Source organism: Nucisporomicrobium flavum (assembly GCF_016464385.1).
GTDB lineage: Bacteria > Actinomycetota > Actinomycetes > Mycobacteriales > Micromonosporaceae > Actinoplanes > Actinoplanes flavus_A.
Window position 1 is genome coordinate 513,124 of sequence record NZ_JADMLH010000001.1, and the last position, 114,268, is coordinate 627,391.

Below are 114,268 nucleotides of genomic sequence, written 5' to 3' on the forward strand. Positions count from 1 at the left end.
CCTTGACGTTCCACGACTCCGGCCCGTGCCGCCGCAGCATCTCGTCGTGCCGGGCCGTCGGGGTGACCCGGTCCCCGCACGGCCCGACCGTCTGGTCGGCGTACGTCAGCGCGTCCGACAGCAGGTCCTCCGCGAACGGGTACGCAGCCAGCCGCTCCCCCAGCCCGCGCGCCGCAGCGACGAACCGGGCGCCCGAGTGGTGGGCGACCTGCGCGGCCACCGTCAGCGGCCAGCCGTGCGCCGCGAGGTGGTCTGCTCCGTCGAGAGGGTGGAAGCCGGTGACCACCGTCGGTCCGGCGTAGCCGATGTCGTGGAGCCAGGCTGCCGCGACGAGGATGTCCGGGTCGAGGTCGAGCGCGGACGCCAGCTCGGCGGCTCGGGTCGCGACGCCCTCGGTGTGCCGCCGGCGGTCGGGCAGCGGTGCGAGGAGGTCGAGGGCGATCTCTCGTGCCGCGGTCACGAAGGCCCTGGTCCGTACGCTCATGGCTGGATCGTCGCCGGTGAAGGTGAACGGCAGGCGACGGGGATCTTGCAGTGGCCTGAACGCGGCCGGGAGCGGGCCGCGGTGCCCGGGCGGGACGGGACCTTCGGCCCGCGGCAAAGGGGTCGTTGTGCATCTCGAGTCGGCGTCGTGCCCGCCGATCTGTCCTGGTGCACGGGGCGGTAGCGCACCAACCAGGTAGCACACCGCCACAGGAAAGGGGCAGGACAATGCTGAAGTCGCGGAGGATCGCCAGCGTACTGATGGCACTCGTGGGCGCCGGGATGGTCGCCGCGGGTCCGGTCATGGTGTACGAGGGCGTGCACGGGCAGAGCATGATCAAGGACGAGCTGACCGCTCAGAAGATCGAGTTCCCGGCCGACAAGGCGGCGCTCCCGGACGACCTCAAGGGCTACGCCGGCCAGCACGTCACCACCGGTAGCGACGCGAAGGCGTACGCCGATCTGATCGCCACCCACATCGCGAAGGCCACCGGCGGGAAGACGTACTCCGAGGTGTCCGAGGAATGGATCGCCGGCGGCCGCAAGGACGAGCAGCTCGGGCAGACCCGCCAGACCGCCTTCATGGGCGAGACGCTGCGCGGTTCGCTGATGAGCGCCTACCAGGCCGAGCAGGTCACGTGGCTGGTCATCGGCCTCGGCGCGCTGTTCGTCGCGCTCGGCGCGGTGTTCGGTGTGACCGCCTTCAGCATGCGCACCCGCAAGGTCGTGGTGCCCGCCTCTCCCGAGGCGCTGGTCAGCGGACACCTGCCCGTCGGCTGATCTCACCTCGAGGCACCGAGGGCCGCCCCGCCTGGGGCGGCCCTCGGCGCGTTGGAGAGTCCGAAGGGGACGGTGCAGGAGATCGACTTCACAGGCGGTTCCGCTCCTCATCGGACGGACTGCGCCGATAGGGCGGGTGGACACCCCAACGACGGGGTGTCACTCAAGCCCAAGGAGTCTCGCCATGAGCACCCGGGTTCACAACGCCGAGCTTCTCGGCACCGTCCTGCGCAGCCGGATCGCCGCCCTCGGTACCGAGATCCGCCGCACCCAGGCCTTCTCCCCCCTCAAGGTCCACCTGCGCGCGGAGAAGGCCGGCCTGCTGGCCGTCCACGGCGGCGAGGTGCCGGACCATGCGCTGCCCGCCGTACGCGGTGCGGTCGCCCGCCGGCTGGCCACGCTGAGCCAGTCGCTGCGCCGGGCCGACAACCCGCACTTCAAGAAGCAACTGCGTGAGGAGCTCGCCGAGGTGACCGCGCTGGCCGGGGTCCTGGACGCGTAGTTTGCGGCGGGCTCGCACCGGGGTGTGTGCTGGCGGTATGCCTGAGCATGGTCCGCTGGCCGGGGTCCGGGTGGTCGAGCTGGCCGGTCTCGCGCCCGGCCCGTTCGGCTGCATGGTGCTCGCCGACCTCGGCGCCGACGTGGTCTGCGTGCAGCGCCCGGACGAGCAGGTCGTGGCGGCCTCGGTGCGGCGCGGCCGGCGGGTCGTCACGCTCGACCTGCGCGAGGCCGGCGGGGTGGAGCAGCTGCTCGGCCTGGCCGAGCGCGCGGACGTGCTCGTCGAAGGGTTCCGGCCGGGCGTGGCCGAGCGGCTCGGCTTCGGCCCGGACGTGTGCCGGGCCCGCAACCCCCGCCTGGTGTACGCGCGCCTCACCGGCTGGGGGCAGCAGGGCCCGCTCGCGCCCCGGGCCGGGCACGACATCGACTACATCGCGGTCGCGGGAGCCCTGGAACCGCTGGGCCGGGCCGGCCAGCCGCCGCACGCCCCGCTGAACCTGCTCGGCGACTTCGCCGGTGGCGGCATGCTGCTGGCCGTCGGGGTGCTGGCCGCGCTGCTCGAGCGGGCGAGCTCGGGCGCGGGGCAGGTGATCGACGCCGCGATGGTGGACGGGTCGGCGCTGCTCACCGCGTTCCTGCACGGTATGGCCGCCGAGGGACGCTGGCCGGGCGCGCGCGGGACGAACCTGCTGGACGGCGGCGCGCCGTTCTACGACACGTACGCCACCTCGGACGGCGGGTACATGGCGGTGGGCGCTCTGGAGCCGCGCTTCTACGGCGAGCTGCTGGCCGGGCTGGGGCTGGACGGCGACCCGGAGCTGCCCGGCCGGGACGACCCGGCCGCCTGGGACACGCTGCGGCGGCGGTTCGCCGAGCGGTTCGCGCAGCGTACCCGCGACGAGTGGACCGCGGTCTTCGCCGGGACGGACGCCTGCGTCGCGCCGGTGCTGGCCCCGGCCGAGGCGCCCGGGCATCCGCACAACCGGGCGCGGGGCACGTTCGTCACGGTCGGCGGACAGGTCCAGCCGGCGCCGGCGCCGCGGTTCAGCCGGACTCCCGCCGCCAATCCCGTGCCCGCCCGCGACGCCGGCGACCTGGCGGCGGTGCTGCGGGAGTGGGATGACCCGGTCAGAGGTCGTCGTGGTGGTGGCCGAGCCGGCGCTGGCAGTCCTCCAGCCGGCTCCGGGCGGCCTGCAGACGCTCCCCCATGACCTCCAGGAACCGGCTCGTCAGCTCGTACCCGAGGGCGGGGTCCTGCTGGCAGAGGGCGCGCACCAGCGCGCCGTTGAACGTGATCGCATGGGTGGTGGTCACCGCGACCGCGCCGAAATGCCAGCGGTACGGCGGGAACAGCCACGACCAGCCGAGCACCGAGCCGGAGCGCAGCGACTCCAAAACGAAGTTGTCGTAGCCGGGGACCTCGTGGTCGAGGTACACCGAGCCGTCGGTGATCAGCCAGAACTGGTCGGCGGGGGTGCCCTGGCGGAAGATGCGGTTGCCGGCGTGGAACATGGTCCGGCTGGTCAGCGGGGTCAGGCGGGTCAGCTGGTGCTCGGTCAGCCCGGCGAGGAAGGGCTGGTCGGCGAGCATGTCGGCGGTGACGAACACGGCTTCCTCCTGGAGGGTGGGGATGGCACCCTCAGACAACGCGACCAGCGGCCCGGTGTTTAAGGGCCAAGGGGCCGTCCGGACCGGGGACATCGACCCGGGTCTTCGCATAGCTGCCCGCGCCGCGGGTAGCTGAGCACGGTAGGGCACGACGAAATCGAGGTGGGACCATGCCGATCGCGACGACGAACCCGGCCACCGGTGCGGTGGTCAAGACGTTCGACGCGCTGCCGCCGGAGCAGATCGACGCGGCGATCGGCCGCTCGCTGGCCGGCTTCCGCGCGCTGCGGGACACGACGTTCGCCGAGCGGGCGGGCTGGATGCGGGCCGCCGCGGACCTGCTGGAGGCCGAGCAGGACGAGGTCGGGGCGCTGATGACCCTGGAGATGGGCAAGACGTACGCCGCGGCGAAGGCCGAGGTGGTCAAGTGCGCCAAGGCGTGCCGGTTCTACGCCGACAACGCCGAGAGGTTCCTGGCCGACGAGCCGGCCGATGCGGAGGCGGTCGGTGCTTCCCGCGCGTACGCCCGCTATCAGCCGCTCGGCCCGGTGCTGGCGGTGATGCCGTGGAACTTCCCGCTGTGGCAGGCCATGCGGTTCGCCGCCCCGGCGCTCATGGCCGGCAACACCGGGCTGCTCAAGCACGCCTCGAACGTGCCGCAGACCGCGCTGTACCTCGGCGAGCTGTTCGCCCGGGCCGGGTTCCCGGCGGGGGCGTTCCAGACCCTGCTGGTCGGCTCCGACGCGGTCGAGGCGATCCTCAGCGATGACCGGGTCCGCGCCGCCACCCTGACCGGCAGCGAGAACGCCGGCCGGTCCATCGCCGCGATCGCCGGCCGGGAGCTCAAGAAGACCGTCCTCGAGCTGGGCGGCAGCGACCCGTTCCTGGTGCTGCCGTCGGCCGACCTGGACCGCGCGGCCGAGGTCGCCACCACCTCACGCTGCCAGAACAACGGCCAGTCCTGCATCGCCGCGAAGCGGTTCATCGTGCACGCCGACGTCTACGACGAGTTCGTCGGCAAGTTCGTCGCGCGGATGTCCGCCCTGACCGTCGGCGACCCGATGGCCGACGGCACCGACGTCGGGCCGCTGGCCACCGAGCAGGGCCGTACGGACATCGAGGAGCAGGTGGCCGACGCCCGGGCCAAGGGCGCGACCGTCCGCTGCGGCGGCACCCGCGGCGACGGCGACGGCTGGTGGTACCCGCCGACGGTGGTCACCGACCTCACCCCGGACATGCGGATGTACGCCGAGGAGGTCTTCGGCCCGGTCGCCGGCGTCTACCGGGCGGCGTCGCTGGACGAGGCCCTCGAGCTGGCCAACGCGAGCTCGTACGGGCTGGGCGCCAACGCGTGGACCCGGGACCCGCAGGAGCAGGAACGGGTGATCGCCGGCCTGGACTCCGGCGCGGTGTTCGTCAACGGGATGACGACCTCGTACCCGCAGCTGCCGTTCGGCGGGGTGAAGAACTCCGGGTACGGCCGCGAGCTGTCCGCCGCGGGCATCCGGGAATTCTGCAACCTGAAGACGGTGTGGGTGGGCGACAGCGGCGGCGCCGACGTGGACTCCGCCACCGAGTGAGCGCGGCGGGGGCTGTGCCCGGCGGGTCTCCCCCGGGCACAGCCCCCTCGCTCACTTCAGCAGGCCCCGTTCGATCGCCTCGATGATGCGGGGACGCAGCTCGGCGGTGCTGATGATCGCGTCGACCGAGCCGACCTCGACCGCCCGTTCGATGCTGTGCACCCTGTCGAACTCCGCCGCCACCTCACCGACCTTCTCGGCGCGCACCTGCGACTGGACCTCGGCGAGCCGGGCGTTGAGCGCCGAGCGTTCCGCGCCGCTGGCCCCCGCGATCTGCGCCAGCAGGTCGGTGACCCGCGGGTCGGTGGCGGTGCGGTTGTTCACCTCGCCGGAGAACACCACCGCCGCGGCCGGGGCGCCGCCGAGCACGGAGGCGAACGAGCCCTCCAGCGCCAGGACGGTCATGGCCGGGTTGAGCGCCTTGGAGAACACCACGAACGCGCCGCCGTGGTAGCGGGAGATCACGCAGAACACGATCGGGCCGCGGAAGTTGACGATCGCGCGGCCGATCTCGGCGCCGTACTCCAGCTGCAGCTTGCGCATCGACTCGGGCGAGCCGTCGAACCCGGACAGGTTCGCCAGCACGACCAGCGGGCGGTTGCCGGACGCCGCGTTGATGGCCCGCGCGGTCTTCTTCGACGAGCGCGGGAACAGCGTGCCCGCGGTGTACGTGTCCGGGCCGTCGGTGGGCGGGAAGCCGCGCCGGGGAACGGGCTTGGACTCGATGCCGATGAGGCAGACCGGCCGGCCGCCGATGTGCACGTCCTGCACCACGGAGGTGTCCGCCTCGGCCATGCCGGCCCAGCGCTCGAGGACCGCGTGGTCCTGGTCGGACAGGGCGCGCATCACCGTACGGATGTCGAACGGCTTCTTGCGGTCCGGGTTGTGCTCGGCCGAGAAGATCTGACCGACCGTGGCGAAGTCGCTGCCGGCCACGGTGTGCGGGTAGTCCGACACGTCCCGGTCCGCCGGGTCGCTCGTGGCGGCCTTGCGCGGCGCCGTCTCACCCGGGACGACGTACGTGTGGTCGTAGTGCGCCATCAGCACGTCGCGGGCGCCCGGCAGGTCCGGCGCCCAGTACTGCGCCTGACCGTTGGGGCCCATCACCCGGTCGTAGCCGCCGATGCCGAAGTTGTCCTCGGCCGACACGCCGCCGGAGAAGTCCAGTGACTGCTTGCCGGTGAGCACCATCGCCGAGTCGGGCGTCATCACGAGGATGCCCTTGGTGTGCATGAGCATCGTCGCCTCGGCGTTCCAGTACGGCTGGGCGCCGACGGTGATTCCCGCGACCACGATGTTGATCTCGCCGCCGGCCTGGGTGAACGTGACGATGCGCTTCAACGCGGCCGCCACCCAGTCCATGTTCTCGGTGCCCGAGGACATCGAGATGCGCGCGCCCGCGGACAGCGCGAACCACTCCAGCGGCACCCGCATCCGCTCGGCCAGGTCCAGCGCGGCGATCACCCGGGAGCATTCCGGCTCCGACAGCGCGCCCAGCGCCTTGGTGGGATCGCCGAGCAGCACGACCCGCGTGACGCCCTCGGGGTGCCGTTCGGTCGGGGTGGTGACGACCCCGGCGACGATCGCCGCGGTGTTGCGGCCCTTCGGGCGGTCCACCGGCACGAGCGCGCCGCTGTCGTCGAGGTCGTGCTCGGCGAACCGGCCGCCGGGCCCGGCGAGGATGTCGGTCAGCTCGTACGGGTAGACGTTGCCCCGGCGGGCGGCGCGCAGCACCTTCTGCCGGTAGTCGTCGAGCGGCTGGATCGGCTCGGTGGACGGCTCGCCGATGTGCAGCCGCGCGCCGTGCCCCGGGTCCAGCGTGATCCGGACGGCGACCTCGGTGAGCTCCCCGCCGCTGGTGCGCTGGCGGGCCACGAACTGGACCTCCTCCAGCCCGGCGCCGGCGGTGGTGGGCAGGATCCGGTCCACCACGGTGGTGAGCTCGTCGGTGCTGAGCTCGGTGGCCGGCCACACGTACATGAGGATGCGGTTGGTGTCGAACCGCTTGTTCTGCGGCCGCTGGGCCTGGATGTTGCGGATCGCGTCGAGCCCGGCGGTGATCGCGTCCTCGACCGCGGGCAGCGCGACCAGCCGCCCATCGGCCTCGCGCAGCGGGGTCAGGTCCCGGACCTGGCCCATCGCGACGAGCCGCTCGTCGGCCGGGTTGTCCCGGGCGACCGCCTTGAACAGGTAGATCTCCTCGTCGGCCGAGGGCAGCCGGGTCAGCTCGAAGTCGCGCAGCCGGTGCAGCTGCAGGCGCTGGGCGATCTGCGGGTGCAGGCCCCGGATCAGCCGGTCCTCGACGACGGTGCCGCCGTCTCGCCGGAACGTGAAGTGGTGGTGCATGACCGCGCCGCTGGTGCCGGCCACGGTGGTGGTGATCCGGCGCACGGCCACGGGCAGCGGGCGCTCGGCGAGCAGCCGGCCGAGCTCGGCGGCCATCTCGCCGGCGTCCGGCTGGCCGGCCCAGGTGACGTACAGGTCGGCGACCAGGCCGTTCTCGGGTACGCCCTCGGCGAGCGTGGCCAGCGCGGCGATCGCGCCGGACAGCGCGGTGATGTCGGCCGCCGTGGCCAGCACGCGGGTGGTGCCCGCCGTGCCCGCGAGCTCGGCGGTGACGAAGCGGCAGCCGCCCGCCTCCCGCACGGTGATGTCCGACAGCCGGCGGTTGCCGTAGTAGCGGCGGGTCACCACCTCCAGCAGCGGCGCGTGATCCCGGCCGGGCCGGCCGATGCGCTGGCCGATCAGCCGGACCAGCGGCTCGGCGCTGGCCACCATCGCCCGGATGCGCTGCGCCCGGTCCGGGGCGTCCGGGTTCTGGTCGAGGTAGCTGAGGTGACTGCGGACGTCGGCGTAGACCTCGGCCCGGTTGCGGCGCAGCAGCGGCTGCGCGAACCAGCGGAAGACCAGGCCGCGGGCCAGGTCGGAAACCGCCGGGAAGCGCACCTGCGTGGCCTCGATGAGGTGCTCGAGCACGCGGCCGGCCCGTTCCCGCAGCTCACCCACCGGCGCCGACCCGGCCAGCCACTGCCGCAGCACCTCGGAGACGACCGCGACGTCCGTCGAGATGCGCTGCTGGGCGAGGAAGACGCGGAAGACGGCGGACTCGAGCTGCGGCGTACGGTCCAGATCGGACACACCGTAGTGGCCGAGCACCCGGCGCAGCTTGGCCTGGAAGTCCGCGGTGACGCCGGCCCGCTCGACGTCCAGGCTCTGCAGGTAGCTGTGGAAGTACTCGCGGGGGCTGTGCACCGGGCTGCCCGGCTCGACGTCGAGCTCGTTGCCCGGCTTGTTGCGGCTCAGCTCGCACAGGTCGGCGAAGACCGTCAGCAGGTCCAGCTCGCCCGGCTGGGGGCGGTCGCCGTCCTGAGCGCGGGCGGCCAGGTAGCCGGTCAGCACCCGGCGCGGGTCCTCGGGGTCGCCGTCGAAGCCCAGCAGCAGCGCGCGCAGGTCCTGCAGGCCGCGCTCCACCCGGGCCGCTGCGGAGACGCCGGCCGGCTCCGCCGGAAGATCGATCTCGACGGTACGGGCGTCCTCGGGCGCCTCCTGCTCGGCCCCGTCGGCGAGCGGCTCGAGGCGCAGCAGGGCCGCGCCCGTCTCGACCTGGCTGCCCACCGACACCGGGCACTCGCGGACCCGGGCGCGGAACGGCGCGCGCAGCACCGTCTCCATCTTCATGCTCTCCAGCACCAGGATCGGCGCACCCGACTCGACCTCGGCACCGACGGCCACGGGCGTGGCGACCACGAGCGCGGGGGCCGGGGAGCGCACCACGCCGCCCTCGTCGCGGCTGATCCGGTGCGCCACCCCGTCGACCTCGACGAGGTGGATCGGGCCGTAGGACGCGGTCACCAGCCGGAAGCGGTGGCCGTTGACCACGATGCGGCCGCTGCGCGAGTCGAACCGCTCGAGCTCGACGTCGGCCGTACGCGTGTCCGCGCCGGACGTCACACTGACCCGGAACCGGGAGGGACCGACCCGGGCCGCGCGCACCCGGTAGCCGATGCCGCGGAGCTTGAGGTCGAGCGGCCGGCCGGTGTCGTGCCGTGCGTGCGGGCGCCCGCCGTGCGCGGTGGACAGCAGCTGCCCCTGGCTGATCTCCTCGTCGTCCTCGTACGCCTCGATGGCGGCCGCCGCCAGGGCGACCGCGGAGTGCCGGTGCCCGACGAGGCGGCCCTCGGCGCGGACCCGGTCGATCCAGCCGGTGTCGGCGCTGCCGTCGATCACCTCCGGCTGGTCGAGCAGGTCCAGCACGAAGCTCTTGTTGGTGGTGCCGCCGTCGATGAGCACCGTGGTCTCGGCCATCGCGCGGCGCAGCCGGCCGAGCGCCTGCTCGCGGTCACGCCCGTACGCGATGATCTTGGCGATCATGGAGTCGAAGTCGGCGGGGATGGTGTCGCCCTCGCTGACGCCGGTGTCAACCCGGATGCCGGGGCCGGCGGGCAGCACGAGCCGGCTGATCCGGCCGGGCGCCGGGGCGAAGTCGCGGTCCGGGTCCTCGGCGTTGAGGCGGGCCTCGACGGCGTGGCCGCTCTCGGCCGGCGGGGCGCCCTCGAGCCGGCCGCCGCCGGCGACGTGCAGCTGCAGCCGGACCAGGTCGGTGCCGGTGGTGATCTCGGTGATCGGGTGCTCGACCTGCAGGCGCGTGTTGACCTCGAGGAAGGCGAACAGCTTGTCGCCCGGGTGGTACAGGAACTCGACGGTGCACGCGCCGCGGTAGCCGACGGCCACGGCGAGCCGCTCGGCGGACGCCTTGAGCTCCGCGACCTGGCCGGGAGCGAGGACCGGCGACGCCGACTCCTCGATGATCTTCTGGTTGCGCCGCTGCACCGAGCAGTCGCGTACGCCCAGCGCCCACGCGGTGCCCTGCCCGTCGGCGATCACCTGGACCTCGACGTGCCGGGCGCCGGTGACCAGGCGCTCCAGGAAGACCACGCCGGAGCCGAAGGCGCGCAGGGCCTCCTGGCTGGTGCGTTCGTACGCGTCGGCGAGGTCCGCGCCGGAGGCCACCATGCGGATGCCCCGGCCGCCGCCACCCGCGGTGGCCTTGAGCATCAGCGGGTAGCCGATCTCGTCGCCGGCCTTCAGCGCCGCCTCGAGCGTGGCGACCTCACCGCGGCTCCACGGCGCGACCGGCACGCCGACCTCCTCGGCGATCAGCTTCGCGCCGATCTTGTCGCCGAGCCGGCGCATGGCCTCGGGGCTCGGCCCGACGAAGGTGACGCCGATCTTCTCGCACAGTTCGGCGAAGGCCGGGTCCTCGGCGACGAAGCCCCACCCGACCCAGGCGGCGTCGGCGCCGGACTCCACCAGCGCGCGCTCCAGCACGGCCAGGTCGAGGTACGGCCGGGCCGAGGCGGGACCCAGCGGGTACGCGATGTCCGCCTCGCGCACGAAGGTGGCCGTACGGTCGGCGTCGGTGTAGAGGGCGACCGTCTCGATCCGCTCGCCCGTTTCCGCCGAAAGGTCCCGGACTGCGTGGATGAGCCGCATCGCGGCCTCTCCACGGTTGACGATCGCCACGCGATTGAACACCGGCCGAGCCTCCCAGGACATGTCAACAGGAGGCGACGCCCGGATCTCGGACGTCGCCTGTCTCCACCCTCTACCTTGCTGGATGAGACCCCATGACACCGATGTCCGGCGCCACCATGCCCCGGGTCGCCCCGTTGTAGGTTTCCTACAAACGCGATTGGCCGAAGCCTACGGCCGGGCGTCGCGACGCTCAGCGCAGGCCGCTGACGACCAGCCCCTCGGCGGCGACGCGGGCCACGGCGGCGTCCCACCAGTACGCGTTCCCGTTGACGTACAGGCACGGCGCCTCGGCGGTGAGGTCGTCGCGCAGGCGGGACACGTCGGCACCCGGCATGAGCAGCCGCAGCAGGGTGCCGTCGGAGAACGGCAGGTCCCACCCGAAGCGGCCGTCGCGGTCCGCCGCCGGGTCGCGCACCGGCTCGCCGGTCAGATCGCTGACGCGTACGGCCGGAGGCCCGCCCATGCCGGCGACGCGCGCCCGTACCGCGTCGAGGAACACCGCCAGGTTCGCGGCGGCCGCCTGCTCGTCGGCGCCCTCGACCGGGGCCGTACCGGGGTTGATCATGGCGGCACCGTAGGCCCGGCCGGCCGCCCGGCGGGCCGGAAGCGGGCAAATGCTGACCGCTAGGGTGATATGCACCCGACACACATATGAATAGTTTTCAGGCTTCTACGTCAAAGCCTGGAGGATTCGGTGTCGCTGAGCTCTCGTGTGACCGGGGCGGTGACCGCGGCACTGATGGTCGCGGCATCCCTCGTCATGCCCACCGCGGGACACGCCGCGGACCCCACCGGCGAGCTGGAGGCCCAGCGCGTCGACAGCGTCCCGGCGCCGGAGCTCGCCTGGTTCACCTGCTACGGCATCGCGCAGTGCGCCACCGCACAGCTGCCGCTGGACTACGACGACCCGCAGGGCGCGTCCGTGCGGATCGCGGTCGTACGGGTGAAGGCCCGCAAACCGGCGAGCCGCATCGGCAGCCTCTTCGTCAACCCGGGCGGCCCGGGCGGCTCCGGCACCGAGATGGCCCTGGCCGCGTCCGGCTTCCTCAGCGACTCGGTGCTGGACCGCTTCGACGTCGTCGGCTTCGACCCCCGCGGCGTCGGATCCAGCGACGCCCTCAAGTGCTTCCCCTCCACCCGGGACCAGAGCGTCGCCCTGGCCCGCATGGCCATGTTCTTCCCGTACGGGGCCAAGGAGGAGAGCGGCTACATCCGAGGTGCCCAGGCGCTCGGCCGGGCCTGCTCGGACACCGGTGGTGAGCTCGCGTCGGCCATGTCCACCGCCGAGGCCGCCCGGGACATGGACGTGCTCCGGCGCGCCCTGGGCGACGCGAAGCTCACGTACCTGGGGTTCAGCTACGGCACCGCCCTCGGCCAGTACTACGCCAACATGTTCCCCGACCGGGTCCGCGCGCTCGCCCTCGACGGCGTGATCAACCCCGTCTCGTGGGTGGGCACCGAGGCGACGGGCGGGCGGCTGCAGGACGACCGGCTGCGCTCCGCGGACGGGGCGTACCGGGCCCTGACGAAACTGCTGGAACGCTGCGACCGGGTCGGGACCAAGCGGTGCGAGCTGGCCAAGGGCGACCCCGCCAAGCGCTTCGCCGCCGTGGCCCGCAAGCTGAGGGCCGAGCCGCTGGTGCTGGGCAAGGACCCGGTCGCCGGGACCGTACGCCTGACGTACGCGCTGTTCATCGGCCTGACGCTCAGCGCGCTCTACACCCCCGTGGCCGGCGACCTCGTCACCCAGATGACCGCCGAGGTGGAGACCATGCAGGCCGGCTCGGCCGGGAAGGCACGGCTGCGCGCCGCCGCCCGTGCGGCGCTGCTCGACCGGGTCACGCAGCTGCGGACGCCGGCGCGCGACTTCCCGTACGACAACTCGCTCGAGGCGTTCGCCGGGGTGATGTGCACCGACGGCCGCCACCCCGCCGACGCCGCGGCGTGGCCCGCGCTGACGGCGGCGGCGGACCGGCGCGCGCCGTACTTCGGCCGGGCCTGGGGCTGGGGCAGCGCCCCCTGCGCCGGCGACACGTGGACCGCTCAGGACGAGGACGCCTACGTGGGCCCGTTCAACCGGCGTACCAGCGCGCCCGTGCTGCTCGTCGGCAACTACTGGGACCCGGCCACCAACTACCGCGAAGCCGTCTCAGCGTCGAAGCTGCTGCCCGGGAGCCGGCTGCTGACCAGCGACAACTGGGGACACACCGCGTACGGCACCTCCACCTGCGTGACCCGGGCGGTGGACGCGTACCTGCTGCGCGTCGCGCTGCCCCGCGCGGGGACCGTGTGCCGCTCGCCGCTGCAGCCGTTCACCGGGAGCCCGGGGATGATGTTCTCGCGGCAGGCTTCCGCCGCGGAGGCGGGCAAGCAGCTGCCTCCGGTGACGGCACCGGTGGGAGCCGGCCCGCGCCGCTGAGCACTTCGCGGGCCCGCGTCGCGCCGCGGGATGCGGGGCCGGCTCGCCCAGCGGGATGCGGGGCCGGGTCGCCCAGCGGGATGCGGTGCCGCGTCGTCCGGTGGGATGGGGGTCCGGGTAGCCGGACGGGCTCGGGGGCGGGAACCCGTCCGGCCGATCGGCACGGGGGTCGGGCCGATCGTTCGCGGACACCGGCGCGCACGCCGGCGGCGATGAGAACGATCACATCGTAGGGCCCGATCCGTCCCGAACTCAACCGGAAGCGGCCCTCCACCGGCGATGGAACCCGGGCGTGCGTTGATCCGCCGGTCCCCGCGGTCACGTATGGACAGTCGAGCACGCTCGCAGGCCCCGGACGTCCGCGCCGGGGCCCAGCGCCTCATGCCGCCGCCACGCCAGGAGGACCAGCCGATGCCCGACCTCGATCCGTACGGTGATCACCCCCCGGCACCGGCCCCGGCCGCCTGGCCCAGGGTGTCCGACTACTGGCCCGACCTGCCGCACCGCATCGCCCCGGCCGCCGACTTCCACAGCGGCGACGCCGCTGTGACCTCGACCGCGCCCGGGGCCAGGGCCGGGGCCGACACGGCCGAGATCCCGGCTGCTCCCCGGACAGCCGCCGCACCGGCGCCACGACGCGCCCGGCGGCGGGCGATCCCCGCGCTCCTGGTCCTGGTCCTGGTCGTGGGTGGGGCGGTCTATGCCGGCTCGTGGTGGCACCGGCAGACGACCGGCCAGGTCACCGGGCGGGCGCCGGCACCCGAGGCGGCCCCGGCGGACCGCGCGGACCAGGCGGAACAGGCGGACCCGGCGGACCAGGCCCCGCGCTTCGCCGAGCCCGTCGTCCTCACCGGACCCAACGACAATGTCCGGAAGGCGAGCTTCCACCTCAGCGGCGACGCGGCCACGGTCATCGTGCGGACGGCCGATCTCGACGACACCCTGTACCGGATCAGCGCCGCCCCGGACAGCGCCGTGCTGCCCTCGGCCACGTTCGGCGCGGGCACCGTACGCGCCACGCTGCGCGACAGTGGCCGGCGCGGCGAGTCCACCGTCACGGTGACGCTGGCGGTGGGGGTGCGGTGGTTCCTCGACATCAGCAGTGACCTGCGGCTGGGCGACATCGACGTCTCCGGCGGGGAGCTGACCCGGGTCGTGCTCGCCGGTGACGCCGCGGACATCCGGCTCGCTCTGCCGCAGCCGGCCGGCACGCTGCCCGTACGGGTCTCCGGCGGCATCAACCGGCTGAAGATCACCGTACCCGGGGCGGCGCCGGTGCGGATCCGGGCCCGCCGCGGCGCCGGTCAGGCCACTCTGGACGGCCGGACCGTGGCCGGAGTGGCCCGCAACACCTCGTTCCAGTCGCCGCGCTGGCGCAGCGGCGGCTCCGGCATCGATGTGGACGCGGTGCACGGGCTCGGCGCGGTCACCGTTCATCGATCTGATCGGTAGCAGACAACGACCCCTTGCTTTCCCGCGGCCCGGCCCCGAGGATGACGGGGCCGGGCGTCCGGCGCCGCCGACGAACCGTGGGAGACATCGACCACCATGCCTGTCTCGCCGGCCCCTGCCGACTCCCGTTCCGGCGACGTCCGCGGCCGGGCGCTGCTGCTGGGCGCCATGATCGTGGCCGGAGCGCTGCTCGTTCTGGCCGCCCGGGCGGTGCTCGGCGACGGCGGCACGCCGCCGATGACCCCGCAGCCGCCGATCGCCTTCTCCTTCGAGCCGCTGCCGTCCGCGATCGAGCTGCAGTCGGCTCCGCCCGGCCCGGACCGCACCCCGGGGCCACCCACCCGGACCGCTCCCGCCGGGCGCAGCTGGTCGCCGGTCGCCGAGCGCGCCACCACCCCGCCGGCCACCCCGGCTCCGGCCGCCGACCTGGCCGTGGGCCGCACGGTCGGCCTGGAGCTCGCCGGCCGCGCCGGGCTGCGCGTGCGGCACCGCGACTTCCTCGGCCGCGTCGACCCGATCACGGCGGCGAGCGGGGCGACGGCCCGGCGGGACGCGACGTTCACCGTCCGCGCGGGGCTGGCCGGCCGCGGCTGCGTCTCCCTCGAGTCGGTCAACTTCCCCGGGCGTTTCCTGCGCCACCGCGATTTCGTCATCCACCTCGACGTCCGGCAGAACGATCCCCTGTACGCCGCCGACGCGACGTTCTGCGCGGTTCCCCGGTCCGGCGGGAGCAGCATCTCCCTGCGGTCCTGGAACTACCCGGACCGGTTCGTGAACGAGCAGCGGTCGGCGCTCGTGCTCACGACCCGGCGGCCGGCCGACGCCACCGCGTACGTCGTCCGCCCCCCGCTGTAGGGCGGCGGGCCGGTCCGGCAGGATCGTGACATGGATGCCACGCCGGAGCTGCGCGCCGACTCCATCGAGGGCATCGGCGTACGGCTGCGGCGGTACCGGCCCGCGGACGCGGGCGCCGTCCTGGCCGCCTGCAACGACCCGCTGACCCAGCGGTTCCTGCCCGCGCTGCCGCGGCCGTACACCGAGGCCGACGCGCACTGGTGGGTCACCGAGGGCGCCGCGGCGGCGTCCCCCAGCGGCGGGAACTATGCCCTCGCGGACCCGGTGACGGACGAGCTCATCGGGAGCATCGGCCTGCTGTACGCCCAGGAGAACGTGGGCAGCATCGGCTACTGGATCGCGCCGCAGGCCCGCGGCCGCGGCGTCGCGACGGCGGCGACCCGGGCGCTCACCGAGTTCGCCTTCACCGCCGGGTACGCCCGCATCGAGCTGCGTACCGAGCTTGAGAACGCGGCCAGCCAGCGGGTGGCGCTCGGGGCCGGGTACACGTGGGAGGGCGTCGGGCGCGCCGCGGGCGCCGGTCCGGGCGGGCGCCACGACCTGATCGTGTGGGCGCGGGTGGCCGGCGATCCGCCCGGCCCCACGCCACGGCGCCTGCCTGACCTGCCCGGTGGTGAGCTGACCGACGGGGTGGTGCGCCTGATGCCGATGCGTGCCGCCGACGCCCCGGAGGTCGGGCTGCTGACCTCCGCGCCACCGGCCCCGGCGGAGCTCACACGCTACTGCGCCCACGCGGACGCCGAGTGGCTCGCGGACCGGGAGATCCGGCTGACGATCCGGGACGCGGCCACCGGCGCCTTCGCCGGCAAGGCCGGGCTGACGGTCCAGCATCCGGACACGGCACAGGCGGAGATCGACTACCACCTGACCCCGGACAGGCGAGGACACGGGTACGCGTCCCGCGCGGTGAAGCTGCTCTGCGGGTGGGCGTTCACGCGTACGGTGCTCGAACGGCTCGTGGCCGGCGTGCCCACGCCCGACCTCGCCGCGCAGCGCGTGCTGGAACGGTCGGGCTTCGTCCGGGAAGGACAGGAGCGCCGCACCGGCGGGCGCGCGGACGTCTACCGGTACGCCCTGCTCCGGCCCGGCTCCTGAGGCAGGACGTCCCGTCAGGAAGCCGGCGCGCCCGCCAGGGACAGCGGCTGCTCCAGGACCTGGCGCAGCAGGCCCGCGAGCCGGTCGAGGTCGTCCTCGCCCAGCCCGGCGAACGACTGCGTCACCACCGCCAGCACCCGCTCCTCCCCCGCCGCCCGCAGCTGCTCGCCCCGGGGAGTGAGGCGGTGCCGCACCGCCCGGCCCGGACCGGGCATCCGCTCGATCAGCCCCCGGTCGACCATGCGGGCCGCCAGCGTGCCGAAGGACTGGTCCGTCTGATACGTGAGCTGCGCCAGGTCGTGCAGTGACGCGTCCGGCTGCCGGTGCAGATGCCGCAGCGTGTCCCACTGCACGAGGGAGACCCCGAGATCCGCGAGCGCCGCGGTGAGGGCTCGGTGGTGCCGGTGCTGCACGCGCTTGACCAGGATGCCGACCTCTTCGGCGGTGGTTGCCATGCGATCACCTTAAACCAGGTTCCTTATTTCAGGTTGCTTATATCAGGATGCTGATATAGCGTCGCCGGCATGACAGCGACCGCAGCGACGCCCCGCGCCGGAACCCGTCCGGTTGCGGGCGACCTCCGCACCCTGAGCGTCGCCTGCGTGGCCATGCTCGTCTCCTACCTGCCCTTCTCCGGGCTCAACGGGATCCTCGGACGCATCGCCGCGCAGACCGGCGCCGCGACCAGCGACCTGCAGTGGCTCACCTCCGCCTTCACGGTCGCGCTGGCCGCCTCCGTCCTGCCCGCGGGCGTCCTCGCCGGCCGGTACGGTCCGCGGCGGCTCGCCCGCGCCGGGATCGCGCTGACCGCAGCGGGCGCCGCCGCGGGCTGGGCGGTCAGCCTGCCCGGCACGCTGACCGGCGTCCGGCTGCTGTGGCTCACCCAGGCGGTGTGCGGCGTGGGCGCCGGCGTGGTGATGTCGTCGACGCTGGCCCTCATCTCCGCGACCGCCGCCGACGGCTACGCCCGGGCCCGCCGGATCAGCTGGTGGTCCGGCGCGCTGGTCACCGGCCTCGGCGCCGGGCCGTTCCTGGCCGGGCCGATCACTGACGCCACCGCCTCGGCGTGGTTCCTCGGCGTGGTCGCCGTCCTCGCCGCCGGGGCGACGGCCACCCTGCGGCTCGCCGCCACGGTGCCAGGTGCGGCCACCGCCCGGGCGGACGTGGCCGGGCAGGTCTGCGCCACCGTCGCCGTCGTCGGGCTGATCGCCGCGGTCATCGAGGGCGGCTCGGCCGGCTGGACCAGCCCGGCCTGCCTGATCGGCGCCGCCGCAGCGGCCGCCGGAGCCGCCGCCTTCGCCGTCGTCGAGCGGCACGCCGAGGCGCCGCTGCTGGACCCGCGGCTGTTCCGCTCGGGTGGCTTCGTGGGCGCCGGCCTGGCCGCGATGACCGTCCTGTTCGCCCTGGTCGGCCTGGTCTTCGCGCTGAGCCTGGCGCTGTCCGCGGCGCACGTCGGCACGCTCGGCATCGCGCTACGGCTGGGTGTCATGTTCGCCGCCAACGTCGCGGGCAGCCTGGCCGCCGCCCGGCTGCAGCACCGTTTCGGGGCCGGCTCGGTCCTGGTCGGCGGCCTGGTCGTCCTCGCAGCCGGCGCGGCGAGCCTCGCCACCCTGGGCGCCGCCACCGGCCTCGGTCAGCTGACCTGGCGGCTGCTCCTGCTGGGCGCCGGCAGCGGTGTCGCCATGGCCACGAGCTCCGCGGTGGCCGTCCAGGCCGTGCCCGCGCCGCAGGCGGCGATCGCCGGCGCGGCCAACAACGCCCTGCGCCAGACCGGCGCCGCGCTCGGCCCGGCGGTCATCGGCGCGGTCATCGCCGCCCGGGCCGGCGGCGGCCCGGCCGCCGCCGGGATGCCCGCGGCCGCCATCGCGGTCGCCGCCCTGCTCGTCCTCGTCACGCTCGCCACGGCCGCGCTGCTCGCCGGCCGCCGCTGACCTGCCGGCGCGCTGCCGCGCACCGGAATTCACCCCTTCCGCAAGGAGCAAAGATGTCCGTCACCCTGCACGAGTCCGGCTCCGGCCACCCGTTCCTGCTGCTGCACGGCGGCGCCGGCCCGATGTCGGTCGCCGGCTTCGCCGACCGCCTCGCCGCCGCCCGGCCCGCCCGCGTTCTGGTGCCCACCCACCCCGGCTTCAACGGCACGCCGCGCCCCGACGACCTGACCGACGTCCCCGGCCTGGCCCGGCTCTACGCCGGCCTGCTCGAGGAGCGCGGCCTCACCGACGTCACGGTCGTGGGCAACTCGATCGGCGGCTGGATCGCCGCCGAGATGGCCGTGCTGGCGAGCCCGCGGGTCAGCAGCGTCATCATCGTCAACGGGGTGGGCCTCGAGGTGCCCGGACACCCGGTGGCCGACTTCTTCTCGCTGTCCATGGACCAGCTGGCCGACCTGTCGTACCACGAGCCGGACAAGTTCCGGACGGACCCGGCGAGCCTCTCCGAGGCCCAGAAGGCGCTCATGGCGGGCAACCGGCCGGCCATCGCCCAGTACGCGGGCAGCACCATGACCGACCCGACCCTGGCCGGCCGGCTCGCCGAGGTCACCGTGCCCGTGCTCGTGCTGTGGGGGCAGAGCGACCGCATCGTCGACCCGGCGTACGGGCGCGCGTACGCGGCGGCCATCCCCACCGCCACCTACCAGCCGCTGGAGAACACCGGGCACCTGCCGCAGATCGAGACCCCGGAGCAGACGCTGACCGCCTTCTGGGACTTCGCCGCCAAGCACGCCACGGGCGGTCCCGCCGGCGAATGACCGGACCTGGGGCGGGCGGCGCCCCGTGCGGGCTGGACACTGGGGGGATGGGACGGGGGCGGCGGTGAGGCGCGAGCCGGTCATCGCCCATGTCGACCTGGACGCGATGTTCGCCGCGGTCGAGCAGCGGGACAAGGTGTCGCTGCGCGGCCGGCCGGTGATCGTCGGCGGCACGGCCGGCCGCGGCGTCGTCGCCACCGCGTCCTACGAGGCCCGCCGGTACGGCGCCCGTTCCGCGATGCCGACCGCTGAGGCCCGGCGCCGGTGCCCGCCCGGCACGGCGTTCCTCGCACCGCGCTTCGCCGCGTACCGCCGGACCAGCGAGGTCGTCATGGCCCTGCTGGACGACGTGTCACCGCTGGTGGAACAGGTCTCGATCGACGAGGCGTACCTGGATCTCGGCGCCGGCGGCCACGACCTTTCCGTGCCCGGCGTCACCGCGCTGGCGGACCGGCTGAAGGCCACGATCGCGGCGGCCACCGGCGGGGTGACCGCCTCGATCGGGGTCGGCACGTCCAAGCTGGTCGCCAAGATCGGCTCGGACCTGCGCAAACCCGACGGGCTGACGGTGGTCGCCCCCGGCGACGAGCAGGCGGTGCTGCACCCGCTGCCGGTGACCCGGCTGCCCGGCGTCGGCCCGGCCACCGACGAGCGGCTGCGCCGGTCGGGCGTACGGACGATCGGCGACCTCGCGCGTGTGCCGCTGCCGGACCTGCTGGACTGGTTCGGCCAGGCCCACGGCGCCGGCCTGTACCGGCTGGCCCGCGCCGACGACGAGCGCCCGGTCATCAGCGAGCACGAGGCGAAGTCACTGTCGGCCGAGGAGACCTTCGACGTCGACCTCACCGACCGCGGCCGCCTCGGGACCGAGATCGATCAGCTCGCCGGCCGGGTCGGCGCCCGGCTGCGCGCCGCGGGCCTGTCCGCCCGGACGGTCACCGTGAAGATCCGCCACTACGACTTCACCACGATCACCCGGTCGCTCACCCGCACCCAGCCCACCGACGACCCGCGGCTCGTCGCCCAGCTCGCGCACCGGCTGCTCGCCGAGGTGGACACGTCGGCCGGCGTACGCCTGCTCGGTGTCGGGGTCACCACGCTGGCCGATTTCGTGCAGGACGACCTGTTCACCACGGCGACCCCGGACGACGCGGACCCGCGGTCACCGGAGCGGCCGGACGCCGCCGCGGATCCGCCGCCGGCAACCCCGGTCACCACGTGGCGGCCCGGTCAGGACGTGCGGCACGACGCGTACGGGCCCGGCTGGGTCTGGGGCAGCGGCCTCGGCCGGGTCAGCGTCCGGTTCGAGGGACCGGGTACGCCCCCCGGGCCGGTACGCACCTTCGCCACCGACGACCCGGCGCTGCATCCGGCCGATCCTCCGGACTGGACCGTCGCCTCCTGACGTCGCGGCCCGTGAGGAGCCGACCGCGCCGCGTGGAGCCGAACCGCCCCTACGCGACATTCCCGCCACCTGCGCAGATGGGGCCGGTCGGCCCTTGTGGCGGCGGCGACTCTCGGGTGTTTCCCCCAGGCCCTGGTCGGGTAGGATCTGCGGCACTCACAGCTTGATCACAGGCCGGTGCGAACGACGGCGGGGAGGGGTCTCGATGCGATCACTCGCCGGTCGGTACCGGGTCGAGGAGGCGGTCGGGCGCGGCGGCAGCGCTGTCGTGCACAGCGGCTGGGACCGCACGCTCAAGCGGCGCGTCGCCATCAAGCTGTTCTCGGCGTACCGGCCGGACAGCACCGCGCCCTCGATCGACGTGCTGCGCGAGGCACAGACCGCGGCGGCGCTCAACCACCCGAACGTGGCCCGGGTGTACGACTACGGCGAGGCGACCGAGGGCAGTCAGCGGGTGCCCTACCTGGTGATGGAGTTCCTCGAGGGCGACACCCTCGCCGACCGGCTGGCCACGACCGGCGCGCTCGACTGGCGCGAGGCGGCGGCGATCTGCGCGGACACCGCCGCCGCGCTGGCCGCCGCCCACGAGCGCAACCTCGTGCACCGCGACGTGAAGCCGCGCAACGTCATGCTCACCCCGGGCGGGGTGAAGGTCCTCGACTTCGGGATCGCCGCCGTCTCCGGGCAGAACAGCTTCGACACCCACGGGCGGCTCTGGGGCACCCCGGCGAACCTCGCGCCCGAGCAGCTCCGCGGCGAGCCCACGTTCCCCGCCGCGGACGTGTACGCGCTCGCCCTGGTGCTGTTCGAGTGCCTCACCGGCGCCCGCGCCTGGCCGGGCACCAGCGTCGGCGAGGTCCTCGCCGCCCGCCACGAGCGCCGCACCCCGCGCCTGCCGCACGTCGCCGGGCTCCCCCGCGAGATCACCCGGCTGTACGAGGCCTGCATCGCCGACGACCCGGCCCGGCGCCCGACGGCCGCGCAGGTCGCCGAGGGCCTGCGGCGGGCCTCCGGCACGGCACCGGCCGTCCGGCCCGCGGCCCTGCTCACCCGCAGCGTCCCGGCGCTCACCCGCACCGTCCCGGCCGCCCAGCGCACCCGGTCCCGCCGTCGCGCCGCCGTCACCGCCTCGGCCGCCGTCGCCGCCGCGGTCATCAGCATCCTCGGGCTGCAGGTGGCCAACGGCTATTCGACGCTGCGCGGCCGTCAGGCCGAGGCCGCCGTCGAGCGCGCGCCCGGCGCCGGCATCCCGGCGCGCACGCCGCAGCCGATGACCACGCCGCGGGTCACCTCGGCCGCGCCGGTGCTGGTGGCGCCCCTCGAGCGCGACCAGCCGGTCCGCGCGACCACCGACACCGCCACCGGCACCCAGGTGCGCGACGACACCCGGCCGCACCGGCCCGTCCGGACCACTCCCCCGGCACCGCCGACCAGCGCCCCGGCCACGCCGACCAGACCGCCGACGACGCCGCCGCACACCCCGAGCAATCCGCCGCCGACCTCGTCGCAGCCCGACCCGGAGCCGTCGCAGACGCCGCCGCACACCACGCCCCCGCCGGAGTCCACGGAGACGCCGCCGACCCCGGACCCCACGGATCCGCCGGCCACCACGGCGCCCGCGGAGGACGTCGTGCTCGCCGAGGCGAGCTGACGGTTTCGGGCGCCGGTCCGGTCAGCCGCTCGCGGCCCGGGTGGTGAAGACGCTCATCATCGCCATGTCCTCGTGTTCGAGGTTGTGGCAGTGCAGCACGTACCGGCCCGGGTAGTCGGCGAACGACACCGCGATGGTCGCCTGCTCGGCCGGGCGCAGGTCGATGGTGTCGCGGGGGCCGTGGTCGTACGGCCCCGGCCCGCCGATGCCCCGGGACAGCACCCGGAAGTGGCCGAGGTGCAGGTGCACCGGGTGATGGAAGTCCGAGACGAGCCGCCAGACCTCGGTGTCGCCCAGCAGCGGGTCGGCAATGCTGTGCGCGGGGTCGAACGGGGTGCCGTTGACCGTCCAGCCCGGCATTCCCCGTACGGTGTCGTGCCGGAAGCGCAGCGTGCGCACCACCGCCGCCGCACCGGGCGCTGCGACGGGGTCCCCGGACAGCCGGTCGGGAATGCGGCTGGGATCCGGCGCCGCGCCGCTCACCCGGAACCGCATCACCACGCCGGTCGTCCGGTCGCCGAACTGGTTGCGCAGCGTGACCTCGCGGCCGGGGCCGTACCGGGCGAAGTCGACGACGACGTCGCAGCGCTGCCCGGGCGCGAGCTCGACCGCGTCGTGCCCGATCGGCTCGGGGAGCAGGCCGCCGTCGGTGCCGACCTGGATCAGCGCGGGGCCGCCGCGCGGCGCGGGGTCCAGTGAAAGACGGTAGCGCCGGGCGTTCGAGGCGTTGAGCAGCCGGAGCCGGTGGCGGACAGCCGGCACCTCGGCGAGCGGCCACGGTACGCCGTTGACGAGCAGCACATCGCCGAGGACCCCGGCACCGTACGGCGCGGCGACGCCCGGGGTGTGCAGCAGCTCCGGGTCCAGGCTCGGATAGCGCAGGCTCCCGTCCGCGGCGAACGCCCGGTCCGCGATCATCACCGGCAGGTCGCGGTCGCCGGCGGGCAGGCCGAGCCGGTCCTCCGCGGGGTCATGGACGAGGTGGAAGCCGGCGAGCCCGCGCCACACGGCCGGCCCGGTGAAGTCCATCCGGTGGTCGTGGTACCAGAGCGTCGCCGCGGGCTGGCGTACCGGATATCGGTAGGTCCGGGTGCCGTAGGCCGGCGTGCCCGCGTGCTGGTGGTCGTGCGGCCGCGCGGGCGCGCCGGCCGGGTGGAGCAGGTCGGTCGGGAAGCCGTCGTGGTCCGCCGGTGTGTGGCCGCCGTGCAGGTGCACCACGACCGGTACGGGCAGCTCGTTGCGGTGCGTCACGGTGGTCGGCCGGCCGCGGGTGGACACGATCGTCGGGCCGGGGAAGATGCCGTTGTAGCCCCAGATCGGCGTACGCACCCCGGGAAGGATCTCCGCCGTCGCGGCCCGTTGGACGATCTCGTAGTGGTCGCCGGCCGCGTCGCGCCGGGTGGGTGCCAGCACCGGCGGCACCCGGAACGGCAGGGTGAACGGCCGCGGCAGCGGCATGAGGCTGGGCAGCAGCGCGCCGGTCGAGGTGCTGCCGGACAGGCCGGAGAGCAGCGGGACGCCGACCGCCGCGGAGGCTCCGGCGCCACCGAGCAGCGTCAGCAGCGTACGGCGGCTGACCCTCATCGCGCCGCCCCGGCCGCGGTCTCGGTCTCGGTCCCCGTCTCAGCCTCAGCCTCGGTCTCCTCAGCCGGCCGGTACCGCCAGGACCAGGCCGCCAGCCACACCGCCAACGAGATGATCACGACGCCGAGCGGAACGTGCACCGCGAGGGCACGCCCGAACCCGGCGACGATCTGCACCGCGATCAGCCCGAACAGGCCGAGGCACGCGCCCAGCGGCCACAGCGGCCCGCGGGCCCGGCCGGCACCGGAGCACCGCAGCGGGACGGCGCACGCGGCGGCGACGAGCACCGCGATCCCCGAGTACGTGGCGTTCTCGCGATGGGTGTGCAGGGCCGTGAAGGAGCCGGCGAGGAACTGGCCGGCGAACACGGCCTGGTCGAGCAGCAGGAGGGCGGCGACGCCGGTGCTGAGACGGAACGGCCAATGGGCCCGGGAGGGGGTCATGGATGGACCCTAGCAAGAAGTTCTCAGATGAGAAATTCTTAGGTGTCACCTTCTCGTGATCGGTAAGCTGATCCCGTGAGTGACGTGGCGACCCTCGGGCCCCAGATCGGTCAGCTGCTGCGGCTGGCACACCAGCGGGCCGCCCGGACCTTCGCCGAGGCGCTGGCTCCGCTGGAGATCGACGGGCGCCTGTTCGGGGTGCTCTCCGCGATCGCCCGGCTCGGCCCGGCGACCCAGGCGCAGCTCGTCACCGCGCTGGACACCGACAAGTCCGCGATGCTGCGGACGGTCGACGACCTCGAACAGCGCGGCTTCGTCGAACGGCAGCCGGTGCCGGGCGACCGGCGGGCACGGATCATCGCGCTCACCGACCGGGGCCGGCAGTGCCTGGGCGAGGCCGAGGAGATCGCCCGGTCGGCGGCGGCCTCGATGTTCGGCTCGCTGAGCACGGACGAGCTGATCGCTCTGCGCGACACGCTCGCCCGGTTCGTCGACCGCGACCCGCCCCCCGCGGCAGAGTGACCGCGAGCTCGCTTCCTGCGACGGAGTGACCGTGCGGAGCAACGTTCTCGCCCGCCGCAGCGTCATGGAGGTATGAACAAGCACTGCCGCCGGTGCAGCCGGCCCGGACCGGCGCATCGGCCGGGCCGCTGGTTCGTCTGCCCGCGGCCGCCGGCCCTCGCCGTCGCGGACGACCCGGACGGGGGCGCCCCCGCTTTCCTGCGGTGGCACCTGCTGGACGCCGGCGTCGAGCCGGGCCGGGACCACGTCCAGGCCATCCTGGTCCGCGCCCGCCGGATGGCGCGGCGCCGCCGGCTGCGGGACGCGGCGGCGCTCACCGTCCTCATCGTGGCAGCGGCGCTGCTCGGCCTCGCGCTCGGCGCGGCGCTCTGATTAAGGTTCCGCTGAGCCGACCTTTAAAGGTTCCTCAAAGATTCGCCACGAGCGTCCAGGGTGGAGCAGTGTCGACCCGCGCCCCACCGGCGCCCGTTCCCCTTGCCCGGAACGGCCGCGCGGGCCCCCGCCCGCCGACCGACGAGGACCACCGTGCCCACCCCCCACCGCAAGCGGACCCGTCTGATCGTGCTCAGCACCTGCGCGCTGGGCGTGCTCGGTGCCGGCGTCGCCGGCGTCGCCTCCGCGCAGACCGTCCACCGCCCGCACGCCGTCCGCCACGCGAGTCCCCTGCTCGGCCCGGCCACCACGGCGGCCGGCCACCACGGCCGCGGCCGGCACTGGCCGCGTCCCACGACCTCGGCGAGCACCCGCCCGACCGCGGTGCCCACCACCGTGGCCCCCACCACCGCGGTCCCCACGACATCGCCGACGAGCCGCCCGGCCACGCCGCCGACGAACCCGCCGGCGACGCGGCCCCCGGCGACCACGGCGCCCGCCACGACCCCGCCGCCGACCACGGAACCGCCGGCCGCCGACGCGGTCATCACGGCCGCCCTGCAGCACATCAACGCGGCGCGGACGGCGAACGGCCTGCAGCCGCTGACGCTCAGCGCGGAGCTGACCAGGGCCTCGCAGGCGCACAACGCCCTGATGGCCGGCGGCTGCGGCCTGTCGCACCAGTGCCCCGGCGAGGCGGGCCTCGGCGACCGGTTCACCGCCGCCGGCGTCTCGTGGCGCTCGGCCGGCGAGAACATCGGTCAGGGCAACGCGCGCGACAACGCCACCGAGATCATCGCCGCGGCCAACGGGCTCACCGACCTCATGCTGGCCGAGACGCCGCCGAACGACGGGCACCGCCGGAACCTGCTCAACGCCGGCTTCACCCGGGTCGGCCTGGCCGTCACGCGCGACAGCGGCGGCAAGGTCTGGTTCACCCAGGACTTCGTCAACTGACGTACGGGCCGGTCCCCCACCTCCGGCGAGCGGGAGGTGGGGGCCGTCGTGCTCAGCGCAGCGACGCGATGTCGATCACGAACCGGTAGCGCACGTCCGACTTCAGCACCCGCTCGTACGCCTCGTTCACTGCGTCCGCTTCGATGACCTCGACCTCCGGGGCGATGCCCTTCTCGGCGCAGAAGTCCAGCATCTCCTGGGTCTCGGCGATGCCGCCGATGCTGGAGCCGGCGAACGAGCGCCGGTTGCCGAACAGCGAGAAGACCTGCACCGGCAGCGGCTCCGGCGGCGCGCCCACGCTGACCAGGGTGCCGTCCAGGCGCAGCAGGCCCAGGTACGCGGCCATGTCGACCGGCGCGCTGACCGTGTTGACGATGAGGTCGAAGGTGTTCGCCAGCGCCTCGAACGTCGCCGGGTCGCCCGTGGCGTAGTAGTGCTGGGCGCCGAAGCGCAGGCCGTCGTCCTTCTTGCCCAGCGTCTGCGAGAGCACGGTCACCTCGGCGCCCATCGCGGCGGCGATCTTCACGCCCATGTGCCCGAGCCCGCCCATGCCGACCACGGCGACCTTCCTGCCCGGTCCGGCCTTCCAGTGCGCCAGCGGCGAGTACGTGGTGATGCCCGCACACAGCAGCGGGGCGGCCGCCTCGTACGGGATGCTCTCCGGCACCCGCAGCACGAAGTCCTCGTCGACCACGATGTGCGTCGAGTAGCCACCCTGGGTGACCGTGCCGTCCCGGTCGACGCTCGCGTACGTCCCGGTGTTGCCGTTGGTGCAGTACTGCTCGTAGCCGGCCTTGCAGTTGTCGCACTCGCGGCACGAGTTGACCATGCAGCCGACCCCGACCCGGTCCCCGACGGCGTGCCGGGTGACCTCGGTACCGGCCTCGGCGACCCGGCCGACGATCTCGTGGCCGACGGTCAGCGGGTACGGCACGGGCCCCCAGTCGCCGCGCACGGTGTGGATGTCGGAGTGGCAGATGCCGGCGTACGCGATCTCGATCAGGATGTCGCGCGGTCCCAGGTCCCGGCGCTGCACGGTGGTGCGGACGAGCGCGTCGGTGGCCGAGGGAGCCGCAAGGGCGTTGACGGTGAGAATGGTGACCCTCCAAGGTCGTGTGGTTCCTACGCTCTTCGTACCCAGAAAAGCCGATGAAGTCCCTGCCGGAAAGGTCCTGATGAGGGGTGTACCGGTGGTGCACCCCTGACGGGCCCGGGCGGCCGTACCGTCGCAGGGGTGAACAACCGAGCCGAGGTGCGCGAGTTCCTCACCACCCGCCGAGCGAAGATCACGCCGGAGCGGGCCGGGTTGCCGGCCGGCGGGCAGCGGCGGGTCCCCGGGCTGCGGCGCAGCGAGGTCGCCGCGCTGGCCGGCGTGAGCGTCGAGTACTACGCCAAGCTGGAGCGCGGGTCGCTGGCCGGGGTCTCCGCCGGCGTGCTGAACGCGATCGCCCGCGCCCTGCAGCTCGACGAGGCCGAACGGCTGCACCTGACCCGGCTCGCGCAGGAGGCCAACGGCAGCAACGCGCTGCTGCGGCCCCGGCGCACGAAGCAGTGGACCATCCGCCCCAGCCTGCAATGGTCCCTGGACGCGATCACCAGCCCGGCCATCCTGGTCAACAACCGGCAGGACGTGCTGGCCGCCAACCTGCTGGGCCGGGCGATGTACAGCGAGATGTACAGCGACCCGGGTGCCGTGCCGAACTTCGGCCGGTTCACCTTCCTCGACAGCGCCGCGCGCCGGTTCTACCCGGACTGGGACCAGGCGGCGGAGATGACGGTCGCGAACCTGCGAACGGCCGCCGGCAAGGACCCGCACGACAAGGGGCTGCACGACCTGGTCGGCGAGCTGTCCACCCGCAGCGACGAGTTCCGGCGCCGCTGGGGCTCGCACAACGTCCGCATCCACGGCACCGGCGTCAAGACGGTCCACCATCACGTCGTCGGCGACCTGGAGCTGGCGTACGAGAGCATGGACCTGCGCGCGGAGCCGGACGTGACCCTCAAGATCTTCGCCGCCGAGCCCGCCTCACCCTCCGCGCAGGCGCTGGCGCTGCTCGCCTCCTGGGCCGCCACGTCCGGCACCGGCCTGTCGGCGCCGGTCCGTTAGCCCGGCACCGGGCGCGGCCGTAGAGTCGCATCCCATGAGGGCGATCGTGTTCAGCAACACCGGTGACAGCTCCGTCCTGAGCCTCGCCGAGCGGGACGTCCCGGAGCCGGGTGACGGCCAGATCCGGGTCCGGGTGATGCGCTCGGGCGTCAACCCGACCGACTGGAAACGCCGGTCCGCCGGTGACGCCGGCTTCGCCGAGGCAACACCCAACATGGACGGGGCTGGGCTCGTGGACGCGGTCGGCCCCGGCGTGCTGTCGCACCACGTCGGCGACCGCGTGTGGGTCATGCTCGCCGCGCACGGCAGCCCGTACGGCACCGCCGCCGACTACGCGATCGTCGCCGCCGAGCACGCCTTCCCGCTGCCCGACGGCGTCTCGTACGACGTGGGGGCGGCCTTGGGTGTGCCGGCGATCACCGCGCACCGGGCCCTCACGGTCGCGGAGGCCGGACCCGCCCGGCTCGGCCCCGGCGCGCTCATCGGGCGCACCGTGCTGGTCGCCGGTGGTGCGGGCGCCGTCGGGCACGCCGCGATCCAGCTGGCCCGCTGGGCCGGCGCGACCGTCGTCACCACGGTCAGCAGCGCCGAGAAGGCGGCGCTGGCCACCGCCGCCGGCGCCCACCACGTCGTGAACTACCGGCGCGACGACGCCGCCGAGCAGATCCGGGCGGTCGCCCCGGAGGGCGTCGACCTCATCGTGGAGGTCTCCCCCGCCGCCAACGCGGCGCTCAACCAAGCGGTCGCGGCCAACCACGCCAGCATCGCGATCTACGCGAACAACGGCGGCGACACGGTCTCGTTCGACATCCGGCCGCACATGATGCTCAACGCCCGGGTGCAGTTCCTCATCCTGTACACCCTCGGCGAGCCGCTGCTGCAGGCCGCGGCCGAGGACGTCGGCGTGGCGCTGCGCGACGGCGCGCTGCCGGTCGGCGAGGAGCACGGCCTGCCGCTGCACCACTTCCCGCTGGAGCGGACCGCCGAGGCCCACGACGCCGTCGAGCGGGGCGTGGTCGGCAAGGTCCTCATCGCCGTGGCGTAATCTTCGAGTTCTCCCACCTGGGCGCGGCACGCTCGCCGCGTGAGTGTGACGACGACGGGCCGCGTACGGCTGGCACGGCCGCAGGACCGGATCGCCCCGCCGTCACCGCCGCGGCGGTGGTGGCGGGACCTCGCGGGATCGGCCGCGATCCTGAGCGTGGTCGCCGTGGTGGCGTTGTGGCTGGCCGGCGGCGGGGTAACCGATCTGCGGGGCGTGGGTGAGCCGGCGACGACCCTGGGCCGGCTGACCGGACTGGCCGGCTCCGACCTCCTGCTGCTCCAGGTGCTGCTGATGGCCCGGATACCGGCGGTGGAGCGGGCATACGGGCAGGACCTGCTGGCCCGGCGGCACCGGGTGATCGGGTTCCTGTCGTTCTGGCTGATGCTCGCGCACGTCGTGCTGATCACGGTCGGCTACGCGCAGTCCGAGCCGGCGAGCGTGCTCGGTGAGGGCTGGAGCCTCGTGGTCACGTACCCGGGGATGCTGCTCGCGGCGGCCGGGACGCTGCTGCTGATCCTGGTGGTGGTCCTCTCGGTGCGGGCCGCGCGGCGCCGGCAACGGTACGAGACCTGGCACCTGCTGCACCTGTACGCGTACCTCGGGGTCGGCCTGGCCCTGCCGCACCAGCTGTGGACCGGTGCCGACTTCACCGCCTCCCCCATGGCCCGCCTGTACTGGTGGGGGTTGTACGGCGCGACCCTGGCCTCCGTGCTCGCCTTCCGGGTCGCGCTGCCGCTGTGGCGCTCGGCCTACCACCGGCTGCGGGTCGGCACGGTGGTCGCCGAGGCGCCCGGGGTGGTGTCGGTGTACCTGCGCGGCCATCGGCTGGACCGGTTGCCCGTACGCGCGGGCCAGTTCTTCCTGTGGCGCTTCCTCGACGGGCCGGGGTGGTCGCGGGCGCACCCGTACACGCTGTCGGCGGCCCCGGGCCGGGACCTGCTGCGGATCACCGTCAAGGAGCTCGGCGACGGCAGTGCCCGGGTCCGGCACCTGCGGCCCGGCACCCGCGTCCTGATCGAGGGGCCGTACGGGGCGCTCACCGCGGACCGCTCGACCGCCCGCCGACCGCTGCTGATCGCCGCGGGGGTGGGCATCACGACGATGCGCGCCCTGCTCGACGACCTGGGACCGGCCGGGACCGGCGCCACCCTTCTCTACCGGATCCGGACCCACGCCGAGACGGTCTTCCGCGCCGAGCTCGACGACCTCGCCCGCCGCTACGGCGTCCGCGTGGTCTACCTGGAGGGCAGCCGGCCGCGGCACGGGTCCTGGCTCCCGGCCCGGTACAGCCGCGGCGACGACACGGCCGCACTGCGGTGGCTCGTTCCCGACGTCGCCGAGCGGGAGGCGTACCTGTGCGGGCCGCCGCCCTGGATGGCCGCCGTGCGCACGAGCCTGCGCGCGGCGGGCGTACCCGATGATCTGATCCACGCCGAGGAGTTCGCATGGTGAGGCCCGTATGCGCCGCTTGACGCTCTGGATCGTGTCCACGGTCGCCGCCGTCGTCCTGCTGCTGAGCTACCGCACCAGCCTGGGCGGACCGGCGCCCTCCGCGGCGGCCGGCGCCGCCGCACCCGGCATCGTGCCCGCTCCGGCCCCGTCCGGGGGTTCCGCGCCGCCGGCCCGCCGGGCGAGGACCGTCACGGCCAACGGCACCGTCGCCCGGACCCGCTGGGGGCCGGTCCAGGTCCAGGTCACCATCACCGGCGGCCGGATCACCGAGGTGCGCGCGCTGCGGCATCCGACGGGCAACGACCGGGACGACGAGATCAACGGGTACGCCCTGCCGCGGCTGCGCGCCGAGGTCCTGCAGGCCCAGAGCGCGCACATCGACGCCGTGAGCGGTGCGACGGTGACCAGCGGCGGCTACGCCGAGTCGCTGCAGGCCGCCCTGGACGCGGCGCATTTCGGGTGATCCGCGTATCACTGCGCTGAACCGGCGGCGGGCGAGCGCCGTACCTGCCGCAGGAAGCGATGAGCGACAGGAAGGTGGAGCCGGTGATACGTCCTGTGTGGCTGGGCGGGTACGCGGTCGTGGCGGTGCTGGCTCTCGCGGCGTGCGCACCGTCGGCGGGCACGCCCGCGCCGCGGCGGACAGCGGCGGCCGGCGATCGCCGTGCCGGTCCCGGCACCTCCGGTCCCACCAGCGCCGCCTGCACCCGGGCCACCAAGGTCGCGATCGTGGACCGGGCCACGGGCGACGGCGGTCACCGGTACGCGTTCAGCCCGGGCACGCTGACCATCGAGCGCGGGGCGTTCCTCGCTGTCACGAACCGGTCCGCCGAGGTGCACGAACTGATCGCCGAGCCGGACGCCGGGATGGTCACGAGCGTGCTCGACCTCGCCGAGCGGCAGGTGATCCAGTTCCCCGAGGCGGGCAGCTTCACCGTGCGCAGCGCGACCGAGCATCGCGCCGTGCTGCGCCTGAGGGTCGCCGGCGAGAGCGGCTGCGCGGCGCCGGAGCCCACCCTGACGATCACCGGCGGCGACACGGTCGAGCCGGCGCGCCTGTCGGTGGCGGCGACCCAGAACTTCGCCGTGGTCAACGAGTCCGCCGGCCCGCAGACCGTGACCTGCTCGGGCGGCGACGGCGACAACTCCCGGGTCGACCCGGGCGAGACGCAGCTGCTCGCCATCGACGAGCCGGGCCGCTACACCTGTACGAGCAGGCAGCACCCGGGGTTGCGGGCCACGGTCACGGTGTCCGGACGTCGGGCACGAGGCTGAACGCGCCCTCCTCCTCCTGGGCGTTGTGCAGCCGCAGGATCGCGTACAGGCCGTAGAGCAGCCGCCGTACGTCGGTGACGTCCTCCGGCTCGGCCTCCCCGACGAGGTCCTCGACGGTCCGGCGCAGGCGCCCCACCTGGTGGTCGATCTCGGCGTGGGTACGGCTGAGCCCGCTGGTCACCTCGGTGCCGCCGAGCGCCCGCGCCATGATCGGCAGCAGCTCGGCCTCCTCGGCGTGCTCGTGGGCGAGCAGCCGCACCTCCAGGTCCTCGAGGAGCTCGCGCACCGGGCCCAGGTCGTACGGCGGGCTGTTCAGCGCGTCGGCGACCGTACGGACCTGCTCGACCACCGGGCGCACCTCGCGGTGCTCGGCGTACAGCCGCTGGGCGGTGGCGACGTCGGCCGGGTTCATGGTGACGGTGTGCGACCGGCCGGGCAGCAGCGCGGCGAGCGCGATGGCGATGGCGGCGACGTCGATGACCTCCTGCAGCACCGCGCCGGCGGCGGGCGGCAGGTACCCGGCCGCCGCCACCAGCATCGCGGCCGCCGACAGGCCCATGCCGACGGCGACCGCCCACAGCGCGATCCGGCGGCAGCGCCGGGCGATGAGGATGGCGTCGGCGAGCGCGTCGATGCGGTCGACCGTGAGCACCACGTCGGCCGCTTCCGCGGACGCGGTGGCTCCCCGGGCCGCCAGGGCGACGCCCACACCCGCGGCGGCCAGCGCCGGCGCGTCGTTGATGCCGTCGCCCACCATGATCGTCGGGGCGTGCTCCTGCTCGGCTCCCACCAGGGCCAGCTTGTCGCCGGGGTCGCAGTCGGCGTGCACGGCGTCGACGCCGACGATGCGCCCCACAGCCTCGGCGGTGTCCGCGCGGTCGCCGGTCACCAGCACGACCCGGCCGATCCCGGCGTCGCGCAACGCCCGGACCATCCGGGGGGCCTGCGGGCGTACGGGGTCCTCCAGCAGCAGCACCCCGGCCGGCTCGCCGTCGACCGCCGCGAACACCGTCAGCGAGCCGTCGAGGGTGGCCCTGCGGCGCGCGTGGCGTACCCAGGCCGGGGGCTCGCCGGGCACCACCCACGCCGCCTTGCCGAGTCGTACGCGGCGCCCGCCCACGACGCCTTCCACGCCGTACCCGTGCCGTTCGTGCACGTCGTCCGCGGGTGACAGGCGCAGCCCGCGGTCGTGGGCGGCCGTGACGATCGCGCCGGCCAGCACGTGCGCGGAGCTCTGGTCCAGGCTCGCCGCGAGCCGCAGCACCTCCCCGGCGGGCAGCCGTTCCCCGGCGGGCGTCACCACGTCGGTGAGCACGGGCCGGCCGGCGGTCAGCGTCCCGGTCTTGTCGAACAGCAGGACCCGGCCCGCCGCAAGCCGTTCCAGGGCGCCCCCGCCCTTGACCACGACGCCGGAGCGCGCGGCCCGGGACAACCCCGACATGATCGCGATGGGCGCGGCGAGCAGCAGGGGGCACGGTGTGGCCACGACCAGCACCGCCACGGCGCGTACCGGGTCGCCCGCGACCGCCCACGCGATCCCCGCCAGCGCCAGGGTCACCGGGACGAACGCCACCGCGAACCGGTCCGCGATCCGGACGAACGGCGCACTCCCCGCCTGCGCCTGTTCCACCAGCCGGACGACCCCCGCGTACGTCGACGCCTCCGCGCTCGCGGTGGCCGTCAGCCGCATCGGCGAGCCGGCGTTGACCACACCGCTGCGGACGTCCTCACCGGTACGCCGCTCCACCGGCAGCGGCTCGCCGGTGAGCGCCGACTCGTCGAGCACCGCCGGGCCGAGCAGCCGGCCGTCGACCGGCACGATCTCGCCGGAGCCGACCACGAGCCGGTCCCCGATGCCGACCTCGGCGACCGGGATCTCGACCGGACCGGACGCGGTGTCCCGCCGCGCGGTCCGCGGCGCCCGGGCCACCAGCGCGCTGAGCTCGCGGTGCGCCCGAGCGGCGGCCCTGGCCTCCAGCAGCACGCCGCTGGCCAGCATGACCGCGATCACGGCGCCCGCGAACGCCTCGCCGACCCCCAGCGCGCCGACCAGCGCCAGCCACGCGATCACGTCGACGCTCGGTTCCCGCCGCCGGGCCGCCACGACCAGCGACGCCGTCGAGTACGCCAGGCCCAGCACGGTCGCCGCGATCCACATCGCCTCCGCGGCGTCCCGGGCACCCGCCGCGGCGACCAGCAGTCCCGCCAGCACCAGCAGCGTCGTGGCCGCGAACAGGAGCTGTTCCCGCCGTCGCATCGCATCCCCCCACCGGCCGCCGGCGGGTCACGCGCCCACCGGTGCACCTCATGATCGACGGGCCCGCGGGGCACCGGCAGGGCCGCAAGGCCCGAAGTCCCGGCTCGCCGTTCATAGCGACTTCATAGGTGGCCCATAGCTCCGGGCCCCGTTTCCTCAGCTCCGGCGCCGATCGTTAGGTCATGACCGCTCCAGCCATGCCCAGGACCGCGCCGCCCGCGGCCGCTCCCGCCCCGCCACGCCGGACCACGCCCCGCTGGTGGGCGGACGCGGGCGGCCTCGGCGCCGGCGTGAGCCTGCTGATCGTCACCGCCCTGTGGGTGGGCAACGGCGGCGTGCGGCAGCTGTCCGGCGGCGGCCCGGACGCGGTGTCGGCGATCGGCCGGCTGACCGGCCTGTGGGCCTCCGACCTGCTGCTCCTGCAGGTGCTGCTGATGGCCCGGATCCCGCTGGTCGAGCGCGCCTTCGGCCAGGACCGGCTGGCCCGATGGCACCGCTGGACCGGCTTCACCTCGTTCTGGATGATGATCGGGCACATCGTGCTCATCACGCTGGGCTACGCCGGGGCGGCCCACGCCAACGCGCTCGCCGAGCTGTGGGACATGATCTGGACGTACCCCGGCATGCTGCTGGCCACCGCCGGCACGGTCGCCCTCCTCATGGTGGTCGTCACCTCGATCCGCGCCGCCCGGCGCAAGCTGCGCTACGAGTCCTGGCACCTGCTGCACCTGTACGCGTACCTCGGGGTGGGCCTGGCCCTGCCGCACCAGCTCTGGACCGGCACCGACTTCCTCGGCTCAGCCGCCTCGACGGCGTACTGGTGGACGCTGTACGCGGTATCCGCGGGCGCGGTCCTCGTCTACCGGGTGGGCGTGCCGGTGTGGCGCAGCCGGCGACACCGCCTCGTCGTCTCGCACGTCAAGCCGGACGGCCCCGGGCTGACCTCCGTCTACCTCACCGGCCGCGACCTGCACGCCCTCCCGGCGCGCGCCGGGCAGTTCTTCCAGTGGCGCTTCCTCGACGGTCCCGGGTGGAGCCGGGCGCACCCGTACTCGCTGTCGGCCACCCCCAACGGCCGGATGGTGCGCATCACCGTCAAGGACCTCGGCGACGGCAGCGCCCGGGTGGCCTCGCTGCGGCCCGGCACCCGGGCGCTCATCGAGGGGCCGTACGGCCGGCTGACCGGCGAGACGTACACCGGCGGGCCGGTCGTGCTGCTGGCGTGCGGCATCGGGGTCACTCCCCTGCTGTCCCTGCTCGGCGAGCTGCCGTACGCCCCCGGCGAGGCGACGCTGGTCTACCGGGCCCGTACCGAGGCGGAGATCGCGTTCCGGTCCGAACTGGACTGGTTCGCCGCGCACCGCGGGGTCCGGGTCGTGCACCTGCTCGGCCCGCGCGCCGCCCGGCCGTCCTGGCTGCCCGCCCCGTTCGCGGACCACGGCGACGCGGACGCGCTGCGGCAGATCGCCCCGTCGATCGCCGGCTCACACGTCTACGTGTGCGGTCCCGAGGCGTGGACGCGGGCCGCCCGCGCCGCCGCGACCGAGGCCGGCGTCGCCCCCGGGCGGCTGCACACCGAACTCTTCTCCTGGTGATCCGGAAAGGACCCGCGACGATGCGACGCATCAGCATGTGGCTGTTCTCCACGGTGGTGGCCGTGGTGCTGCTCTTCAGCTACCGCACCAGCACGAACGCCACCACCGAGGCCCCTGCCACCGCCGCCGCCTCCACCGCGGGCGGCTCCGGCTCGACGTCCGGCGGCAAGACGTACACCGGCTCGGTGGCCTCGACGCGCTGGGGTGACGTCCAGGTCGCCATCACGGTCGCCGACGGCACGATCACCGAGGTGACGGTGCCGGTCCACCCCTCCGAGAACGGCAAGGACCGGGAGATCAACGCGTACGCCCTGCCGGTGCTGAAGCAGGAGACCCTGGCGGCGCAGAGCGCGGACATCGACGCGGTGTCCGGCGCGACCGTCACCAGCGACGGCTACGTGGAGTCGCTGCAGTCCGCGCTCGACGCGGCGCACCTGTCCTGAGGGGGATTCCGGCAGGCCGACGCGAGCACACCGCCTCTGCCGCGGCCCGGCCACCGCCCGGAACGATGGGTGTACCGGGCGAACGGCGACCTGTGCCGCCGAGCCTTCGCGTCGCCGCTCGTCCGCGGGACATCTCGCGAAGGGAGATCGCCATGAAGCGACCCCGATCACTGATCAGCGCTATCGCAGCCGTCCTGCTGGCGGGCACCGCGGCCGCGACCACCGCAGGGGGACCCGCCGCGGCGCAGCCCGGCTCCACGGGCCTCGCCGGCGTCGTCCGCGACACCCGCGGCGCGGCCGTCAGCGGTGCGACGATCATCGTCTACCCGGCCGACCTGTCCGGCTCCGAGGCCGGGCGGGGTACCACCGGCAGCACGGGCCGGTTCCGCGTGCCGGACCTGCAAGCGGGCACGTACAAGATTGTCATCGACCGGGACGGCTGGTCCGAATGGGCCCCCGGCCGGATCACCGATCCGGCCCGCGCGGCGTCGTACCGGGTCGTCACGGGACACACCACGATGGCGAACAGCGTCGTCACGGCGCCCGGGTTCATCGCCGGGCGCGTCACCACCTCCCGAGGGGGACCGGCCGCGGGCATCGCCGTCAACGTCGGTGACCCGACCCTGTCCTCCTGGGACACCACCACGGCCCGCGACGGCACGTACGCCTTCAGCCTGCCGCCGGGCACCGGCTACGTCGTCAGCTTCACCAACGGCCAGCTGACGCAGTATTCGCGGCGCACGCTGGAGTGGGCGCAGGCCGAGCACTACACGGTCACGTCCGGCCGCACCACGCGCGTCGACGAGCGGCTGCTGCCGCCGGCGGTCCTGACCGGACGGCTCACCGACGAGTCCGGGACGCCGGTCGCCGACGCCGGCGTCGAGGTGACCATGGTGGCCACGGCGAGCACCGCGCGGACCACCACCGGAGCGGACGGCCGGTACCTGTTCGAGGCCCTGCCGCCCGGCGAGGTCGTCGTCGGCTTCACCGCCTCCGGCGGCCGGTCGCAGTGGGCGTACCAGAAGAGGTCGATGAGCGACGCCGACCTGTTCACCCTCCACCTGGGCACGGTGACCACGGTCGACGACACGCTGCTCCCGGCCATCCCCGACGGAGCGATCGCCGGTCTGGTCACGACGGCCACCGGCGGCCCGGCCGCGGGCATCACCGTCACCATCGACGAACCGACCCTGTCCTCGTGGGACACCACGACGGCCGCCGACGGCACCTATTCGGTGAGCCTGCCGCCCGGCAGCGGCTACACGGTCAGCTTCACCAACGGCAAGCTGACGCAGTACTCGCCGCGCACCCTGGACTGGTCGCAGGCCCAGCGCTACACGGTCATGTCCGGCGTCACCACGCGCGTCGACGAGACGCTGCTGGCCCCGGCCGTGCTGACCGGCCGCTTCGTGGACGCCTCCGGCACGCCGATCGCCGGCGCGGGCGTTTACGTGAGCATGTCCGCCACGGCCGGCAGCGTGCAGGCCACCACCGGCACGGACGGCCGGTACCTGTTCGCCGCCATGCCGCCCGGCGACGTCGTGATCGGCTTCACCGCCCCCGGCCACCCCGAACAGTGGGCGTACGGCAAGACGGACGGCGCTCTCGCCGACCACTTCACCCTGTCGCTGGGCACGGTGACCACGGTCGACGACACCCTTCTCCCGCTCCCGGCCCCGGCCCGCTGAGCCCTTCTCCTGGTGGGCCGGACGGGGATTCCGGCAGGCCGATGCGAGCACACCGCCTCTGGCGGGCTCCCCCGCGCACCGCGCAGCATGGGGACGTCTCGCGGACGGCGACCAGCACCGTCGATCGGCCCCTTCGCGTCGCCACTTCTCCGCGGGACACACCTCGCGAAGGGAGATCGCCATGAAGCGACCCCGATCATTCATCACCGCCATCGCGGCCGTCGTCCTGGCGGGCGCCGCCGCGATCGCCGGGGCGCCGCCCGCCGCCGCGCAGACCGGCGCCACGGTGCCCGGGTCCATCGCCGGGCGCGTCACCGCGCCCAGGGGCGGACCGGCCGCCGGCATCACGGTGACCGTCGAGGACAACGGCACCGCGTCCTCGTGGTACGCCGCCACGGCGGCCGACGGCACCTACTCCGTGAGCCTGCCGCCGGGCCGCGGCTACACCGTCAGCTTCACCAACGGCAGGCTGACGCAGTACTCGCCGCGCACCCTGGACTGGGCCAAGGCCCAGAGGTACACGGTCCTGCCTGGCCGGACCACGCGTGTCAACGAGCGGCTGCTGCCGCCGGCGATCCTCACCGGACGGCTGGTCGACGAGGCCGGGTCACCGATCGCCGGTGCCGGCGTCGAGGTCGACATGCTCGCCACGGCGGGCACCGTGTGGACCACCACCGGGGCGAACGGCCGGTACCGGTTCGACACCATGCCGCCCGGCGAGGTCGTGGTCGGGTTCACCGCCCCTGACGGGCGTAGGCAGTGGGCGTACCAGAAGAGGTCGATGAGCGACGCCGACCGGTTCACCCTGCGCCTGGGCGCGGTGACCACGGTCGACGACACGCTGCTCCCGGCCATCCCCGACGGAGCGATCGCCGGCACGGTCACCACCGCCGCGGGCGGACCGGGCGCGGGGATCACCGTGACCGTCGAGGACATCTCCACCGCGTCGTCGTGGGACACCACCACAGCCACGGACGGCACCTACTCGGTGACCCTCCCGCCCGGCTCGAGCTACATCGTCGTCTTCACCAACGGCGAGCTGAGGGAGTACTCGCCGCACACCCTGGAATGGTCGCAGGCCCAGCACTACACGGTCGCCTCCGGCGCCACCACGCGCGTCGACGAGACGCTGCTGGCCCCGGCCGTGCTGACCGGCCGATTCGTGGACACCTCCGGTACGCCGATCGCCGGCGCCGGCGTCTACGTGAGCATCTCGGCCACCGCCAGCGGGGTGCGGACCACCACCGGCGCGGACGGCCGGTACCTGCTCGACGCCATGCCGCCCGGCGACGTGGTGATCGGCTTCACCGCCGCCGGCCACCCTGAGCAGTGGGCGTACGGCAAGACGGACGGGGATCTCGCCGACCACTTCACCCTGTCGCTGGGCACGGTGACCACGGTGGACGAGACGCTCCTGCCGCTGCCCGCCGCGGCCCGCTGAGACCGCACGACCCGGGTCGCCTGCCTCCGTCGGCGGCAGGCGGCCCATTCACGTGCCGGACGTCGTAACCTCATCGCGAGGGGAGGCTCTCAGGTGATCCGGCATCCGGCATACCCGGTCGAGCCGTGGCACGTCCGGGAGACGTACCTCGACAAGCAGGCGCTGGCGCGGTCCGAGTCGATCTTCGCCCTGTCGAACGGGCACATCGGGCTGCGGGCCAACCTCGACGAGGGCGACCCGCACGCGCTGCCCGGCTCCTACCTCAACTCGTTCTACGAACTGCGGCCGCTGCCGTACGCCGAGGCCGGCTACAGCTATCCCGAGTCCGGTCAGACGATCGTCAACGTGACCGACGGCAAGGTGATCCGGCTGCTCGTCGACGACGAGCCGTTCGACGTCAGGGACGGGCGGCTGCACCGGCACGAGCGGGTGCTCGACCTGCGCGCTGGGCTGCTGCACCGCGAGGTCGAATGGGAGTCCGGTGCCGGCCGTGCCGTCCGGGTGGGCTCCACCCGCCTGGTGTCGTTCGCCCAGCGGTCGGTCGCCGCCATCCGGTACGAGGTGCAGCCCGTGGACGCGCCGATCCGGGTGATCGTCCAGTCGGAGCTGGTCGCCAACGAGACGATGCCCGGACCGGCGAAGGACCCGCGGGTGGCGGCCGTGCTCGAGGCGCCGCTCGTGGCCGAGGCGGGGCACGCCACCGACACCGGCGCGGTGCTCGTGCACGTGACGCGCGAGAGCGGGCTGCGCCTGGCCGCCGCCATGGAGCACGTCGTGACCGGGCCGCCCGGCGTACGGTGCAGCAGCGAGGCGTACCCCGACCTGGCCCGTACGACGACGGTCTGCCGGCTGGAGCCCGGGCAGCGGCTGACCGTCGTGAAGCTGGTGGCGTACGGCGCGTCGAGCCGGCGCTCGGTGGCGGCACTGCGCGACCAGGTGGCCGCCGCGCTCGAGGGCGCGCTCATCGACGGTTGGGACGGGCTGGTCGCCGCACAGCGGGCGTACCTGGACACCTTCTGGGACGCGGCGGACATCGAGCTGGACGGCGACGCCGAGGTGCAGCAGGCGGTCCGGTTCGCCATGTTCCAGGTGCTGCAGGCCGGGGCGCGGGCCCAGCGGCGCCCGATCGCGGCCAAGGGGCTGACCGGTCCCGGGTACGACGGGCACGTGTTCTGGGACACCGAACGCTTCGTGCTGCCGGTGCTGACGTACCTGCAGCCGGGCGCGGTCGCCGAGGCGCTGCGCTGGCGGCACGCCACGCTGGACCTGGCGCGGGAGCGGGCCGAGACGCTCGGCTGGGCCGGCGCGGCGTTCCCGTGGCGCACGATCCGCGGACACGAGTGCTCCGGCTACTGGCCGGCCGGCACGGCGGCCGTGCACCTCGGCGCGGACATCGCCGACGCCGTGGTGCGCTACGTGAACGCGACCGGCGACGAGGCGTTCGAACGCGACGTCGGCGTCGACCTGCTCGTGGAGACCGCGCGGCTGTGGGCGTCGTTCGGCCACCACGACCGGCACGGCGCGTTCCACCTCGACGGGGTCACCGGCCCGGACGAGTACACCGCCGTCGCGGACGACAACATCTACACGAACCTCATGGCGCGGCGGAACCTGACGGCGGCCGCCGACGTGGTGGCACGTCATCCCGATCGGTCGCGGATGCTCGGCGTGACCACCGACGAGGTGGCCACCTGGCGCGCCGCCGCCGCGGCCATGAGCATCCCGTACGACGAGCAGCTCGGCGTCCACGCCCAGGTGCGCGGCTTCACGCTGCGCAGGGAGTGGGACTTCGCCGGCACCACCCCGGACCTGTACCCGTTGCTGCTGCACTTCCCGTACCTCGACCTGTACCGCAGCCAGGTGGTCAAACAGGCGGACCTGGTGCTCGCGATGCACTGGTGCGGCGACGCGTTCAGCGCCGGGGAGAAGACGCGCAACTTCGCGTACTACGAGCCCCGTACGGTCCGCGATTCCTCGCTGTCGGCCTGCAGCCAGGCGATCCTGGCCGCCGAGGTCGGCCATCTGGAGCTGGCGCACGACTACCTCGGCGAGGCCGCGCTGATGGACCTGGCGGACCTGCACCACAACACCCGCGACGGCCTGCACATCGCCTCCCTGGCCGGCGCGTGGCTCGCGCTCGTCGCCGGCCTGGGCGGCATGCGCGACCACCACGGGGAGCTGTCCTTCGCGCCGCGCCTCCCGTCGCGGATCGACCGGCTCGCGTTCTCCCTGCTGTGGCGCGGGCTGCGGCTGCACGTGACCGTACGCCCGCACGAGGCCGTCTACTCGCTGCGCAACCGCCACGACGACGCCCGCCTCGAGCTGCGCCACCACGGCGAGCCGCTGACCGTCACGACGCGGGCCCCCGTGTCCCGCCCCATCCCGGCCGCACCGGACGCGGGTGCGCCGCCGGCCCAGCCGCCCGGCCGCAGCCCCGTGCACCGCCCCGACCTGCTGCGGTGACGCGTCAGTAGCCTGCGGCCAGCCCCACCGCCGCACTCGCGCCGGCCAGGTAGCCGGAGGCCACGGCGGCGGCCGTCGACGGCGGTACCGTGGCCGCCGCGTCCCCGGCCGCGTAGAGGCCCGGGACGCCGGTCCGCTGCGCCGGGTCCACCCGGATGGCCTCGACGCCGAGCATCTCGTCGGGTTCCGTCACCGTGGCGCCGAGGTTCCGGGCCAGCGACGAGCGCTGGACAGGTACGTCTTCACCAGCAGCGCCTCGATCGGCAGCGTGCCGCCGTCGGCGAAGCGTACGGACCGCAGCCGCGTACCCGGGCCGTCGAGGGCGGCGACCGGCCGCTCGTCCAGCGCCACGCCCCCGGCGGCCAGCTGGTCGCGCTGCGCATCGCTCAGGTGCCCGCCGCCGTTGGTGAGCACCGTGCGTGCCCGCTCGCGGCGCCCGTCGCCCGTCGTCACGCCGAAGCGGCCGCCCGGATCCCGCGTACCGTCCACGATCTCTCCCCTTCGGACCGTGACCGACGGGTACGCCGCCAGTTCCGCCGACGCCGCCTCGTAGTATTCCGCCGGGGACCGCCGATCGTGGCCGAGCAGACCGCCGATGCCCGCCGCCACCCGGTTGGCCGGGCGTCCCCCGTCGACCACCAGCGTGCTCCGGCGCGCCCGGCCCAGGGTCAGCGCGGCTGCTGCGGGAGACCGACGCGCCGCTGGCGACGGTCGCCCGCCGGGTCGGGTATGCCACCGGGTTCGCGTTCGCCGCGGCCTTCCGTCGCGAGTTCGGCCTGCCGCCCGGCCGTTTCCGCGACGCGTCCCGGGCCGGCGCGCCATGACGTCACACGAACATGTACGTAACGAACATGTTCGTGCTAGCGTCGGGGCATGACGCAGCCGCAGCACATCGCCATCGTGGGCGCCGGCCTGTCCGGCCTGGTCCTGGCCCGCATCCTGCAGGCCCACGGCATCGCGTCGACCGTCCACGAGTCGGACGCCGGGCGGAACGCCCGCCGGCAGGGCGGATCCCTCGACATCCACGAGGAGTCCGGGCAGGTCGCCCTGCGGGAGGCCGGCCTGTACGAGGAATTCCGCCGCCACACGCACCCGCGGGGTGAGCACGTCCGCGTCCTCGACAAGGCCGCGCACGTCCACCTCGACGCCGGCGGTGACAACGGGCGCCCGGAGATCGACCGTACGGTGCTGCGCGACCTGCTCATCGACTCGCTCGCACCCGGCAGCATCCGGTGGGGCCACAAGGTCACCGCCGTCGCCGCGGCACCCGGCGGCCGGAGCGAGCTCACCTTCGCCGACGGCGGCCGGGCCACCGCGGACCTGCTCGTCGGGGCCGACGGCACGTGGTCGAAGGTGCGCCGGCTGGTGTCACCGGCCACCCCGCGGTACAGCGGGATCACGCACGTCGAGATCACGATCGCCGACCCCGCGGCCCACCCCCGGCTCGCCGGGATCGTGGGTCCTGGCATGATCTTCGCGCTCTCCGATCACAAGGCGCTGCTCGGGCACGGCGGCAGCCGCATCGAGCTCGGCGTCTCGCTGCGCGTACCACAGGACTGGGTGGAGACCGGCGGCGTCGACTGGTCCGACCCGGCCGCGGCCCGCGCCGCCCTGCTGGCACCGTTCGCCGACTGGTCCGGCGACCTGACGGACCTCATCCGCCATTGCGACGACACCATCACTCCGCGCAGGATCTTCGGCCTGCCGCCCGGCCACCGCTGGGAACGGGTGCCCGGGGTGACGCTCGCCGGGGACGCCGCGCACGTGATGCCGCCGTACGCCGGCGAGGGCGCGAACCTCGCGATGCTGGACGGTGCCGAGCTGGCGCTCGCGTTGATCAGGCACGGCGGCGACACCGAGGCCGCGCTGGCGCAGTACGAGACCGCGATGTTCGCCCGCGCACACGCCGCCGCGGAGGCGACCGCCCATGGCCTCGAGCTCATCTTCGACGCCGGCACCCCGCGCGAGCTGGTCGCCTTCTTCGCCGGCCCGCCCCGGGAAGGTGCCGGCGCGGGGTCCCGGCGCGCGGGCTGAGGCCGTCACCTACCGTACTGACGGGAGGTGGGCGGATGACGCGGACCGGGGGTGCCGGCGCCCTGCTGCTGCTCCGGCACGGGCAGAGCGTGAGCAACGCGGCCGACGTCTTCACCGGGTGGTCCGACGCGCCGCTCAGCGACCTCGGAGCCGACCAGGCCCGTGGCGCCGCGGCGGCGCTGCGTGCCCTGGGCGTACGCCCGACCAGCGTGCACACCTCCCTGCTGCGGCGCTCGATCGCGACCGCGGAGCTCGTGATGCACGAACTGGGCCGCGGGTGGGTGCCGGTGCACCGGTCGTGGCGGCTCAACGAGCGGCACTACGGCGCGCTCACCGGCCGCGACAAACGCGCCGTCGCCGCGGAGGCCGGCGCCGCTGAGTTCCGCGCATGGCACCGCTCGTACGCCGTCGCGCCGCCGCCGATGAGCGAGGACGACGCCGCCGCGATGTACGCCGACGCCCGCTACGCCGCCCTCCCCGCGCAGGCCCGGCCCCGTACGGAGAGCCTCGCCGACGTCCGGGCGCGGCAGCTGCCGTACTGGTCCGACGTGCTGTACCCCGAAGTGCTGGCCGGCGGGACACCGCTGGTCGTGGGGCATGGCAACAGCCTGCGGGCGTTCGTGATGCACCTGGAGGGCATGGCGCCCGCCGAGGTCGAGCGGCTCGACATCCCGACGGCCGTGCCGATGCGCTACCGGCTGGACCGGCTCGGCTGCCCGGTCGCCGAGCCGGGCGGGCGCTACCTCGACCCGGTCGGCGCCCGCGAACCGGTCCGGATCGGCCGGTAGACGACCGCCGAGGTCCCGACGTCCGCGTACTCGTAGCCGGCGATCTGCGCCCGGTCGTTGAAGCCGTTGATCATCGGATACTCCGGGAGGCCGTACGGGGCCAGGTCTTTCATCCGCCCGCGCTCCCAGATGAACGCGTGGGCCGCGCCCGGCCGGGGCAGCTCGCTGTATCCGAGCACCTGCCCGCGGTTGTTGAGGTCGACGACCCCGGTGTTGTCGGCGCCCAGGTTGCCCAGATCGGTGATCACGCCGGCGCGCCACAGGAAGGCATGGGCCGGGATCAGCGACTCGTTGTGCCCGGCGATCCATCCGCGATCGTTGATGGCGACCGCCATGGTCCACTCGACCGGTCCGGTGTCGAGGTTGACGAGCTTCCCCCTGCGCCACAGGGCGGCGTGATCGGCGGAGGTGCCGAACATGCTCGTGCCCACCACCTCTCCCCGGTTGTTGATGTCGAACGCCATCCGCATGCCCAGGTCCCGCATCCGGCCGCGCTGCCACAGGAACCCGTGGACGCCCGCCGCCGTGCCGGTGTCGCTGTAGCCGACGACCTGCCCGCGGTCGTTGATGGCGGTGGCGCGGCTCGAGCGCCCGCCGAGCGTGCCCAGGTCGGTCAGGCGGCCCCGCTGCCACAGGAAGGCGTGCTGGGCGGGGTGCTCCTCGTCATCGGCGTTGACCACGCTGTTCCCGACGACCTGCCCCCGGTTGTTGATGTCCGTGGCGCTGCCGTGCTCGAACTCGCCCCGGTCGAGCACCCCGAGGTCGATCGTCCGGCCGTGGTCGCGCAGGAACGGGTGGAAGCTGCCGGGCGTGAACACGCCGTACCCGACGACCTGCCCCCGGTCGTTGATCGCCTGCGCCGCCCCGGAGATGCCGAGGTCGACGGTCCGGTACGTCCCGACCGCCGCCGCCGCGGGAGCCGCCGGGACGGCGACCAGCCCGCACGACACCAGAACCGCCAGCATGCCTTTCCCACGCGGTCTCATGAACGCTTCCCTTCCGCTCGGCGTGAATCCTCACCCGACGCTAGGGCCGTGCGGGAGACCACCCGTAGAGCCGAACGACCTCCGCCTGGGCCCCGGCTCTGGCGCCGGGCCTGCAGGACCGCCGCCACCACGAGGACCAGGCCGGTCGTCAGCACCGCCATGGCCGCGCTCACCATCCCGGGGAACCACAGCCCGACGACGGCCGGCAGGATGAGCAGCACTCCCGCCGCGGCCACGATGAGCAGGACCGTGTCCCGGATCGTGACCGCCGCCGCGACCAGCGCGAGCACCGTAGCCACCGCGAGCGCGGACCCCCAGCCCACGCCGGCGATCGCGACGGCTCCGCCGGTCGCGGCGAGTGCGCCGAACCACCGGCCCAGCAGGGGCGGACGGACCACACCGGCCCAGGCCGCGAGCCCCCACGCCACGCCGACGGCCCACACCGCGAGACCGGGCAGGACGCCCGGATGCGGCAGCAGGCCCACCACCGCGGCGGCCAGGAGCAGACCCGCTGCGAACGCCGTCGCGTGCTGCAGCGGGTGCCGCGAGAGTGCCCAGAACACCGCCGCGCACAGCAGCGCGCCGGCCGCGGCGACCACGAGAGCCGTCTCCGCGCCCCACCCGGCCAGCTCATCGGCCAGCAGGACGGTGCCGAGGACCGCACCACAGGCGCCCGACCACAGCACCGCCCGCAGCCGCGCCGCCGATCCCGTCGAGGACGGCACCATCACCCCGGCGCCGGCCAGCAGCAGGGCGATCGCCCCGACGACGACGGGCCGGCCCACCCGGCCCAGCTCGGCCCAGAACTCCCCGGCGACCAGTCCCGCGGCGACCGCCACCAGCGCGCCGCCGAGGTAACCCAGGCCTTCGGCGACCAGCCCGGCACGCCGCGGCGGAGCGGGCAGGTCGGCTCGCAGCCGCCGCGCCTGTTCCGGGCTCATCAGCCCGGCGCGCGTCCAGTGCTCGATCAACGCGCCGGCGTCGCTCCGTCTCATCGCCCCTGTCCTTCCTGTGATCCGGTCTCAACCCACGGCGGCCGACTCCGCCCGGTGCGGCTCGGCCTCCTCGGCGGGCGTTTCCGGGACGGCCAGCCCGCTGAGCGGGTCGAAGAAGTACGCCTCCGTCAGGTCGGGCGCCAGCGTCAGTGGCCGGCCGATGGCCAGGTCGACGTGCTGGGTGACCTTGGCTGTCCAGAGCTCGGTGGCGGCCGCGTCGTCGACGGTGACGGGTACGTCGTCCGCGCGGGACGAGCCGGAGGAGCCGGAGCACGCCGGCGCCTCGAACAGCACGTGCTTCTCGTCGCCGAGCGACTCGACGCCCAGCGGCACGACCGGGAGCGCCGCCTCGTCGCCGGCCCCGCAGACCGCGAACGCCGCGGGGCGCAGCCCCATCACCACGGTGGCGCCGCGGTACCGGGCCAGGCCGGGGCGGCGGAGCAGGACTCCCGGTACGGCGAGTTCCCGGCCGGCGAGGGTCACGGTGACCCGGTCGCCGGTGCCGCCCACCGCCACGGTCGCGAAGTTCATGCTCGGTGAGCCCATGAACCCGGCCACGAAGCGGTTCCCCGGCGCGCGGTAGAGCTCGTCGGGCGTACCGATCTGCTGCAGCCGGCCCCGGTCGAGCACCGCGATCCGGTCGCCCAGCGTCATCGCCTCGACCTGGTCGTGGGTGACGTACACCGTGGTGATGCGGTAGCGCTGGTGCAGCCGGGCCAGCTCGGCGCGCATCGACACGCGCAGCTTGGCGTCCAGGTTGGACAGCGGCTCGTCCAGCAGGAAGACGCGCGGCTGGCGGACCATCGCCCGGCCCATGGCCACCCGCTGGCGCTGGCCGCCGGACAGGGCCACCGGCTTGCGTTCGAGCAGCGCCGACAGGCCGAGCAGGGCCGCCGTGTCGTTCACCTTCCGCTGCGCCTCGGCCTTGTCGACGTGCCGCAGTTTCAGCGCGAAGCCCATGTTCTGCTGGACCGTCATGTGCGGGTACAGCGCGTAGTTCTGGAAGACCATCGCGATGTCGCGCAGCTTCGGCGGCCAGCCGGTCACGGCGTCCCCGTCGATGAACACCTCGCCGGCGCTGACGTCCTCCAGCCCCGCGATCATCCGCAGCACCGTGGACTTGCCGCATCCGGACGGGCCGACCAGCACGAGGAACTCGCCGTCGGCGATCGTGAGGCTCAGGTCGTCGACAGCCGTGGTGCCGCCGGGAAAGACCTTCGTCAGATGCTCCAACCGTACGACCGCCATGGCCGCCTCCCCTCACCACCGGCCGCCGGCGGGCCGCCCGGCGACCACCTCCAGTACATCGCCGCGCGCACCCCGGCCACCAGCGGCGACGGGCCGGTCCGATCGTGCCTTTGGACCTTCCGGCCCTGCTGACCGCCCGGCGACCCGCCTAGCGTCGGGTGCGGACCGGCGGAAGGAGCCGAGATGAGCATCCTGCGCAGCGCGTTGTGCGCGATGGGCCGGCACACCGGGCAGTGGTCGAACCCCGGCCCGCGGTGCGAGGCCGAACGGGTCTGCGACGAGTGCGGCCGGCGCGAGGAACGGACGCGGCACACGTGGGCGCCGTTCGCCTACGTCGCCCCCGCACGGTGCGAGCAGAGCCGGCGGTGCGAGCGGTGCGCCGCCACCGAGGCGAGAACGGTGCACGAGTGGGGGCCCTGGTTCTACTACGAGAACGAGATCACCACGCCGCAGATCCACACGTGCCGGCGGTGCCACGAGAGCGAGCGGACCGCGTACACGGTGCGCTGAGCCGTCCCGGCCTCCACACCGTCTCCCCATCGGCTGCACACCGCGGCCACGCCCGCGAGCGACCGTGAGGGTGTCCGGTACGAGCAAGGAGGAGCCATGAAGGGAATCAGCCACCGCGCGGCCACCGTCGTGGCGGCCGGCGTGCTCGGCGTGGGCGCGCTCGCGGCCGCGGCCCCGGCGCTGGCCGGCGCCGGCCCGTTCGCCACCCCGGGCCCGGCGAGCACCGCCCCCGGCCCCGGTCACATGGGATCCGGCATGGGCATGGGTTCGGGCAGGGGCATGGGATCCGGGTACGGAATGGGTCGCGGCACCGCCACCTGCCCCGGGTTCGGCGTCCAGGCTGCGAAGGGCACGCTCACCGCGGCTCAGCAGACGACGCTGCAGTCGATGGCGCAGGAGGAGAAGCTCGCGCATGACCTGTACGCGACCTTCGCCGGCCGCCAGGGGACGGCACCCTTCGCCCACCTCGCCATGTCCGAGAACCACCACCTGACCGCGGTCCGCACCCTGCTGCAGCGGTACGCCCTCACGGACCCGACCGCGGGCCGGCCCGCCGGCAGGTTCACCGATCCCGCCGTCCAGGCCGCGTACGACCGGCTGCTGGCGCAGGGCGGCGCGAGCCCGGAGGCGGCCCGGACGGCCGGACGGCAGGTCGAACGCGACGACATCGCCGCGCTGAAGGCCGCCTCGGCGGGACTGACCGCGCCGGACGTCCAGCAGCTGTACACGATGCTGCTCTCGGCGTCCGAGCAGCATCTCGCCCTGCTCGGCGGCTGACACCCCACCCCGGCGGGACGGGACCTTCGCCCCTGACCCGGCCGCCGGGGCGAGCGGCACGGTGAGGGCAGGACCGACGGACGGAGGTCGCCGTGACACCCCTCGATCGGGCCGCGCACGCGGCACGGCACCCGCAGGGGACGGCCATGATCGGCTCGATCGCCGCCGGCGTCGGCGGTGCCGGTGGATGGCAGGCGCTGGCCTGGGCCGCCGAGGAGGCGGAACGGACCGGCGCCCGGCTCGTGCTGGTGCACGTGTGCCCGCCGGACTCGCCGCTGGGCCGGGCCGGGACCGAGCCGTCGGCGGCCGAGGTGGAGCTGGCGGACCCGGCCCTGGCCCACGCGTACGCCGGCATCCAGACCCGCCTCGGCGGGCACCGGACCGCCCTGCACCTCCACCGCGGCGACCCGGCGACGGCGCTGGTCGGCGCGTCGGCGGACGCCCGGCTGCTCGCGATCGGCGCGGGCGGGACCGGCCGGACGGCCCGCCGGGTGCTGCGGCACGCCCACTGCCCCGTCGTCGTGATCCGCCCGCAGGCGCCGCCGGACCCGCGGGCGCCGCTCGCCGGGCACGTCGTCGTCGGGGTCGACGGCTCCCCCGCCGGCCGCACCGCCCTGGAGTTCGGGTTCGCTCAGGCCGACGAGCACCACGTCCCGCTGGCCGCCGTGCACGTGTCCGAGGCAAGCCACGACGACTACTTCTACGACGACGTGACGCTGTCCACCCACTTCGCCGTCGAGCCGGCCGCGCTGGACCTGCTGGCCACCGAGACGGAACCGCTCGCCGCGGACCATCCCGCGGTGCCGGTACGGCGAGCCGTCCTGCACGGCACCGTGGCCGACGCATTGATCCGGGCCGGTTCGGGCGCCCGGCTCCTCGTCGTGGGCGACAAACGCCGCGGCGTGGTGGGGCGGGTCCGCACCGGCGACGTCCCGGGAGTCGTCGCGGCCGGGGCGCACTGCCCGGTCGCCGTCGTCCCGCTGCACCAGCTGGAGGGGGAGCCACGGTGAACGCGCCGGCGATCACCGTCCGGGGCCTGGTCCGCGCGTACGGGCCCGTCCGCGCCGTCGACGGGCTGAGCTTCACGGTCGGCCGGGGCGAGATCTTCGCGCTGCTCGGCCCCAACGGCGCCGGGAAGACCACCACCGTGGAGATCCTCGAGGGCTACCGGGACCGCGACGGCGGCGACGTCTCGGTGCTCGGCTTCGACCCGGCCACCGGCGGTACGGCGTACCGGGAGCGGATCGGCATCGTGCTGCAGGCGGCCGGTTTCGAGGAGGAGTTCACCGTCCGCGAGCTGGTCCGCCTGCAGACCTCGCTGTACCCGCGGCGGCACGACCCGGACGAGCTCATCGACCTGGTCGAGCTCACCGACAAGCGCCACGTCCGCGTCAAGGCGCTCTCCGGCGGCCAGCGTCGCCGCCTCGACCTGGCGCTGGGCCTGGCCGGCGCGCCGGACCTGCTCTTCCTGGACGAGCCGACGACCGGCTTCGACCCCGCGGCGCGGCACCGGGCCTGGGAGCTCATCGAGCGGCTGCGCGGGCTGGGCACCACGATCCTGCTCACCACGCACTACCTGGAGGAGGCGCAACGCCTCGCCGACCGGGTCGCCGTGATCGTCGCCGGCCGGCTGGTGGCGCTGAGCTCGCCGGAGGGCCTGCGGACCCGGGGCCGGCTGCCGACGGTGATCACGTTCGAGCTGCCGGCCGGCACGGACCTCGCCGCGCTGCCGGGGCTGACCGGCACGGCCGAGGCCGACGGCGCGACGGTCCGGGTGCGAACGCATTCCCCGCTGGTCGACACGTGGCGGCTCACCACGTGGGCCGTCGGCGCAGGCCTCGACCTGCCCGGCCTGGCCGTCGAGCCGCCGACGCTGGAGGACGCCTACCTCGCGCTGACCGGCGAGGCCCACGATGGACGATGACCGGCCGGCCCGCCCGCGGCCCACGCTGACGCTGTCCCGGCACGCCGTACGGGCGTTCTTCCGCAACCCCATGGCGGCGTTCTTCACGCTGGCCTTCCCGCTGGTGTTCCTGGTGATCATCGGCTCGCTGGTGGGCGACGAGCGCACCCCGGAGGGCGTACGGGTGGTGCAGTTCCTCGTCGCCCCGTTCGCGGTGTTCGGCGTGGCCCAGGCGTCGTTCAGCGTGCTGGCCATCGACACGGCGATCCTGCGCGAGAGTGGCGTGCTGCTGCGCCTGCGCGGGGCGCCGGTGCCACGGTGGTCGGTGCTGGTGTCGCGGGTGGTGGCCTCGGTGGTCGCGTCGTTCGCGTCGTTCCTGCTCGTCGGCGCGGTCGGGGTGCTGGCCTTCGGCGTGACGCTGCAGTGGCGCACGCTGCCGGCGCTGGTGGTGACCCTGCTGGCCGGTACGGCGTGCCTGGCCGCGCTCGGCATGGCGCTGACGTCGGTCACCCGGACCGTGCTCGCCGCCCAGACGGCCGCGCAGGGCCTGCTCATCCCGCTGGCCTTCGTCTCCGACGTGTTCATCGTCGGCGCCGACCTGCCCGGCTGGCTGTCCGCGATCGGCACCGCCCTGCCGCTCAAGCACTTCGCCGACGCCGCCGCGGCCACCTTCGAGCCCGGCTCCGGGTACGCCTTCTCCCCCGGCCATCTCGCCGTCCTCGCGCTGTGGACGGTCGTGGGCGCGGCCGTGGCGGTGTGGCGCTTCGGGTGGAGTCCCCGCGGCTCGGGAGACGGCCGGAAAGGTCCGCCGCCGGCCGCTCCTGCTCCCGCGGAGGTCCTCCGGCAACCGTCCGCGGCCGCCACGACGGCTCGGCCCACCGCCGTGACGCTGCTGCTGGGGCAGACCCGCTTCGCGCTGCTCGGCATGCGCCGCGACGCCCTGGCCACCTTCTTCACGCTGGTGTTCCCGGCGCTGATCCTCGTGCTGTTCCCGGTCGTGTTCGGCAGCGCCCGGGTGCACGGGCTGACCATGGCGCAGTACCTCCTGCCCGGCATGATCGCGTACGCGGCCGCCCTCGCCGGCTACGTGAACCTCCCGGAGTCCGTGGCGGCGGCCCGTGCCGACGGCGTGCTCAAACGGCTCGGCGGCACCCCGCTGCCCGTGCGCTGGTACCTCGGCGGCCGGGTACTGTGCGCCCTGCTCATCGGGGTACTGGGCGCCGTCGTGCTGAGCGTGGTGGCGGTCGTCGCGCAGGGTGTGCGGCTGGATCCCGTACGCCTGCCCGCCGTCCTGCTCGCCGTGGTCCTCGGCGGGGCCTGCTTCTGCGCGCTCGGCCTGGCCCTGGCCGCCGCGCTCCCCCGGCTGCGCTCGCTCACCGCGATCACGCTGGGCACGCTGCTGCCGCTGTGCTTCGTCTCGGAGATCTTCGTCGTCGGTGAGGCGCCCCTGCCCGGCTGGCTGCGGACCATCGGCGACGTCTTCCCGCTGCGGCATCTGATGCAGTCGCTGCTGACCGCGACGCGCCCGGACGGCGACGGGTCCGGTATCGCCTGGTCCCACCTGGCCGTGGTGGCCGTCTGGGCCGCGGCGGGTGCCGTCGTGACGGCCCGGCGGCGCGGTGCCTTCGCCGGCGCCGAGCACGCCGCGACGCCGACGCGCCCGCTGCGCATCGGCGTCGCCGTCCACCGCTGACCGCGGCCCGGTCAGTCCGGCATCAGCACCTCGGACAGGTCGCGGCGGGGACTGGCGGGTGCCGGGCGGCCGTACCCGATCCGGACGACCATCTGGGCCCACAGGCCCTCGGCGCCGGCGGTGAGCCGCCGCCGCACGGCCGGCACCTCGACCGGCTGGCTGACCGGCGTGGTGGCCAGGTTCTGCCACGTCGCGGCGAGCAGCACCCGTTGCAGCGCCTGCCCGGCGGTCACCCAGTGCTGCCGGTCGTCGCCCGCCGTCGCCAGCACCAGGATCATCGGGTACGGCTCGAACGCCCCGGTCACCGGCGGCTGCTCCGGGAGCAGCCCGAAGTCGCGGGTGGGTACGGACTCCAGGGCGTCCCACGGCCCGACGGGCAGGTGCGGCGTCCCGTCGCGCCGGGCGTGCCGGGCGGAGCGGATCGTCGCGGCGCGGTAGCCGCCCCGGGCGCGCAGGCTGCGGTCAGCCGCCCGGGACAACGCGACGATCGCGTCCCGGGTCGCGGCGTCGGCGACGGAGAGCACCGCGTCCTCGCGTCCCGCGGCGTCGCGCAGCAGCTCCAGCGCCACCGCCGGTACGGGAACCTCCGTGAACGGCCCGCGGTTGCTGTGCCGATGAGCGATGGCATCGGCGAGCGCCACCACCGCCGGGCTCGGCTCGGCCGGGCGGCCGATCGCGATGCGGGCCACGAAGTTCTCGTCGTCCGGGTCGGGGAACAGGGTGCAGTGCGTCAGGAAACCCTCCCGCCGGATCGCCAGGCGCAGCGTGAAGAGCGCGGCGCCGACGCTGATGAACAGCTCCCGGCCGGCCGGGTCGAGCGCGTCCAGCCGCCGGCGGGGATCGGCGTGCACCTCCACGGCGTCCCCGGTGATCCGGAACAGCCAGGGCTGGCTGTTGTGCAGCGACGGCGCGCGGGTCGCCGAGCGGACGCACCCGCTCAGCGCGTCCGGCGGCAGCGTCCGCGGCGTTCCGGCGCCGCCGGTCCGCAGTGTGGTCATCGCGGGTCTCCTTGTCGGTGAGCGCCGGCGCGGGTCACGCGGCGACGTCGAGGTAGATGCGGCCGGGCAGCTCGCCGACGCGGTACCCGACGACGTCGTCGAGCCCGATGGCGACGGAGACGTGGCCCTCGAAGTCACCGGCGACGGCGTAGCCCTTCAGCATCGGCAGGCCGGTGGTGTGGGTGCCGGAGACCGTGGCGCTGCCGTCGTCCCGGTGCGCCTGCGCCGGGTTGAGCACGACGAGCAGGAAGCGCCGGCCGGGTACGCGTACCGGCTGGTCGGAGGGGTCGGCGCGGACCTCGGACACGTAGCGCACCGAGTAGCCGGGCAGCGCGTTGCCGATGTCGAAGACGATCCGGTCGAACCCCTCCTGGGAGTGCGCCGCGTACCGGATACCGGTGAGGACCGGGACCGGCGGAACGGCGGGATCGTGCCGGACGGTGACCGGCCCGGACGTCCAGTGGGCCGGGGCCGGCGCCGTGGTGGAGGTGCCACCCCGGCCGGTCGCGGGCGGGACGGTCGCGGTGGTCGGCGTGGTGATCGTGGGCTCGGGCGCGGGCCCCGGCGACCGCGGCGAGCCGCCGCCTCCGCACCCGCTCAGCAGGACGGCCGCCGCCGCGAGGGCGGCCACTGCCCGTCCGGACGTTCTTCTCATCGCAGTGCCCTTCTCGCGGGAGGGGCATCGCCGTCGCCCCTCCCCCAGGCCCAGCGTGGGCGTCCCGGCCCGGGCGCGCCCAGAGGCACCCGGCCCTTCGCCGCGGGTCCAGCGGCGGCGGCCGGTCGCGGACCATCGCCCCTGGGTGCCGGCCCCGCGGCGGACCATGCTTGCTACACGGCCGCCGGCGGACAAGGACGGTGAGCGATGGACACGTCTCCTGCCTCCCCGCCGGTCCGCGCCGGCGAGCTCGCCGCCGCGGTCCGCGACCTGCTGCGCACGCGCCGGCCGGACTGTGGCGGGCCGGTGATCGCGGGCGACGCCGTCCTGGTGCCCGGCCGCTCCCCCCGCTCGGCGGCGATCTCCGTCGTCGCGGCCCTCGACGACGACGCCAACCCGGGCCGGGTCCTGGGGTTCGCCGCCGTCGAGGCGGTCCGCCGCGGCGTACCGCTGCGGGCCGTGCACGTCTGCACGCGGCTCGGCCGGCCGTCCGAGCGTGCCCGCCGCCTCGGCCACGACCGGATGATGACCGATGCCGATCATCTGCTCTCCCAGGTGCTCTACGACCACCTGCCGGCCGACCGGGCGGACGCCGCGGAGCGGGAGATCCTGTACGACGACGAACCCGTCCGCGCCCTGATCGACCTCAGCCGCACGTCCTCGCTGCTCGTGCTGGCGGCGCGCGGCTCCGGCGGCGCCGCAGCGATCGGTTCCACGGTGCGCGGCCTGATCGGCCGTACGTACTGCCCGCTCGTGGTGCTGACGCCCGCCGCTCCGGCCGCGCCCGGCGCCCCGCCCGGTTGGTGACCCCGCGCGTTCGGGACTTTCGGCCCCTTGTAGGTGATCAATCGGTCACCCAGAGTGGACCCCCGAAGGGGGCTGCCGATGCCAGGCTTCAGAACCGCCGTCGTGCCCGACGAGGACGTGGACATCCTGGTCCGCGGGCCGGTGACCACCCAGGACATCGCGTACGTGGGTCACGCCGTCGCCGGGGCGGGGCTGGCGGGCACCGGGGCCGGCCACCTGCGCTTCAAGCTGGCGGAGTACCGCGGCGGTGACCGCGGGACCGTCGGAGTGGCGCAGCTCACCGTGGAGCTCGCCGGCCGGATGGTGCGCGGTCAGGCGTCCGCGGGCACGGTGGAGGCGGCGATCGACGGAGCCGTGGCGGCGCTCGTCCCGCGCATCGACCGGCTGGCGCAGCGCCTGACGCCCGCCGAGGCGGGGCCGCCGTCCTTCACCGGCGAAGCCTGGGACCTGCGGACGGCACGAGCACTGCCGGCGGTCGTCCGGATCGGCGGGAAGGCGCGCCGCGTCGCCCGGCACAAGGCCTGTCCCCCGGCGGCGCAGACCCTCGGCGCCGCGGCGCTGACCATGGACCTGCGCGACTATGACTTCCACCTGTTCGCCGACGAGGCCAGCGGTCAGGACGCCGTCGTCACGCGGGCCGGCGCCGCCGGGTACAGGGTGGCCGCCGACCGGCCCGACCTGCTGGGCAGCGCGCCCGACGGCGTACCCGTCGCGGACGCACCCTCCCGCCTGCCCGGCCTCACCCTGCCGGAGGCGGCCCTTGCGCTGGACGCCTCGGCGGCCGCGTTCCTGGCCTTCACCGGCGTCGGCTCGGGCCGGGCCGCGGTGCTCTACCGGCGGTTCGACGGCCACCTCGGCCTGCTCAGTCCCCTGTGGTGATCGCCGCCCGGCGCTGACCGGGTTCACCCATGTCGCCATTTGCGGCAGTTCACCCCGCTGGCCATGGGTGCGAGACTGGGCGGGGTCAGCAGCTCGCAGCGGCAAGGCGGGGAGCGTGCCCGATGAGCGACACAGACGACCTGTCCTTCCCCCACGCGGCCCGGCTGGAGTTCGACGAGATCCTCGAACGGCTCGTCGCCAGCGCCCGCGAGGTCCAGGCGACCCAGGGACGGCTGCGCGGGCTGCTCCGGGCGTACCTCGCGATCGCCCGCGCCGACGATCTCGACGACGTGCTGCGGCACGTCGTGGACGCCGCCAAGGTCCTGGTCCGGGCCCGGTACGCCGCCCTCGGCGTGGTGTCGCACGGCGGCCTGGTCCGGTTCATCCACTCCGGGATCGACGAGGACACCGCCCGGCGCATCGGTCACCTGCCGCAGGGCAAGGGCATGCTGGGCCTGCTGGTCGACGACCCGCGGCCGGTGCGCCTGCGCGACATCTGCGGCCACCCCGCCTCGGTCGGGTTCCCCGCCGGGCACCCCCGGATGACCTCCTTCCTCGGCGTGCCGGTCCGGGTGGGCGACCGCGTCTTCGGCAACCTGTACCTCACCGACAAGCAGGGCGGGGCGGCCTTCACCGCCGACGACGAGGAGCTGGTCCTGGCGCTCGCCGCCGCGGCCGGCGTGTCCATCGAGAACGCCACGCTGCTCGCACAGGGGCGGCGCCGGCAGGCCTGGCAGTCGGCCATGGTGGAGGCCACGAACGCGCTGCTCGCGGACGCCGACCCGGACGTGGCGCTGCTGCAGTTCGTGACCAGCGCCCAGGAGACGCTGGGCGGGACGGGGGCGGCCGCCGCCGTACCCGCCGACGACGACACGACCCTGCGGGTGGCGGTGGGTGTCGGCATGTACGGCCGCTACACCGGTACGGTCATCCGGCTCGAGGACTCGATCGTGGGCGACGCCGTGCAGCTGACGGCGCCCGTGGCCGGGGACCGGTCGCGCCTTCCGCAGGGCTGGCCGGCCCGCCGGGACACCGCGATCGGCGCCTGCCTGGCCGCGCCCATGCTCGCCGACCGCCGGCTCGTCGGCGTGCTGCTGGTGTCGCGCAGCCCGGACGACGGCGCGTTCGACGAGCTGGACCACGACATCCTCGCCGGCGCCGCCGGGCAGGCCGGGCTCGCCCTGCGGCTCGCCGAGGCGCGGCACGACAGCGAACGCCTCCGGATGCTGGAGGACCGCGAGCACCTCGCCGCCGACCTGCGGGACCGGGTCATCCAGCGGCTGTTCCGCCACGGTCTCGCCCTGCAGTGCGCGGCGGCCCGCGTCGGCACCGGCGAGCCGCGGCAGCGCCTCCAGGACCAGATCGACGAGGTCGACGCGATCATCCGCGACATCCGCGACACCGTGCTGTCGCTGGAGCGCGGGTAGTCCGGCGGCGACAAAGGACCTTTGCACCTGTCCCGGCCGACGGGTGCCGCCCACGCTGGTGACATGGATCTCACATCTGTCCGGCGCGGGGCGACGGGCCCGGTCCTGGTCGGCGTGGACGGTCACGACCACGACGCCCGGGTCGTCACGACGGCCGGGGCCCACGCCGATCGGCTGGGCACCGGCCTGCAGGTCGTGCACGTGCTGGACGTGGCGGGCGAGCCGCTCCGGCCGGCCACGCTGCCCACCGTCGCCCTGCGCCGCAGCCACGAGCGCCGCCGCAAGCTCGACGACGCCCGGGCGGAACTGCGCGAGCGTCTGCAGACCTTCGTCACCGGCCTGACGGACGTCGACCTGGCGAACGTCGATCTACGGACGACCGTCGGCGACCCGGCGACCGTGCTGCTCGCGATGTCCCGCCGGGCCTGCCTGCTCGTGCTCGGCACCCGTAGCGGACCGGCGCGCAGCCCGTTCCTGCTCGGCACGGTGTGCCAGGACGTGGCCGTCCACGCGAGCTGCCCGGTGCTGCTGGTCCCGTGGGCCAAGGACGGGGACGAGCCGGGCTGACCGGTACGCCGCTCAGCCCGGCGGTGCGTCACCCGGCAGGCCGGGAAGCGGATGCCGGTCGGTGTCGCGCTCGGCGAGCCGGCGCATGGCGTTGCGGTACTGCCGCGGCGTGATCTCATGGGCGATCACCTGCCGGACGAGGACGCCCTCCAGCGACTCCGCCGGCGCCGGCGGCTCGATCACCGCCGCCCGATCGCGCGCCTCGTCCGCATCGGTCGAGCGCTTCCAGTCCAGGATGGCCGCCCACGAGGAACCGACGACCAGCGCCGCCATCAGCGCCAGAACCAGGATCACCACCATCGCCGTCTCCTCTCAGCGCCCGGCAGCGGTCAGGCGCCGGCGGCGGCCGGGCCGTTGTCGGGCGGTACGGCCAGCGGATGGCGCGCGTCGTCGCGGGCGGCAAGCTTCTCCATGGCGCGCACGTACTGCGGCCGGCTGATCTCCCCGGCCACGAGCTGCGTGACCAGCGCCCCTTCGAGGGTCACCGGCTCGCGTGCGGGTGTGGCGCCCGCGGTTCCCGCCTCCTCGGCGGCGTCGTCCCGTGGCCACACCGTGTACGCGCAGGCGCCCACCAGCGCCGCGGTCAACGCCAGGATCAGGAGCATGGCGGCCACCTCCTCCCCCTCCATGCTCTGCGGGCGCGCCGGAGGCGGGCAGGGTCCAAAGTCCCGGTCCACGGTGGCCTCGTTCCCGCCGCCCACCACAACGGACAAAGGTCCCGGGCCCGCGGGCCCGCCTGCCCTACCCGCCGGCGGGCGCCCGGGGCCTGAATGAGAGTGCCGCAATGGACCCACCGGAGGGAGCAGCCATGAGCGCCACCCATCTCATCGTCGCCGGGGTCGACGGCTCCGAGGGAGGCCGTCGCGCCCTCGACTGGGCGGTCACCGAGGCGTCCGGGCGCGGCGGTGCCGTGCAGGCCGTCGTCGCCTGGTCCTGGGACGGCATGGAGTACGGCCCCATCGCCGCCACCAGCCCGCGGGAGGCCGCCGATCAGGCCGCCGCCCTGCTCGACCGCGAGGTCAAGGCGCTGGTCGCGCGGCACGGCTCACACGTGCCGGTCGCCGGCGAGATCATCGAGGGCCGGCCGGCCGACGTGCTGACCGCCGCCGCCCGTACGGCGAACCTGCTGGTGCTGGGCAGCCACGGGCACAGCCGCGTCCGGCACACCGTCCTGGGCTCGGTCAGCGAGGAGTGCATCCGCAAAGCCGTCTGCCCGGTCGTGGTGCTGCCCGTGCCGGTGGACCAGCCGGCGCCGTCGTCCGAGCCGGCCGTGCGCCGGTGAGCCCGGAACCGTCCCCTGTCGCACAGAGCGAAGAGACCGGAGGAACCATGAACGCCCACACCGGAGACCGGCTGGTCATGAAGGGCATCCACGTCGGCGACCCGCAGCGCGTCGGGCTCATCATCGGCGTGCCGCACCCGGACGGCAGCCCGCCGTACCAGGTGCGCTGGCTGGACAGCGATCACGAGGCGCTGGTGTTCCCCGGGCCGGAGGCGCACGTCGAGCACCGGTCGTCGTGACGCCGCCCGGGCACGCGGCCGTGGGTCGCGTGCCCGGACCCGGACTCAGCGGCGGCTCCGTACGCGCGCCGCGCCGATGATCAGCAGAGCTCCCACCAGCACCAGCACCCCACCGAGAGCGGCTCGGACGCCGGCCGGCGTACCCGTGATCGGCAGGCCGCCACCCTGCCCGGAGTCGTCACCCGGCGCGGGCCGTACCGGCCACACCTCGATCCTGGCGGCGTCGTTGCCCGGCCGCGGGTCGTCGACGCCCCCGGCGGCGGTGACCAGCCCGACGCTCGTCGTGTCGGAGCGCAGCCGTACGCGCAGCCCGACCGTGACCGTGGTCCCCGGATCGACCGTGACCATCGTCCCCGGATCGTTCGGGTCCTCGATGAAGCAGCGGTACCGCGGCAGCCCCGGCTCAATGCGCCCGAGGACGTCCCCGACGTAGCCGTAGCAGCCCGACGACACCACGTCCACGCCGGACGGGACGTCGACGGTCAGGCTCGCCCACGCCGGATCGTTCCAGCGCACCTCGTCGCCCGCGGGGCCGGACACCTGGGCGGGCCCGTGGTTGGTGAACCGCAGGCTCATCGTGACGGTGTCGCCGGTACGGCCGCGGACGCGCCCCGCCCCGGCGCTCAGGTCGGCCGGGTTCGACGTCGTGTGCAGATAGAAGACGCCCCCGTTGTCGAGGTAGTCGGCGTCCGGGCTGTCGGCGAATGTGGTCGCCTGCCGGTCGAGCCTCAGCTCCGGCCCGCTCCCGGGCCGGGCATCGCCCGGATCGAACGGCACACCGGCCGGCATCGGGTCGACCGTCCAGGCGACCTCCTGCCGACTCAACCCCGGCACCCAGGACGGCACGGACGCCGTCAGCGGGGTCGAGCGGCTCACCGCCGCGCGTTCACCGGGCGCCAGCCGGAACTCCGGGAACGGGCACTGCACCTGGTCGCCGCTGTAGTAGCAGTTGCGGTACCGGTCGCGCGCCGGTTGCTTCGACGGCAGGGTGGCCTGGAGCAGCACCCCGGACGCCGCATCATCGCCGACGTTGGCGAAGCGCGGGTACAGCGGCACGCGGCTGCCCGGCCGGACGCCCTCGAGGTGCTCGAAAGCGGCGGACATGTCAGGCCGCGGACCGGTCAGCGTGAACCCCTGCCGGTACCCGACGGGAACGGCGCCGTCAGCGGTGAGATCGACGTCGAACGTCACCTCCGTGCCGGGCTCGGCGCCGGGCGCGGGGGTGTACCGCAGCAGCAGGACGTTGCGGGTCCAATCCGGGCTGGCGATGTCCAGCGTGCAGGTGAGCACCGCCTCGTCCTGCGTGCAGCCGGGCGTCGGCTCGGCGGTGGTGATCCGCAGCCAGGGCGCGGCCGCGGTGGCGTCCAGCCGGAAGGTCGCCCGCGGTGGCGGGGTACCCGTCCGGACTCCGTACCTCGCGGCGAGCACCTTGCCCGCGGAAGCACCGGCCGGCATCCCCCGCGAGTACAGCTCCAGCTGCAGTTCCGGAACAGGACCGGCTTCCCGGGCGACCGCCACCCCGGGCGACACGCCGATGATTCCGGCCGCCACGGCGGCGAGCATCCGCCATCGCATATCCGTACCTCCTTCACGGAAACGGCAAGGGCGGCGGGTACCGGCCCGCCGCCCTCGATTCCGGCGTCACTCGCCGGCCGTGACCTCGATCCGGCGCCCCGACGACGCGGGCGCGGTCAACGGCACGATCACCTCGAGGATTCCCTTGCGGTACGTGGCCTTGATCCCCGCCTCGTCCGCGTTCGCCGGCAACCGCACGGAACGGTGCAGCATGCCGTACCGGAACTCGGAGCGGTTGAGGCCTTTCTCCTCCTCGCGGCGTTCCGCCTTGATGGTGAGCAGCCCGTGTGGGCCGTGATCTGCACGTCCTTGTCGGGCTCCAGTCCCGGCAGCTCGGCGCGCAGCACGTACTCCTTGTCGCTGACCTTGTCCTCGAACCGGATCGGGGGCACGGGACGCGGGAAATCCATCTCGAACCAGTCGGTCATGTCACCGAACAGACGTGGCAGCAGCGCAGCCATGTCCGGCCTCCTTCCCTTCTCTGTCCGTTGTCTCCATCGGACCTCGCCGGCGTGGGCGGCGGTCAGGGCCGAACGGCCCGCGGTCAGCCCCGGACCGCGCTGGGACGGGCCGCGGCGCGGGCGAGTACCGCAACGAGTTCTTCGTCGGAGACCGGCGGCAGATCCCGGTACGCCTGCCCGACGCTCACCAGCCCGTGCAGGCGGTACAGGCACACCACGCCGTCCGCCACACCGGCCAGCAGGGCCGCGGCGCCCGGGCGGGCCACCGGCACCGCCACCACGATCCGCTCCGCGCCGCGTTCCCGGGCCGTCATGCAGGCCACCCGCGCCGTGGCGCCGGTCGCCATGCCGTCGTCGACGACGACGGCCGTACGCCCGACCAGCGGCTCGCACCAGCGGCTCTCGCGGAGCACGGCGGCGCTGTGCTGCACCGCCACCCGCGCGGCCCGCTCTGCCCGGTGCAGCTCCTGCCAGGTCACGAGGTGCGTTTTGATCGTCTCGGTGTCCAGCGCCGTGATGTCGTCCTCGCTCACCGCGCCGGCGACCAGGCCGGGCCGTCCGGGCACGGTGACCCGCCGGACCACCACGACGTCGAGCGGCGCGCCCAGCAGGCGGGCGACCTCCGCCGCCACCGGTACGCCGCCGCGGGGCAGCCCGAGCACAACGACGTCGGGGCCGCGCAGGTACGACAGCACGCCGGCCATCTGACGGCCCGCCTCCGACCTGCTCGGGAACAGCGGACCCGCTGCAGTCATGGTCATGGCACACCTCCGCCGGGGTTCGCCGCGGAAGCGGCCTCCCCGTTCCAGCAGACGCGACCGGCGCCGCGCCGCGGAAGTGCCGCCCAGCCCACCCGGCCGGGACCGCCGCCCTCACTCCGGCGTGGCGGATCCCCTCCCTGACGCAGCAGCACCGGCGATCGTTCACCCGGCGATCAGGAAGATGACTCCCGAGATGATCAGGCCGGCCTCCACGAGGGTCACGAACGCGCGGTCGCCGATGCGGCCGACGATCCTGCGCCCGGCCCAGGCACCGGCCAGGGTGGCCGGCGTCAGCGCCGCCCCGAGCAGCAGCACCCGGCCGGTCAGCAGGTTCCCCGCGCCGTAGGCGGCGATCTTCGCCAGGTGCATCGTCAGCGCGGCGGCGGCCTCGGTGCCGATGAACGCCGCCCGGGTCAGCCCGTACGCCAGGAAGAAGGGCGCGGTCAGCGGCCCGACCGAGCCCAGCAGCGACGAGCCGAGCCCGGAGGCGGCGCCCACCGCGGCGAAGGTGCGATCGCCCGGCCTGCGCGGACGGGGGTTGAGCCGCCGCCAGATCACCACCCCGATCAGGAAGACGCCGAGCAGGCGGTGCAGCGCTCCCAGCGGCGCGTGGGCCAGCAGCAGCCCACCGGCCACGGCGAGCGGCACCGCGCCTGCCGCGAACCAGCCGATCAGCCGCCAGTGCAGCTCCGCGCGGTTGAGCCACACCCGGAACCCGTTGCTCGACACCTGCGTCAGGGTCAGCATCGGTACGGCCACCGGCAGCCCGAACAGCGCGGTGAACACGGGCAACAGCAGCACCCCGCCCCCGAAGCCGGCCACCGCGGACAGCAGCGCCAGCGCGAACGCCGCCAGCGACGCGAGCGCGAGCGTCGGCAGCTGGTGAACGATCATCCGGCCAGCCTGCCAGGACCGCGGACGCGACGAGGGCCCGCCGGCACGGCAGGCCCTCGATCTTCGCTGCGGCTACGGGAACGCCGGCTCCTCCAGCGGCGGAGCGGCCGGTCCCTGGTCCGGGCGCCGGCGGATCCGGCGCAGGCACGAGCGCAGCTTCTGCTGCATCAGATCGGTCGCCTCCTGCAGTCCGCTGCCCACGGCGTGCACGTGGACCGGTACGCCGTTGACGTCGACGTGGGCGTCGACCCGGTCGCCGTACGCCGCCGAGTCGAGAGTGAGCCACGACCGCAGCACCGGCGCCGGGGCGTGGTGCAGAGCGGCTTCGAGCTTCTCTACGGCGTACGTCCGCGCGGCCTCGTCAACGGGACCGTGGGTGCGGACGTTCGGGGCGGTGATGGTCGGGCTGATGCGCGCCATGGCTTGCCTCCCGGATCCTGCCTTGCCCTCGTGCAAGGGACCTATGAAGATCGTCCGTCGCGCGAAGGGCACCGCACAGGGTCGTTGGACCCGGTCCGACAGTCCCGAAGCTACGGGCCCGCGTGCGGCGCGGGGTCGCAGCCGGCGGGCGGCAGGTGTGTCATCGCCCGGAACAGAGCGACGACTTGCACCACCAGCGCGATGATGCTGCCGGCGATGCCAACGGCGAGCACGACCCGCACGACTGTTCCCCAGGCGACCGCCGCGTCGGCGAAGTCGAACGGGAACACCTGCCACAGCCGGACCATGACAGCGATTCCGACGGCGGTGGTGGTGAGCGAGCCCAGCGCCACCATCCACGGCGGGTCGTGGACGAACTGCAGGGCGTCGACGACGAGCCCGACGATCAGCGAGGCGTTGACGAGCCCCAGGACGAGGGTGGTGTCCGGGGTGAGGAACGCGACAGCGTCCCAGCCCGGGCGTACGTTGATCAGATAGAGCAGCACGACGTTGACGGCGGCGGCCACGGTGTAGCCGAAGCGGCGCGCGGCCGGCGCCGGACGACGCTTGCTGACGTCGGCGGACATGGCAGACCTCCTCGAGGCACCTCCCACGCTAGGCATCCGGACAGCCGGCCGGGTAGCGGCGAACGGCCCGCGCGCCCGGGGCGGCCGGTCGTCAGCAGATGCGCGGCAGCTGCTCCCCGAGCAGCATGTCCAGCACCCGCCGCGAGCCCACACCGGTACGCATCCGGACGCGCCCGGGCTCCTCGGCCAGCACGCTGCCGATGCGCACCGCGTCGCGGCCCTCGGGGCATACGCGCATGGCCGCCAGCACCTGCGCCGCCCGGTCCGGGGCCACGAAGGCGACCAGGCAGCCCTCGTTGGCCACATGGGCGACGTCCAGACCGAGCATCTCGCAGGCGGCCCGCACCGCGCCGGGTACGGGCAGCGCCTGCTCGTCGATCTCCACGCCCACCGCGGAGGCCTGCGCGATCTCGTTGACCGCCGAGGCGAGGCCGCCGCGGGTCGGGTCACGCAGCGCGTGCAACGCCTCGCCGCCCACCCCCACCATCGCCTCCACGAGCCGGTGCAGGGGCCGGGTGTCGGAGCGTACGTCCGCCTCGAAGCCCAGGCCCTCGCGTGTGCTCAGCACGGTCACGCCGTGGCTGCCGATCGGGCCGGACAGCAGCACGACGTCGCCGGGCACCGCTCCCGCCGCCGAGGGCGCCGTACCGGGCAGCCGCCGGCCGAGCCCGGTGGACACGACGAACAGGCCGTCGGCGGCGCCACGGTTCACCACTTTGGTGTCCCCGGTGACCACGCGGACGCCGGCGTCGCGGGCGGCCTCACCGACGGAGGCGGCCACGCGGCGCAGGTCCTCGAGCGGGAAACCCTCTTCGATGACGTACGCGACACACAGCGCGAGCGGCATCGCGGCACGCATGGCGAGGTCGTTGACGGTGCCGTGGACGGCCAGCCGGCCGATGTCGCCGCCGGGGAAGAACAGCGGGGTCACCACGTACGCGTCGGTGCTGAGCGCCAGGTCGGCTCCGGCCGCCGTGACCAGCGCGGCGTCCTCCAGCGGGCCCGGGACCGCGGCCTCGCCCAGCGCGGGGACCAGGACGTCGGCGATCAGCTCGGCGGACAGCCGGCCGCCGGAGCCGTGGCCCAGCAGCACCCGTTCGCTCTCCCGCCGCGGGGCCGGGCAGGCGCCGGAGAGCAGGTCGGCGGTGCTCACTGCACGATCCCCGGTACGGCCGCCGCCCTGGTCCGGCCGGCGGCGAAGTAGGCGGCACAGGTGCCCTCGCTGGACACCATGGGGGCGCCCAGCGGGTTCCGTGGCGTGCATATCGTGCCGTAGGCGGTGCAGTCGGTGGGCTCCCGCGTCCCGGTGAGGACGGCCCCCGCGATGCACTCGGAGTGCTCGCGGGCCGTCAGGTCTCCGACGTCGAAGCGGCGTTCGGCGTCGAAGGCGGCGTACTCCGCGGCCAGCACGAGCCCGCCGGCCGGGATCGTGCCCACCCCGCGCCACGCCCGGTCGGCGATCCGGAACACCCTGCGGATGGCGTCCTGCGCGGCGGTGTTGCCGTCGCGGCGTACGGCCCGGGCGTACTGGTTCTCCACCTCGTACCGGCCCTGCTCGAGCTGCGTCACGGCCATCAGGATCCCCTCCAGCAGGTCCAGCGGTTCGAATCCGGTGACGACGATCGGCACCCGGTGGCGGGCGGCGAGCGGCTCGTACTGCGTCCAGCCCATCACCGCGCAGACGTGCCCGGCCGCCAGGAAAGCCTGCACCTGGCAGTCCGGTGAGTCGAGCAGCGCCGTCATCGCGGGCGGGACGAGGACGTGGCTGACCAGCAGACTGAAGTTGGCCAGGCCCAGGTCGGCGGCGTGCAGCACGGCCATGGCGTTCGCCGGCGCGGTCGTCTCGAAGCCCACGGCGAGGAACACCACCTGCCGGTCCGGGTGCCGTTGGGCGAGCGCAACCGCGTCCATGGGCGAGTAGACGACCCGGACGTCGCAGCCGCGGGCCCGCAACGCCAGCAGGTCGGTGTGCGAGCCGGGTACCCGCAGCATGTCACCGAAGCTGGTGAGGATCGTGCCCGGCCGGGCGGCGATCGCCATGGCCCGGTCCAGCGTCTCCAGCGGGGTCACGCACACCGGGCAGCCGGGACCGTGGATCATGCGGATCCCGGCCGGCAGCAGCTCGTCGATGCCCTGCCGCACGATCGTGTGGGTCTGCCCGCCGCACACCTCCATCAGCCGCCACGGGCGGGTGGCGACCCGGCGCAGGCGGTCCAGCAGCATCCGGGCGAGCCGGGGGTCGCGGTACTCGTCGAGGTATCTCACGGCAGGGGCTCCCCGAGCTCGGCAGCGACCGCGTCACCCATCGCGCGCAGGACCTGCAGGGTGCGCTCGGCCTCCACGGCGTCGACGAGGGTGATCGCGAATCCGACGTGGACGATGACGTAGTCCCCGGTGCGCACGCCCGGCACGTACTCGAGGCAGACCAGCTTGCGTACCCCGCCGAAGTCGACCGTGCCCATCAGCAGGCCGTCGTCACGGTCGGTGGTGGTGACCTTTCCAGGGATGCCCAGGCACATCTCGATCATCCTTCCGCGGCGGTCAGGGCGGCGGCGACGACCGCCTGGCCGTAGCTGATGCCGCCGTCGCCCGCCGGCACCTCGCTGCTGAGCCGGGCGTCGAGCCCGGCCGCGGCCAGCGCGGGTGGCAGCTCCGCGGCGAGGAGGCCGTTCTGCAGGCAGCCGCCGGACAGGCACACGACGGTCACGCCTGTGCGCTCCGCCGCCCGCGCGCACATCTCGGCGGTCACCGCGACGACCGTACGGTGGAAGCCCGCCGCCAGCGCCGCCACGGGCTCGCCGGCCCGCATCGCCTCGCCCAGCGCCGCGAGCGTCACGCCGCTGTCGTACACCCACAGGCCGCCGGCCGTGCGCAGCTTCCACGGCAGCGGGGCGGTCGACGACGGCGCCGCCGCCGCCACGGACTCCAGCATGACGGCGGCCTCGCCCTCGTAGCTCGCGTCGTCGCAGACCCCGAGCAGGGCGGCCACGGCATCGAAGAGCCGTCCCGCGCTGCCGGCCTGCGGGCAGTTCACGCGGCGTTCCACCATGCGCCGGACGACCTGACGTTCGCGAGCGTCGAGGCGGTCGAGGACCCCGGCGTCCCCGGTGGTGAACTCCCCGCCGTACAGGTATCCCAGCGCCATCCGGGCCGGCCGGCGCACGGCGGCTTCACCCCCGGGCATCGGCGCGCGAGAGAAGCGGCCGACCCTACGGAAGCCCGTGTACGAAGCCAGCAGCAGTTCCCCGCCCCAGAAGGTGCCGTCGTCACCCCACCCCAGCCCGTCGTACGCCACCCCGAGGAATGGCGCCTCCACCCCGTTCTCCGCGGCGCAGGCGGCGACGTGGGCGTGGTGGTGCTGGACCGCGATCCGCCGCACGGCGGGAGCGGCCTCGAGGGCGTACGCGGTGGACAGGTAGCCGGGGTGCCGGTCGTGAGCCACGATCTCGGGCACGAACCGGTGCAGCCGGCACAGCTGTTCCCGGGTGGCCGCGAACGCGGCGAGGGCGTCCGCATCGTCGAGGCTCCCGCCGTGCGGCCCGATCAGCGCCAGGCCGCCGCGCGCCAGCGTGAACGTGTGCTTGAGCTGCGCTCCCACGGCCAGAACCGGACGCCGCGCGGTGACCGGCAGCGGCACCGGCCGGGGCGCGTAGCCGCGGGCCCGGCGCACCACCCGGCCCCGGCCGCCGCTCGCGCGCACCACCGAGTCGTCGTAGCGGGCCCGGATCGGCCGGTCGTGGTGCAGGAACGCGTCGGCGACGGCGGCCAGCGAGCGCCGGGCCTGCCGGTCGTCGATGGCGATCGGCTCGTCCGACACGTTGCCGCTGGTGACCACGAGCGGCCGGGCCATGGCTCGCAGCAGCAGGTGATGCAGCGGTGTCGCGGGCAGGAACAGCCCGGCCAGGCGGGTGCCGGGGTGCACGCCGACCGCCAGGTCGTTCCCCGGAAGCGCGGGCGCCAGCACGATGGGCCGGGCCGGGGACGACAGCAGGGCAAGGTCCACGTCGGTGAGCCGGGCGTGCCCGCCCGCGGCGGCGGCATCGGCCACCATGACGGCGAAGGGCTTACGGGGACGGCGTTTCCGCGTGCGCAGGGTGGCCACGGCCGTCGCATCCGTCGCGTCGCAGACGAGCTGATAGCCGCCGAGACCCTTGAGGGCCACGATGCCGCCCCGCGACAAGGCTGTGACCGCCGCGGTCAGCGCATCCTCGGCGTACGCATCCTCCGGACCACAGGTCCACAGCAGACGAGGTCCACAGGCGGGGCAGGCGATCGGTTCGGCGTGGAACCGGCGGTCGGCGGGATCGTGGTACTCGCGGGTGCAATCCGGGCACAGCGCGAACCGGGCCATCGCCGTGCGCTCCCGGTCGTACGGAAGCTCGTCGATGATCGTGGCCCGCGGCCCGCAGGCGGTGCAGTTGAGGAACGGATAGCGGTAGCGGCGGTCCGCCGGGTCGAACAGCTCCCGCAGGCAGTCGTCGCAGGTGGCGAGGTCCGGAGGCAGACCGGCGAAGCCGTTGCCGGTCACCGGGGCCTCGCCCGCGCTGAGCTCCACGGCGAAGCCGCTGCGGACCGGTAGCGATCCGACCCGCCGGACGCTGACCTCGTTGACGGTCGCGTGCGGTGGCGGGTTCTCACGGATCGCGCGGGCCAGCGCCGCCACGGCTGCCGGGGGCGCCGTGACCTCGATGCACACGTCACCGCCGACGTTGCGCACCACGCCGTCGAGCCGGAGCCCGGTCGCGATCCGGTGGACGTACGGGCGGAAGCCCACGCCCTGCACGGTGCCGCGGACCTGGACCAGCCAGCCGGCCGGCGCCGTCACGGCGTCCTCGCCAGGTCGCGGGCCCGCAGGGCGATCGGCCGCACGGCCGCTGCCACCTCGGGGGTCCGGCCCGTCCCGAAGCCGAACTCCTTGCCGCACACGGCGAGCACCACGAGGCGGCGCGGGAGGCGTCCGAGCACGCGGCCCAGGGCGACGGTCTCACCGAGGGCGATGGCGTGCGAGGTGGCGACCGGCTCGTCGTCCTGCGCCGCGAGGTCGTCGGCGACCAGCTCGTGGAGGTGACCGGGCGGCGCGCCGTCCATGCGGACCGCATCGACGACGACGGCGACCTCGGCGCCGGCCCACAGGGTCAGCAGGCCGGCCGGCTCGCCGTCGCTGACCCGCAGCTCCACCCCGGACAGCACCGGGTCGTCCGGCTGCCGGGCGAGCAGCTCGGCGATCACCAGCGGGCCCACCGCGTCGTCGCAGCGGTACTCGTTGCCGATGCCGACGATGAGGCGCCGGTGCGGGCCGCCCACGCTTCACCCCCGGTCGACGACGAGATCGAGGAAGTGGGTCGCGCAGGAGATGCACGGGTCGTAGTTGCGGATGGCCTGCTCGCACTCGCGGGTCAGCCGCTCCTCGTCGTGGCCGAGGCGGGCGGCGACGAAGCGGCGCAGGTCGTCCTCGATCGCCGCCTGGTTCTGCGACGTCGGCGGGACGATCCGCGCGGCGGTGATCAGGCCGTGGTCGTCCAGACCGTACCGGTGGAAGAGGATGCCGCGGGGGGCCTCGGTGGCACCGTAACCGACGCCGGCGCGGGGCGGCACGTCCACGAAGGGCCGCGGCGGTGGCTCGTACGTGTCGATGATCGCCAGCGCCTCCTCCACCGCGACGACGTTCTCGACGGCCCGCACGACGATGCTGCGGTACGGGTTGCGGCAGTCCGCACCGAGCCCCGCCGCCTCGGCCGCCTCCCGGGCCACCGGCGGCAGCCACTGCCGGTTGAGCGCGTACCTGGCCGCCGGGCCGACGACGTACGTGCCCCGGCCGGCCAGGCTCGCGTGCAGGGCTGTGGAGTGCTCCACCTGCTCCTCGACGACGTACCGCTCGAACTCCCGCGGCGGGAACGTCAGTCCGCCGGTCGTGGTCACCGTTCCGGACTCGATGGCGTACCGGCCGGGGCTGACCAGGGCGAGCATCTCGTGGTCGTGGGTGAAGTCCGGGAACTCGAAACCAGCCACCCAGTCCACCGTGTCGCAGGCCAGGTCCAGCGCCCGCCGCAGGGACTCGCGCAGCCCGCGCAGCTCCCGCGGATGCGGTGCCCGGTAGAAGCCACCGACCCGCACGTTGACGGGGTGGATGGGGCGCCCGCCGAGCAGCTCGACGATGGCGTTGCCGGCCTTCTTCAGGGCCAGCCCGCGCTCCACGAGGTCGCGGTGGTCGGCGGCCATGTCGAGCGCGCCGGCGTAGCCGAGGAAGTCGGGGGCGTGCAGCAGGTAGATGTGCAGGGTGTGGCTCTCGATCCACTCGCCGCAGTACAGCAGGCGGCGCAGCGCGGCGATGTCGTCGTCCACGGTGACCCCGCAGGCGTCCTCGATCGCGGCGCACGCGCTCATCTGGTACGCGACCGGGCAGATCCCGCAGATCCGCGCGGTGATGTCGGGCGGCTCGGTGTGGGCGCGGCCGCGCAGGAACGCCTCGAAGAACCGGGGCGGCTCGTAGATCTCCAACCGGACGTCCTCCACCGTGCCGTCCCGGACCCGGACGTGCATCGCGCCCTCGCCCTCGACCCGGGCCAGCGCGCGGACGTCCAGGATCCGGTCGGAGCGGTGCGTCATCGCCGCCGCCTCTCGCCGGGCGGCCCGTACAGGTCGAGCAGGCGCAGCCGGGTGGCCTGCAGCCGGTCGATGACGGCCGGGGTGACCAGCCGCATCACCGCGTAGCCGAACGAGGGGTCGGCCTCGCAGCGGCGCAGGACCAGGCCGGCGTCGAACCGCAGGGCCTCGACGGGGGTGCGGGCCACTGCCCCGAAATGCCACCGGTACGGCGGGTACAGCCACGACCAGCCCAGCAGCGTCCCCGCGGACAGGGTCTCGAGCACCAGCGCGCCGTGCCCGGGCACCTGCAGGTCCAGAGCCACGTCGCCGTGGTCGAGCAGCCAGAAGTGATCCGCCGCGGCGCCCTCGGTGAACAGGCGCGCGCCCTGCGGGTACGACACCGGGACACAGGTCTCCTGCAGCGCCGCCAGGTGGTGAGGGACGAGCGCGGCGAGGAACGGCTGGGCCGGGATCCGGGCGGTGAGGTCCGTGGGCGTGATGCCCCCGGCCCGCTGGTGAGTCGACATGCTGCCTCCCAGAGGCCGCCGATCAACCCACTCTACGAGCGCCGGCTGATCCACAGTGAGGCCGATCGCACCCCGATCGATGCCCGAAGGACCCTTGCGCCGGGCCGTACGCCGTACGCCGGCACAACGCGGGACCATCGGCCCTGCCGGGGACATCCATGGCGACGGATGCTGGTCGGGGAGGTCCACCCAGCAGGAGGTGCGTCATGACCACTGTCGCCGGAGCCGCCGTGGTCGTCGGTGTGGACGCGCCCGCGCACAGCCGCGGCACGGTCGAGATCGCCGCCGCCGAGGCCGCCCGCCGCCACCGCCCGCTGCGTGTCGTGCACGCCCTGCACTGGCCCCAGCTGCCCGTGCCGATGCCGCCCGGGGTGACCCAGACCGTGCCCGGGACGGCCCGGGAGCAGGCCCGGGCGTGGCTGGCCGAGGCCGCCGCGATCGCCGCGAAGGTGGCGCCGGACGTGCCGGTCACCACCGAGCTCGCGGCCGGGCGCCCCGCGGCCGTCCTGACCGACGAGAGCCGGCACGCCGACCTCGTCGTCGTCGGCGAACGCGGGGCGGGCGGGATGCTCGTGGGATCGGTGGCGCTGCACCTGGCGTCGCACGCCGCGTGCCCCGTGCTCGTCGTCCGCGGCGAACCCCGCGGCACCGGCCCCGTGGTGGTCGGCATCGACGGGTCCCCGAACTCCGTACCGGCGCTGGCGGTCGCGCTCGAGGAGGCTTCCCTGCGCGCCACCACCCTCGTGGCCCTGCACGCCTGGAACGGCAACGACTGGACCGAGCTGAACAGCAAGCTGCCGATGACGTACGAATTCTGGTCCGGCGACGCGCAGGAGGAGCGGGTGCTGGCCGAGGCGCTGGCCGGCGCCGGGGAACGCTATCCGGACGTGCCCGTACGCCGTCAGGTCGTCCGGGGCGATCCCGGTGTGCTGCTCAGCCAGTGGTCGCGCTGCGCGCAGCTCGTCGTCGTGGGCGACCACGGGCACGGGGCCGTGACGGGGCTCATGCTCGGCTCGGTCAGCCAGCACCTGATGTTCCACGCCGACTGCCCCACGACCGTCGTCAGGGGACGCTCTCCCGTCACCACCGGCTGACCCGAGGAGGCCGCGATGGCGTCCGATACCCGACCGCAGAACCCGGCGCCGGCGCTGCTCGACGCGGCCGCCCTGCCCGCTCTGTTCGGCGCGCTCGAGGCGCGCGGGTACACCGTCATGGGTCCCACCGTCCGCGACGGCGCGATCGTCATCGCGGAGCTGGCCTCGGCCGCGGACCTGCCGTACGGGTGGGGCGTCGAGACCGAGGCCGGGCGGTACCGGCTGCGCCGCCGGGAGGACGGGGCCGCGTTCGGCCACTCCGCCGGCCCTCAGTCGTGGAAGACCGTGCTGCACCCCCCCGCGGGCGATGCTCTGGTCGGCCGACCGCACACCGGACGGCTCGATGGCCGGCGGCGAACCCGAGCACGCCCGCCGGTACGCGCTGCTCGGCGTCCGCCCCTGCGACCTGGCCGCGATCGCCGTCCTCGACCGGGTCCTGACCGGCGGCCGCTACGCCGACCCGGTCTACGCCGGACGCCGCGACGGCAACCTGGTCATCGCGGTGGAGTGCACCGAACCCGGCGCGGTGTGCTTCTGCGCGTCGATGGGCACCGGCCCGCACGCCGACGCCCGCTTCGACCTGGCGATGACCGAGACGGCCGACGATCAGGGACACCGGTTCCTGATCCGCGCGGGCACTCCGGCCGGCTCGGAGATCCTGGCGGAGCTGCCGGTCCGGGCGGCGGGGGACGCCGACATCGCCGGTGCGGCTCGCGCGGTCGCCGACGCGGCGACGCGGATGACCCGTTCCCTGCCGGCGAACGAACTTCCGGAGCTGCTCGCCGCCTCACGTGAGTCCGCGCACTGGGACGACGTCGCGTCGCGGTGCCTGACGTGCGGGAACTGCACGATGGTGTGCCCGACCTGCTTCTGCACCACCACCGAGGACGTCACCGACCTCACCGGCGACCACGCCGAGCGCTGGCGCCGCTGGGACTCCTGCTTCGACCTCGACTTCACCCACCTGCACGGCGGGAGCGTCCGGGCCAGCGGGCAGGCCCGCTACCGCCAGTGGATCACCCACAAGCTCGGCACCTGGCACGACCAGTTCGGGTCCTCCGGGTGCGTCGGCTGCGGTCGCTGCATCGCCTGGTGCCCGGCCGGGATCGACATCACCCGGGAGGTCGCGGCCCTGTCGGCGCTGCAGCGGGCCGGTGATGCCCCGGACGACGGGACGGGCCGATGATCAGCCATGCCCCGGCGGCCGCGCCGCCCGCCGCACCGGTGCTCCCGCAGCCGTACCGGGTCGTGTCCAGCCGCGCGGAGACCGCCGACACGGTCACGATCGAGCTGGCGAACGACTCGGCGCCGCTGGCGGGGTTCGCGCCCGGGCAGTTCGCCATGCTCACCGCGTACGGGATCGGGGAAGTGCCCATCTCGCTGAGCGCGATCGAGACCACCGCCGCGGGCCGCACCCGGCGGCTGACGCACACCGTACGGTCGGTCGGCTCGGTGACCCGCGCCCTGCACGACGCCGCACCCGGCGCGGTCGTCGGGGTTCGCGGCCCGTTCGGCACCCCGTGGGATCTGTCCGCCGCGACCGGCCGGGACGTCGTCATCGTGGCCGGCGGGATCGGCCTCGCGCCGGTACGCCCCCTCGTGCACGCCGTCCTGGACGACCCGTCCCGGTACGGCACCCTGGTGGTGCTGGTCGGCGCGCGCACCCCCGCCGACCTGCTCTACCCCGCCGAGCTGGACGGCTGGGCACGTGAGGGCGCCCACGTGGGTGTGACCGTGGACCGGCCGTCCGGCGGCTGGACCGGGCACGTCGGGGTGGTGCCCGCCCTGATCCCGCAGGCCCGCTTCGACGCCGGCCGCGCCGTGGCGTACGTGTGCGGCCCGGAGATCATGATGCGGTACACCGCCGAGGCGCTGACCGCCCGGGGCGTCTCCGCGGCCCGGGTGCAGATCTCGCTCGAGCGCACCATGCGCTGCGGCTGCGGCTGGTGCGGGCACTGCCAGCTCGGTCCGCTGCTGGTCTGCCGCGACGGGCCGGTGGTCCCGTACGAGCGGGCCGCCTCCCTGCTCACCGTCCGGGAGCTGTGATGACCTCGGCACCCACCCTGGCGGTGTGGAAGTTCGCCTCCTGCGACGGCTGCCAGCTGAGCCTGCTCGACTGCGAGGACGAGCTGCTCGCCGTCGCCGGCCGGGTGCGCATCGCCCATTTCCTCGAGGCGACCCGGCACGTCGAGCCCGGCCCGTACGACGTGTCGCTGGTGGAGGGTTCGATCACCACGGCCGGGGACGCGCAGCGCATCCGCCGGGTCCGCGAGCTGAGCCGTACGCTGGTGACCATCGGCGCGTGTGCCACCGCCGGCGGCGTGCAGGCCCTGCGCAACTTCGCCGACGTCGAGGAGTTCCGCTCGGTGGTGTACGCCCGCCCCGAGTACGTCTCGACGCTGGCCACCTCCACCCCGATCGCCGCGCACGTCGACGTCGACTACGAGCTGCACGGCTGCCCCATCGACCGCGGCCAGCTCCTCGAGGTCATCACGGCGCTGCTGGTGGGGCGCCGCCCCGACGTGCCGGCGCACAGCGTCTGCTTCCAGTGCAAGCAACGCGGCAATGTGTGCGTCACCGTCGCGCACGGCACGCCGTGCCTGGGCCCGGTCACCCGCGCCGGTTGCGGGGCGATCTGCCCGGCGTACCGGCGCGGGTGCTACGGCTGTTTCGGCCCGATGGAGACACCGAACCCGGCCGCCCAGGCCGCCCTGCTGCGGGCCACCGGCATGTCGCCGGAGGAGGTCCGCCGCGTCGCCCGCACCTTCCACGCCGGCGAGCCGGCTTTCATAGCTCTGTCCGAGGTGGGCGGCGGCCCTCCGGCCGGCGCGGATCAGCCGATGTAGATCTCCACCCTCCGGTTCGCGGCCTTGTTGCGGCTGGTGGTGTTCGGCCGCGCCGGGTCGGCCTCGCCCCGGCCGTCGTGCTGAGCGCGCAGCCCTGGGTAGGCGGCCCGGAAGTACGCGGCGACCTGCATGGCCCGCTGCCGGGACAGCTCGGTGTTGGACGGTGCCGTGCCGTCGGAGTCGGTGTGCCCGATCATCAGGGCGGTGCCGAAGCCGTACGTGCGCGCCTGGCCGGCGACGGTGGCCAGGACCCGCCGGGCCGTGGCGTCGAGCGCGAAGTCGCCGACCGGGAAGTAGACGACGGCCAGGAGCCGGTTGGTGTCGCCCGCCGGGGTGACCGCCGCGGTTGTCGGTTCGGACAGCGTGCCGCCGGCGCCGACGGTGGTCACCAGGACCGTGTCGGTCCGGTCCAGGGCCGTTCCGGGTACGCGGCACATCTGGCTGGTGCCGCCCATGGTGGGCACGGTGCACACCCGGCGGCCGTTGACGGTGACGCGGTAGCCGAGGGCGTTGGTGGCCGGCGACACCCGCCAGGTGATCTCGGAGTCGACGCGGCCGGAGAGGCTGCGCGAGACCGGTCGGCCGTCGGCGTACGTGGGTGCGGCGAGCAGGCGTCGGGCCTGCGGGTCGGCGCCGATCCCCGCGGTGGCGGCGGGAGGCCGGACCGGCAGGACGGTGACGGTCAGCTCCGTGGTGGCGGTGGCGGCGCCGTCGCTGACCCGGACCGGGACGGTGACGGTGCCGCTGAACCGGACGTCGGTGCGGACGGCGAGCCGGGTGCCGGTGACGGTGGCGCGCACGCGGTCGGCGGCGCCCACCGGGCCGTCCGGGGTGCCCGCGGTGAGGGCCAGCGCGTCGTCGTTCGCATCGGTGACGGTGAACGGGATGGTCACGCTCTCGCCGGCGGTCACCGTACGGGCTGCCGCCGCGGCGATGCGGGGTGCGGCGTTCGGCACGGTGACGCGGACGGTGGCACCCGCGCTGCGGCCGTTGCCGTCGCGCACGGTGTACGAGAACGAGTCCTGGCCCTTGTACGCCGCCGCGGGCGTGTACCAGACGGCGTTGCCGCGTACCTCGGCTGTGCCGTGTCCCGGCGTACCTGCGTACGCCACGGTCAGGCCGCTCCCGTTGTCGTTGCTCAGCACGTCGATGCGGGTGGGGCCGCCGGCGGTGGCGGTGACGGTGTCGTCGGCGGGCGCCGGTCCGGGCAGCACCGGTGACGGCGCCGTGGCGACGGTGATGGTGACCGCTGCGGTCGCCGGGCCGCCGGTCAGCCGGTACGTGAGGGTGTCCGTCCCGGAGTAGCCGGAGGTGGGCGTGTAACGCAGGGTGCCGCCGACGATGCCCGCGCTGCCGTGGGCGGGCGCGCCGGTGACCTCGGCGAGGCTTGCGCCGGCGGGGTCGTTGGCGAGCACGTTGATGCCGGTCGTGGTGCCGTACGGGACGGTCGCGGTGTCGTCGGCGGGCGCCGGGCCGGCGGTCACGGTGACCGTCACCGTCCCGGTGTCCACGGCGCCGTGCGCGTCGGCGACGGTGTAGGTGAACGAGTCGGTGCCCCAGAAGTCGGAGTCCGGCGTGTACGTGACGGTGCTGCCCGAGACGTCGGCGGTGCCGTGGGCGGGCGTACCGGCGGTCTGCAGGGTGAGCGGGCCGTCGCCGGTGTCGTTGCCCAGCGGGCTGATCACCTGGGCGACGCCGGCGGCGGTCGTGGCCTGGTCGGCGACGGCCGCGAGCGGTGTCGCGGGGATGACGACGGGCGCGGTCACCGTGACCGTGACCGTGCCGGTGGAGGTGACCCCGCCGAGGTCCGTGACGGTGTACGTGAAGGAGTCGCTGCCCGAGTACCCGGCCGTGGCGGTGTACCGGACCCCGGTCCCGCCACCGGTGATCGCGGCGGCACCGTGGCCCGGGTTCGTCACGGCCGTCACGGCGAGCTGCTGTCCGGTGTCGTTGACGAGCACGTCGATCGGCTCGGCGGTGCCGGCGGTCGCCGCGGCGGTGTCGTCGACGGCCTGCGGCGGGATGCCGGAGGGTGCGGCGACGGTGAGGGCGACCGAGCCGGTGGCGGTGCCGCCGCGCCCGTCCGAGACGTCGTACGTGAGCGCGTCCGGCCCGGTGTACGCGCCGGCCGGGGTGTAGCTCACCACGCCGCCGGACAGCGTCACGGTGCCGTTCGCCGCGCTGGTCACGGCGGTGACGGCCAGCGGGTCACCGTCGGCGTCGGTGTCGTTGCCGAGGACCGCGACGGTCGAGGTGCGGTTGTCCCCCACGGACAGGGTGTCGGCGGCCGCGACCGGGAACGTGTTGACGTTCACCGTGCTGGTGGCCGGCGCGTTGTCGGTCAGGCTGAGGGTGGTGTCGATCGTGGCGGATCCGACGGTGGCCACGATCGAGGTGACCCGGTTGCCGGAGACCGCGGGCAGCGCCAGGTCGTACGTGAGGCCGTTGCTGCCCGCGCCGAGCGCGAACGGGCCCGGGAACACGACCGAGCCGCCGGTGGTCACCCCGTCGGCGACGGTCACGCCGTTCCAGGCGACCGAGCCCGGTACGACCGTCGCGCCCGCGGGAACGGTGGCGGTGAAGGAGTCGAGGACCGCGCCGGCCGACCCGGTGACCGCCGCGCGGTAGGTGGCCGTACCCCCGGTGTCGGGCAGCTTGGGCGGCGTGGCGGTGAGGCCGACGGTGAGGTCGTTGGTGGACGGGCTGATCGCCGGCAGCGAGGCGACGCTGCCCAGGTCGGTGTGTTTGATCTGGGTGCCGGACGCGATCTGCTGGACCGGCAGCACGCCGGTGGCCGAGGTGGTGAACCCGACGGCCCGGAAGGTGTAGACCGCGGTGTACGACTTCGACGCCGAGCTCAGGTTGCTGACCCGCAGCGTGTCGGTGTACGTCGGCAGCCCGCTCAGCGTCAGGCTCGTGCCCACCAGCCGGTACGCCCCCGCGGGCCACGTGCCGGAGGCGGCCGGGCTCATCCAGAACGACTGGGGATCGTTCGCGGAGCCGGAGCCGATGGTGCCGGTGTCGCCCGTGACCGTGACGGTGAAGGTGCCGCCGATGCGTGGCGTCCCGCCGGGGACGGTGACCGCGGTGAGCTTGTTCGCCGCCGCCTTGATCGTCTCCTCGACGCCGGCGAAGCCGCCGGGGTCCGCGCAGAGCTGCGCCGAGCCGGGCAGGTCCGGGCGGCCCTGCCAGATGCCGACGGTGTGCTGCTGCGCGGTCGCGGTCTGCGCCTGCGCGGTGAGGTAGAAGAACCGGGAGGCCGACGCGCCGCCGCCCAGCGTGGCGATCTGCTGCGCGGACGGCTGCCCGCTGCCGAGCGCCACGGATCCGCCCGTGAACCCGGTCAGCGACACCCAGAGGTCGTTGCGGGCCGCGCCGGAGGTGTCCCTGACCTGGTATCCGGCGTACGCCCCGCGCAGCACCGGCGTCGACGACGTGTCGATGTAGAAGTTGGGGCCGTGCAGAGCGGAGACGGTCAGCCCCTGCGTGGAGCACAGGGGCGCTACCGCGGCGGCGGGCTGCGCGGTGAGCAGGACGCCGGAGGCGGCGACGGCGGTGGCGACGGCGGTGGCGGCCACCACGGGCAGCAGTCGGTCACGGATCACAACCTCAAGATCGGCCACCGGGCGGGGCTTCTGAGCCGTAACGGGCGGGTGACGCCGCTGGATCCGGCGGCCGGCGGCTCTAAGATCGTGCACGTGGACGCGCATCGGGCGGTGAAGGTGCACGTTTGGATGCACGTGCATCGGGATAACAGGTCCCGATGAGGATCGACGGCTGATCGGGGAGAACGGATGACCTCCGGCAGGGACGGCGGCGCGGGCCCCGCCGCGTTGCGCATCCAGCTGGGCTCCCAGCTGCGCCGGTTGCGCAAGGACCGCGGAGTGACCCGGGAGGCGGCCGGCTGGGAGATCCGCGCCTCCGAGTCGAAGATCAGCCGCATGGAGCTGGGCCGCGTGCCGTTCAAGGAACGCGACGTCGCGGACCTGCTGTCCTTCTACGGTGTCGGCGAGGAGGAGCGCCGCGAGCTGCTGGGTCTCGCCCGCCGGGCCAACGCGCCGGGCTGGTGGCAGGAGTACGCCGACATCGTGCCGCCGTGGTTCCTCGGCTACCTCGGGCTGGAGGAGGCGGCCTCGCTGATCCGGTCGTACGAGGTGCACTTCGTGCCCGGCCTGCTGCAGACCGACGACTACGCCCGGGCGGTGATCGCCCACGGGCACGAGGGTGCGCCGCCCGAGGACATCGACCGGCGGATCGCGCTGCGCCGGGGCCGTCGCCGGGTGCTGCAGCGCACCGACCCGCCGCACGTGTGGGCGGTGCTGGACGAGGGCGTGCTGCACCGGCCGTTCGGCGGCCGGTCCGTGATGCGCGGGCAGCTCGAAGCCCTGATCGCGGCCGCGCAGCACCCGAACGTACGGATCCAGATCGTGCCGTTCCGCGGCAGCCCCCGGGCGGCCGCCGGCCTGCCGTTCGCCATCCTGCGCTTCGCGGAGGAGGAACTGTCCGACGTGGTCTACGTCGAGCAGCTCACCAGCGCGCTCTACCTGGACAAGCCCACGGACGTGGACCACTACGCCGCCACGATGGACCTCGCCTGCCTGGAGGCCGAGCCACCGGACCGGACGACGGCCATCCTGGAGAAGATCCTCGACGAGCTCGACGGCTCCGCGGGCTGATCGGCCGTTCCACCTCGGCCGAACGGCCCCCCGCACACATCCGATCTTTCCTTTGTCCGTTCCGTTGTGCATATGCACGTGCAGGAGTCCTTGCATCGGTCCTGGCATATGGCCATGCTGGGGCACGTGCGCGGCTTTCCGTCCCGTCGCGTACGGACGTTTTCCTCCCAGATCTGTGGCGGCGATGGCGAAGGAGTTGGCGGATGGACAGGAACCGCGGTCCGGTGGGGCCGGTGAGCCTCTTCCCCGAGTCCGACTACCGGTTCGGCGCCGGCCCCCTGCGCATGCGCGTCGAGCGGATCGACTGGAACCGCCCGGTGCGCTACGACGACGACAACTGGTACGAGGTCGACGGCGTGGAGGTCACCGCCGACGGCCGCGAGATCGGCCGGCGCCAGGCGCTGGTACGGGCGCGCAGCCTGTCGGCCCTGCGGCGCAACGTTCGTCCCTGATCGACGGTCATCCGTCGCGTGGTGCTGGCGCGAACCCGCCCGGCCCGCCACGATCGGCGGCATGACCGATCCCGTTCTGATCATCGGCGGCGGCATCGCCGGCCTCGCCCTCGCCCGCGCCCTGCACCGGCACGACATCGCGTTCACACTCCATGAACGCCGGGAGCACGCGGCGGATGCGGGCCTGGCGGTCAATCTGCCGGGCAATGCGATCACCGCGCTGCACCGGACGGGGCTGGGCGAGGAGATCGCCGCCGCGGCCTACCCGGTGCTGCGGCGCGAGTACCGCACCGCGACGGGCCGGCTGCTGTTCCAGGTGGACGAGCGGGCGTTCTGGGGCGCGGACGCCCAGCCGCGCTGCGCCCGCCGCGCCGACCTGCACCGCATGCTTCGCGCCGGCCTGCCCGAGGGCACCGTCCACGAGGGCGCGGGCGTGACCGCGGTCCGGCAGGATGCCGGTGGCGCCGAGATCGACCTCGACGACGGTTCGACCGTCCGGGGCAGCCTGGTGGTGGGCGCCGACGGGGTCCGCTCCACCGTGCGCCGGGCCGCGTTCGGCGACGACGGGATCCGCGCCGCCCTCCTCTCGGCCGCGAGCTTCCGGTTCATGGCACCCAACCCGGGCGTGGACTGCTGGGCCGCCTGGGCCGGCACGCACGGCAACGTCCTGCTCATCCCGGTCTCCGACGACGAGGTGTACGGCTTCGCCACCGCCGCCCGCGGCGGCCCCACGGCTCCGGACCCGGCCTGGCTGGCGGAGACGTTCGCCGGGTTCCCTGAGCCGGTACGGCAGACCGTCAAGGCGGTGACCGCCGACCCGGCCGCGCTGTACCACTCCCCCATCGAGGAGGTCCGGGTCACCCGCTGGGCGCAGGGCCGGGCCGTGCTGATCGGCGACGCCGCGCACGCCACCGCGCCCATCTGGGCCCAGGGCGCGGCACTGGCCCTCGAGGACGCCGAGGTGCTGGCCGGCCTGCTCGCCGCGGGCGCCGGTCCCGTGGCGGCCGCCGCCGAGTTCGAGCGGGTACGCCGCCTCCGGGTCACGCACGTGCAGACGCAGACGGACCGGTTCTCCCGGACAGCGGCGCTGCCGGGCTGGCTGCGCGCGGTCACCGCCCCGCTGGCCGGGAAGGCGAGCTACCGGGCAGCGTACGGGCCGCTGCGGGAGTGGCCGGGCACGCCGGGGCGGTGAAGGCGGAGCGGACGCCGACCGTCCAGCGGCAGCCGAACGCCGGGTCGGCGACCGCGCGCCGGTCCAGGATCGCGTCGCCTCCGGGGCGGCGGCCGTCGCGTACCCAGGTCACCAGGTCGTCGAAGCCCTGCTGCAGCTCCGGGGCGGTGAAGTCGCAGTGGCCGACGCCGCGCACGGCCCGGGAGACGAACAGCCGGGACCGGCCGTTCGCCGCGGCGCGTTTCGCGTAGACCTGCTCCATGGAGAACGGCACGAACAGGTCGCCGATGTCGTGCAGGGAGAGCACGGGCACGCTCGGTCGGCCGTTGACGCGGGGGATGCCGCCGAGGCCGCGGTCCGCCTCGGCGGTGTGCCGTACGCGCAGCACCCGGGCGTTGAGGCGCCACTCGGCGGGGGTGGGCCACCAGCGGTCGGTGCTGCGGTAGACCGTGAACCGGTTGTCGGTGACGTTGCCGTCCGCGATACCGCCCGTGCCGCCGGAGAGGCCGGGATAGAGGCCGAACAGGAACGGCAGGTCGTTGAGCGGGGCGAGGGAGCGGGCCGCGTTCCAGTACGCGAACGAACCGTCGAATCCCGGTCGCTCCCCGCCGCTGCGCCGCTCGACCACGTCGGACCACGTACGGCCCGCGGCGGTCAGGGCCGGCGGGGCGCCCGCGGTGACCCCGAGGGCGGGCAGGATCTGCGCCACGCGGGCCCGCCACCGGTCGGGGTAGTCGGCGGGCGGCTGCAACGGGAAGTCGATCGGCACCCCGGCCAGCGCCGCCGCGGTGACGTCGGCGTCGAGGAAGTAGTCGTACAGCTCGGTGTCGCCGAGGACCCCGCAGTACGGCATCGCCCCCACGAACGCGCGCGGGTGCTTCTCGATCGCCACCGCGGTGACGTGACCGCCCATGGACGCGCCGGTCATGTACACCGCGCGGGCGGCCCGGCCGGTGACCCGCCGGAACTGCTCGATCAGCGGGTACGAGTCGCGGACGCCCTGGCCGACGTCGTACCCGTTGGTGCTGTAGCTGGACGCGGCCCAGGCGAAGCCCCGGGCGAGGTAGTGGGCACGCAGCGCGGGGTTGTCCACGTACACGGTGGTGCCGGTGCCGCGGTAGCCGTGCGCGTAGACGACCAGCTCGCCGTTCCACCGCAGCGGCACCTCGACCCGGTAGGCCGCGCCCTCGCGGATGCCGGTGTACACGCGCGACAGCGGGCTGCCCGAGGCGTCGGTGAGCGCCACGAACGGCGAGCCGCCCGGGTCGCAGTCGGGGTCGGCCACCAGGTAGCCGGGCTGGGTCGTGCTCGGCACCGGCGCGTCGCACACCGGCGGCGCGGCCGAGGCCGGCACCGCCTCCGCGGCCGCCACCGTCCCGCACGCCAGCACGGCGGCCAGGAAGACTGCCAGGTGTTTCCGGGTCACGGCCATGGCGTTACCTCCCGGTAACATCCAACGATCCGCTTCGACGGCTGTCAAGGTGGACGGTCCGGCGCGGGCTCGCGTGCGAGCATGTCGGCATGCCGTACGGAGTGGTGCTCCTCCCCGATCGCCGGACCCACGACCGGCTCGCGCGGCTGGCTGCCGTGATAGCCGGCCCGGCGCCGCAGAACACGCTCGGCGACCACGCCCCCGCGCACGTGTCAGTGGCGCACTTCGAGGCAGACCCGGAGAGGGCCGCCGGGATCGCGGCGCGCGTGGCGGCACACCCGGCACCCGCCACGAGCGTGAAGATCATCGGTCTGCTGTACGCGGTCCTGCCGCCCGGCGACTACTACGTGCCGCGGGGCGGGGTCTACTTCGGCATCGAGGTCGTCCGGCGGCCCGCCCTCGACGCGCTGCACACCGAGGTGCTCGGCTGGATCGGCGAGGCCGGCGGGAGCACGCTCGGCGCCGTCGGGGCCGACTACCGTCCGCACGTCACACTCGGCGTGAGCTCCGGCCGGCCGGTGCTGCCCGAGCCGGCCGACGTGCCGGTCGGCGAGCTGGACGTGACCCTCGCGTTCGGGGAGCTCGGCCCGTACGGGACGTTCCCGGGGCTGCGTCCGACCGGATGATGGTGTGCGGTGTGGACGGTGGGCTAGCGTGGCGCCGTGCCTCCCGAGCTCGACGAGACCGTCCCCCACTCCGCGCGCGTGTACGACTACCTCCTTGGCGGCAAGGACAACTTCGCCGCCGACCGTGAGGCCGCCACGCAGATCCTGAAGGCCTCGCCGGGCCTGCCCGTCTCGATGCGCGCCAACCGCCGGTTCATGGCGCGCGCGGCCCGCTACCTCGCCGAGCGCGGCATCGACCAGTTCCTCGACATCGGCACCGGCCTGCCGACCAGCCCGAACCTGCACGACGTCGTCCAGCAGGTACACCCGTCGGCCCGCGTCGTCTACGTGGACAACGACCCGCTCGTGCTGGTGCACGCCCGCGCGCTGCTCACCTCGACACCCGAGGGCGCCACCGCCTACCTCGACGGCGACCTGCGCGAGCCGGCCGCGATCCTCGCCTCGGACGAGGTGACGGGCACGCTCGACCTGAGCCGGCCGGTGGCGCTGAGCCTCATCGCGGTGCTGCAGTTCATCCCGGACGAGGCCGAGGCGGCCAAGATCATCGACACGCTGCTCGAGCCCCTGCCGTCGGGCAGCGCGCTGGCCATCTCCACGGTCACCGCGCACAACCCGCAGGCCGTCGCCGCCGCGCAGCAGTACACGGCCCGTGGCATCCCCGCCAAGCCGCGCACGGACGAGGAGGTCGAGGCGTTGTTCCGCGGCCTGGAGCTGGTCGAGCCGGGGGTGACGCCGGTGCACCGCTGGCACCCGGACGCCGAGGCGTCCGCCGTCCCGGACGCGGACGTGCAGATGAGCGGGGGCGTCGCCGTCAAGCGGTGAGCCACGCCCCTTTACGGGCCGAATTGGATGCATCAGATGTATCGCTCCGGACTTACGACGGCCCTTCTGCCTGATCGTAGCGACGTCAAGGGCGCCCTGCGCCAGCTGCGCAGGGCATTCGGCCCGGCGTGCCAGAATGCCGGTCATGCACCCCACCGTCGACGTGTCCTGGGACCTGATCGTGCGCTGGCTCGCCGAGTACCGGGATCCCGAGCTGATCGAAATGGAATGGTTCACGACGCCGAGCACCGGGGCTGACATCGATGCCGTGGCCGCTGAGATCGGAGAGCCGCTACCTGACGACCTGGTTGCCTGGTGGCGCCTGGCCGGCGGCAGCCTTAACCCGGAGAGCACCGTTTACCTCCTACCGCCCGGCCAGTTGCCCCTCGGGCCGGCGGACGCGATCAAAGTTCGGGCGAGGTGCCGTGAGCTCATGTACTACGAGGTCAGCCCGGACGCGGACGCGACGGGGCCCGCGGGCGGCGACGCGAAGGTGTTCGGCAGCCGGTTCCTGCCGGTGGCATGGGATCACGGCCACACCCATCTGTTCGTCGATCTTCGACCCGGTCCGCAGTACGGCTGCGTGATGCGGTGGGACGACGAGATGGCCGTCCGCGGCGGCCCGCTGTGGCCGTCCGTGACCGCGATGCTGGCCGACACCGCCCGGGCACTGACCGACGGAATTCCCGCCCTGGCCGACCGGGGCGGCTGGGTGGCGGAGATCGACGAGGAGTTCATGTCCTGGGAACAGGCCGAACCGGCCTGACGGCCGGTGGCCGGCCGACGGACGACACGTTTTCGTCAAGGCGGTCTCGGCGGAGGTCCGGGCGCACAACCACACGATGATCCTGCAGGAAGCCGCGATTCTGGATGCCCTGCCGAGGTCGGTGCCGGCGCCCCGGCGCCTCACCACCGTCGAATGCGGGCCGCGGGCCGCCCTGGCCACTAACCTGGGCCGCCGGTGCGACCGCGCCGTCCTGGACAGACGCTTCGATCGAGGCTGTTGCGGACGCTGCCACCCGAAGCGCCGCGCTTCGTCGTGGGGCTAGCCGGAATGTGGTGCATCCGCGCCGCCACGTCCCAGACACCTCCAACCCCAGAATCGCCTCCTGGCGGCACGCGAGGTCAACCGCGTTGCATCCTTTAGTGGCCCGCCTGATCGCCGATTTCCGCGACGGACACCGGAACGGAAGTAATGCCGCCTCACGGCGACGACGATGCCCTTGGCTACCTCCGCAGGCCACCCACTGCCTGAACCGATCCCCACCGGCCAGCGGGCGCGTACGGCGGCACCTCCGGATGTCTTTCGAGACCCGTTCACTCGTCCAGTTCGAAGCGAACGATCACGACCTCGTCGCCCGCTTGCAGGTCCGGGTAGTAGTCACGCAAGCCGGGCAGGATGTCGGCGGCGCTGGCGAAACCGTCTTCTCCAGCCTCGCCGTCAGTGATGCTGTCGATGGGCTTGGCGACGGTAGAGGTGACGCGTCCGGACAGGCACTCCTCCTCGTCGGATTGAAACACCAGGAGCACCGGTCCAACCTGCACGGGATCTTTGAAGCGCATCGTCACCCGTTTGCTTCCGTCGCGGACGGCGGGAAGGTGAGTGGCCCGAAACCGCAGACGCTGTACCTGCTGATCCTCCCATTGGAATGTGTGCGGCAGCAGGTCGACGATCGGCTCGATCCGGATTCCCTCGCTGGTGGGGACGATGACGTGGATACCCGGGTAGTAGTCCGCGAGCACCTGCCGGTCGCGTCCGCACGGGGCCAGAACACCCCGGCCGGCATCGCCGACCGCAACGATCAGCCGAGGTGCTCGGGCACCTCCGGCGCGGGCCACCGCGAGAGCCACCAACTCGGCGCAGGGTCCACCGGTGAAGTGGTACAGGTTCAGGCCGACGTGGACACGGTCGTTCTCGTCCAGGACGGCGGCCGCGACGGTGTGGATGTTGCCGTCGCCCCCTGCGCGCAGAGCAGCACGAGCCGCTTTCATCAGGGCAGGCTCAACGGCGGCGAAGTCAGAGGGCGGCATGATCACGACGGGGAGCCTACGTGCAAGCGCACCGAAGCCTCCACGGTCAACTACCGCACATCGGCATGAGCGTGCACTGGCGCGCTCGGCGCGTGCGATGTGGCTTCCGTGCCCGACCGCGGTGTCTGTTGCGAAGCCTTAGGTGTATGGGTTGGCGGCCGGTGGCGCGTCGCCGGACACCGGCGTTGTCATTTTCACCGGCCAGAAGGCCGCCCTGGGTCGGCTCCACAAGCACCGCACGCTGATCGTGACCCGTCTCCGACATCACCCTGGCCATCGACCTGGGCCACGGCGACGTCCGAGTCGTCTCGCGCACCAACAGCTGGCCGGTCCGGATTCCGGCGTCACACGAGGGCTCACGCACCCGCGGTGTCGGGCCGTGGACCGGGCACGAAACGCGCAGGATCCGACGTATCCAGGGCTCCAGGAGCCGACCACGTTGGAGCTCACCTACCCCGCATGGTCAAACAGACGCCGCGGCTGACGCGATGACCCTGATCAGCCGGGGACTGTCGAACCATGGCATCTACGCGCGCTATCGGCGGCATTTGAGAACGTCTGTTAGTCAATTTCTTCGGAACCCGACACGCAGATCTTCGAAGCAATGGCAAACACTGCTGCCACCGCCGCGCCGGTCAGAGCGGCTATCGCAATGGCCGATATGCGGAGCCCACCGACCGACGAAGTCCCAGTAAATTCGCGACCCGGCAAGATTGCATCCGAAATGCCCACGACGGGCGATGAGTCTGAGGGAGGCGAACCTTGGGTGCGACCGAACCGAGACGAAGGTCGGGTGAGATTCGCCTGTTGCTTGCGGGTCAAGATCCTTGTCATGTTGGCGCGCAGCAAGGCGGCCGTCGTGCGGTGGTTCCGCAGCCCCGCGGCTAGCACGCCTAGGACTGGAACGGCGAGGACAAGATTCACCTGGTTCGAGGTGAAGGCTGCGATCCATCCGGTGTGGAGCCGGCCATAGCAGAGCTGAAATGTGAACCCAGAGACTCCTATAACAAGAATCACCGTGGTTCCGCGCAAGTCGACAACCATGCGCTTGACGTATTCACGTTGCACCAACCGCGCTTGACCACTGTATATTCCAGCCGCGACAAGCCGCCTGGCACGCCGAACCGAAGCGAAGACCGCGACGCCGAAGATCATGAACGAGGACCACCACGCCAGGGGAACGTGTCCTCTCGCTAAGCCGGTGATCTTATATGCGAGGACGGCGAAGAGTAAGAACTCGGATAAGCTGAGGAGTAGTGGCAACAAGAGGTCACGGACTCCAGGCACGTGCGCTGGCAGCACGATCGATCCGATCATGGTGCCTGCGTATGCGGTTGCCACCGAGAGTATGCTGGCAAGCCAAAGGACGCAGAGAACCGCAGTATCTCCGGAAGATGCACCTGTGGTGGCGAGTAGACTGGCGGCGCTGAGCCCGGCTGTGCCCAGGGCAACATTCACAGCGGTGATGTGGGACGCAAGATAATGTTCTGTCAGATATGTTTCGTGTCGCCGACTAAGAACTTCCGGGCTGACGGCAGGATCTATTTCCGCGCCATGCATGGTGCCTCCTCCACCAGTTCGTTCCGGCCAAGATTCGACGTCTCGTGAGGTCACTTGTAGGCTTCGTCAGCCTTGCCGGTCGATAGCGCGCACGTTCGCGTAAGATGTGTCCATCAAAGCAGGTTGCGGTCCGAACTGATAGATCCGGACGGATATCACAGTATCCGCTCATCGGCAGAAGTGCGCATCCAGTGGGCATTCTCGGTCGACAAGGGTGCCTGCGGCCCGCCCGGCTACTCGGTCGCCCGATGGCGCTGGCGGCGCGGTTGAGGCCGGTGTGTGCAGTGGATGGTGCGGCAGTATGGCAGGCATGGCCGTACGCAAAGTGATCATTGCCGGTGGTGGTGTCGCGGGGACCGCGACCGCGCTCGCCTTACTCAAAGCCGGCATCGAGGCCGAGGTGTACGAGGCGCATGCGTCCGGCGGCGCGGATGCCGGCGCGTTCCTTACCGTGATGCGCAACGGCATGGCCGCGCTGGCCGAAATCGGCGCAGCCGAGGCGGTGGACGCGGTTTCGTTTCCGGCGCGGGCGGTGGCGTTGCTCGACGCTCAGGGCCGGCGGCTCGGACACCGGCCGATCGAGGGCCCTGCCCGATCTCTCACGCGCGCCGCGCTCTATCGGGCGCTGCAAGAGCTTGCGACCATGCGAGGCATCCCAGTGCATCACGGCAAGCGGATGACCGGGGCCTCGAGCAGGCCCGATGGGGTCGAGGTCAGTTTCGCCGATGGCAGCCGAGTCAACGGTGACGTACTGGTCGGGGCGGACGGCGTCCATTCCCGGGCCCGTCGGCTCATCGATTCCCATGCGCCCGAGCCTCGCTACTCGGGGCAGCATGTGGTGTACGGCTACGCGCCCGGCAACCCGGCTGGCCTCGACCCGGACGAGTACTACATGGTTCGCGGCAGCCGAGCGTTCTTCGGCCTCACCGTGCCCGGCGGCGACGGCCGGACCTGGTGGTTCGCCCGCGTCCACGGCGATAAGCCGGCAGCGGGGCTCAGCCCGGATCAATGGCGCGACCTGGCCCTGCTGATGTGCCGCGAAGACGCCACTCCCGTTCATGCGCTCATCGCTGCCTCCGGCCCGGACCTCGTGGGCAGCGACTCCTACGACATCCCGACGACCCCGCACTGGCACAACGCCCGCATGGTCCTGACCGGCGACGCCGCCCATGCCGCGGTCCCGGCCGCCGCCCAAGGCGCCTCGATGGCCATCGAGGACGCCGTGGCCCTGGCCGCGGCACTACACGACCACGACGACCCGACGACCGCCTTCGCCGCTTACGAACACCGCCGCCGTGCCGAGACGGAGGAGACCGTCGCCGTGAGCGCCAGGCTGAGTTCCCGATGAGCCGACCATGTTGGGCACCGCGCACGACCGGCGGCAGGAGAGTTGATCACCAGCGGCGAAGGATGAATCTGTAGACGTACATGTCCTCCCGCTCGTTTCCTACCTGCTGCTAGCTGCTTAATATCCCTTCCCGCTGGTACCCGGCCCTCAGAATCCGCAGCGCAGTGCCAACGTATCCGCGGCGCCGGTACTCAGGTGCGATCCAATAGCCGGTGTACGCGCTGGCGCGCGAGTCCTGACCGCACGGGTCCTGACCGCGCGGGGATTGTGACCATTGTGGGCCGGCGCACGACGGGGACCTACGGGGCCGGTACGGATCGCCGCTGAATGCCTAGACAGGGGCACCAACGTGCTTCCCCTCGATGCAGATCAGCTTCCTCAAGGTCGCGTGGCTCCTTCTGTGCGGCCGGACGGCGGCGCCGCGTTGGTGACCGAGCCCTGGATCATCACCGAGAACACCGACGGCCGCTTCACCGACTCGGTCCGAAACCGTCGCTGAGCTCAAGGCGTGGCTCAACGACAGCGTCCCTCACCTCGACCTTGCACTGGGTCGGGCCTGCTGCCGAGCCCGCTCGTAGCAAACAGTGTGCTCTCGTCGGCGCTCCTCACGGACCATGAACAGCTGATCTTCAATGTGGAGTGTCGCGTGCCTGCACGGATGGCTGATGGTGCTGTGGCGTCGTAGGGCAATGATGGTGTGATGAAGCGACGACGAAGGGTGATCATTGGGATGGGGTTGACGGTCACAGCGGCTCTGGCGGTGGCCGCGCTGCTTTTTGGCCTGCGAGGGGTGGAAGCGGCGAGTTGGCTGGCCGGGGTGGCAAGTCTTGTTGTCGCGATCGCTGCGATGCTGCTGGCCCCGCCGTCTGTGCAGCCGGAAGAACCTGCGGCACCAGCGCCGAGAGGGTCCGTCACAGCATCGGGAGAAGGCTCGGTGGCCACCGGTGGAGACGTCAGCGGCATCGCCTCAACGGGTGATGACACGATCAATATTCAGCGGCAGTGAATCTCTGGGGTCGCCGCGGCGCGTCCAACTCGGCGCCGGTGGGTCCGCCGGGTGTACCGGCATCCGAGAACGTGCCGACGGCGAACGTGCCAGCTGCAGAGGGTGGGCCTGGTTCGATCACCGCTGGACGGGATGTCTCCGGTATCGCGTCGACCGGTCCGAACGCGACAAACATGCAGCTCAACGCCGAGCATGCGACGGTGCTACCGCCGGAGGCGCTGGTTGCGCCCGCCCAGGTAAAGGTTCCGGTCGGAGTGATGAACCTGCCGGCCCGCCCGCAGGTGTTCGTCGGACGCTGCGATGCCCTGGGCGCGCTGGACTCCGCGTCCGCGCATACGGGTCTGATGGCTGTGCAGGTGGTGCATGGCCTGGGCGGTATTGGCAAGAGCACGTTGGCGGCCCGCTGGGCCGACCGGCAGGCCGGCACCTATTACCCGATCTGGTGGATCACGGCCGACTCGGTGGCCGCATTGGACGCTGGCCTGGTAGCGCTCGCCGCCGCCTTGCAGCCAGCATTGGCTGGGGTGCTGGCCTCGGAGGTATTGCGAGAGCGGGCTGTGCAGTGGCTGGCCAGCCACGACGGGTGGCTACTGATCCTGGACAATGTCAACGACCCCGACCACATCACTGACCTCGTCGGACGACTGCCCCGAGGACGCATCGTCATCACCAGCCGCCGAGCCAACGGATGGCCCGACCAGGTGAGCGCTATGTGCCTGACCGTCCTCGATGAGGACGAGGCCGTCGATCTGTTGACGGCAACCTTGGCCCGCGCGCAGATCAGCGCCGCCCGTGAGGATCTGGTCGCGGTGTGCACCCAGCTCGGTTGCCTCCCGCTGGCGGTGCAACAGGCCGGCGCCTACCTCTCGCAGACCGGCATCACCGCACGCGACTATCTCGACCTGCTGGCCCGCTACCCGGCCGTCATGTACGGCGAGGGCGACGAGGGCCGTGCCGGTTGGCAGACCATCGCACGGCTGTGGCGTGTCACCCTCGACCGGCTTACGGATGACCCGCTGGTCGGGCAGGCACTGCGAGTGCTCGCGTTCTTTGCTCCAGAGGTGATCCCCCGCCGCTTGCTTCTCCCGCTGGGTGAGGCGCCGGCGGTTGCCCGCGCTATCGGCAGGCTAGCCGCGTACAACATGATCACCGTTGACTCCGCTGCTGGCACCCTCACTGTGCACCGTCTAGTGCAGGCCCTGGCCCGCACCTCCGACGAGCACGATCCACACCGGCTGTCCGCCGACATCAACGCCGCGCACGCCATCGCCACCGCCACCTTGACAGAGGCTCTGCCGCAGGACCATGCCCATCCGGCGAACTGGCCCGAGTACCGGACCCTCCTGCCGCACCTCGACGCCCTCGTCGCCTGCACCCACCCCAACGCCGACAACGTCGGCACGGCGTGCCTGCTAATCCGGGCCGGACTGTTCCTCCAGACTCAGGGCAATCTTGCTCGCGCCACCGAATACCTGTACCGCGCTCATACCAGCAACCACCGCCTTCTCGGCGAAGAGCACCCGGACACCGTCACCTCGATGAGCCACCTCGCCGGCGTCTACCAAGCGGCCGGCGACTTGCACTCGGCGATCCCTTTGTTCGAGCGGGCCCTAACCGACCGGCGCAGGTTTCTAGGCGATGAGCACCCCGACACGTTGACCGCGATGAACAACCTTGCCCGCGCCTACAATTCGGCTGGGGACCTGGACCGGGCGATCCCACTGTACGAACAGACACTCACCGACCGGCGCCGGGTCCTGGGCGATGATCACCGGCATACGCTGACCTCGGCGAACAACCTCGCCTACGCCTACCGAGCGGGCGGGGAACAGGCCCGGGCGATCCTGCTGTACGAGCAGGTCCTCGACGATCGCCGCCGGCTGCTGGGCGAGGACCACCCGGGCTCCCTCACCTCCATGAACAACCTCGCTTACGCCTACCAGGCACGCGGCGACCTGAACCGGGCGATCCCGCTGTACGAACAGACACTCACCGACCGGCGCCGGGTCCTCGGCGACGACCACCCGCAGACGCTGACCTCGGTGAGCAACCTCGCCCGGGCGTACGAGGCCGCAGGAGACCACGGCCGAGCGATCCCGCTGCAAGAACAGGCCCTCACCGCGCGCCACCGGGTCCTCGGCGACGACCACCCGGACACCCTGAACTCGATGAACAACCTCGCCCACGCTTACCAGACGGCCGGTGACGTGAACCGGGCGATCCCCCTGTACGAGCAAACCCTCACCGACCGGCGCCGGGTCCTCGGCGACGACCACCCACAAACGCTGAACTCGATGAACAACCTCGCCCACGCTTACCAGACGGCCGGTGACCTGATCCGGGCGATCCCCCTGTACGAACAGACACTCACCGACCGGCGCCGGGTCCTCGGCGACGACCACCCAGACACGAAAGCCGTGCAGAAGGATCTTGATGCACTCCTCCGAGACCAGCGTGAGTGAGTACTGAAGAGCCGACCACGGGAGCGACGGCACTCAAGAGATTCGAGTTTCGACCACTCGAATCGTGGGTGACTCGAAAATAGGCAGTGAGTGGGCAGGCGGCAACGCCGGGCGTAGCCCTGGTGGGGCTTTGGCTGGCCGTAGGCCGCTATCCGAGGGCTGCTTCGGTGTGCCGGCCGACGACATGGAGGTTCGGACCTTAGCCCGAGCAGGTATTGTGCGCGGGCGCCAACTGGTTACTTTGACGGTGCGGAATCCGGACTCCGATGCGCATATGCGGATCAGGCACTTCCTCGGAGGTAGCACTTTCAACTCGGACTACCGTCCCCTCTGATCTTGGCGCCAGGCATAGGAGTACCGCACTATTCTCGGCACGAGCGTGCGTCGGGCGCGCCCCGCCGCTCCGCGTGACGGCTCGTCGCCGGCCGCTGAGCGCGGTTGGCGGCAGAAGAGGACGCTTCTGCGGGCTGCGTCGTCGTTTTCAGCAGACGGACTTGTTGTCAAGGTCGTAGCGGTCCGCTGCATCCCACATCGAGACGAATTGCTCATAGAAGTAGTCGAACCACACCTCGTCGCGAGAACGCTCCACCCGGAAGGTGGGCCGCAGGTGGTGCTCACCGTGAAACGACCCGAGCCGCATCTCCATCCGACCTGTATCGAGGCCCGGGTCGTAGGCATACAGCGTGTAGGGAGCCAGGTAATCAATCAATCGGACCTCAAGACCATTGCCCGATTCGGCGACTTCCCGCAGGATCCTCAGGTTGTTCGTGAGCTGCTCCTCCTGCTGCCGTAGGCCCAGGCCCAGCGGCCCGGCACGCAGAACCGACATGTCCATCGCGGCGCTGCCGGGCTTAATCAGGAGGATTCGCACGGCGCACTTGTTCGTGACGGCACGTCGCAAGGATTCCTGGAGGTAGGGGATGTGTCGGGACAGGGTCGTGCCTAACAGCCAGACCTGCTCCCGAGCGTTGGCGACGCTGCGATAAATCTCGTCGACGTCGTCGGTTTCGACGAAAAAGCTGTGCGCAGGGACCGGACCGGTGGCCCGATCGGCGTAGCCGCGTTGCCTAGTACCCGGCTGGGCGGCCATGACGCGTTCGAGCGCGTCGAGCCACGCGCTCACTAACATCTCGTCCTGAACTCTCATCGCGGCCAGGAAGCCGCGCAGCAGCTGGGCGCTTGGCGGTCGTTTGCCTGACAGGGCGTCGCCCACCGTCGCTCTGCGCATCGGCAGGCCGCGGTTCATGCCCCAGGTCTCCAGGTCCCGCACCGAGAGAGATTCGCCGGCCTGGTTCAGCTGCTTCATGCATCGGGCCAGTTCGGCGGGGGTCGTGACGGTGGCGAGTTGCTCGGCGTCCGGAGCCGTGATCTTCACGTTTGTTGCTCTACGTTCGTCAGTCATGGCGCTCAACGTAGCCAGCGCAGAGCCGCCCGCCACCATGCGCCGGACGTTCCTCGGGAGCCTCGGACTTGCGCCGGACGTTCGGACACTCGCCGGACGGTCCGGACACACCACGGAGTAGCTCGGACGGCCAGACAGCTGGTGTCCGGCGCCCGGCCAATGTGGCTCGACGTCCGCCGTTTCAACCCTGTCTGGCGTGATCGGACAGGCCTGCTTGAGCTCCTACCCGGATCGAGGAGGAGTGAGGCATGCGCTACCCAGGCGAACTCGAACAGATAGTGCTCATTCTGCAGCAAGTTTACGGCGACGTGATCGTCGCGTTGATGTCGCAGCCATCGGTTATTAGGTACCTGGTGTATGCCACGATCGCTGTGCGTCTCGTAATCGCGCTACTGCGCTTTGAACAGCAGATCACACGCCTTCTGTACGGCTTGCGGAACCGTCACCCGTCGTGCGTTTGTGGGTGCGCCGCAGTTGCCCGCGACGCCGGTACTCTGAACACCCTGTCCGTGCAAGATTCCACGTCAGGTATGGGCGCCGCCACCACCACCGATATAGCTGCTGATTGAAAAAGGACGCGGGCAGGCACGCCGGACAGCCGCGAACGCAGCCGGTAGCTCGTTCGGTCCGGGTGCCCGTCCCGCGCCAAACACCGTGTCTCCGAAATTTGGTTATCTGCCGTGCCGTCTTGGCGGCGACATGAGACCCTTGCCAAATGTCTTTCAAGATCAAGTGAACTCACATCGCCAGATCCGGACACCGGTCCGGCCGACAGGCACCACTCTGCGTAGTTGATCGGAGTGCCGCGTGCTGGCACCCGGACGCCGAGGCGTCCGCCGTCCCGGACGCGGACGTGCAGATGAGCGGGGACGTCGCCGTCAAGCGGTGAGCCACGCCCACGGTCCGGCGTACGGCCGCCGCCCGCCGGGCGATGTTGTAGGTTCCCGGGATGCAACCGAGGGTCTCCGGCGCCGTACCGGTGTGTTACGTGAAGAACCTGGAACTCAGCCGGGACTTCTACGCTCATTTCGGCTACGCCGAGGTGCGACACGGCGGTGACGGGGACGGCCGGTGGTCGTACGTCCAGAGCGGCGACCAGACCCTCCTGCTGGCCTGCGTGCAGCCGCCGCTGATCCAGGTCGAGCTGCCGCTGCTGATCTACCTGTACGTGGAGGACCTGGCCGCCGTCGGCGAGCGTGTGCGGGCCGCCGGCCTGCCGTGGGAGCTCGTGGGCTATCCCGATCACGCCCCCGGAGGCGAGGCGCGCACCACCGACCCGGACGGCAACGTGGTCCTCGCCGGCCAGCGGGTCGCCGTGGCACCCGGCGACCGGGCCGAGCCGACCGGGTCGGCCGCCGAGTTCTCGCTGATCCAACAGGCCGCCGCGGCCGTACGCCGCCGCGGCAATGCGCCCGCGGCCTGCCAGATCGGGTCGATCGATGGCAGCCCGTGCCCGGAGGCGGCCGAGGTGAAGCTCGCCGACCCGTGGGGCGACACGGTGTGGGGCTGCCTGGCGCACTCGGAGGAGGCGCTGATGCACGCGCGGGCCGCGTTCATCGCCACGGAGGACGGGTACGGCCTGGGTCCGTGGCTGCGCGCCCGGCAGGGCCGTACGCCCCCGGGCTGACCGCTCAGGCGGGCTTGGCGACGGTCAGCAGCACCGCGGCGTCCTCGAGGGCCTCGAGGGTGTGCCGGGAGTCCGGCACGACGAGCAGATCGCCGGGGCCGCCGTCCGCGGAGTGCCCGCCGCCGGCGAGCCGTACCCGGCCCTGGAGCACCTGCAGGGTCGCCTCGCCGGGGCTGTCGTGCTCGTCCAGCTGCCGGCCGGCCAGCAGCACCAGCACGGTCTGCCGCAGCACCCGGTCGCGGCCGCCGACCAGGGTCTGGGCGCTGCGCCCGGACGCCTGCTCGCGGGCGACGGCGAAGTGGTGGTCGAGCAGGGCGGGGAGCGAGAGGGCGTCCACGGTGGCCTCCGTCAGGCGGTGCGGCGGGTGGCGAGGCCGCTCATCTTCACCGCGGTGAAGACGGCCGCGGCCAGGGCCATGTCGGACAACAGCATCAGGCCGATGGCGTAGGAGTGCTCGACGCCGTACACCCAGCCCATGATCAGCGGTGGGACGAAACCGCCGAGGCCGCCGGCGGCGCCCACGACGCCGGTGACCGTACCGACCTTGTCGGCCGGCGCCACCTTGCCGACCAGCGCGAACACCGCGCCGCTGGCGGCGCCGAGCAGCGCGGCCATACCGAGGAAGCAGATCGTCGCGCCGGGCACGAGGGCGGGCTGGAAGGCCTGCGCCACGGCGAACACCGCCGTGCCGGCGAAACACCACACGAGCACGGGTACGGGGTGCAGCCGGTCGGAGAGCCATCCGCCGGTGGGCCGGGCGATGACGGCCAGCACCACGAAACCGGCGGTACGCAGCGCGGCGTCGTCGGGGGTGAGGCCGTACGCGGTGCGCAGGTACGCGGGCAGGTAGACGCTGAACGCCACGAAGCCGCCGAAGCCGATGGCGTACAGGAAGCACAGCTGCCAGGTGATGGTCAGGCGGCTGACGTCGAGGGTGCGCGACCACGCCGACCCGGCCGGGCGTTGCCGTCCCGGTGCATCGCGGAGCAGCAGGAACGCGACCACGGCGTAGACCGCGAGCAGGGCGGCGACCAGCAGGAACGGCGTGTTCTTCCCGTACGCGTCGGCCAGCCGTACGGTGCTGAAGTTGGCGACGGCGGTGCCACCCATGCCGACGCCGAACACGCCGATCGCGAAGCCCTTGCGGGCCGGCGGGTACCAGCCGGAGACCAGCGGCACGCCCACGGCGAACGCGGTGCCGCCGATGCCGAGGAAGAAGCCGGTCACGATCAGGGCCCCGTACGACGACACCGCCGTCAGCGTCAGCACCGGGATGATCGTCACCAGGCTGACCAGCGGGAACATGATCCGGGCGCCGTACCGGTCGGTGAGCGCGCCGACCGGGATGCGCCCGAGCGAGCCCACCACGACCGGCACGGCGACCAGCAGCGACTGGGCGGCGAAGCTCAGCCCGAGGCGTTCCTTGACGCCGGGACCCAGCGGCCCGAGCAGCGCCCAGGCCCAGAAGTTGACCGTGAAGCCGATCGTCGCGAGCGCGAGGTTGCGCCCGGCTCCGGCGGGGGCCGCCGCCGCGGGCGGGCCCGGCCGGGTCGTGGCGTCGGTGGCAGCCATGTCCCCTACCTCCGGGTCGCCCGGGTCTTGGGTGCGGTGGGCGGGCCCTCCCAGCCGGGCCGGCTCGGGCGCAGGCCGGGCCGGGTGTCGCGGGAGCGGTAGACCACGTACGGGCGGGTCAGGTAGCCGACCGGCGCGCTGAACGCGTGCACGAGCCGGGTGAACGGCCAGAACGCGAACAGCGCGAACGCCACGATCACGTGCGTCTGGAACGTGGTGGGCACGCCGGCCATCAGGTCCGGGTCGGGCTGCAGGTAGAACAGCGAGCGGAACCACGGCGAGACGGTCTCGCGGTAGTCGTAGCCGTCCCCGGCGACGTTGGCCTTGAGCGTGGCCCAGAGCCCGCAGACGATGACGGCCGCGAGGACCACATACATCGCCTTGTCGTTCTTGGTGGTCGCGGCGAAGACGGGCCCGGTGAGCCGGCGGCGGGCGATGAGGATCGCCATGCCGATCAGCGTGCACAGGCCCGCGACCGTGCCGACGAACACCGCGGTCAGGTGGTACATGTGCTCGGTGACGCCCACGGCCTCGGTCCAGGACTTCGGGATGAGCAGGCCGCCGATGTGCCCGACCAGCACCATGAGCACGCCGAAGTGGAACAGCGGGCTGCCCCAGCGCAGCACGGCGCTCTCGTACAGCTGGGAGGAGCGGGTGGTCCAGCCGAACTTGTCGTAGCGGTACCGCCAGATCAGCCCGCCCACGAGCACGGCGATGGCGAGGTACGGGTAGACGACCCATAGCAGGACGTTCATCGGCGGCCTCCGGTGGTGTCGACGAGCCCGTACGGTTCCAGCCCGACCAGCTCGGTGGGCGGCCCGGTGCGGGCGAGCGCGGCCACGGCCCGCAGCTCCTCCGGCCCGGGCGGCGGGAGCATCTCCCGGACGGCGGCCACCGCGTGCCGGTAGACCGACTTCTCCCGGGCCAGCGACTCGCCCAGCAGGTCGAGGCCGACGCGGTTGTCGCGCAGCAGCCGCCATCCGCCGTCGTGGAAGGCGGCCAGGTCGAGCACCGCGGGCAGGTGGTCCGGCAGCTCGCCGTCGACCACCTCGAGCCCGGCGTGCTTGTACGCGGCGGCGAACACCACGAGCGCCTCCCCGCGCTTCCGGGTGTCGCCGCAGCTGTAGTACGTCAGGTGCAGCGCGCACCGCCGGCGGAAGTCGAACACCTCGACGTACTCGGCGGCGAGCCGGCCGGGGTCGGTGTCGCGGCGGTACTCGGCGACCGGGCGCAGGTGCCCGGCGATGCCCCCGGGGAGCTCGTCCAGTGCCGCGGTCAGCGTGGGCAGCGCCGCGAGGGCGGCCTCGTCGGGGTAGCGCAGCAGCAGCGAGGCGGCGCGCGCGGCGACCGCCCGCCAGGTCGGCTCACTCATCGGCGGATCCGTCCTTGCGTGGCGGGAAGAGCCCGGCGGGCTTGCCCTTGCCGTCCCAGTTGAGCAGGTTGACGCGGCGCGGCTCGTCGCCGGGATCGGTGAAACCGTCGGCGGTCTGCCGATCGCGCAGCATGTGGAACGTCTCCACCTGCACCGGCGCGGCCGTGCCGGAGGCCTCGCCGAACGGGCCGGTCTGGTACATGCCGGGGCCGCCCTCGAAGTCGAGGCTGCACTCGGTGCCCATCTGCTCCAGCTTGTGGGCGTCCTCGGCGTGCGCGGCGGGGATGACGTACCGCTCGTCGTACTTGGCGATGGCCAGCAGCCGGTACATGTCGTCCATCTGCTGCCCGGTGAGCCCCACGGCGGCGGCGATCGTCTCGTCGCGCTCCTCGCCGAGGTTGATCCGGCGCTGGTACGAGCGCATCGCCGCGAGCCGGTTGAGCACGCCGCGCACCGGCTCGGTGTCACCGGCGGTGAACAGGCCGGCGAGGTACTCCATCGGGATACGCAGCGCGTCGACGGCGCCGAAGAGGTTGTGCGCGTCCTCGCCGTCGTGGCCGGTGTCGCGCAGCACGTCGACGACCGGCGACAGCGGCGGGATGTACCAGACCATCGGCATGGTGCGGTACTCCGGGTGCAGCGGCAGTGCGACCTCGTACTTCATGATGAGGTCCCAGATCGGGGACCGGCGGGCCGCCTCGATCCAGTCGTCGGGGATGCCGGCCCGGCTCGCGGCGGCCGCCACCTGCGGGTCGTGCGGGTCGAGGAACACCGAGCGCTGGGCGGCGTACAGGTCCTTGTCGTCCTTGACCGACGCCGCCTTCTGCACCGCGTCGGCGTCGTACAGCATCAGGCCGAGGTAGCGCAGCCGGCCCACGCACGTCTCCGAGCAGATGGTGGGCTGGCCGATCTCGATGCGCGGGAAGCAGAACGTGCACTTCTCCGCCTTGCCGGTGCGGTGGTTGAAGTACACCTTCTTGTACGGGCACCCGGTCACGCACATCCGCCAGCCGCGGCACCGGTCCTGGTCGACGAGCACGATGCCGTCCTCGGCGCGCTTGTAGATCGCGCCGGACGGGCAGGACGCCGCGCAGGACGGGTTGAGGCAGTGCTCGCAGATGCGCGGCAGGAAGAACAGGAACGACTTCTCGTACTCCTGCTTCACCCGGTCCGACACCTGCTGCAGCACCGGGTCACCGGCCGCGATCTCGTTGCCGCCGGCGAGCGAGTCGTCCCAGTTCGCCGACCACGTGACCTTGGTGTCCTGGCCGGTGAGCAGCGACTTCGGCCGGGCCACCGGGGTGTCGTCGCCGGCCGGGGCGGTGAGCAGGTGCTCGTAGTCGTACGTCCAGGGCTCGTAGTAGTCCTGCATCGCCGGCAGCTTGGGGTTCGCGAAGATGCTGAACAGCTTCTTCACCCGGCCACCCGCGCGCGGCTTGAGCCGGCCGGCGCGGGTACGCACCCAGCCGCCCTGCCACTTCTCCTGGTCCTGGTACGTGCGCGGATACCCCTGCCCGGGGCGGGACTCCACGTTGTTGAACCAGACGTACTCCACACCGGAGCGGTTGGTCCACGCCTGTTTGCACGTCACCGAGCAGGTGTGGCAGCCGATGCACTTGTCGAGGTTCATGACCATCGCCATCTGGGCCATCACGCGCATCAGTACTGCACCTCCTGCGAGCGGCGGCGGATGACCGTGACCTCGTCGCGCTGGTTGCCGGTGGGACCGAGATAGTTGAAGGCGAACGACAGCTGGGCGTACCCGCCGATGAGGTGGGTCGGTTTCACCAGCAGGCGGGTCAGGGAGTTGTGGATGCCGCCTCGGCGCCCGGTCCGCTCGGCCTTCGGCACGTCGATGACGCGTTCCTGCGCGTGGTACATGTACACCGTGCCCTCGGGCATCTTGTGGGTCACCACGGCGCGGCACACCACGACGCCGTTGCGGTTGACCGCCTCGATCCAGTCGTTGTCGCGTACGCCGATCTTGGCCGCATCCGTCTCGCTCATCCACATCGTCGGGCCGCCGCGCGACAGCGTCAGCATGATCAGGTTGTCCTGGTACTCGGAGTGGATCGACCACTTCGAGTGCGGCGTCAGGTAGCGCAGGGTGATCTCGAGCTCGCCGTGCTTGCCGAGCCGGGGCTCGCCGAAGAGTTTGTGCATGTCCAGAGGTGGCCGGAAGATCGGCAACGCCTCGCCCGCCTCGTGCATCCAGTCGTGGTCGAGGAAGAACTGCTGCCGGCCGGTGAGCGTGTGCCACGGCTTGAGCCGCTCGGTGTTGATGGTGAACGGCGAGTACCGCCGGCCACCGTGCTCGCTGCCGGACCATTCCGGGCTGGTGATGACCGGTACGGGCCGCGCCTGGGTGTCGGCGAAGGTGATCTGCTTGCCCTCGTGCTCGCGGGCCAGGTCGGCCAGTCGCACGCCCGTACGCTTCTCCACGTCCTCGAAGCCGGCGGTGGCCACCCGGCCGTTCGTCGTGCCGGAGAGCGCCAGAATCGCCTCGCACGCCTGCACGTCCTTGGCCAGTGAGGGCCGGCCGTCGGCGACCCCGCCGCGCACCGGGCCGTTCTTGCGCCGCAGGTATTCGATCTCCGGGGTGACGTCGACGGCGACGCCCTTGCCGCTCGTGCCCAGCGTGTCCAGCAGCGGCCCCAGCGCGGCGAGCTTCTGGTCGATGACGCCGTAGTCGCGCTCCACCACGACGATCTTCGGCATGGTCCGGCCGGGTACGGGCATCTCGCCGGTCTCGGCCCAGTCGCGCACCACGCCGTGCGGGGTGGCCATGGCGTCCGGGGTGTCGTGCAGCAGCGGCGCGGCGACCAGATCCTTGCGGACGCCCAAGTGGTCCTTGGCGAGCGTGGAGAACGCCTTCGCGATGCCGTGGAACGCGTCGAAGTCCGTACGCGTCTGCCACGGCGGGTTGATGGCCGGGGTGAACGCGTGCACGAACGGGTGCATGTCGGTGCTGTTGAGGTCGTGCTTCTCGTACCAGGTCGCCGCCGGCAGCACGATGTCCGAGAACAGCGTCGTCGACGTCATCCGGAAGTCCAGGCTCAGCAGCAGGTCGAGCTTGCCCTCCGGGGCCTGGTCGGGCCACACCACGTCCTTGGGACGCAGCTGCGGTTCCGCCTCCTCGGCGCGCAGGTTGGAGTCGGTGCCGAGCAGGTGCCGCAGGAAGTACTCGTTGCCCTTCGCCGACGAGCCGAGCAGGTTGGCCCGCCACACCGTCAGCACCCGCGGCCAGTTCTGCGGGTCGTCCGGATCGGTGCAGGCGAACTGCAGCCGGCCGGCGTGCAGCTCACCGGCCACATAGCTCGCCGGGTCGCCCGAGGCCACCGCCTCGTCGGCCAGGTCCAGCGGGCTGCGGTCGAACGTGGGCATCGACGGCATCCAGCCGAGCCGAGCCGACTGCGCCAGCAGGTCCATCGTGTGCTTGCCCCGGAACGTGCCCGTCCCGGTCGGCGAGGACACCACGTCCGCCGAGTACGTGTCGTAGCGCCACTGATCGGTGTGGGTGTACCAGAACGCGGTGCCGATCATCTGGCGCGGGGGGCGTACCCAGTCCAGGCCGAACGCCAGCTGCGCCCAGCCGGTCACCGGCCGGCACTTCTCCTGCCCCACGTAGTGCGCCCAGCCGCCGCCGTTGACGCCCTGGCAGCCGGTCAGCGTGACCAGCGCGAGGATCGCCCGGTACGTCGTGTCGGAATGGAACCAGTGGTTGGTGCCGGCCCCGAGCAGGATCATCGAGCGGCCGCCGGACTTCTCCGCGTTGTCGGCGAACTCGCGCGCCACCCGGGCCACCTGCGCCGCCGCCACGCCCGTGATCGGCTCCTGCCACGCCGGCGTGTACGGCACCTCCGGGTCGTCATACCCGGACGGCCACTGCCCGGGCAGGCCGTCGCGGGCCACGCCGTACTGGGCCAGCATCAGGTCGAACACGGTGGTGACCAGCTTGCCGCCGACCGTACGGGTGGGCACGCCGCGGCGCAGCACGCCCGGGGTGTCGGTGTCGAACCGGGGCAGGGCCACCTCGACCGCGTCGCCCTCGCCGAGGCAGGTCAGCGCGGGCTCGAGGTCGCCCAGGTCCAGGTTCCACTGGCCCGCCTTCTCGCCCCAGCGGTGCCCCAGCGAACCGCGCGGCACCGCGGGCGCGTCCGTGGCGGAGTCCCACAGCACGGTGCGGAACGCGGCCTCCTTGTCGCTCTCCCCCAGGTCCTCGGCGGTGAGGAACTTCCCCGGCCGGTGGGTGCCGTCCGCGCCCGGCTCCAGCGTGATGAGGAACGGCAGGTCGGTGAACTTGCGGACGTAGTCCACGAAGCGCGGCGTGCGGCGCGCGACGAAGAACTCCTTCAGGATCACGTGGCCCATGGCCATGGCGAGGGCACCGTCGGTGCCGGGCTGCGCGGGCATCCACTCGTCGGCGAACTTGACGTTGTCGGCGAAGTCGGGGCTGACCACGATGACCTTCTGCCCCCGGTAGCGGGCCTCGGCCATCCAGTGCGCGTCCGGCGTGCGCGTCACCGGGACGTTCGAGCCCCACATCATCAGGTACGAGGCGTCCCACCAGTCACCGGACTCGGGCACGTCGGTCTGGTCGCCGAACACCTGCGGGGACGCGACGGGCAGGTCGGCGTACCAGTCGTAGAAGGACAGCATCGAGCCGCCGATCAGCGACATGAACCGGGCGCCGACCGCGTGCGAGACCATCGACATCGCCGGGATCGGCGAGAAGCCCGCGACCCGGTCGGGACCGTACCGCTGGATCGTGTGCACGTGCGCGGCGGCGGCGATCTCCTGCGCCTCGTCCCAGGTGACGCGCACGAGGCCGCCCTTGCCGCGGGCCTTCTGGTAGCGCCGGCGCCGCTCCGGGTCGTCCTGGATGTCCGCCCAGGCCGCGACGGGGTCGCCGAGGCGCTGCTTGGCCTCGCGGTACATCTCCAGCAGCACGCCACGCGCGTACGGGTACCGCACGCGCGTCGGCGAATACGTGTACCAGGAGAACGCGGCGCCACGCGGGCAGCCACGCGGCTCGTACTCGGGGCGGTCGGGGCCGACGCTGGGATAGTCGACCTGCTGCTGCTCCCACGTGATGATGCCGTCCTTGACGTACACCTTCCACGAGCAGGAGCCCGTGCAGTTCACGCCGTGGGTGGAGCGCACCACCTTGTCGTAGGACCAGCGGTCACGGTAGAAGGCGTCCGCCTCTCGACCGCCGATCTGGTACAGGGCCCGGCCGTCCGGTGACACCTCGGCCCGCCGTACCAGTCCTCCGAAGCCCAGCAGGGCCCGTCCCGCCGCGCCGGCCGCGTCTGCCATCCGGACAACCCCACTTCGCCGTTTCCGTGCCTGCAGATCCGATTCGATCAAAGTTTGGCCCCGTACAACGGGCAAAACCCGGGACTAAAGTCCCTATGTCCCTCCTGCAGGGGTGGGATGGCGGCCGATATACCGTCGGGGTCATGGCAGCCTCACCCGCTGCGGCCGACCGGGCCGCGCTCCTCGATGTGGTGCGGGTGGCCGGCGGCGTGAGCGCGGCGGAGGTGGCGGACCGGGCCGGGCTGCCCGTCTCCACGGCCCGTGACCACCTCGACGCGCTGGTGGCGGCCGGGTTGCTCGCGAAGGCGCGGGCGAGCGCCGGCCTGCCGTACCGGCCGGCGTGGCGGTACCGCGCCGTGACGGACGACCCCACCTCGTCAGCGTACGGGCGATTGCTCACCGCGGTGCTGGAACACCTCGGCGACGAGGCCGCGGACCGGGCGGTGGCCGACCGGGTGGGGCGGCGCTGGGGTGGCCTGCTCGCCGACGCGTGCGACGACGGCCGGGACCCCGTCGACGCCCTCGTCGCGGTCCTCGACGCGCTGGGCTTCACCCCCCGCGTCGCCGCCGCCGGCGACACCACGGAGGTGTGGCTGCGCACCTGCCCGTACCTGGCTCTCGTGCGGGACAATCCCGACGCCATGTGCCGCATCCACGCCGGTGTCATCCGCGGGGCGCTGCACCGCACGGGCGCCGACGACGACACCGCCGTGCTGGAACCGTTCGCCGGTCCCGAGGGCTGCGTCGTGCGCCTGCCCGCCGCCGGGCCGGACCCTAGCGTCTCGCGCGGAGCGCGGGAAAGGAGAACCATGGACGCCACCGGTTTCACCCGGGACCGCGACGGCGCGGGGCGGGCCAGGAACTCCCGCCCGCGCGACGCGCTGGGCCGGCCGTTGCCGTACGGGCTGCCCGGCGTGCCCACCACGCCGGAGGACGTGGTGCTGAGCCCGGCCGAGGCGCTCGAGGAAGCCCAGCGCCTGCTCGACGACGGCCGCCCGTTCCACGCCCACGAGGTGCTGGAGGGCGCGTGGAAGCAGGCGCCCGAGCCGGAACGGGAACTGTGGCGCGGCCTGGCCCAGCTCGCGGTCGGCGTGACGCACCGAGCGCGGGGCAACGACACGGGCGCGGCCCGGCTGCTGCAGCGGGCGGCCGACCGGATCGCCGCGTACGCCGGCACCGCCCCGCACGACATCGACGCGGCGGGCGTGTCGGCCTGGGCGGCCGCGCTCGCCGACCGCCTCCAGAACGGCGGAACGGGCGAGGAGCCACCGGTACGCCTCACCCGGTGAGCACAGCGGCGCCCCCGTCGCTCCGTCAGCGGGCGAGGCGGGGGCGCCGTTGCGAAATCACGGGTGTCAGCCGAGGGTGCGGCGGCCCTGCTCGCCGGGGACGTCGGCCTCGATGTGCTCCTTGCGCACCTCGCCGCCGACGGTCTGCTGCTCGGTGACCGTCTCCTTGTTCAGGCGTACGCGCTCGACCGGCACGGCCTCGGTGTCCACGACCGGGCGCTCGGCGTGCAGCGTCACCTCGTGCTCTTCCTCGCTGATGTCCGGACCGCTGAACGCCCGGTCCGCGTTGGCCTCGGTGATGGGCTCGCGCTCGATGCGGACCTCCTCGTGCGAGACCGGCACGGTGACCTGCTGCTGCTCGGTCACGACGTACTTGCGCAGCCGCGCCCGGCCGACCTGCTCGCGCTCGGTGCCGACGTTCAGCCGCTCCTCGGAGCGGGTCATGGCGTCGTCGGTCGTGGGACCGGAGGTGTCATAGCCCACGGTCTCCCGGTCCTGCGTGCCGGCGTAAGAGGCGTTCCCGGCCGCGGCGCCGGCCTGGTACGCGTGGTAGCTGTCGTCCCAGCTGAGGTTGTAGTAGTCGTACAGCCGGGTCACTTCGTCCTCGGCCAGCGGCTCGTCGTCCGCGGCGTCCACGTTCGGGGCGTCCTTCACCACGGCCTTCTCGAACGGCACGATCAGCCGGTCGCCCTGCAGGTCGGCGTCCTGCAGCGGGATCATCGACTCGTTGAGCCCGAACAGCCCCGTCTTGACGCTCGCCCACGCGGGCCGGCCCACGCCGTCGCCCCACACCTGACCGATGCTGCCGATCTTGTCACCGTCGCGGTCGTAGACCTCGCGGCCGTACAGAGAATGGATCTGTTCCTGCGCGATCATGGTTCTCCCCTCTCGCTGGTGTGACCCTCAGCTACCCACCGCGCACGGCTCCATGCGGTTCAAAGATCACTATTTTGGGTGCTGACCAGCGGGTTTAGGCGAGAAACCGGACGGCGGGGAGCAACCGCTCATCACGGACGGTAAGGCAGCCGGACGGTGACGGTCGTGCCCTCCGCCGGCCGGGAGGTGAGCACGATCGTGCCGTGGTGACGCTCCACCACCGCCCGGCTGAGCGCGAGCCCGAGGCCCGCCCCGGAGATGCCGGAGTGCCGGGCGTTGCCGGCCCGGTAGAGGCGCCGGAACACCCGCGACTGGTCCTCGGCCGGGACCCCGATGCCCGCGTCCGACACCGCCACCACTGCCGCGTCGTCCTCGGCGGTCAGGCGTACCCGCACCGCCGAGTCGTCCGGGCTGAACTTGACGGCGTTGTCGAGCAGGTTCTCCACCACCTGTTCCAGCCGCCGCCGGTCGCCTGTGAACGGGACACTGTCCGGCGCGTCGACCTCGATCGCGATCCGGTGCTCGCCGGCAGCGGGCGTGGCGGTCTCCACGGCCGCGGCGACCACGGCTGTGAGGTCGGTGTCCGCGACGGTCAGGCTCGCGTCGCCGGACTCCAGCGCGGCGAGGTCGAGCAGCTGCTCGACGATGTGGCGCAGCCGTACGTTGTTGCGTTCGACCACGTCCAGCAGCGGGCGGATGTCGCCGACCGGGGTGGCATCGTCCGACTCCGCGATGAGCTCGGTGTACGCGCCGATGGAGGTCAGCGGGGTCCGCAGCTCGTGCCCGACCAGGGCGATGTATTCGTCCGTCGCGGCCGCCAGATGCACGCTGAGGTCCTCGGCCCGGCGCTGCTCCAGGTACGCGCCGATGTTGCCGGTGATGCCGCTGAGCAGGACGGTCAGGGCGGACTCCGGCTCCTGTGGACAGTACGTGAAGAACGTCAGCACGCCGGTGACCCGGTCGCCGCTGCGCACCGGTACGGCGCCGGCGGCCCGGTAGTCGCTGCTCGCCCGCACATCGGGCAGCACCGGCGAATCGGGCGCGTGGATGTCGGGTACCCACATCAGCTCGCCCCGGTCCCAGCTCTGGCCCGCGAGCCCCTGCCCGCGCTCGAAACTCGCCGGCAGGGGCAGCGGCCGTTCGCCCGGGCCGTGGTACGTGGCGGCCGGCCGCAGCCGCGCGGTCATCTGGTCGAGCAGCCACAGCCGCACGTACGGCCAGTCGAGGCTCTCGCCGACGGCCCGCACCACGGCCTCGGCGGCGGTGGCCGTGTCGGAGCCGGCCGCCAGCACCTCGAGCACCCTCGTCTTGCACAGCTCGTACTGGCGGGACCGGTGCTCGCCGGTGACGTCGTGCACGGCGGCGACCGCGCCGAGCACCGCGCCGGCGGCGTCACGGACCGGCCGGGCGTTGATGTCCAGCCAGCGGGGCCGACCCATCCGGTCGTGGATGAGCGCGTCGGCGTGCCGGACGTCCTCGCCGCCCAGCGCCCGCACCAGCGGCAGCTGCTCGGCGGTGAGCGGGGTGCCGTCGTGGTGGCGCAGCACGAAGTGCCGCGGCCACTCGGCGAGCGGAATCTCGCCGCTGTCGTCGCCGAAGAGCTCGTGCATCACCTGGTTGAGCACGATCAGCCGGCCGGAGGCATCGCAGGCCGCCACGCCGACGTCCAGGCTGTGCAGCAGAGCGTCCGCGAAACCGGCCGGGGTGCCCTCGGGCGGTGGGTCGGACGCCGGCGCGGCGCCCGACAGGTACGGCCCCAGCGTCCCGGACAACTGCTGCACGGTGAACGGCTTGGGCACGACCGCCGCGGCGCCGGCCGAGCCCAGCCGCGGGTCGCTGGGCGGCAGGTACGCGGTGACCAGCACGACCGGGATCTCGGCGAACTCCGGCGCCTCGCGCAGCATCCGGCACATCTGCAGCCCGTTGAGGTACGGCATGTCGACGTCGGCCACGATCAGGTCCGGGTGGTGCTCGGCCACCGCCGCGAGCCCGGCGCGCCCGTCGTCGGCCATCAGCACGTCGTGGCCGAGCCGGCGGACCACCTCGGCGATGGCACGCTGATGGTCCGGGTTGTCCTCGACCACCAGCACCGACGCCATGCCCCCAGGATAAAACGGACTAAAAGGACTTGACTGCCGAACGGCGGAGATCCCTCAGGACGCACCCTTCTGCCGCAGCCACCGCTCGATGCACGTCAGCAGGTCCTCCGCGTCGACCGGTTTCGTGACGTAGTCGCTGGCACCGGAGTCGATGCTCTTCTCCCGGTCGCCGTGCATCGCCTTCGCGGTGACGGCGATGATCGGCAGGCGGGCGTACTTCGGCATCGCCCGGATCGCGGCGGTGGCGGCGTACCCGTCCATCTCCGGCATCATGACGTCCATCAGGATCAGGTCGACGTCGTCGTTCTGGGTCAGCACCTCGATGCCCTTGCGGCCGTTCTCGGCGTACACCACGTCGATGCCGTGCAGCTCCAGGATGTTGGTCAGGGCGAAGACGTTGCGGGCGTCGTCGTCGACCACCAGCACCTTGGTGCCGGCCAGCGCGCCGATGCCGGGCTGTCCCCCGCCTGCGGGTTCCGTCGCCGGCAGCCGCGGGATGACCGTCTCGCCGGTGTCGACGGACAGGTGCAGAGTGATGCGCTCGCGCAGCTCGTCGAGGCTGGGCAGCACCTCCAGCGGCCGGGTGTGCGCCAGCGCCAGTAGCAGCGTCTCCTGGTTGGCCGACAGCGGCCGCCCCTGGTACGCCAGCACCGGAAGGTCCCGCAGGTCGCTGCGGTCGTGCAGGGCCTTGAGGAACGTCGGGCCGCTGTCGTCGGGCAGCGCCACGTCGAGCACGACGGCGTGGAACCGCTGGGCGCGCAGCTCCGCCATGGCGGCCTCGTGGTCCACCGCCGTGCTCACCTGCACGTCGGCGTGGGCTCCGGCGACGGCGGCCGCCGCACCCCGGGCGATCAGCGTGAGCAGCCCGGACGGGTCGGCCTCGACGACGAGCACCCGCCGGGTGTCGCCCGCGAGGACGGGCAGCGTGTCGGGCACGGCCACCGGCTCCGCGACCGCGGGCACGGTGCCGGCCGCGGGCTGGGCCGGCATGTACAGCGTGAAGGTGCTGCCCTGCCCCAGCACGCTCTGGGCCCGGATCTCGCCGCCGAGCAGGTGGGCGATCTCCCGGCTGATCGACAGGCCGAGGCCGGTGCCGCCGTAGCGCCGGCTGGTGGTCCCGTCGGCCTGCTGGAAAGCGTCGAAGATGGCGGACAGCTGCTGCTCCGCGATGCCGATCCCGGTGTCGACCACGCGGAAGGCGACGACGGCGTCGTGCCCGGCCAGCGCCGCGGACAGCTCGTCGGGGCGGGCCCGTTCGATGCGCAGCTGCACGCCGCCGTGCTCGGTGAACTTCACGGCGTTGGAGAGCAGGTTGCGCAGGATCTGCCGCAGGCGCTGCTCGTCGGTGAACAGCCCGGCGGGCACGTCCGGGGCAGTCGACACGTCGAACGCGAGCCCTCGCGAGCTGGTCAGCGGCCGGAACGTCTGCTCCACGTAGTCCAGCAGCACCTTCAGCTCGAAGGCCTCCGGCGTGATGTCCATCTTGCCGGCCTCGACCTTGGACAGGTCCAGGATGTCGTTGATCAGCTGCAGCAGGTCCGTGCCGGCCGAGTGGATGACGGTGGCGTACTCGACCTGCTTGGCGGTGAGGTTGCGGTTGGGGTTCTGCGCCAGCAGCTGGGCGAGGATGAGCAGCGAGTTCAGCGGCGTCCGCAGCTCGTGGCTCATGTTGGCGAGGAACTCCGACTTGTACTTCGAGGCCAGCGCGAGCTGCTGGGCGCGCGCCTCCAGCTCCTGGCGGGCCTGCTCGATCTCGGAGTTCTTCGTCTCGATGTCGTGGTTCTGCCGGGCCAGCAGGCTCGCCTTGTCCTCGAGCTCGGCGTTGGAGCGCTGCAGCTCCTCGGACCGGGCCTGCAGTTCCTCCGAGCGCGCCTGCAGCTCGGCGGCGAGCCGCTGCGACTCGGTGAGCAGCACGTCGGTCCGCGCGTTCGCGACGATGGTGTTGAGGTTGACGCCGATGGTCTCCATCAGCTGGTCCAGGAAGTCGCGGTGCACGTCGGTGAACGGCGCCATGCTGGCCAGCTCGATGACGCCCAGCACCTGGTCCTCGACCACGATGGGCAGCACGACCAGCTGCAGCGGCGCGCTCTCGCCGAGGCTGGAGGAGACGGTGAAGTAGTGCGCGGGCAGCTCGTCGACGACGATGCGGCGCTTGGACACCGCCGCCTGCCCGACCAGCGAGTCGCCCAGCTCGAAGCGACGGCCCGCGCCCCGGTGCCCGTAGCTGCCCACCACCCGCAGCTGCTCCCCGGCGGTCGTGTCGTCCACCAGCAGGAACGTGCCCAGCTGCGCGTTGACCAGCGGCGCCAGCTCGTCCATCACCTGGGCGGCCACCACCTCCAGGTCCCGGTGGCCCTGCATGAGCCCGGAGATGCGTGCCAGGTTGGTCTTGAGCCAGTCCTGCTCCTGGTTGGCCCGGGTGGTCTCGCGCAGCGACTCCACCATGAAGTTGATGTTGTCCTTGAGCTCGGCGACCTCGCCGGACGCGTCGACCGTGATGGAGCGGGTCAGGTCGCCGGTCGCGACCGCGCTGGTCACCTCGGCGATCGCGCGGACCTGGCGGGTGAGGTTGCCGGCCAGCTCGTTGACGTTCTCGGTCAGCCGCTTCCACGTACCGGAGACGCCCTCGACCTCGGCCTGGCCGCCCAGCCGGCCCTCGCTGCCCACCTCCCGCGCCACCCGGGTGACCTCCGCGGCGAAGCTGGACAGCTGGTCGACCATCGTGTTGATCGTCGTCTTCAGCTCGAGGATCTCGCCGCGGGCGTCCACGTCGATCTTCTTGGTCAGGTCGCCCTGGGCCACCGCCGTCGTGACCTGCGCGATGTTGCGGACCTGGCCGGTCAGGTTGTTCGCCATCGAGTTGACGTTGTCGGTCAGGTCCTTCCAGGTGCCGGCCACGTTGGGCACCCGCGCCTGACCGCCGAGGCGGCCCTCCGTACCCACCTCGCGGGCCACCCGGGTGACCTCGTCGGCGAACGCGCCGAGGGTGTCGACCATCGTGTTGATGGTCTGCGCCAGGACGGCGACCTCGCCCTTGGCCTCGACGGTGATCTTCCGGCTCAGGTCGCCCTGCGCCACCGCCGTGGCCACCAGCGCGATCGAGCGCACCTGGTTGGTCAGGTTGGACGCCATGACGTTGACGTTGTCGGTCAGGTCCTTCCACGTGCCGCCGACGTTGAGGACCCGCGCCTGACCGCCGAGGCGGCCCTCCGTACCCACCTCGCGGGCCACCCGGGTCACCTCGTCGGCGAACGCGGACAGCTGGTCGACCATCGTGTTGATGGTCTCCTTGAGCTCGAGGATCTCGCCGCGCGCGTCGACGCGGATCTTCTGGGTCAGGTCGCCGCGGGCCACGGCGGTGGTCACCTCGGCGATGTTGCGCACCTGGGCGGTGAGGTTGTCACCCATGACGTTCACCGACTGGGTGAGGTCCTTCCAGGTGCCGGAGACGCCCTTGACGTCGGCCTGGCCGCCGAGCCTGCCCTCCGTACCCACCTCTCGCGCCACCCGGGTCACCTCGTCGGCGAACGACGACAGCTGCTCGACCATCGTGTTGATGGTGTTCTTCAGCTCGAGGATCTCGCCGCGGGCCGCCACGGTGATCTTCTGCGACAGGTCGCCGCGCGCGACCGCCGTGGCGACCTGCGCGATGCTGCGGACCTGGTTGGTCAGGTTGCCCGCCATCGAGTTCACCGAGTCGGTGAGATCGCGCCAGGTGCCCGCGACGCCGCTGACCTGCGCCTGGCCGCCGAGCCGGCCGTCCGTGCCGACCTCGCGCGCCACCCGGGTGACCTCGTCGGCGAACGAGGAGAGCTGGTCGACCATCGTGTTGATCGTGCTCTTGAGCTCGAGGATCTCGCCGCGCGCGTCGACGGTGATCTTCTGCGACAGGTCGCCGCGCGCGACCGCCGTCGTCACCTGCGCGATGTTGCGGACCTGGTTGGTCAGGTTGCCCGCCATGAAGTTCACCGAGTCGGTCAGGTCGCGCCACGTGCCCGCGACGCCAGGTACCTCGGCCTGGCCGCCGAGCCGGCCCTCGCTGCCCACCTCGCGCGCCACCCGGGTCACCTCGTCGGCGAACGACGACAGCTCGTCGACCATCGTGTTGATGGTGTCCTTGAGCTCGAGGATCTCGCCGCGCACGTCCACGGTGATCTTCTGCGACAGGTCACCCCGCGCGACCGCCGTGGCGACCTGGGCGATGTCGCGGACCTGGTCGGTCAGGTTGCCCGCCATCGCGTTGACGGAATCGGTCAGGTCCTTCCACGTGCCCGACACCCCGGGTACGTCCGCCTGGCCACCCAGCCGCCCGTCGGTGCCCACCTCGCGGGCCACCCGGGTCACCTCGGAGGTGAACAACGACAGCTGGTCCACCATGCCGTTGAAGACCGTGGCGATCTCGCCGAGCAGCCCGTCGCCGTCCTCCGGAAGCCGGGTGCGGAAGTCGCCGTCGCGCACGGCCGTCAGCCCGGCCAGCAGTTGCCGCAGATCAGGGTCGGCCACGGCCGTGCCCCCACCGGCACCGCCCGCATGCCGTGCCACCGCCACGTCCTCGCCCACCGCGATCCTCCTGAAGCGTCCCGCCACCAGCCGAGATCCACTGATCCGGCCCGTAAGTATGCACGGCGGCGCGGGTGCCCGCCCGGGACGTCAGTTCAGGGTTCGGTGCATGGGCTCGTACGGGAACGACAGCCGTACGGTGGTCCGCCCGGGCGCCGACTCGATCACCACGACATCGGCGAGCTGGCGGGCCAGCCACAGCCCCCGGCCGCCCGGCGTGAGGCCGTCCAGGCGCGGGCGGTGATACCCGGCGTCCGGCGGGATCCGGCGGCCACCGGCGTCGTCGCACTGCACGGTCAGCATGCCGGCTTCGTACCAGGCGCGGACGCGTACCGGCGGCAGGCCGTGGCGCAGCCCGTTGGTGGCGATCTCGACCACCGCCACCACGACGTCCTCCGCGGCCGCGGCGCCGAACCCGTGCCCGGCCGCCCACTTGCCCAGCAGCGATCGGAGCGGGCCGAGGGCGGCAACTCCGTCCAGGAGCAGGTCGTGGTCCACCGGTGCGGGCGGGGCGGGCAGAGGCGGATCGCGCCGCGCGGAGAGGTAGCGCTCGGGGGCCAGGTACTGCGCGGACGGCCGCACCCCGTCTGCGGTCACGACGTGGCCGTGCGCCGCCCGTGCCCCGTCGATGACGGCCTGCGGGTGGTTCCGGCTGTCCCAGATGCAGGTGACCGGGCAGGCGTACGGCGCGTACACGTCGTTGCACACCGCCTCGTACGCCAGGTACGCCGCCGAGCGGCCGGGCACGACGTCCACGGTGAGATCGGGCTCGGCGACCACGTGCACGCGCCGCCCGGCCTCGTGCTGCCCGGCCAGGTAGCGCCGGAAGCTCTCGTACGCGAAGCCGAGCCGCTGGTAGAACGCGCCGGGATCGCCCCAGGTCAACCCGTCGGCCAGGGTCCCGGCCGCCGCGGTGAGCACGGCCCGGCTGTGGTCGCTCACGACCATCAGCACCTCGTCGTACCTCCCGGCCGAGCGCCGCAGCTCCGGCACCAGCGCGGCCACCAGCTCGTCGTCCGAGCCGGCGACCACCGCGGCGTGCCGGAACGAGCCGTCGTCCATGAACCAGTTCGATACCCCCCAGACCGCCGGCTACACCGCGTCGCCCCACCGGTTCCTGTTCCTGCTCGTCGGGCCTCGCCGGTGAGCCCGTCGATCAGGTCCACCACCGTCTCCACCGCCCGCCGCCGGACGCCCACCGCCCCCAGCGCCGGCACGCAGACGACGGCGACGCCGTGCACCGGGCCGGCGTGCGCCACGACCGGCCGGCGGGC

The 114,268-nt window shown here is 73.3% G+C and carries 100 protein-coding genes and 1 pseudogene (1 of these 101 cut by a window edge); 55 read left to right on the forward strand and 46 right to left on the reverse strand.

From position 1 onward, the window contains the following. Positions 1 to 484, reverse strand: the 5' portion of a protein-coding gene (locus IT780_RS02450; protein ID WP_199509689.1) for an HD domain-containing protein. The gene continues 74 nt to the left of window position 1, outside the view; the window shows 484 of its 558 coding nt (coding positions 1-484); the start codon lies at positions 482 to 484; its stop codon lies off the left edge, out of view. A gap of 227 nt (positions 485 to 711) precedes the next feature. Here IT780_RS02450 and IT780_RS02455 point away from each other — a divergent pair, with 227 nt between their 5' ends. From IT780_RS02455 to IT780_RS02465, 3 genes are all read left to right on the forward strand, one after another. Beyond that, complete coding sequence (locus tag IT780_RS02455) at positions 712 to 1,263, forward strand: hypothetical protein (protein ID WP_199509690.1); 552 nt, start codon at positions 712 to 714, stop codon at positions 1,261 to 1,263. Between the two features lie 184 nt (positions 1,264 to 1,447). Continuing rightward, on the forward strand, positions 1,448 to 1,765 hold the full coding sequence (locus IT780_RS02460; protein ID WP_199509691.1) for a hypothetical protein: 318 nt from the start codon (positions 1,448 to 1,450) through the stop codon (positions 1,763 to 1,765). A 37-nt stretch (positions 1,766 to 1,802) separates the two neighbouring features. Beyond that, the gene (locus IT780_RS02465) at positions 1,803 to 2,972 is read left to right on the forward strand and encodes a CaiB/BaiF CoA transferase family protein (RefSeq protein ID WP_199509692.1); all 1,170 of its coding nucleotides are present in this window, start codon (positions 1,803 to 1,805) and stop codon (positions 2,970 to 2,972) included. Here the strand turns inward: IT780_RS02465 and IT780_RS02470 are convergent. Next, positions 2,890 to 3,369 (reverse strand): Crp/Fnr family transcriptional regulator, encoded by a 480-nt coding sequence (locus IT780_RS02470; protein WP_199509693.1) that lies wholly within the window; start codon positions 3,367 to 3,369, stop codon positions 2,890 to 2,892. The two genes, IT780_RS02465 and IT780_RS02470, sit on opposite strands and share 83 nt — an antisense overlap. A 170-nt stretch (positions 3,370 to 3,539) precedes the next feature. On the opposite strand from IT780_RS02470, the gene IT780_RS02475 reads away from it, so the two are divergent. Continuing rightward, the gene (locus IT780_RS02475; RefSeq protein WP_199509694.1) at positions 3,540 to 4,949 is read left to right on the forward strand and encodes an NADP-dependent succinic semialdehyde dehydrogenase; all 1,410 of its coding nucleotides are present in this window, start codon (positions 3,540 to 3,542) and stop codon (positions 4,947 to 4,949) included. A 51-nt stretch (positions 4,950 to 5,000) separates the two neighbouring features. Here IT780_RS02475 and IT780_RS02480 read toward each other — a convergent pair whose 3' ends face one another. Both IT780_RS02480 and IT780_RS02485 read right to left on the reverse strand, forming a co-directional pair. After that, complete coding sequence (locus IT780_RS02480; protein WP_199509695.1) at positions 5,001 to 10,484, reverse strand: ATP-binding protein; 5,484 nt, start codon at positions 10,482 to 10,484, stop codon at positions 5,001 to 5,003. Between the two features lie 190 nt (positions 10,485 to 10,674). Next, positions 10,675 to 11,049 carry a hypothetical protein gene (locus IT780_RS02485; protein WP_199509696.1) on the reverse strand — a complete coding sequence of 125 codons (375 nt, stop codon included), beginning with the start codon at positions 11,047 to 11,049 and terminating at the stop codon, positions 10,675 to 10,677. Positions 11,050 to 11,178: 129 nt separating this feature from the next. Here IT780_RS02485 and IT780_RS02490 point away from each other — a divergent pair, with 129 nt between their 5' ends. The 4 genes from IT780_RS02490 (at position 11,179) to IT780_RS02505 (ending at position 16,305) form a co-directional block, all read left to right on the forward strand. Then, positions 11,179 to 12,903: an alpha/beta hydrolase gene (locus tag IT780_RS02490; RefSeq protein WP_199509697.1), complete on the forward strand. Its 1,725-nt coding sequence runs from the start codon at positions 11,179 to 11,181 to the stop codon at positions 12,901 to 12,903. 324 nt (positions 12,904 to 13,227) lie between these two features. After that, positions 13,228 to 14,355, forward strand: a complete 1,128-nt coding sequence (locus IT780_RS02495) for a hypothetical protein (protein ID WP_199509698.1) — start codon at positions 13,228 to 13,230, stop codon at positions 14,353 to 14,355. 96 nt (positions 14,356 to 14,451) lie between these two features. Further along, a complete protein-coding gene (locus IT780_RS02500; protein WP_199509699.1) occupies positions 14,452 to 15,210 on the forward strand; it encodes an AbfB domain-containing protein in 759 nt (252 codons plus the stop codon). Positions 15,211 to 15,258: 48 nt separating this feature from the next. Further along, positions 15,259 to 16,305 (forward strand): GNAT family N-acetyltransferase, encoded by a 1,047-nt coding sequence (locus IT780_RS02505; RefSeq protein WP_372443598.1) that lies wholly within the window; start codon positions 15,259 to 15,261, stop codon positions 16,303 to 16,305. A gap of 14 nt (positions 16,306 to 16,319) precedes the next feature. On the opposite strand, the gene IT780_RS02510 is transcribed toward IT780_RS02505, so the two are convergent. Continuing rightward, the gene (locus IT780_RS02510) at positions 16,320 to 16,760 is read right to left on the reverse strand and encodes a MarR family winged helix-turn-helix transcriptional regulator (protein ID WP_199509701.1); all 441 of its coding nucleotides are present in this window, start codon (positions 16,758 to 16,760) and stop codon (positions 16,320 to 16,322) included. Positions 16,761 to 16,829: 69 nt separating this feature from the next. Here IT780_RS02510 and IT780_RS02515 point away from each other — a divergent pair, with 69 nt between their 5' ends. The 4 genes from IT780_RS02515 to IT780_RS02530 all read left to right on the forward strand — a co-directional run bounded on the left by IT780_RS02515 (position 16,830) and on the right by IT780_RS02530 (position 22,110). Continuing rightward, positions 16,830 to 18,236 carry an MFS transporter gene (locus IT780_RS02515; RefSeq protein ID WP_199509702.1) on the forward strand — a complete coding sequence of 469 codons (1,407 nt, stop codon included), beginning with the start codon at positions 16,830 to 16,832 and terminating at the stop codon, positions 18,234 to 18,236. Positions 18,237 to 18,289: 53 nt separating this feature from the next. Further along, the gene (locus tag IT780_RS02520) at positions 18,290 to 19,054 is read left to right on the forward strand and encodes an alpha/beta fold hydrolase (RefSeq protein WP_199509703.1); all 765 of its coding nucleotides are present in this window, start codon (positions 18,290 to 18,292) and stop codon (positions 19,052 to 19,054) included. A 64-nt stretch (positions 19,055 to 19,118) separates the two neighbouring features. Next, positions 19,119 to 20,459 carry a DNA polymerase IV gene (locus IT780_RS02525; RefSeq protein WP_199509704.1) on the forward strand — a complete coding sequence of 447 codons (1,341 nt, stop codon included), beginning with the start codon at positions 19,119 to 19,121 and terminating at the stop codon, positions 20,457 to 20,459. Between the two features lie 205 nt (positions 20,460 to 20,664). Continuing rightward, on the forward strand, positions 20,665 to 22,110 hold the full coding sequence (locus IT780_RS02530) for a serine/threonine-protein kinase (RefSeq protein WP_199509705.1): 1,446 nt from the start codon (positions 20,665 to 20,667) through the stop codon (positions 22,108 to 22,110). A 21-nt stretch (positions 22,111 to 22,131) separates the two neighbouring features. Here the strand turns inward: IT780_RS02530 and IT780_RS02535 are convergent, their stop codons facing one another. Next, on the reverse strand, positions 22,132 to 23,694 hold the full coding sequence (locus IT780_RS02535) for a multicopper oxidase family protein (RefSeq protein ID WP_199509706.1): 1,563 nt from the start codon (positions 23,692 to 23,694) through the stop codon (positions 22,132 to 22,134). Beyond that, on the reverse strand, positions 23,691 to 24,137 hold the full coding sequence (locus tag IT780_RS02540) for a hypothetical protein (RefSeq protein WP_199509707.1): 447 nt from the start codon (positions 24,135 to 24,137) through the stop codon (positions 23,691 to 23,693). Before IT780_RS02540 ends, IT780_RS02535 begins: the two co-directional genes overlap by 4 nt. Before the next feature lie 75 nt (positions 24,138 to 24,212). On the opposite strand from IT780_RS02540, the gene IT780_RS02545 reads away from it, so the two are divergent. The 3 genes from IT780_RS02545 (at position 24,213) to IT780_RS02555 (ending at position 25,988) form a co-directional block, all read left to right on the forward strand. After that, positions 24,213 to 24,659 (forward strand): MarR family winged helix-turn-helix transcriptional regulator, encoded by a 447-nt coding sequence (locus tag IT780_RS02545; RefSeq protein WP_199509708.1) that lies wholly within the window; start codon positions 24,213 to 24,215, stop codon positions 24,657 to 24,659. A gap of 72 nt (positions 24,660 to 24,731) precedes the next feature. Further along, positions 24,732 to 25,031 (forward strand): hypothetical protein, encoded by a 300-nt coding sequence (locus tag IT780_RS02550; protein WP_199509709.1) that lies wholly within the window; start codon positions 24,732 to 24,734, stop codon positions 25,029 to 25,031. A 153-nt stretch (positions 25,032 to 25,184) separates the two neighbouring features. Next, positions 25,185 to 25,988: a CAP domain-containing protein gene (locus tag IT780_RS02555; RefSeq protein ID WP_199509710.1), complete on the forward strand. Its 804-nt coding sequence runs from the start codon at positions 25,185 to 25,187 to the stop codon at positions 25,986 to 25,988. Between the two features lie 52 nt (positions 25,989 to 26,040). On the opposite strand, the gene IT780_RS02560 is transcribed toward IT780_RS02555, so the two are convergent. Continuing rightward, a complete protein-coding gene (locus tag IT780_RS02560) occupies positions 26,041 to 27,084 on the reverse strand; it encodes an NAD(P)-dependent alcohol dehydrogenase (protein WP_199510049.1) in 1,044 nt (347 codons plus the stop codon). Between the two features lie 138 nt (positions 27,085 to 27,222). On the opposite strand from IT780_RS02560, the gene IT780_RS02565 reads away from it, so the two are divergent. From IT780_RS02565 to IT780_RS02585, 5 genes are all read left to right on the forward strand, one after another. Beyond that, positions 27,223 to 28,095 carry a helix-turn-helix domain-containing protein gene (locus tag IT780_RS02565; RefSeq protein ID WP_199509711.1) on the forward strand — a complete coding sequence of 291 codons (873 nt, stop codon included), beginning with the start codon at positions 27,223 to 27,225 and terminating at the stop codon, positions 28,093 to 28,095. Positions 28,096 to 28,129: 34 nt separating this feature from the next. Beyond that, positions 28,130 to 29,140 carry an NADPH:quinone reductase gene (locus IT780_RS02570; RefSeq protein WP_199509712.1) on the forward strand — a complete coding sequence of 337 codons (1,011 nt, stop codon included), beginning with the start codon at positions 28,130 to 28,132 and terminating at the stop codon, positions 29,138 to 29,140. A gap of 39 nt (positions 29,141 to 29,179) precedes the next feature. Next, positions 29,180 to 30,592, forward strand: coding sequence for a ferredoxin reductase family protein (locus tag IT780_RS02575; RefSeq protein WP_307831003.1), 1,413 nt, complete (start codon positions 29,180 to 29,182; stop codon positions 30,590 to 30,592). Positions 30,593 to 30,599: 7 nt separating this feature from the next. Then, positions 30,600 to 31,055: an FMN-binding protein gene (locus IT780_RS02580; RefSeq protein WP_199509713.1), complete on the forward strand. Its 456-nt coding sequence runs from the start codon at positions 30,600 to 30,602 to the stop codon at positions 31,053 to 31,055. A gap of 83 nt (positions 31,056 to 31,138) precedes the next feature. Then, on the forward strand, positions 31,139 to 31,867 hold the full coding sequence (locus tag IT780_RS02585) for a cupredoxin domain-containing protein (RefSeq protein ID WP_199509714.1): 729 nt from the start codon (positions 31,139 to 31,141) through the stop codon (positions 31,865 to 31,867). Here the strand turns inward: IT780_RS02585 and IT780_RS02590 are convergent. Continuing rightward, positions 31,836 to 34,124 (reverse strand): heavy metal translocating P-type ATPase, encoded by a 2,289-nt coding sequence (locus tag IT780_RS02590; protein ID WP_199509715.1) that lies wholly within the window; start codon positions 34,122 to 34,124, stop codon positions 31,836 to 31,838. The genes IT780_RS02585 and IT780_RS02590 overlap by 32 nt on opposite strands. A 182-nt stretch (positions 34,125 to 34,306) precedes the next feature. Here IT780_RS02590 and IT780_RS02595 point away from each other — a divergent pair, with 182 nt between their 5' ends. The 5 genes from IT780_RS02595 (at position 34,307) to IT780_RS02615 (ending at position 41,754) form a co-directional block, all read left to right on the forward strand. After that, positions 34,307 to 35,719 carry a ferredoxin reductase family protein gene (locus IT780_RS02595; protein ID WP_199509716.1) on the forward strand — a complete coding sequence of 471 codons (1,413 nt, stop codon included), beginning with the start codon at positions 34,307 to 34,309 and terminating at the stop codon, positions 35,717 to 35,719. A gap of 20 nt (positions 35,720 to 35,739) precedes the next feature. Next, entirely contained in the window at positions 35,740 to 36,162 is a 423-nt protein-coding gene (locus IT780_RS02600) for an FMN-binding protein (protein ID WP_199509717.1), read from the forward strand. A gap of 152 nt (positions 36,163 to 36,314) precedes the next feature. Beyond that, the gene (locus IT780_RS02605) at positions 36,315 to 37,850 is read left to right on the forward strand and encodes a carboxypeptidase-like regulatory domain-containing protein (protein ID WP_199509718.1); all 1,536 of its coding nucleotides are present in this window, start codon (positions 36,315 to 36,317) and stop codon (positions 37,848 to 37,850) included. 181 nt (positions 37,851 to 38,031) lie between these two features. Next, entirely contained in the window at positions 38,032 to 39,291 is a 1,260-nt protein-coding gene (locus tag IT780_RS02610) for an MSCRAMM family protein (RefSeq protein WP_199509719.1), read from the forward strand. A 93-nt stretch (positions 39,292 to 39,384) separates the two neighbouring features. Next, complete coding sequence (locus tag IT780_RS02615) at positions 39,385 to 41,754, forward strand: glycoside hydrolase family 65 protein (protein WP_199509720.1); 2,370 nt, start codon at positions 39,385 to 39,387, stop codon at positions 41,752 to 41,754. Between the two features lie 4 nt (positions 41,755 to 41,758). Here the strand turns inward: IT780_RS02615 and IT780_RS02620 are convergent, their stop codons facing one another. Both IT780_RS02620 and IT780_RS02625 read right to left on the reverse strand, forming a co-directional pair. Beyond that, entirely contained in the window at positions 41,759 to 41,947 is a 189-nt protein-coding gene (locus IT780_RS02620; protein ID WP_199509721.1) for a hypothetical protein, read from the reverse strand. Continuing rightward, on the reverse strand, positions 41,944 to 42,393 hold the full coding sequence (locus tag IT780_RS02625; RefSeq protein WP_199509722.1) for a hypothetical protein: 450 nt from the start codon (positions 42,391 to 42,393) through the stop codon (positions 41,944 to 41,946). Before IT780_RS02625 ends, IT780_RS02620 begins: the two co-directional genes overlap by 4 nt. 29 nt (positions 42,394 to 42,422) lie before the next feature. Here IT780_RS02625 and IT780_RS41500 point away from each other — a divergent pair. The 3 genes and pseudogenes from IT780_RS41500 to IT780_RS02640 form a co-directional block, all read left to right on the forward strand. Then, positions 42,423 to 42,578, forward strand: a pseudogene (locus IT780_RS41500) (helix-turn-helix domain-containing protein); the annotation flags it as partial. 49 nt (positions 42,579 to 42,627) lie between these two features. After that, positions 42,628 to 43,788, forward strand: coding sequence for an FAD-dependent oxidoreductase (locus IT780_RS02635; protein ID WP_199509723.1), 1,161 nt, complete (start codon positions 42,628 to 42,630; stop codon positions 43,786 to 43,788). 35 nt (positions 43,789 to 43,823) lie between these two features. Beyond that, positions 43,824 to 44,576, forward strand: coding sequence for a 2,3-bisphosphoglycerate-dependent phosphoglycerate mutase (locus IT780_RS02640; protein ID WP_199509724.1), 753 nt, complete (start codon positions 43,824 to 43,826; stop codon positions 44,574 to 44,576). Here the strand turns inward: IT780_RS02640 and IT780_RS02645 are convergent. Genes IT780_RS02645 through IT780_RS41510 form a run of 3 tightly spaced genes read right to left on the reverse strand, consistent with a single transcriptional unit; the run spans position 44,528 to position 47,805 of the window. Further along, positions 44,528 to 45,562, reverse strand: coding sequence for a hypothetical protein (locus tag IT780_RS02645; RefSeq protein ID WP_199509725.1), 1,035 nt, complete (start codon positions 45,560 to 45,562; stop codon positions 44,528 to 44,530). The genes IT780_RS02640 and IT780_RS02645 overlap by 49 nt on opposite strands. Continuing rightward, positions 45,559 to 46,557: a DUF2157 domain-containing protein gene (locus IT780_RS02650; RefSeq protein WP_199509726.1), complete on the reverse strand. Its 999-nt coding sequence runs from the start codon at positions 46,555 to 46,557 to the stop codon at positions 45,559 to 45,561. Before IT780_RS02650 ends, IT780_RS02645 begins: the two co-directional genes overlap by 4 nt. A 27-nt stretch (positions 46,558 to 46,584) precedes the next feature. Further along, positions 46,585 to 47,805, reverse strand: coding sequence for an ABC transporter ATP-binding protein (locus tag IT780_RS41510; protein ID WP_199509727.1), 1,221 nt, complete (start codon positions 47,803 to 47,805; stop codon positions 46,585 to 46,587). 183 nt (positions 47,806 to 47,988) lie between these two features. Between IT780_RS41510 and IT780_RS02660 the strand changes: the two genes are divergently transcribed. From IT780_RS02660 to IT780_RS02680, 5 genes are all read left to right on the forward strand, one after another. Continuing rightward, positions 47,989 to 48,315: a hypothetical protein gene (locus IT780_RS02660; RefSeq protein ID WP_199509728.1), complete on the forward strand. Its 327-nt coding sequence runs from the start codon at positions 47,989 to 47,991 to the stop codon at positions 48,313 to 48,315. Positions 48,316 to 48,411: 96 nt separating this feature from the next. After that, the gene (locus tag IT780_RS02665) at positions 48,412 to 49,092 is read left to right on the forward strand and encodes a DUF2202 domain-containing protein (protein ID WP_199509729.1); all 681 of its coding nucleotides are present in this window, start codon (positions 48,412 to 48,414) and stop codon (positions 49,090 to 49,092) included. Between the two features lie 92 nt (positions 49,093 to 49,184). Next, positions 49,185 to 50,102 carry a universal stress protein gene (locus tag IT780_RS02670; protein ID WP_199509730.1) on the forward strand — a complete coding sequence of 306 codons (918 nt, stop codon included), beginning with the start codon at positions 49,185 to 49,187 and terminating at the stop codon, positions 50,100 to 50,102. Continuing rightward, positions 50,099 to 51,016: an ABC transporter ATP-binding protein gene (locus tag IT780_RS02675; RefSeq protein ID WP_199509731.1), complete on the forward strand. Its 918-nt coding sequence runs from the start codon at positions 50,099 to 50,101 to the stop codon at positions 51,014 to 51,016. The genes IT780_RS02670 and IT780_RS02675 overlap by 4 nt, the downstream gene beginning before the upstream one ends. After that, positions 51,006 to 52,688, forward strand: coding sequence for an ABC transporter permease (locus IT780_RS02680; protein WP_199509732.1), 1,683 nt, complete (start codon positions 51,006 to 51,008; stop codon positions 52,686 to 52,688). The genes IT780_RS02675 and IT780_RS02680 overlap by 11 nt, the downstream gene beginning before the upstream one ends. Positions 52,689 to 52,699: 11 nt before the next feature. On the opposite strand, the gene IT780_RS02685 is transcribed toward IT780_RS02680, so the two are convergent. Further along, positions 52,700 to 53,686 (reverse strand): Acg family FMN-binding oxidoreductase, encoded by a 987-nt coding sequence (locus IT780_RS02685; RefSeq protein ID WP_199509733.1) that lies wholly within the window; start codon positions 53,684 to 53,686, stop codon positions 52,700 to 52,702. A 34-nt stretch (positions 53,687 to 53,720) separates the two neighbouring features. Then, positions 53,721 to 54,341, reverse strand: a complete 621-nt coding sequence (locus IT780_RS02690) for an AMIN-like domain-containing (lipo)protein (RefSeq protein WP_199509734.1) — start codon at positions 54,339 to 54,341, stop codon at positions 53,721 to 53,723. A gap of 207 nt (positions 54,342 to 54,548) precedes the next feature. Between IT780_RS02690 and IT780_RS02695 the strand changes: the two genes are divergently transcribed. From IT780_RS02695 to IT780_RS02710, 4 genes are all read left to right on the forward strand, one after another. Then, a complete protein-coding gene (locus tag IT780_RS02695; RefSeq protein ID WP_199509735.1) occupies positions 54,549 to 55,148 on the forward strand; it encodes a universal stress protein in 600 nt (199 codons plus the stop codon). Between the two features lie 78 nt (positions 55,149 to 55,226). Then, positions 55,227 to 56,027 (forward strand): sigma 54 modulation/S30EA ribosomal C-terminal domain-containing protein, encoded by an 801-nt coding sequence (locus IT780_RS02700; protein WP_199509736.1) that lies wholly within the window; start codon positions 55,227 to 55,229, stop codon positions 56,025 to 56,027. 122 nt (positions 56,028 to 56,149) lie between these two features. Then, positions 56,150 to 57,454, forward strand: coding sequence for a GAF domain-containing protein (locus tag IT780_RS02705; protein WP_199509737.1), 1,305 nt, complete (start codon positions 56,150 to 56,152; stop codon positions 57,452 to 57,454). 63 nt (positions 57,455 to 57,517) lie between these two features. Beyond that, positions 57,518 to 58,021 (forward strand): universal stress protein, encoded by a 504-nt coding sequence (locus IT780_RS02710; RefSeq protein WP_199509738.1) that lies wholly within the window; start codon positions 57,518 to 57,520, stop codon positions 58,019 to 58,021. Positions 58,022 to 58,033: 12 nt separating this feature from the next. Here IT780_RS02710 and IT780_RS02715 read toward each other — a convergent pair whose 3' ends face one another. Continuing rightward, positions 58,034 to 58,321, reverse strand: a complete 288-nt coding sequence (locus tag IT780_RS02715) for a hypothetical protein (protein WP_199509739.1) — start codon at positions 58,319 to 58,321, stop codon at positions 58,034 to 58,036. Between the two features lie 29 nt (positions 58,322 to 58,350). Then, entirely contained in the window at positions 58,351 to 58,626 is a 276-nt protein-coding gene (locus IT780_RS02720; RefSeq protein ID WP_199509740.1) for a hypothetical protein, read from the reverse strand. Between the two features lie 203 nt (positions 58,627 to 58,829). On the opposite strand from IT780_RS02720, the gene IT780_RS02725 reads away from it, so the two are divergent. Together IT780_RS02725 and IT780_RS02730 are read left to right on the forward strand one after the other, a co-directional pair. After that, the gene (locus tag IT780_RS02725; RefSeq protein WP_199509741.1) at positions 58,830 to 59,303 is read left to right on the forward strand and encodes a universal stress protein; all 474 of its coding nucleotides are present in this window, start codon (positions 58,830 to 58,832) and stop codon (positions 59,301 to 59,303) included. 47 nt (positions 59,304 to 59,350) lie between these two features. Beyond that, positions 59,351 to 59,542: a DUF1918 domain-containing protein gene (locus tag IT780_RS02730; protein ID WP_199509742.1), complete on the forward strand. Its 192-nt coding sequence runs from the start codon at positions 59,351 to 59,353 to the stop codon at positions 59,540 to 59,542. Positions 59,543 to 59,587: 45 nt separating this feature from the next. On the opposite strand, the gene IT780_RS02735 is transcribed toward IT780_RS02730, so the two are convergent. The 13 genes from IT780_RS02735 to IT780_RS02795 form a co-directional block, all read right to left on the reverse strand. Further along, on the reverse strand, positions 59,588 to 61,117 hold the full coding sequence (locus IT780_RS02735) for a hypothetical protein (RefSeq protein ID WP_199509743.1): 1,530 nt from the start codon (positions 61,115 to 61,117) through the stop codon (positions 59,588 to 59,590). Positions 61,118 to 61,183: 66 nt separating this feature from the next. Next, the gene (locus IT780_RS42970) at positions 61,184 to 61,537 is read right to left on the reverse strand and encodes an Hsp20/alpha crystallin family protein (RefSeq protein ID WP_199510052.1); all 354 of its coding nucleotides are present in this window, start codon (positions 61,535 to 61,537) and stop codon (positions 61,184 to 61,186) included. Positions 61,538 to 61,661: 124 nt separating this feature from the next. Then, complete coding sequence (locus IT780_RS02745) at positions 61,662 to 62,333, reverse strand: phosphoribosyltransferase (RefSeq protein WP_233412053.1); 672 nt, start codon at positions 62,331 to 62,333, stop codon at positions 61,662 to 61,664. Positions 62,334 to 62,501: 168 nt separating this feature from the next. Beyond that, the gene (locus IT780_RS02750; RefSeq protein WP_199509745.1) at positions 62,502 to 63,233 is read right to left on the reverse strand and encodes a sulfite exporter TauE/SafE family protein; all 732 of its coding nucleotides are present in this window, start codon (positions 63,231 to 63,233) and stop codon (positions 62,502 to 62,504) included. A 72-nt stretch (positions 63,234 to 63,305) separates the two neighbouring features. Then, on the reverse strand, positions 63,306 to 63,653 hold the full coding sequence (locus IT780_RS02755) for a hypothetical protein (RefSeq protein WP_199509746.1): 348 nt from the start codon (positions 63,651 to 63,653) through the stop codon (positions 63,306 to 63,308). A 110-nt stretch (positions 63,654 to 63,763) separates the two neighbouring features. Further along, complete coding sequence (locus IT780_RS02760; RefSeq protein ID WP_199509747.1) at positions 63,764 to 64,240, reverse strand: hypothetical protein; 477 nt, start codon at positions 64,238 to 64,240, stop codon at positions 63,764 to 63,766. Positions 64,241 to 64,331: 91 nt separating this feature from the next. Further along, positions 64,332 to 65,393, reverse strand: coding sequence for a hydrogenase expression/formation protein HypE (hypE, locus tag IT780_RS02765; RefSeq protein WP_307831004.1), 1,062 nt, complete (start codon positions 65,391 to 65,393; stop codon positions 64,332 to 64,334). Next, positions 65,390 to 66,505 (reverse strand): hydrogenase formation protein HypD, encoded by a 1,116-nt coding sequence (gene hypD / locus IT780_RS02770; RefSeq protein WP_199509749.1) that lies wholly within the window; start codon positions 66,503 to 66,505, stop codon positions 65,390 to 65,392. Before hypD ends, hypE begins: the two co-directional genes overlap by 4 nt. Beyond that, a complete protein-coding gene (locus tag IT780_RS02775; RefSeq protein ID WP_199509750.1) occupies positions 66,502 to 66,759 on the reverse strand; it encodes a HypC/HybG/HupF family hydrogenase formation chaperone in 258 nt (85 codons plus the stop codon). Before IT780_RS02775 ends, hypD begins: the two co-directional genes overlap by 4 nt. A 5-nt stretch (positions 66,760 to 66,764) precedes the next feature. Then, positions 66,765 to 69,065: a carbamoyltransferase HypF gene (hypF, locus tag IT780_RS02780; protein WP_199509751.1), complete on the reverse strand. Its 2,301-nt coding sequence runs from the start codon at positions 69,063 to 69,065 to the stop codon at positions 66,765 to 66,767. Next, on the reverse strand, positions 69,062 to 69,544 hold the full coding sequence (locus IT780_RS02785) for a hydrogenase maturation protease (protein ID WP_199509752.1): 483 nt from the start codon (positions 69,542 to 69,544) through the stop codon (positions 69,062 to 69,064). The genes hypF and IT780_RS02785 overlap by 4 nt, the downstream gene beginning before the upstream one ends. A gap of 3 nt (positions 69,545 to 69,547) precedes the next feature. After that, the gene (locus IT780_RS02790) at positions 69,548 to 70,846 is read right to left on the reverse strand and encodes a Ni/Fe hydrogenase subunit alpha (RefSeq protein ID WP_199509753.1); all 1,299 of its coding nucleotides are present in this window, start codon (positions 70,844 to 70,846) and stop codon (positions 69,548 to 69,550) included. Next, positions 70,843 to 71,352, reverse strand: coding sequence for a cyclic nucleotide-binding domain-containing protein (locus tag IT780_RS02795; protein ID WP_199509754.1), 510 nt, complete (start codon positions 71,350 to 71,352; stop codon positions 70,843 to 70,845). Before IT780_RS02795 ends, IT780_RS02790 begins: the two co-directional genes overlap by 4 nt. A 206-nt stretch (positions 71,353 to 71,558) precedes the next feature. Here IT780_RS02795 and IT780_RS02800 point away from each other — a divergent pair, with 206 nt between their 5' ends. The 4 genes from IT780_RS02800 to IT780_RS02815 all read left to right on the forward strand — a co-directional run bounded on the left by IT780_RS02800 (position 71,559) and on the right by IT780_RS02815 (position 75,292). After that, a complete protein-coding gene (locus IT780_RS02800) occupies positions 71,559 to 72,446 on the forward strand; it encodes a universal stress protein (RefSeq protein WP_199509755.1) in 888 nt (295 codons plus the stop codon). Between the two features lie 307 nt (positions 72,447 to 72,753). Continuing rightward, positions 72,754 to 73,632, forward strand: a complete 879-nt coding sequence (locus IT780_RS02805; protein ID WP_199509756.1) for a 4Fe-4S dicluster domain-containing protein — start codon at positions 72,754 to 72,756, stop codon at positions 73,630 to 73,632. Continuing rightward, on the forward strand, positions 73,629 to 74,492 hold the full coding sequence (locus IT780_RS02810; protein ID WP_233412054.1) for an FAD/NAD(P)-binding protein: 864 nt from the start codon (positions 73,629 to 73,631) through the stop codon (positions 74,490 to 74,492). The genes IT780_RS02805 and IT780_RS02810 overlap by 4 nt, the downstream gene beginning before the upstream one ends. After that, positions 74,492 to 75,292, forward strand: coding sequence for an NADH-quinone oxidoreductase subunit B family protein (locus IT780_RS02815; RefSeq protein WP_199509757.1), 801 nt, complete (start codon positions 74,492 to 74,494; stop codon positions 75,290 to 75,292). Before IT780_RS02810 ends, IT780_RS02815 begins: the two co-directional genes overlap by 1 nt. On the opposite strand, the gene IT780_RS02820 is transcribed toward IT780_RS02815, so the two are convergent. Beyond that, positions 75,280 to 78,897 (reverse strand): Ig-like domain-containing protein, encoded by a 3,618-nt coding sequence (locus IT780_RS02820; RefSeq protein ID WP_199509758.1) that lies wholly within the window; start codon positions 78,895 to 78,897, stop codon positions 75,280 to 75,282. The genes IT780_RS02815 and IT780_RS02820 overlap by 13 nt on opposite strands. A gap of 189 nt (positions 78,898 to 79,086) precedes the next feature. Between IT780_RS02820 and IT780_RS02825 the strand changes: the two genes are divergently transcribed. The 3 genes from IT780_RS02825 to IT780_RS02835 all read left to right on the forward strand — a co-directional run bounded on the left by IT780_RS02825 (position 79,087) and on the right by IT780_RS02835 (position 81,612). Further along, positions 79,087 to 79,968, forward strand: a complete 882-nt coding sequence (locus tag IT780_RS02825) for a Sco1979 family transcriptional regulator (RefSeq protein ID WP_199509759.1) — start codon at positions 79,087 to 79,089, stop codon at positions 79,966 to 79,968. A gap of 203 nt (positions 79,969 to 80,171) precedes the next feature. Then, positions 80,172 to 80,420 (forward strand): hypothetical protein, encoded by a 249-nt coding sequence (locus tag IT780_RS02830; protein WP_199509760.1) that lies wholly within the window; start codon positions 80,172 to 80,174, stop codon positions 80,418 to 80,420. A 61-nt stretch (positions 80,421 to 80,481) separates the two neighbouring features. Then, positions 80,482 to 81,612 (forward strand): FAD-dependent monooxygenase, encoded by a 1,131-nt coding sequence (locus IT780_RS02835; RefSeq protein WP_199509761.1) that lies wholly within the window; start codon positions 80,482 to 80,484, stop codon positions 81,610 to 81,612. Here IT780_RS02835 and IT780_RS02840 read toward each other — a convergent pair. Then, a complete protein-coding gene (locus IT780_RS02840; RefSeq protein WP_199509762.1) occupies positions 81,530 to 83,023 on the reverse strand; it encodes an alpha/beta hydrolase family protein in 1,494 nt (497 codons plus the stop codon). The two genes, IT780_RS02835 and IT780_RS02840, sit on opposite strands and share 83 nt — an antisense overlap. Positions 83,024 to 83,112: 89 nt before the next feature. Between IT780_RS02840 and IT780_RS02845 the strand changes: the two genes are divergently transcribed. From IT780_RS02845 to IT780_RS02855, 3 genes are all read left to right on the forward strand, one after another. Then, positions 83,113 to 83,649 carry a hypothetical protein gene (locus IT780_RS02845; protein WP_199509763.1) on the forward strand — a complete coding sequence of 179 codons (537 nt, stop codon included), beginning with the start codon at positions 83,113 to 83,115 and terminating at the stop codon, positions 83,647 to 83,649. Between the two features lie 36 nt (positions 83,650 to 83,685). Further along, positions 83,686 to 84,471 carry an SAM-dependent methyltransferase gene (locus IT780_RS02850; protein WP_199509764.1) on the forward strand — a complete coding sequence of 262 codons (786 nt, stop codon included), beginning with the start codon at positions 83,686 to 83,688 and terminating at the stop codon, positions 84,469 to 84,471. Positions 84,472 to 84,616: 145 nt separating this feature from the next. Then, positions 84,617 to 85,237, forward strand: coding sequence for an SMI1/KNR4 family protein (locus IT780_RS02855; protein ID WP_199509765.1), 621 nt, complete (start codon positions 84,617 to 84,619; stop codon positions 85,235 to 85,237). Between the two features lie 551 nt (positions 85,238 to 85,788). On the opposite strand, the gene IT780_RS02860 is transcribed toward IT780_RS02855, so the two are convergent. Next, complete coding sequence (locus tag IT780_RS02860; RefSeq protein WP_233412204.1) at positions 85,789 to 86,502, reverse strand: ASCH domain-containing protein; 714 nt, start codon at positions 86,500 to 86,502, stop codon at positions 85,789 to 85,791. Between the two features lie 561 nt (positions 86,503 to 87,063). Next, on the reverse strand, positions 87,064 to 87,843 hold the full coding sequence (locus IT780_RS02865; protein ID WP_199509766.1) for a hypothetical protein: 780 nt from the start codon (positions 87,841 to 87,843) through the stop codon (positions 87,064 to 87,066). A gap of 529 nt (positions 87,844 to 88,372) precedes the next feature. Between IT780_RS02865 and IT780_RS02870 the strand changes: the two genes are divergently transcribed. From IT780_RS02870 to IT780_RS02880, 3 genes are all read left to right on the forward strand, one after another. Beyond that, positions 88,373 to 89,410, forward strand: a complete 1,038-nt coding sequence (locus IT780_RS02870; protein WP_199509767.1) for an FAD-dependent monooxygenase — start codon at positions 88,373 to 88,375, stop codon at positions 89,408 to 89,410. Between the two features lie 700 nt (positions 89,411 to 90,110). Continuing rightward, positions 90,111 to 90,416: a hypothetical protein gene (locus IT780_RS02875; protein ID WP_199509768.1), complete on the forward strand. Its 306-nt coding sequence runs from the start codon at positions 90,111 to 90,113 to the stop codon at positions 90,414 to 90,416. Positions 90,417 to 90,589: 173 nt separating this feature from the next. Further along, positions 90,590 to 92,878 carry a tetratricopeptide repeat protein gene (locus IT780_RS02880; RefSeq protein WP_199509769.1) on the forward strand — a complete coding sequence of 763 codons (2,289 nt, stop codon included), beginning with the start codon at positions 90,590 to 90,592 and terminating at the stop codon, positions 92,876 to 92,878. A gap of 481 nt (positions 92,879 to 93,359) precedes the next feature. Here IT780_RS02880 and IT780_RS02885 read toward each other — a convergent pair whose 3' ends face one another. After that, entirely contained in the window at positions 93,360 to 94,280 is a 921-nt protein-coding gene (locus tag IT780_RS02885; RefSeq protein ID WP_199509770.1) for a hypothetical protein, read from the reverse strand. Positions 94,281 to 94,528: 248 nt separating this feature from the next. On the opposite strand from IT780_RS02885, the gene IT780_RS02890 reads away from it, so the two are divergent. Together IT780_RS02890 and IT780_RS02895 are read left to right on the forward strand one after the other, a co-directional pair. After that, positions 94,529 to 94,849, forward strand: a complete 321-nt coding sequence (locus tag IT780_RS02890; protein WP_199509771.1) for a hypothetical protein — start codon at positions 94,529 to 94,531, stop codon at positions 94,847 to 94,849. A gap of 380 nt (positions 94,850 to 95,229) precedes the next feature. Then, positions 95,230 to 95,907, forward strand: a complete 678-nt coding sequence (locus IT780_RS02895) for a VOC family protein (protein WP_199509772.1) — start codon at positions 95,230 to 95,232, stop codon at positions 95,905 to 95,907. A gap of 4 nt (positions 95,908 to 95,911) precedes the next feature. Here the strand turns inward: IT780_RS02895 and IT780_RS02900 are convergent, their stop codons facing one another. Genes IT780_RS02900 through IT780_RS02925 form a run of 6 tightly spaced genes read right to left on the reverse strand, consistent with a single transcriptional unit; the run spans position 95,912 to position 104,170 of the window. Further along, positions 95,912 to 96,244 carry a cupin domain-containing protein gene (locus tag IT780_RS02900; protein WP_199509773.1) on the reverse strand — a complete coding sequence of 111 codons (333 nt, stop codon included), beginning with the start codon at positions 96,242 to 96,244 and terminating at the stop codon, positions 95,912 to 95,914. Positions 96,245 to 96,255: 11 nt separating this feature from the next. Continuing rightward, a complete protein-coding gene (locus IT780_RS02905) occupies positions 96,256 to 97,479 on the reverse strand; it encodes an MFS transporter (RefSeq protein WP_199509774.1) in 1,224 nt (407 codons plus the stop codon). Between the two features lie 5 nt (positions 97,480 to 97,484). After that, positions 97,485 to 98,234 carry a respiratory nitrate reductase subunit gamma gene (gene narI / locus IT780_RS02910; protein ID WP_199509775.1) on the reverse strand — a complete coding sequence of 250 codons (750 nt, stop codon included), beginning with the start codon at positions 98,232 to 98,234 and terminating at the stop codon, positions 97,485 to 97,487. Continuing rightward, positions 98,231 to 98,851: a nitrate reductase molybdenum cofactor assembly chaperone gene (gene narJ / locus IT780_RS02915; RefSeq protein WP_199509776.1), complete on the reverse strand. Its 621-nt coding sequence runs from the start codon at positions 98,849 to 98,851 to the stop codon at positions 98,231 to 98,233. The genes narI and narJ overlap by 4 nt, the downstream gene beginning before the upstream one ends. Then, positions 98,844 to 100,511, reverse strand: coding sequence for a nitrate reductase subunit beta (gene narH / locus IT780_RS02920; protein ID WP_199509777.1), 1,668 nt, complete (start codon positions 100,509 to 100,511; stop codon positions 98,844 to 98,846). Before narH ends, narJ begins: the two co-directional genes overlap by 8 nt. Continuing rightward, positions 100,511 to 104,170, reverse strand: a complete 3,660-nt coding sequence (locus IT780_RS02925; RefSeq protein ID WP_199509778.1) for a nitrate reductase subunit alpha — start codon at positions 104,168 to 104,170, stop codon at positions 100,511 to 100,513. The genes narH and IT780_RS02925 overlap by 1 nt, the downstream gene beginning before the upstream one ends. Positions 104,171 to 104,313: 143 nt before the next feature. Here IT780_RS02925 and IT780_RS02930 point away from each other — a divergent pair, with 143 nt between their 5' ends. Beyond that, positions 104,314 to 105,459 carry a DUF309 domain-containing protein gene (locus IT780_RS02930; protein ID WP_199509779.1) on the forward strand — a complete coding sequence of 382 codons (1,146 nt, stop codon included), beginning with the start codon at positions 104,314 to 104,316 and terminating at the stop codon, positions 105,457 to 105,459. 66 nt (positions 105,460 to 105,525) lie between these two features. Here the strand turns inward: IT780_RS02930 and IT780_RS02935 are convergent, their stop codons facing one another. The 4 genes from IT780_RS02935 to IT780_RS02950 all read right to left on the reverse strand — a co-directional run bounded on the left by IT780_RS02935 (position 105,526) and on the right by IT780_RS02950 (position 114,056). After that, positions 105,526 to 106,335, reverse strand: a complete 810-nt coding sequence (locus IT780_RS02935; RefSeq protein ID WP_199509780.1) for a DUF2382 domain-containing protein — start codon at positions 106,333 to 106,335, stop codon at positions 105,526 to 105,528. Positions 106,336 to 106,466: 131 nt separating this feature from the next. Continuing rightward, the gene (locus IT780_RS02940; RefSeq protein WP_199509781.1) at positions 106,467 to 108,434 is read right to left on the reverse strand and encodes an ATP-binding protein; all 1,968 of its coding nucleotides are present in this window, start codon (positions 108,432 to 108,434) and stop codon (positions 106,467 to 106,469) included. A 54-nt stretch (positions 108,435 to 108,488) separates the two neighbouring features. Continuing rightward, the gene (locus IT780_RS02945; RefSeq protein ID WP_199509782.1) at positions 108,489 to 112,994 is read right to left on the reverse strand and encodes a HAMP domain-containing hybrid sensor histidine kinase/response regulator; all 4,506 of its coding nucleotides are present in this window, start codon (positions 112,992 to 112,994) and stop codon (positions 108,489 to 108,491) included. A 90-nt stretch (positions 112,995 to 113,084) separates the two neighbouring features. Further along, complete coding sequence (locus tag IT780_RS02950) at positions 113,085 to 114,056, reverse strand: ATP-binding protein (RefSeq protein ID WP_199509783.1); 972 nt, start codon at positions 114,054 to 114,056, stop codon at positions 113,085 to 113,087. Between the last annotated feature and the right edge of the window lie 212 nt (positions 114,057 to 114,268).

Coding starts and splice junctions, on each gene's coding strand:
- IT780_RS02725 (WP_199509741.1), top strand. CDS start 58,830: ATGAGCGCCACCCATCTCATCGTCGCCGGGGTCGACGGCTCCGAGGGA.
- IT780_RS02635 (WP_199509723.1), top strand. CDS start 42,628: ATGACGCAGCCGCAGCACATCGCCATCGTGGGCGCCGGCCTGTCCGGC.
- IT780_RS02695 (WP_199509735.1), top strand. CDS start 54,549: ATGGACACGTCTCCTGCCTCCCCGCCGGTCCGCGCCGGCGAGCTCGCC.
- IT780_RS02650 (WP_199509726.1), bottom strand. CDS start 46,557: ATGAGACGGAGCGACGCCGGCGCGTTGATCGAGCACTGGACGCGCGCC.
- IT780_RS02745 (WP_233412053.1), bottom strand. CDS start 62,333: ATGACTGCAGCGGGTCCGCTGTTCCCGAGCAGGTCGGAGGCGGGCCGT.
- IT780_RS02520 (WP_199509703.1), top strand. CDS start 18,290: ATGTCCGTCACCCTGCACGAGTCCGGCTCCGGCCACCCGTTCCTGCTG.
- IT780_RS02830 (WP_199509760.1), top strand. CDS start 80,172: ATGGACAGGAACCGCGGTCCGGTGGGGCCGGTGAGCCTCTTCCCCGAG.
- IT780_RS02720 (WP_199509740.1), bottom strand. CDS start 58,626: ATGCTCCTGATCCTGGCGTTGACCGCGGCGCTGGTGGGCGCCTGCGCG.
- IT780_RS02700 (WP_199509736.1), top strand. CDS start 55,227: ATGCCAGGCTTCAGAACCGCCGTCGTGCCCGACGAGGACGTGGACATC.
- IT780_RS02860 (WP_233412204.1), bottom strand. CDS start 86,502: ATGCCGCCCTCTGACTTCGCCGCCGTTGAGCCTGCCCTGATGAAAGCG.
- IT780_RS02875 (WP_199509768.1), top strand. CDS start 90,111: ATGAAGCGACGACGAAGGGTGATCATTGGGATGGGGTTGACGGTCACA.
- IT780_RS02465 (WP_199509692.1), top strand. CDS start 1,803: ATGCCTGAGCATGGTCCGCTGGCCGGGGTCCGGGTGGTCGAGCTGGCC.
- IT780_RS02590 (WP_199509715.1), bottom strand. CDS start 34,124: ATGCGACGGCGGGAACAGCTCCTGTTCGCGGCCACGACGCTGCTGGTG.
- IT780_RS02570 (WP_199509712.1), top strand. CDS start 28,130: ATGAGGGCGATCGTGTTCAGCAACACCGGTGACAGCTCCGTCCTGAGC.
- IT780_RS02925 (WP_199509778.1), bottom strand. CDS start 104,170: ATGGCAGACGCGGCCGGCGCGGCGGGACGGGCCCTGCTGGGCTTCGGA.
- IT780_RS02755 (WP_199509746.1), bottom strand. CDS start 63,653: ATGGCGCGCATCAGCCCGACCATCACCGCCCCGAACGTCCGCACCCAC.
- IT780_RS02940 (WP_199509781.1), bottom strand. CDS start 108,434: ATGGCGTCGGTGCTGGTGGTCGAGGACAACCCGGACCATCAGCGTGCC.
- IT780_RS02530 (WP_199509705.1), top strand. CDS start 20,665: ATGCGATCACTCGCCGGTCGGTACCGGGTCGAGGAGGCGGTCGGGCGC.
- IT780_RS02595 (WP_199509716.1), top strand. CDS start 34,307: ATGACCGCTCCAGCCATGCCCAGGACCGCGCCGCCCGCGGCCGCTCCC.
- IT780_RS02645 (WP_199509725.1), bottom strand. CDS start 45,562: ATGAGACCGCGTGGGAAAGGCATGCTGGCGGTTCTGGTGTCGTGCGGG.
- IT780_RS02835 (WP_199509761.1), top strand. CDS start 80,482: ATGACCGATCCCGTTCTGATCATCGGCGGCGGCATCGCCGGCCTCGCC.
- IT780_RS02845 (WP_199509763.1), top strand. CDS start 83,113: ATGCCGTACGGAGTGGTGCTCCTCCCCGATCGCCGGACCCACGACCGG.
- IT780_RS02510 (WP_199509701.1), bottom strand. CDS start 16,760: ATGGCAACCACCGCCGAAGAGGTCGGCATCCTGGTCAAGCGCGTGCAG.
- IT780_RS02795 (WP_199509754.1), bottom strand. CDS start 71,352: ATGTCGACTCACCAGCGGGCCGGGGGCATCACGCCCACGGACCTCACC.
- IT780_RS02685 (WP_199509733.1), bottom strand. CDS start 53,686: ATGACCACACTGCGGACCGGCGGCGCCGGAACGCCGCGGACGCTGCCG.
- IT780_RS02950 (WP_199509783.1), bottom strand. CDS start 114,056: ATGGACGACGGCTCGTTCCGGCACGCCGCGGTGGTCGCCGGCTCGGAC.
- IT780_RS02460 (WP_199509691.1), top strand. CDS start 1,448: ATGAGCACCCGGGTTCACAACGCCGAGCTTCTCGGCACCGTCCTGCGC.
- IT780_RS02930 (WP_199509779.1), top strand. CDS start 104,314: ATGGCAGCCTCACCCGCTGCGGCCGACCGGGCCGCGCTCCTCGATGTG.
- IT780_RS02730 (WP_199509742.1), top strand. CDS start 59,351: ATGAACGCCCACACCGGAGACCGGCTGGTCATGAAGGGCATCCACGTC.
- IT780_RS02760 (WP_199509747.1), bottom strand. CDS start 64,240: ATGTCCGCCGACGTCAGCAAGCGTCGTCCGGCGCCGGCCGCGCGCCGC.
- IT780_RS02640 (WP_199509724.1), top strand. CDS start 43,824: ATGACGCGGACCGGGGGTGCCGGCGCCCTGCTGCTGCTCCGGCACGGG.
- narI (WP_199509775.1), bottom strand. CDS start 98,234: ATGAACGTCCTGCTATGGGTCGTCTACCCGTACCTCGCCATCGCCGTG.
- IT780_RS02885 (WP_199509770.1), bottom strand. CDS start 94,280: ATGACTGACGAACGTAGAGCAACAAACGTGAAGATCACGGCTCCGGAC.
- IT780_RS02905 (WP_199509774.1), bottom strand. CDS start 97,479: ATGGCTGCCACCGACGCCACGACCCGGCCGGGCCCGCCCGCGGCGGCG.
- IT780_RS02815 (WP_199509757.1), top strand. CDS start 74,492: ATGACCTCGGCACCCACCCTGGCGGTGTGGAAGTTCGCCTCCTGCGAC.
- IT780_RS02455 (WP_199509690.1), top strand. CDS start 712: ATGCTGAAGTCGCGGAGGATCGCCAGCGTACTGATGGCACTCGTGGGC.
- narH (WP_199509777.1), bottom strand. CDS start 100,511: ATGCGCGTGATGGCCCAGATGGCGATGGTCATGAACCTCGACAAGTGC.
- IT780_RS41510 (WP_199509727.1), bottom strand. CDS start 47,805: ATGGCGGTCGTACGGTTGGAGCATCTGACGAAGGTCTTTCCCGGCGGC.
- IT780_RS02535 (WP_199509706.1), bottom strand. CDS start 23,694: ATGAGGGTCAGCCGCCGTACGCTGCTGACGCTGCTCGGTGGCGCCGGA.
- IT780_RS02805 (WP_199509756.1), top strand. CDS start 72,754: ATGCTCTGGTCGGCCGACCGCACACCGGACGGCTCGATGGCCGGCGGC.
- IT780_RS02790 (WP_199509753.1), bottom strand. CDS start 70,846: ATGACGCACCGCTCCGACCGGATCCTGGACGTCCGCGCGCTGGCCCGG.
- IT780_RS02665 (WP_199509729.1), top strand. CDS start 48,412: ATGAAGGGAATCAGCCACCGCGCGGCCACCGTCGTGGCGGCCGGCGTG.
- IT780_RS02605 (WP_199509718.1), top strand. CDS start 36,315: ATGAAGCGACCCCGATCACTGATCAGCGCTATCGCAGCCGTCCTGCTG.
- IT780_RS02600 (WP_199509717.1), top strand. CDS start 35,740: ATGCGACGCATCAGCATGTGGCTGTTCTCCACGGTGGTGGCCGTGGTG.
- IT780_RS02705 (WP_199509737.1), top strand. CDS start 56,150: ATGAGCGACACAGACGACCTGTCCTTCCCCCACGCGGCCCGGCTGGAG.
- narJ (WP_199509776.1), bottom strand. CDS start 98,851: ATGAGTGAGCCGACCTGGCGGGCGGTCGCCGCGCGCGCCGCCTCGCTG.
- IT780_RS02735 (WP_199509743.1), bottom strand. CDS start 61,117: ATGCGATGGCGGATGCTCGCCGCCGTGGCGGCCGGAATCATCGGCGTG.
- IT780_RS02540 (WP_199509707.1), bottom strand. CDS start 24,137: ATGACCCCCTCCCGGGCCCATTGGCCGTTCCGTCTCAGCACCGGCGTC.
- IT780_RS02610 (WP_199509719.1), top strand. CDS start 38,032: ATGAAGCGACCCCGATCATTCATCACCGCCATCGCGGCCGTCGTCCTG.
- IT780_RS02485 (WP_199509696.1), bottom strand. CDS start 11,049: ATGATCAACCCCGGTACGGCCCCGGTCGAGGGCGCCGACGAGCAGGCG.
- IT780_RS02750 (WP_199509745.1), bottom strand. CDS start 63,233: ATGATCGTTCACCAGCTGCCGACGCTCGCGCTCGCGTCGCTGGCGGCG.
- IT780_RS02935 (WP_199509780.1), bottom strand. CDS start 106,335: ATGATCGCGCAGGAACAGATCCATTCTCTGTACGGCCGCGAGGTCTAC.
- IT780_RS02550 (WP_199509709.1), top strand. CDS start 24,732: ATGAACAAGCACTGCCGCCGGTGCAGCCGGCCCGGACCGGCGCATCGG.
- IT780_RS02495 (WP_199509698.1), top strand. CDS start 13,228: ATGGACAGTCGAGCACGCTCGCAGGCCCCGGACGTCCGCGCCGGGGCC.
- IT780_RS02710 (WP_199509738.1), top strand. CDS start 57,518: ATGGATCTCACATCTGTCCGGCGCGGGGCGACGGGCCCGGTCCTGGTC.
- IT780_RS02895 (WP_199509772.1), top strand. CDS start 95,230: ATGCAACCGAGGGTCTCCGGCGCCGTACCGGTGTGTTACGTGAAGAAC.
- IT780_RS02890 (WP_199509771.1), top strand. CDS start 94,529: ATGCGCTACCCAGGCGAACTCGAACAGATAGTGCTCATTCTGCAGCAA.
- IT780_RS02855 (WP_199509765.1), top strand. CDS start 84,617: ATGCACCCCACCGTCGACGTGTCCTGGGACCTGATCGTGCGCTGGCTC.
- IT780_RS02690 (WP_199509734.1), bottom strand. CDS start 54,341: ATGAGAAGAACGTCCGGACGGGCAGTGGCCGCCCTCGCGGCGGCGGCC.
- IT780_RS02515 (WP_199509702.1), top strand. CDS start 16,830: ATGACAGCGACCGCAGCGACGCCCCGCGCCGGAACCCGTCCGGTTGCG.
- IT780_RS02775 (WP_199509750.1), bottom strand. CDS start 66,759: ATGTGCCTGGGCATCCCTGGAAAGGTCACCACCACCGACCGTGACGAC.
- IT780_RS02825 (WP_199509759.1), top strand. CDS start 79,087: ATGACCTCCGGCAGGGACGGCGGCGCGGGCCCCGCCGCGTTGCGCATC.
- IT780_RS02840 (WP_199509762.1), bottom strand. CDS start 83,023: ATGGCCGTGACCCGGAAACACCTGGCAGTCTTCCTGGCCGCCGTGCTG.
- IT780_RS02580 (WP_199509713.1), top strand. CDS start 30,600: ATGCGCCGCTTGACGCTCTGGATCGTGTCCACGGTCGCCGCCGTCGTC.
- IT780_RS02475 (WP_199509694.1), top strand. CDS start 3,540: ATGCCGATCGCGACGACGAACCCGGCCACCGGTGCGGTGGTCAAGACG.
- IT780_RS02680 (WP_199509732.1), top strand. CDS start 51,006: ATGGACGATGACCGGCCGGCCCGCCCGCGGCCCACGCTGACGCTGTCC.
- IT780_RS02500 (WP_199509699.1), top strand. CDS start 14,452: ATGCCTGTCTCGCCGGCCCCTGCCGACTCCCGTTCCGGCGACGTCCGC.
- IT780_RS02715 (WP_199509739.1), bottom strand. CDS start 58,321: ATGGTGGTGATCCTGGTTCTGGCGCTGATGGCGGCGCTGGTCGTCGGT.
- IT780_RS02810 (WP_233412054.1), top strand. CDS start 73,629: ATGATCAGCCATGCCCCGGCGGCCGCGCCGCCCGCCGCACCGGTGCTC.
- IT780_RS02880 (WP_199509769.1), top strand. CDS start 90,590: ATGCAGCTCAACGCCGAGCATGCGACGGTGCTACCGCCGGAGGCGCTG.
- IT780_RS02800 (WP_199509755.1), top strand. CDS start 71,559: ATGACCACTGTCGCCGGAGCCGCCGTGGTCGTCGGTGTGGACGCGCCC.
- IT780_RS02870 (WP_199509767.1), top strand. CDS start 88,373: ATGGCCGTACGCAAAGTGATCATTGCCGGTGGTGGTGTCGCGGGGACC.
- IT780_RS02660 (WP_199509728.1), top strand. CDS start 47,989: ATGAGCATCCTGCGCAGCGCGTTGTGCGCGATGGGCCGGCACACCGGG.